Source organism: Pseudoflavonifractor sp. BSD2780061688st1 E11 (assembly GCF_005844125.1).
GTDB classification, from domain to species: Bacteria; Bacillota; Clostridia; order Lachnospirales; family Lachnospiraceae; genus Sellimonas; species Sellimonas catena.
Genome location: NZ_SPHM01000008.1, coordinates 1 through 106,621, shown reverse-complemented (window position 1 = coordinate 106,621; position 106,621 = coordinate 1). Strand labels below are relative to the sequence as shown.

The 106,621-nt window shown below is 47.0% G+C and carries 99 protein-coding genes, 5 tRNA genes and 1 other annotated feature; of the genes, 6 read left to right on the top strand and 98 right to left on the bottom strand.

Annotation, left to right across the window (positions count from 1 at the left end):
- Positions 1-143: 143 nt before the first annotated feature.
- The 8 genes from cmk to FGQ85_RS05530 all read right to left on the bottom strand — a co-directional run bounded on the left by cmk (position 144) and on the right by FGQ85_RS05530 (position 8,431).
- A complete protein-coding gene (gene cmk / locus FGQ85_RS05565) occupies positions 144-809 on the bottom strand; it encodes a (d)CMP kinase (protein ID WP_087167282.1) in 666 nt (221 codons plus the stop codon).
- 46 nt (positions 810-855) lie between these two features.
- Positions 856-2,091, bottom strand: a complete 1,236-nt coding sequence (locus tag FGQ85_RS05560) for an NAD(P)/FAD-dependent oxidoreductase (RefSeq protein ID WP_087254865.1) — start codon at positions 2,089-2,091, stop codon at positions 856-858.
- Positions 2,076-3,029: a MurR/RpiR family transcriptional regulator gene (locus FGQ85_RS05555; RefSeq protein ID WP_087254868.1), complete on the bottom strand. Its 954-nt coding sequence runs from the start codon at positions 3,027-3,029 to the stop codon at positions 2,076-2,078. The genes FGQ85_RS05560 and FGQ85_RS05555 overlap by 16 nt, the downstream gene beginning before the upstream one ends.
- Positions 3,030-3,226: 197 nt before the next feature.
- Positions 3,227-4,639 (bottom strand): oxaloacetate decarboxylase subunit alpha, encoded by a 1,413-nt coding sequence (locus FGQ85_RS05550; RefSeq protein ID WP_087167285.1) that lies wholly within the window; start codon positions 4,637-4,639, stop codon positions 3,227-3,229.
- Between the two features lie 19 nt (positions 4,640-4,658).
- Positions 4,659-5,810 carry a sodium ion-translocating decarboxylase subunit beta gene (locus tag FGQ85_RS05545; protein WP_087254871.1) on the bottom strand — a complete coding sequence of 384 codons (1,152 nt, stop codon included), beginning with the start codon at positions 5,808-5,810 and terminating at the stop codon, positions 4,659-4,661.
- Between the two features lie 27 nt (positions 5,811-5,837).
- On the bottom strand, positions 5,838-6,206 hold the full coding sequence (locus FGQ85_RS05540) for a biotin/lipoyl-containing protein (protein ID WP_087167287.1): 369 nt from the start codon (positions 6,204-6,206) through the stop codon (positions 5,838-5,840).
- Positions 6,207-6,218: 12 nt separating this feature from the next.
- Positions 6,219-6,980, bottom strand: coding sequence for an OadG family transporter subunit (locus tag FGQ85_RS05535; protein WP_087254875.1), 762 nt, complete (start codon positions 6,978-6,980; stop codon positions 6,219-6,221).
- Between the two features lie 14 nt (positions 6,981-6,994).
- Complete coding sequence (locus FGQ85_RS05530) at positions 6,995-8,431, bottom strand: carboxyl transferase domain-containing protein (RefSeq protein WP_138372876.1); 1,437 nt, start codon at positions 8,429-8,431, stop codon at positions 6,995-6,997.
- A gap of 1,066 nt (positions 8,432-9,497) precedes the next feature.
- Here FGQ85_RS05530 and FGQ85_RS05525 point away from each other — a divergent pair.
- Together FGQ85_RS05525 and FGQ85_RS05520 are read left to right on the top strand one after the other, a co-directional pair.
- On the top strand, positions 9,498-10,874 hold the full coding sequence (locus FGQ85_RS05525) for a peptide MFS transporter (RefSeq protein WP_087167290.1): 1,377 nt from the start codon (positions 9,498-9,500) through the stop codon (positions 10,872-10,874).
- 225 nt (positions 10,875-11,099) lie between these two features.
- The gene (locus FGQ85_RS05520; RefSeq protein ID WP_087254885.1) at positions 11,100-12,890 is read left to right on the top strand and encodes an aminopeptidase P family protein; all 1,791 of its coding nucleotides are present in this window, start codon (positions 11,100-11,102) and stop codon (positions 12,888-12,890) included.
- 71 nt (positions 12,891-12,961) lie between these two features.
- Here the strand turns inward: FGQ85_RS05520 and FGQ85_RS05515 are convergent, their stop codons facing one another.
- The 31 genes from FGQ85_RS05515 to FGQ85_RS05370 form a co-directional block, all read right to left on the bottom strand.
- Entirely contained in the window at positions 12,962-13,708 is a 747-nt protein-coding gene (locus tag FGQ85_RS05515) for a transposase (RefSeq protein WP_162610130.1), read from the bottom strand.
- 219 nt (positions 13,709-13,927) lie between these two features.
- Positions 13,928-15,151: a D-alanyl-D-alanine carboxypeptidase family protein gene (locus FGQ85_RS05510; protein WP_087253073.1), complete on the bottom strand. Its 1,224-nt coding sequence runs from the start codon at positions 15,149-15,151 to the stop codon at positions 13,928-13,930.
- A 239-nt stretch (positions 15,152-15,390) separates the two neighbouring features.
- Positions 15,391-16,422 (bottom strand): 3-deoxy-7-phosphoheptulonate synthase, encoded by a 1,032-nt coding sequence (locus FGQ85_RS05505; RefSeq protein WP_087167294.1) that lies wholly within the window; start codon positions 16,420-16,422, stop codon positions 15,391-15,393.
- A gap of 104 nt (positions 16,423-16,526) precedes the next feature.
- On the bottom strand, positions 16,527-17,096 hold the full coding sequence (gene scpB, locus FGQ85_RS05500; protein WP_118635678.1) for an SMC-Scp complex subunit ScpB: 570 nt from the start codon (positions 17,094-17,096) through the stop codon (positions 16,527-16,529).
- On the bottom strand, positions 17,065-17,853 hold the full coding sequence (locus tag FGQ85_RS05495; protein ID WP_138372875.1) for a segregation/condensation protein A: 789 nt from the start codon (positions 17,851-17,853) through the stop codon (positions 17,065-17,067). Before FGQ85_RS05495 ends, scpB begins: the two co-directional genes overlap by 32 nt.
- 104 nt (positions 17,854-17,957) lie before the next feature.
- On the bottom strand, positions 17,958-18,857 hold the full coding sequence (locus FGQ85_RS05490; RefSeq protein ID WP_138372874.1) for a metallophosphoesterase: 900 nt from the start codon (positions 18,855-18,857) through the stop codon (positions 17,958-17,960).
- Complete coding sequence (locus FGQ85_RS05485) at positions 18,854-19,672, bottom strand: HAD-IIA family hydrolase (RefSeq protein WP_138372873.1); 819 nt, start codon at positions 19,670-19,672, stop codon at positions 18,854-18,856. The genes FGQ85_RS05490 and FGQ85_RS05485 overlap by 4 nt, the downstream gene beginning before the upstream one ends.
- 46 nt (positions 19,673-19,718) lie before the next feature.
- Positions 19,719-20,903, bottom strand: a complete 1,185-nt coding sequence (locus FGQ85_RS05480) for a D-alanyl-D-alanine carboxypeptidase family protein (protein WP_347563050.1) — start codon at positions 20,901-20,903, stop codon at positions 19,719-19,721.
- Between the two features lie 66 nt (positions 20,904-20,969).
- Positions 20,970-21,872, bottom strand: coding sequence for a HAMP domain-containing sensor histidine kinase (locus FGQ85_RS05475; protein WP_138372872.1), 903 nt, complete (start codon positions 21,870-21,872; stop codon positions 20,970-20,972).
- Positions 21,873-22,721: an ABC transporter permease gene (locus FGQ85_RS05470; RefSeq protein WP_138372871.1), complete on the bottom strand. Its 849-nt coding sequence runs from the start codon at positions 22,719-22,721 to the stop codon at positions 21,873-21,875.
- Positions 22,705-23,631: an ABC transporter ATP-binding protein gene (locus tag FGQ85_RS05465; RefSeq protein WP_171027891.1), complete on the bottom strand. Its 927-nt coding sequence runs from the start codon at positions 23,629-23,631 to the stop codon at positions 22,705-22,707. The genes FGQ85_RS05470 and FGQ85_RS05465 overlap by 17 nt, the downstream gene beginning before the upstream one ends.
- 89 nt (positions 23,632-23,720) lie before the next feature.
- The gene (locus FGQ85_RS05460) at positions 23,721-24,254 is read right to left on the bottom strand and encodes a response regulator transcription factor (RefSeq protein WP_347563051.1); all 534 of its coding nucleotides are present in this window, start codon (positions 24,252-24,254) and stop codon (positions 23,721-23,723) included.
- Positions 24,255-24,266: 12 nt separating this feature from the next.
- A complete protein-coding gene (locus tag FGQ85_RS19110) occupies positions 24,267-24,395 on the bottom strand; it encodes a hypothetical protein (protein WP_347563049.1) in 129 nt (42 codons plus the stop codon).
- Between the two features lie 107 nt (positions 24,396-24,502).
- The gene (gene rpsU, locus FGQ85_RS05455; protein ID WP_005603101.1) at positions 24,503-24,679 is read right to left on the bottom strand and encodes a 30S ribosomal protein S21; all 177 of its coding nucleotides are present in this window, start codon (positions 24,677-24,679) and stop codon (positions 24,503-24,505) included.
- A 141-nt stretch (positions 24,680-24,820) separates the two neighbouring features.
- Complete coding sequence (alaS, locus tag FGQ85_RS05450) at positions 24,821-27,466, bottom strand: alanine--tRNA ligase (protein ID WP_138372870.1); 2,646 nt, start codon at positions 27,464-27,466, stop codon at positions 24,821-24,823.
- A gap of 87 nt (positions 27,467-27,553) precedes the next feature.
- Positions 27,554-30,016 (bottom strand): homocysteine S-methyltransferase family protein, encoded by a 2,463-nt coding sequence (locus tag FGQ85_RS05445; protein WP_138372869.1) that lies wholly within the window; start codon positions 30,014-30,016, stop codon positions 27,554-27,556.
- 16 nt (positions 30,017-30,032) lie between these two features.
- Entirely contained in the window at positions 30,033-30,680 is a 648-nt protein-coding gene (locus FGQ85_RS05440; protein WP_087167305.1) for a vitamin B12 dependent-methionine synthase activation domain-containing protein, read from the bottom strand.
- Positions 30,673-31,542 (bottom strand): methylenetetrahydrofolate reductase [NAD(P)H], encoded by an 870-nt coding sequence (gene metF, locus FGQ85_RS05435; RefSeq protein ID WP_138372868.1) that lies wholly within the window; start codon positions 31,540-31,542, stop codon positions 30,673-30,675. The genes FGQ85_RS05440 and metF overlap by 8 nt, the downstream gene beginning before the upstream one ends.
- A 32-nt stretch (positions 31,543-31,574) precedes the next feature.
- Positions 31,575-33,011: a glycogen synthase GlgA gene (gene glgA / locus FGQ85_RS05430; RefSeq protein ID WP_138372867.1), complete on the bottom strand. Its 1,437-nt coding sequence runs from the start codon at positions 33,009-33,011 to the stop codon at positions 31,575-31,577.
- A 71-nt stretch (positions 33,012-33,082) separates the two neighbouring features.
- Positions 33,083-33,871 carry a sporulation transcription factor Spo0A gene (spo0A, locus tag FGQ85_RS05425; protein WP_138372866.1) on the bottom strand — a complete coding sequence of 263 codons (789 nt, stop codon included), beginning with the start codon at positions 33,869-33,871 and terminating at the stop codon, positions 33,083-33,085.
- 130 nt (positions 33,872-34,001) lie between these two features.
- A complete protein-coding gene (locus FGQ85_RS05420; protein ID WP_087167308.1) occupies positions 34,002-35,063 on the bottom strand; it encodes a SpoIVB peptidase S55 domain-containing protein in 1,062 nt (353 codons plus the stop codon).
- Positions 35,064-35,166: 103 nt separating this feature from the next.
- A complete protein-coding gene (recN, locus tag FGQ85_RS05415) occupies positions 35,167-36,852 on the bottom strand; it encodes a DNA repair protein RecN (protein ID WP_138372865.1) in 1,686 nt (561 codons plus the stop codon).
- Between the two features lie 38 nt (positions 36,853-36,890).
- The gene (argR, locus tag FGQ85_RS05410; RefSeq protein ID WP_087167310.1) at positions 36,891-37,340 is read right to left on the bottom strand and encodes an arginine repressor; all 450 of its coding nucleotides are present in this window, start codon (positions 37,338-37,340) and stop codon (positions 36,891-36,893) included.
- 4 nt (positions 37,341-37,344) lie between these two features.
- Entirely contained in the window at positions 37,345-38,154 is an 810-nt protein-coding gene (locus FGQ85_RS05405) for an NAD(+)/NADH kinase (protein ID WP_087167311.1), read from the bottom strand.
- Positions 38,155-38,158: 4 nt separating this feature from the next.
- Complete coding sequence (locus tag FGQ85_RS05400) at positions 38,159-38,971, bottom strand: TlyA family RNA methyltransferase (protein ID WP_087167312.1); 813 nt, start codon at positions 38,969-38,971, stop codon at positions 38,159-38,161.
- A gap of 3 nt (positions 38,972-38,974) precedes the next feature.
- Positions 38,975-40,876, bottom strand: coding sequence for a 1-deoxy-D-xylulose-5-phosphate synthase (dxs, locus tag FGQ85_RS05395; protein ID WP_138372864.1), 1,902 nt, complete (start codon positions 40,874-40,876; stop codon positions 38,975-38,977).
- A gap of 12 nt (positions 40,877-40,888) precedes the next feature.
- The gene (locus FGQ85_RS05390) at positions 40,889-41,788 is read right to left on the bottom strand and encodes a polyprenyl synthetase family protein (RefSeq protein ID WP_138372863.1); all 900 of its coding nucleotides are present in this window, start codon (positions 41,786-41,788) and stop codon (positions 40,889-40,891) included.
- Positions 41,775-41,972: an exodeoxyribonuclease VII small subunit gene (gene xseB / locus FGQ85_RS05385; RefSeq protein WP_087167315.1), complete on the bottom strand. Its 198-nt coding sequence runs from the start codon at positions 41,970-41,972 to the stop codon at positions 41,775-41,777. Before xseB ends, FGQ85_RS05390 begins: the two co-directional genes overlap by 14 nt.
- Positions 41,950-43,176 (bottom strand): exodeoxyribonuclease VII large subunit, encoded by a 1,227-nt coding sequence (xseA, locus tag FGQ85_RS05380; RefSeq protein WP_138372862.1) that lies wholly within the window; start codon positions 43,174-43,176, stop codon positions 41,950-41,952. The genes xseB and xseA overlap by 23 nt, the downstream gene beginning before the upstream one ends.
- A gap of 3 nt (positions 43,177-43,179) precedes the next feature.
- Entirely contained in the window at positions 43,180-43,587 is a 408-nt protein-coding gene (gene nusB, locus FGQ85_RS05375; RefSeq protein ID WP_087167317.1) for a transcription antitermination factor NusB, read from the bottom strand.
- Between the two features lie 184 nt (positions 43,588-43,771).
- Positions 43,772-44,152, bottom strand: coding sequence for an Asp23/Gls24 family envelope stress response protein (locus tag FGQ85_RS05370; protein ID WP_087167318.1), 381 nt, complete (start codon positions 44,150-44,152; stop codon positions 43,772-43,774).
- A gap of 411 nt (positions 44,153-44,563) precedes the next feature.
- Between FGQ85_RS05370 and FGQ85_RS05365 the strand changes: the two genes are divergently transcribed.
- Positions 44,564-45,787 carry an Rpn family recombination-promoting nuclease/putative transposase gene (locus FGQ85_RS05365; RefSeq protein WP_171027890.1) on the top strand — a complete coding sequence of 408 codons (1,224 nt, stop codon included), beginning with the start codon at positions 44,564-44,566 and terminating at the stop codon, positions 45,785-45,787.
- A gap of 119 nt (positions 45,788-45,906) precedes the next feature.
- On the opposite strand, the gene FGQ85_RS05360 is transcribed toward FGQ85_RS05365, so the two are convergent.
- The 31 genes from FGQ85_RS05360 to gpr all read right to left on the bottom strand — a co-directional run bounded on the left by FGQ85_RS05360 (position 45,907) and on the right by gpr (position 78,188).
- Positions 45,907-47,499: a peptide chain release factor 3 gene (locus FGQ85_RS05360; RefSeq protein WP_138372860.1), complete on the bottom strand. Its 1,593-nt coding sequence runs from the start codon at positions 47,497-47,499 to the stop codon at positions 45,907-45,909.
- A 150-nt stretch (positions 47,500-47,649) separates the two neighbouring features.
- On the bottom strand, positions 47,650-48,372 hold the full coding sequence (locus FGQ85_RS05355; protein ID WP_207738697.1) for a SpoIIIAH-like family protein: 723 nt from the start codon (positions 48,370-48,372) through the stop codon (positions 47,650-47,652).
- A gap of 14 nt (positions 48,373-48,386) precedes the next feature.
- Positions 48,387-48,920 (bottom strand): stage III sporulation protein AG, encoded by a 534-nt coding sequence (locus tag FGQ85_RS05350; RefSeq protein ID WP_243097565.1) that lies wholly within the window; start codon positions 48,918-48,920, stop codon positions 48,387-48,389.
- Positions 48,856-49,194 carry a stage III sporulation protein AF gene (locus FGQ85_RS05345; RefSeq protein ID WP_162610131.1) on the bottom strand — a complete coding sequence of 113 codons (339 nt, stop codon included), beginning with the start codon at positions 49,192-49,194 and terminating at the stop codon, positions 48,856-48,858. Before FGQ85_RS05345 ends, FGQ85_RS05350 begins: the two co-directional genes overlap by 65 nt.
- Positions 49,195-49,202: 8 nt before the next feature.
- The gene (locus FGQ85_RS05340) at positions 49,203-50,363 is read right to left on the bottom strand and encodes a stage III sporulation protein AE (protein WP_138372858.1); all 1,161 of its coding nucleotides are present in this window, start codon (positions 50,361-50,363) and stop codon (positions 49,203-49,205) included.
- On the bottom strand, positions 50,360-50,746 hold the full coding sequence (locus FGQ85_RS05335; protein WP_087167324.1) for a SpoIIIAC/SpoIIIAD family protein: 387 nt from the start codon (positions 50,744-50,746) through the stop codon (positions 50,360-50,362). Before FGQ85_RS05335 ends, FGQ85_RS05340 begins: the two co-directional genes overlap by 4 nt.
- A gap of 35 nt (positions 50,747-50,781) precedes the next feature.
- Complete coding sequence (gene spoIIIAC / locus FGQ85_RS05330) at positions 50,782-50,976, bottom strand: stage III sporulation protein AC (RefSeq protein ID WP_024732252.1); 195 nt, start codon at positions 50,974-50,976, stop codon at positions 50,782-50,784.
- 49 nt (positions 50,977-51,025) lie between these two features.
- Positions 51,026-51,559, bottom strand: a complete 534-nt coding sequence (locus FGQ85_RS05325) for a stage III sporulation protein AB (RefSeq protein WP_138372857.1) — start codon at positions 51,557-51,559, stop codon at positions 51,026-51,028.
- Complete coding sequence (gene spoIIIAA, locus FGQ85_RS05320) at positions 51,550-52,458, bottom strand: stage III sporulation protein AA (protein ID WP_138372856.1); 909 nt, start codon at positions 52,456-52,458, stop codon at positions 51,550-51,552. Before spoIIIAA ends, FGQ85_RS05325 begins: the two co-directional genes overlap by 10 nt.
- A 459-nt stretch (positions 52,459-52,917) precedes the next feature.
- A complete protein-coding gene (locus tag FGQ85_RS05315) occupies positions 52,918-53,202 on the bottom strand; it encodes a site-specific integrase (RefSeq protein ID WP_087167327.1) in 285 nt (94 codons plus the stop codon).
- A 222-nt stretch (positions 53,203-53,424) separates the two neighbouring features.
- Positions 53,425-54,054, bottom strand: coding sequence for a DUF1847 domain-containing protein (locus FGQ85_RS05310; protein ID WP_138372855.1), 630 nt, complete (start codon positions 54,052-54,054; stop codon positions 53,425-53,427).
- A 118-nt stretch (positions 54,055-54,172) separates the two neighbouring features.
- Positions 54,173-56,269, bottom strand: a complete 2,097-nt coding sequence (locus tag FGQ85_RS05305; protein ID WP_138372854.1) for a polyribonucleotide nucleotidyltransferase — start codon at positions 56,267-56,269, stop codon at positions 54,173-54,175.
- A 210-nt stretch (positions 56,270-56,479) separates the two neighbouring features.
- Positions 56,480-56,746: a 30S ribosomal protein S15 gene (gene rpsO, locus FGQ85_RS05300; protein ID WP_024732247.1), complete on the bottom strand. Its 267-nt coding sequence runs from the start codon at positions 56,744-56,746 to the stop codon at positions 56,480-56,482.
- Positions 56,747-56,862: 116 nt separating this feature from the next.
- Entirely contained in the window at positions 56,863-57,846 is a 984-nt protein-coding gene (ribF, locus tag FGQ85_RS05295) for a riboflavin biosynthesis protein RibF (protein WP_087167329.1), read from the bottom strand.
- An 11-nt stretch (positions 57,847-57,857) separates the two neighbouring features.
- A complete protein-coding gene (truB, locus tag FGQ85_RS05290; RefSeq protein WP_087252903.1) occupies positions 57,858-58,766 on the bottom strand; it encodes a tRNA pseudouridine(55) synthase TruB in 909 nt (302 codons plus the stop codon).
- Complete coding sequence (locus FGQ85_RS05285; protein ID WP_138372853.1) at positions 58,763-59,722, bottom strand: bifunctional oligoribonuclease/PAP phosphatase NrnA; 960 nt, start codon at positions 59,720-59,722, stop codon at positions 58,763-58,765. The genes truB and FGQ85_RS05285 overlap by 4 nt, the downstream gene beginning before the upstream one ends.
- 1 nt (position 59,723) lies before the next feature.
- The gene (rbfA, locus tag FGQ85_RS05280; protein ID WP_087252909.1) at positions 59,724-60,095 is read right to left on the bottom strand and encodes a 30S ribosome-binding factor RbfA; all 372 of its coding nucleotides are present in this window, start codon (positions 60,093-60,095) and stop codon (positions 59,724-59,726) included.
- Between the two features lie 9 nt (positions 60,096-60,104).
- Entirely contained in the window at positions 60,105-62,747 is a 2,643-nt protein-coding gene (infB, locus tag FGQ85_RS05275; RefSeq protein ID WP_087252911.1) for a translation initiation factor IF-2, read from the bottom strand.
- A gap of 23 nt (positions 62,748-62,770) precedes the next feature.
- Positions 62,771-63,085, bottom strand: a complete 315-nt coding sequence (locus FGQ85_RS05270) for a ribosomal L7Ae/L30e/S12e/Gadd45 family protein (protein WP_171027889.1) — start codon at positions 63,083-63,085, stop codon at positions 62,771-62,773.
- Positions 63,072-63,344 (bottom strand): YlxR family protein, encoded by a 273-nt coding sequence (locus FGQ85_RS05265; RefSeq protein WP_242960086.1) that lies wholly within the window; start codon positions 63,342-63,344, stop codon positions 63,072-63,074. Before FGQ85_RS05265 ends, FGQ85_RS05270 begins: the two co-directional genes overlap by 14 nt.
- Entirely contained in the window at positions 63,337-64,536 is a 1,200-nt protein-coding gene (gene nusA / locus FGQ85_RS05260) for a transcription termination factor NusA (RefSeq protein WP_087252914.1), read from the bottom strand. Before nusA ends, FGQ85_RS05265 begins: the two co-directional genes overlap by 8 nt.
- A gap of 22 nt (positions 64,537-64,558) precedes the next feature.
- Complete coding sequence (rimP, locus tag FGQ85_RS05255; RefSeq protein ID WP_087167336.1) at positions 64,559-65,026, bottom strand: ribosome maturation factor RimP; 468 nt, start codon at positions 65,024-65,026, stop codon at positions 64,559-64,561.
- Between the two features lie 189 nt (positions 65,027-65,215).
- A complete protein-coding gene (gene phnX, locus FGQ85_RS05250; protein ID WP_138372851.1) occupies positions 65,216-65,983 on the bottom strand; it encodes a phosphonoacetaldehyde hydrolase in 768 nt (255 codons plus the stop codon).
- A gap of 1 nt (position 65,984) precedes the next feature.
- Positions 65,985-67,079, bottom strand: a complete 1,095-nt coding sequence (locus tag FGQ85_RS05245) for a 2-aminoethylphosphonate--pyruvate transaminase (protein WP_138372850.1) — start codon at positions 67,077-67,079, stop codon at positions 65,985-65,987.
- Between the two features lie 110 nt (positions 67,080-67,189).
- Positions 67,190-69,847: an extracellular solute-binding protein gene (locus tag FGQ85_RS05240; RefSeq protein ID WP_138372849.1), complete on the bottom strand. Its 2,658-nt coding sequence runs from the start codon at positions 69,845-69,847 to the stop codon at positions 67,190-67,192.
- Between the two features lie 3 nt (positions 69,848-69,850).
- The gene (locus tag FGQ85_RS05235; RefSeq protein WP_087167340.1) at positions 69,851-70,621 is read right to left on the bottom strand and encodes an ABC transporter ATP-binding protein; all 771 of its coding nucleotides are present in this window, start codon (positions 70,619-70,621) and stop codon (positions 69,851-69,853) included.
- A gap of 226 nt (positions 70,622-70,847) precedes the next feature.
- Positions 70,848-71,444, bottom strand: a complete 597-nt coding sequence (locus FGQ85_RS05230; RefSeq protein ID WP_087167515.1) for a YitT family protein — start codon at positions 71,442-71,444, stop codon at positions 70,848-70,850.
- Positions 71,445-71,583: 139 nt separating this feature from the next.
- Positions 71,584-73,833, bottom strand: a complete 2,250-nt coding sequence (locus FGQ85_RS05225; RefSeq protein WP_087167341.1) for a DNA topoisomerase (ATP-hydrolyzing) — start codon at positions 73,831-73,833, stop codon at positions 71,584-71,586.
- Between the two features lie 39 nt (positions 73,834-73,872).
- Positions 73,873-75,795 (bottom strand): DNA gyrase subunit B, encoded by a 1,923-nt coding sequence (locus FGQ85_RS05220; protein WP_138372848.1) that lies wholly within the window; start codon positions 75,793-75,795, stop codon positions 73,873-73,875.
- A gap of 128 nt (positions 75,796-75,923) precedes the next feature.
- Complete coding sequence (gene spoIIP / locus FGQ85_RS05215) at positions 75,924-77,108, bottom strand: stage II sporulation protein P (protein ID WP_243128489.1); 1,185 nt, start codon at positions 77,106-77,108, stop codon at positions 75,924-75,926.
- A gap of 48 nt (positions 77,109-77,156) precedes the next feature.
- Positions 77,157-78,188 (bottom strand): GPR endopeptidase, encoded by a 1,032-nt coding sequence (gene gpr / locus FGQ85_RS05210; protein WP_138372847.1) that lies wholly within the window; start codon positions 78,186-78,188, stop codon positions 77,157-77,159.
- Between the two features lie 175 nt (positions 78,189-78,363).
- On the opposite strand from gpr, the gene rpsT reads away from it, so the two are divergent.
- Positions 78,364-78,627 (top strand): 30S ribosomal protein S20, encoded by a 264-nt coding sequence (gene rpsT / locus FGQ85_RS05205; protein WP_087167343.1) that lies wholly within the window; start codon positions 78,364-78,366, stop codon positions 78,625-78,627.
- Between the two features lie 94 nt (positions 78,628-78,721).
- Here rpsT and FGQ85_RS05200 read toward each other — a convergent pair whose 3' ends face one another.
- The 10 genes from FGQ85_RS05200 to FGQ85_RS05155 all read right to left on the bottom strand — a co-directional run bounded on the left by FGQ85_RS05200 (position 78,722) and on the right by FGQ85_RS05155 (position 90,271).
- Positions 78,722-79,240 carry a hypothetical protein gene (locus tag FGQ85_RS05200; protein WP_138372846.1) on the bottom strand — a complete coding sequence of 173 codons (519 nt, stop codon included), beginning with the start codon at positions 79,238-79,240 and terminating at the stop codon, positions 78,722-78,724.
- Between the two features lie 134 nt (positions 79,241-79,374).
- Positions 79,375-80,391 (bottom strand): ketol-acid reductoisomerase, encoded by a 1,017-nt coding sequence (gene ilvC, locus FGQ85_RS05195; protein ID WP_087252935.1) that lies wholly within the window; start codon positions 80,389-80,391, stop codon positions 79,375-79,377.
- 62 nt (positions 80,392-80,453) lie between these two features.
- On the bottom strand, positions 80,454-80,993 hold the full coding sequence (ilvN, locus tag FGQ85_RS05190; RefSeq protein WP_087167346.1) for an acetolactate synthase small subunit: 540 nt from the start codon (positions 80,991-80,993) through the stop codon (positions 80,454-80,456).
- A 113-nt stretch (positions 80,994-81,106) separates the two neighbouring features.
- Positions 81,107-82,891, bottom strand: coding sequence for an ABC-F family ATP-binding cassette domain-containing protein (locus FGQ85_RS05185; RefSeq protein ID WP_087253083.1), 1,785 nt, complete (start codon positions 82,889-82,891; stop codon positions 81,107-81,109).
- Positions 82,892-83,028: 137 nt separating this feature from the next.
- A complete protein-coding gene (locus tag FGQ85_RS05180; protein ID WP_138372845.1) occupies positions 83,029-83,763 on the bottom strand; it encodes a Sir2 family NAD-dependent protein deacetylase in 735 nt (244 codons plus the stop codon).
- 119 nt (positions 83,764-83,882) lie between these two features.
- On the bottom strand, positions 83,883-85,628 hold the full coding sequence (locus tag FGQ85_RS05175) for a beta-galactosidase family protein (protein WP_138372844.1): 1,746 nt from the start codon (positions 85,626-85,628) through the stop codon (positions 83,883-83,885).
- A 103-nt stretch (positions 85,629-85,731) separates the two neighbouring features.
- Positions 85,732-85,956, bottom strand: coding sequence for a hypothetical protein (locus tag FGQ85_RS05170; protein ID WP_087167349.1), 225 nt, complete (start codon positions 85,954-85,956; stop codon positions 85,732-85,734).
- Between the two features lie 110 nt (positions 85,957-86,066).
- Complete coding sequence (locus FGQ85_RS05165; protein ID WP_118635720.1) at positions 86,067-87,464, bottom strand: PLP-dependent aminotransferase family protein; 1,398 nt, start codon at positions 87,462-87,464, stop codon at positions 86,067-86,069.
- A gap of 2 nt (positions 87,465-87,466) precedes the next feature.
- Positions 87,467-89,137: a glutamine--tRNA ligase/YqeY domain fusion protein gene (locus FGQ85_RS05160; RefSeq protein WP_087252944.1), complete on the bottom strand. Its 1,671-nt coding sequence runs from the start codon at positions 89,135-89,137 to the stop codon at positions 87,467-87,469.
- Positions 89,138-89,233: 96 nt separating this feature from the next.
- Positions 89,234-90,271, bottom strand: coding sequence for an alcohol dehydrogenase (locus FGQ85_RS05155; protein WP_138372877.1), 1,038 nt, complete (start codon positions 90,269-90,271; stop codon positions 89,234-89,236).
- A gap of 357 nt (positions 90,272-90,628) precedes the next feature.
- Between FGQ85_RS05155 and FGQ85_RS05150 the strand changes: the two genes are divergently transcribed.
- Positions 90,629-91,000 (top strand): hypothetical protein, encoded by a 372-nt coding sequence (locus FGQ85_RS05150; protein ID WP_138372843.1) that lies wholly within the window; start codon positions 90,629-90,631, stop codon positions 90,998-91,000.
- Positions 91,000-91,461: a hypothetical protein gene (locus tag FGQ85_RS05145; protein WP_138372842.1), complete on the top strand. Its 462-nt coding sequence runs from the start codon at positions 91,000-91,002 to the stop codon at positions 91,459-91,461. The genes FGQ85_RS05150 and FGQ85_RS05145 overlap by 1 nt, the downstream gene beginning before the upstream one ends.
- A gap of 55 nt (positions 91,462-91,516) precedes the next feature.
- On the opposite strand, the gene FGQ85_RS05140 is transcribed toward FGQ85_RS05145, so the two are convergent.
- The 18 genes from FGQ85_RS05140 to FGQ85_RS05055 all read right to left on the bottom strand — a co-directional run bounded on the left by FGQ85_RS05140 (position 91,517) and on the right by FGQ85_RS05055 (position 106,499).
- Positions 91,517-91,589 (bottom strand) — tRNA-Thr (locus tag FGQ85_RS05140).
- Positions 91,590-91,697: 108 nt separating this feature from the next.
- Positions 91,698-93,590 carry an ABC transporter ATP-binding protein gene (locus FGQ85_RS05135; protein ID WP_087252949.1) on the bottom strand — a complete coding sequence of 631 codons (1,893 nt, stop codon included), beginning with the start codon at positions 93,588-93,590 and terminating at the stop codon, positions 91,698-91,700.
- On the bottom strand, positions 93,583-95,316 hold the full coding sequence (locus tag FGQ85_RS05130; protein WP_087252951.1) for an ABC transporter ATP-binding protein: 1,734 nt from the start codon (positions 95,314-95,316) through the stop codon (positions 93,583-93,585). The genes FGQ85_RS05135 and FGQ85_RS05130 overlap by 8 nt, the downstream gene beginning before the upstream one ends.
- 19 nt (positions 95,317-95,335) lie before the next feature.
- A complete protein-coding gene (locus FGQ85_RS05125) occupies positions 95,336-95,800 on the bottom strand; it encodes a MarR family winged helix-turn-helix transcriptional regulator (protein ID WP_138372841.1) in 465 nt (154 codons plus the stop codon).
- Between the two features lie 165 nt (positions 95,801-95,965).
- Positions 95,966-96,571 (bottom strand): sigma-70 family RNA polymerase sigma factor, encoded by a 606-nt coding sequence (locus tag FGQ85_RS05120; RefSeq protein WP_138372840.1) that lies wholly within the window; start codon positions 96,569-96,571, stop codon positions 95,966-95,968.
- A 15-nt stretch (positions 96,572-96,586) separates the two neighbouring features.
- A complete protein-coding gene (gene rlmB / locus FGQ85_RS05115) occupies positions 96,587-97,339 on the bottom strand; it encodes a 23S rRNA (guanosine(2251)-2'-O)-methyltransferase RlmB (RefSeq protein ID WP_138372839.1) in 753 nt (250 codons plus the stop codon).
- Positions 97,320-97,790, bottom strand: coding sequence for a ribonuclease III domain-containing protein (locus FGQ85_RS05110; RefSeq protein WP_087167357.1), 471 nt, complete (start codon positions 97,788-97,790; stop codon positions 97,320-97,322). The genes rlmB and FGQ85_RS05110 overlap by 20 nt, the downstream gene beginning before the upstream one ends.
- Positions 97,775-99,181 (bottom strand): cysteine--tRNA ligase, encoded by a 1,407-nt coding sequence (gene cysS / locus FGQ85_RS05105; RefSeq protein ID WP_138372838.1) that lies wholly within the window; start codon positions 99,179-99,181, stop codon positions 97,775-97,777. The genes FGQ85_RS05110 and cysS overlap by 16 nt, the downstream gene beginning before the upstream one ends.
- 108 nt (positions 99,182-99,289) lie before the next feature.
- Positions 99,290-99,513: a binding site (T-box leader), on the bottom strand.
- 56 nt (positions 99,514-99,569) lie between these two features.
- The gene (locus FGQ85_RS05100) at positions 99,570-100,739 is read right to left on the bottom strand and encodes a GNAT family N-acetyltransferase (RefSeq protein WP_138372837.1); all 1,170 of its coding nucleotides are present in this window, start codon (positions 100,737-100,739) and stop codon (positions 99,570-99,572) included.
- Positions 100,736-101,299 carry a 2-C-methyl-D-erythritol 2,4-cyclodiphosphate synthase gene (gene ispF / locus FGQ85_RS05095; RefSeq protein WP_087167360.1) on the bottom strand — a complete coding sequence of 188 codons (564 nt, stop codon included), beginning with the start codon at positions 101,297-101,299 and terminating at the stop codon, positions 100,736-100,738. The genes FGQ85_RS05100 and ispF overlap by 4 nt, the downstream gene beginning before the upstream one ends.
- A 103-nt stretch (positions 101,300-101,402) precedes the next feature.
- Positions 101,403-103,034, bottom strand: coding sequence for a hypothetical protein (locus FGQ85_RS05090; protein WP_138372836.1), 1,632 nt, complete (start codon positions 103,032-103,034; stop codon positions 101,403-101,405).
- On the bottom strand, positions 103,027-103,737 hold the full coding sequence (locus FGQ85_RS05085) for an ABC transporter ATP-binding protein (RefSeq protein WP_087167362.1): 711 nt from the start codon (positions 103,735-103,737) through the stop codon (positions 103,027-103,029). Before FGQ85_RS05085 ends, FGQ85_RS05090 begins: the two co-directional genes overlap by 8 nt.
- A gap of 320 nt (positions 103,738-104,057) precedes the next feature.
- Positions 104,058-104,131 (bottom strand) — tRNA-Met (locus FGQ85_RS05080).
- Between the two features lie 26 nt (positions 104,132-104,157).
- A tRNA-Val gene (locus FGQ85_RS05075) sits at positions 104,158-104,230 on the bottom strand.
- Between the two features lie 7 nt (positions 104,231-104,237).
- Positions 104,238-104,311, bottom strand: a tRNA-Met gene (locus tag FGQ85_RS05070).
- 24 nt (positions 104,312-104,335) lie between these two features.
- Positions 104,336-104,408 (bottom strand) — tRNA-Val (locus FGQ85_RS05065).
- A 188-nt stretch (positions 104,409-104,596) separates the two neighbouring features.
- Positions 104,597-105,931 (bottom strand): NADP-specific glutamate dehydrogenase, encoded by a 1,335-nt coding sequence (gene gdhA, locus FGQ85_RS05060; RefSeq protein WP_138372835.1) that lies wholly within the window; start codon positions 105,929-105,931, stop codon positions 104,597-104,599.
- A 103-nt stretch (positions 105,932-106,034) separates the two neighbouring features.
- On the bottom strand, positions 106,035-106,499 hold the full coding sequence (locus tag FGQ85_RS05055) for a MarR family winged helix-turn-helix transcriptional regulator (protein WP_087167364.1): 465 nt from the start codon (positions 106,497-106,499) through the stop codon (positions 106,035-106,037).
- Positions 106,500-106,621 lie beyond the last annotated feature (122 nt).

Below are 106,621 nucleotides of genomic sequence, written 5' to 3'. Positions count from 1 at the left end.
ATTCTCTTCTTTTGTAAGAGTAATTGCTACTTTCATATTTCCTAATTTCAAAGTGGAATTAAACTTTTCACTTCAGCTTTTTTTACGTCGTTATTACAATTTATTACAGTAATTCCTCCTCTCCGGTCAGTTCTCATTCCTTTTTATCTTGATTCGCGGCAGAAAGATTCTATTTTTTCTACAACTTCTTCAATCGTCATCTCTGAGCTGTCAATCAGCTCTGCGTCTTCTGCGCGGCACAGCGGGGAAATCTCTCTGGTCATATCTCTTCTGTCACGTTCTTCTATATCTGCTGCGATCTGAGCATAATCGCAGGATTCCCCTTTTCCCAACAATTCATTGTACCTTCGTCCGGCTCTCGTGTCAACACTTGCCGTCAGGAATATCTTGACATCTGCATCCGGCAAAACACTTGTTCCGATATCTCTGCCGTCCATTACAACATCTTCTCTCCTTGCCAGATCCCGCTGCAGTTCCAGCAGTCTGGCGCGTACCGCCGGAACGGCCGAGCTTTTTGATGCCATATTTCCGACTGCTTCCTCCCGGAGATGGTCTGTAATATTTTTATCATTTACATAAATCTGCTGCTTTCCATTTTCATAGGCAATGTCAATTTTCACCTCTTCACATGCTTTTGTGACCGCCTCTTCATCGTCCGGCCGGATTCCTTTTGTCAGAAAATACCAGGCTAGCCCCCGGTACATTGCCCCGGTGTCTACATAAATAAAGCCTTTTCTTTCTGCCAGAAGTTTTGCTATGGTGCTTTTCCCGGCGCCGGCCGGTCCGTCAATCGCTATCTGATAACCCATTATTTTCATCCTCCGATACTGTATTTATTCTCAGTCTGACTGTGCCTTATTCCTCAGAAGCACAGGAACCCGCCGCATTTCCGGTAGACCATGCAATCTGAAGATTGAATCCGCCTGTCACAGCATCCAGATCCAGAACCTCTCCCGCAAAATGGACATGTTTTACCAGTCTGGATTCCATCGTCGCCGGGTTGATCTCCCTGACATTGACGCCTCCCTGTGTAATAATGGCTTCATTGAAATCCCGAAGCCCGGTAATGGTCAGCTCCAGACCTTTTAGCAATGCCGCGAAAGCAAGCCTCTCTTCTCTGGTGATTTCGTGGATCTTCTTTTCCGGATGAATCCGGCTCTGCTCAACAGCCACCGGAATCATCTTGGCCGGGAGAAGCCTGGCAAGTGCGTTTTTAAACTGCTTGTTCTTATTCTCCTCGAAATCCCGCAGAAGTCTCGCATCCAGCTGTTCAAAGGAAAGCGCCGGCTTCAAATCAATCCGGAGTCTCAGCGGTCTTTCCTCCAGAATTTTTCCGACAAAAGAGCTGGCGCTTAATATCATCGGCCCGCTCACTCCATAGTGCGTAAAAAGCATTTCACCAAAATCTTCGTAAAGGACTTTCGCCCCGTCCAAGATGGTAATTGCCGTATTCTTAAGAGAAAGGCCCTGAAGATCTTTCACAAAAGATTCCTTCGTCTCCATCGGCACCAGCGCCGGACGGATGCTGGTTACGGTATGTCCAAGGGTTTTTGCAAACCGGTAACCGTCTCCTGTTGACCCTGTCGTCTGGTAGGAGTTTCCTCCTGTGGCGATAATACATGTATCTGCCTGTACTTCCGTCCCGTCCGCAAGGTACAGGCAGGCAAACGCCCCGTCTTTTGTTCCGATCTGCTGTACTTTCGTGTTTAAGTGTACCTGAACTCCCTGGCGTTTCAATTCATCTCCCAGTACACGGATGACATCAGAAGAATGATCGGACTCCGGAAACACCCTGTTTCCCCGCTCTGTTTTCATCTTCAGTCCGATTTCGCTGAAAAACTCCATGGTCTCTTCGTTTGTAAATCCGTAAAAACTGCTGTAAAGGAACTTTTTATTTGTAACCACAGAATCCAGAAGCTCTTCCATATCACAGGAATTCGTCAGATTGCACCTTCCCTTTCCGGTAATATAGATCTTTTTACCCAGTTTTTCATTTTTCTCAAATAATTCTACCTGGTTTCCATTTCTTGCTGCGAAGATGGCGGCCATCATTCCTGCCGCGCCTCCTCCGATTACTACTGTTTTTCCCATTCCGTTCTCCTCTGATCATTCACTTTCTTCTGGTCCGGAAAATGAAGTGGTATTTTATCACTGACCGGATGCAGTTCATCGCTTGAGTAAACCTGATACTCATCCCAAATCTGTTCCAGTGTCCCCAGCGTGTCCACAACCTCGTCCTGCTTTTTCATGCAGAGTGCAACCACCAGCGCATTAATCACACTCAGCGGCGCCACAAGCGAATCCACAATCGAAGCCATATCGCTGCGCGCGATCAGACTGCAGGACGAATAAAGATTCATCGGTGAGTGAACGCTGTCCGTCAGTGTGATGATCTTTGCCCCCCGGTTGTTTGCAAATTCCAGAGCCTTTAACGTTCTCATGGAGTATCTCGGGAAGCTGATACCGATGATCACATCCTCCTCCGTAATCCGGATAATCTGCTCAAAAATCTCACTGGAACTGTTCGTGTCCACACTGACCACATTGTCCCGGATCAGATTCAGATAAAAGCCAAGAAAATTTGCAAGTGTGGCACAGCTTCGTATGCCCACAATGTAGATTTTCCTGGCATTTAAAATCGTATCGACCGCCGTCTCAAAGGCATTCTGATCAATATGCTCCATCGTCAGCTTAATCTTCTCTATATCCGACTGGAGCACACTCATCAGAATCTCAGACTGGCTGATCCGCCCGTAAGTAACCTCCATCCTCTGAATAAAATTCAGGCGGTTGCTCACAAGCTCCTCAAGCGCTTTCTGAAACTGCGGATAGCCCTTGTACCCAAGACCGGACGCAAAACGTACAACTGTAGACTCACTGACACCGACCACATCACCCAGTCTGGCCGCAGTCATGAAAACAGCCTTCTCATAAGAAGACCGTATATAGTCCGCCAGTTTCTTCTGGCTCTTGCTCATCCCGTCATACCGCTCCTCAATTCTTTCAAGCAACTCATTTTTGCCGGTCATGACTAACTCCTCCAAAAGTCCATAATAGCTAATTAAGTATACTCCTTTTTCACCTTAATTACAAGCATTTCACAAGAGTCGACAAGAAAGAGGACAAAGATTTAAGCATTTATTAAATTTTGGGGACGTGTTCCGATGAATCGGAACACGTCCCCAATAGAAAAATCTGTATTGCTTTTTATTTAGAAGTTGTACGTTTAAACAGGATAACTTCCGTTTTTTGTGTCTGCAATTGTCTCGTCTACTTTTGTCTGCTGTGCCTGACGGTATTTGAAAAAGTCGATTGCAACCTGCGGGAAGAGGGCATAGGTCAGTACATCTTCGTCCTGCTGTTTCCACTGTTTCATCTCGTTTTCGAGTGTTTCCAGTTCGTCCGGGATAAGATCTGCCGGGCGGCAGGTGATGCAGTCATCAATTTCGTCGCCGAGGCATTTTTTCTTGACGTCTTCGTTGAACGGGCAGACGGTTGCGCCGTATTTGCCTTTCAGGATATCTTTTGTTTCTTTGGTTGCCATTTTGTAGCGTTCTCCCATCAAAACGTTGAAGACAGCCTGTGTTCCTACGATCTGGGAGGACGGTGTGACAAGCGGCGGTTCTCCGAGGTCCTTTCTGACTCTTGGTACTTCTTCAAGCACTTCATAATATTTGTCCTCCGCTCCCTGTTCTTTCAACTGGGAGGTCAGGTTGGAGAGCATGCCTCCCGGTACCTGATAGAGGAGTGTTTTGATATTAACTCCCAGATTCTTCGGATTTAAGAGTCCGCTTTCCAGTGCTTCATCACGGATCGGGCGGAAGTAATCTGCGATCTCGGACAACAGCTGCTGGTCAAATCCGGTGTCGTACGGTGTGCCTTTGAATGTTTCTACCATGACTTCGGTTGCCGGCTGGGATGTTCCGAGTGCAAATGGTGACATTGCCGTATCGATCACATCTACACCTGCTTCCACTGCTTTTAAGTAGGTCATGGAAGCGACTCCGGATGTATAGTGGGTGTGGAGCTGGATCGGAAGGTTTGTTGCTTCTTTTAAAGCGGTTACAAGTTCGGTTGCTTTATAAGGAAGCAGGAGGCCTGCCATATCTTTGATGCAGATGGAATCCGCACCCATCTCCTCGATTTCTTTTGCTTTCTGTACCCAGTATTCCAGAGTGTAGGCGTCTCCGATTGTGTAGGAGAGGGCCACCTGTGCATGGGCTTTTTCTTTGTTTGCCGCCCTGACTGCGGTCTGAAGATTCCGAAGGTCGTTCAGACAGTCGAAAATGCGGATGATATCAATTCCGTTTGCAACGGATTTTTGCACAAAGTACTCTACTACATCATCGCCGTAAGGACGATATCCGAGGATGTTCTGTCCGCGGAACAGCATCTGCAGCTTTGTGTTTTTAAAACCGTCACGGAATTTACGGAGTCTGTCCCATGGATCTTCTTTCAGGAAACGTAAAGAAGCGTCAAATGTTGCTCCTCCCCAGCATTCCACGGAATGATATCCGACTTTGTCAAGTTTTTCTACGATCGGCATCATCTGCTCGGTCGTCATTCTTGTTGCGATCAGGGACTGATGTGCATCACGCAGAATCGTCTCTGTTATTTTAATTGGTTTTTTCTCTGCCATTTCAATCTCCTCCTCGAACTTATTTCACTCCGAATATCGCCATAAATGTTCCTGCCACGACTGCCGTTCCGATAACGCCGGCTACGTTTGGCCCCATTGCATGCATCAGAAGGAAGTTTGTCGGATCTGCCTCAGCACCGACTTTCTGTGATACTCTGGCTGCCATCGGCACTGCAGATACTCCTGCGGACCCGATCAGCGGATTGACCTTGCCTCCGGTTACATAGCACATGACTTTACCAAGAAGAACACCCGCCGCGGTACCGAACGCGAATGCGATCAGTCCCAGGATGACGATCTTGATCGTATCCAGATTCAAAAACGCTTCCGCGCTTGTCGTTGCTCCTACGGAAGTACCAAGCAGGATGACAACGATATACATCAACGCGTTGGACGCGGTTTCTGTCAGCTGGCGTACCACTCCGGATTCACGGAAGAGGTTTCCAAGCATCAGCATTCCGACAAGCGGTGCTGTCGTCGGAAGAATCAGGCAGACAACAATGGTAACGATGATCGGGAAGAGGATCGCTTCCAGCTTGGATACCGGCCGGAGCTGTTCCATCTTGATCTTACGTTCTTTTTCCGTTGTCAGAAGCTTCATGATCGGCGGCTGGATAATCGGTACCAGTGCCATGTAGGAATAAGCCGCTACCGCAATCGGTCCAAGAAGTGCGGTCTGCTGAAGCTTTCCGCAGAGGAAAATCGATGTCGGTCCGTCCGCTCCGCCGATGATGGCGATTGCTGCCGCTGCTTTGTCAGAAAATCCCATTGCCATTGCCCCGAGGTATGCTGCAAAAATACCAAACTGTGCAGCTGCTCCCAGAAGGAAGCTTTTCGGGTTCGCAATCAGCGGGCGGAAGTCTGTCATTGCTCCGACACCCATGAAAATCAGCGACGGCAGAATAGACCACTCGTCCAGTTTATAGAAATAATACAAAAGTCCACCGGTTCCATTATCCGAATCTTCAAAAGACAGCATAATGTCCGGATAGATATTTACAAGGAGCATCCCAAAAGCAATCGGGACGAGAAGAAGCGGTTCAAACCCTCTGTTGATCGCAAGATACAGAAACAAGCATGCAACTGCAATCATGATCAGGTTGCCAACCGTCAGGTTCAGAAATGCCGTCTGCTCTACAAGACGCCCTAACGTCTCAACTATATAGCTCATGTTCTAACCTCCAATTGTCAGTTGTCATTAATTTAATGTTGCAAGCAAGGTTCCCGCTTCACATGCATCTCCTACTGCAAGTTCGATACTTGCCACTGTTCCGTCTTCCGGAGCAACAACAGGGATCTCCATCTTCATCGCCTCAATGATGACAACCGGCTCTCCTCTTTTGACTTTCTGACCTACAGAAGCTTCGATTTTGAATACTTTTCCGGCCGCCCCTGCTTCCACACGGATGCTGCCTGCACCCTGCGTTTTTTTCGGAGCCGGTGCCTTTGGTGCTTTCGGTGCTGCCTTTGGTGCCGCTGCCGGCGCAGATGCCGCTCCTGCTTCATTCTTCTCTTCTACTGTAACGTCATATACGTTTCCATTTACTGTAATTGTATAACTTTTCATGATTGCTTCCTCCTATTTCCACTGACTGTTCTTTCTTCTTTTTTTAATGGAACGTACTACAAATCCGTCTGTAGAAGTCCCCTCACTTGCCGCGATTGCCGCACTGATGACTGCAACCAGCTCCAGATCATCCGTCAGATCCTCTTCCTGGACAGTCTCTTCTTCAACAGCAGCAGGTGCTGCTTCTGTCTGTTTCGGCTCTGTCTTTTTCTGCTGTGTTTTCCCGATCAGGCCGAACAGGGAAATGATAAAGGAAATGAAAATCAGTACGACAAACACGGTTCCCATTCCAAGGACTGTATTCAGACCGGCCTTCTGAAGAATTTCTCCGGTTGAATATTTGGCTGCCGCCGTAAAACTCTCCATCTCCGATTTTTCGTTAAACTCAATCGTAATCTCAGCATCTCTGTCTTCGTACTCGGCATCTGTTGTCAGCATGATGCTGTCCGAGCTCTGCTCCACAGTGAAATCTCCGTGGCTGATATAATCACCACACTCTTCAATTCCAGCTTCCCACGCATCAATCATCGTGGTAAAATTGGACGCCTGCACATTAAATCCTGACTGAAGCAGTGTCAGATTCAACTGCAGTTCACTTACATCCTTAAATGCATCCAGTTCTTCCGTAGACATCTGGCTGAAACTTGAGATCAGCGCATCCGCCTGCTCGATCATTGTATCTTCATCATAATTTGCATCAGAACTGCTGCTGCATCCGGAAAGAGTAAATACGAGGGCAAGGATGACTGCAAATAAACTAATTCTTTTCTTCAACTCGTCTCACCTCTCTATACCGTTCCGTGCTTTTTGGACGGACGGTCCTCTCTTTTTGTGAACAGCATCTCCAGAGCTCCGATCACATACTTTCTTGTATCTTCCGGACGGATCACTGTATCCACATATCCTCTTGCCGCCGCAGATGCCGCGCTTTCCTGCAGACTGCGGTACTGATCTTCTTTTTCCTTTCTCTCATCCGCAGACACGTCAGGATACATGATCTTTGCCGCAAGACCTGCTTCCATTGCTCCGATTTCGGCATCCGGCCATGCATAAACCATGTCAGCTCCAAGTGCCTTGCTGTTCATTACAAGGTAACCGCTTCCAATCGCTTTACCTGTCATAACATTCACCTTCGGCACCGTTGCATTCGCAAATGCGTAGACCAGTTTTGCCGCTTCTCTTGCAAGTGTTTTCTCACTGCATTTTGATGCCTTGAATCCATTGACATCTGTCAGTGTCAGAACCGGAATCTCAAATGCATCGCAGAATGTCACAAAATCAGCTGCTTTCCGGCATCCTTTTGCAGAAAGAGAGCCGTCAAACTCCTGCTGTACTTTGCCTTCTTCATCGTATACTTTGGAACGGTTCGCAACAGCTCCGACCGTCAGTCCGTTCATCCGGACAAAACCGGTCACCATTTCTTTTGCGTACCCTGCCTTTACTTCTATAAATTTCTGATCATCAGCGATCATCGATAACACGAGGGCAGCGTCATCGGCTCCATTTTCAATTCCCGCGCATAACCGGTTCAGGTCGTCGGTGCATTCTTCATAAGAATCGTTGTCCTCATTGTTTGCAGGAAGCATACAGATCAACTCCCGGATACCGGACAGGATTTCACTTTCTGTTCCAAGGAAATCTACATTACCGGCCTCCTCTGTCTGAAACGCCGCACCGGACGTGTCGCATTTTTCAATGTGATTGCCCGGGATCGCATTCGGGGAATTAACAAAAAGCTTTCCTTTTTCTTCCATGAATGTGAAATCGGAAAGTCCGGAAAGGATTGCAGCTCCACCGCCGCAGGTACCAAATACAGCAGTAATCTGCGGGATCACTCCTGAAGCGAGTGCCTGTTTCGCATAAATACTGCCAAACGCCTGCAATGCGTCTGTTCCTTCCTGAAGCCTGAGTCCTGCACAGTCAATCAGGCCGATCACCGGTGCCCCCATTTTCATCGCCATGTCATAAAGGCCTGTAATCTTCTTTGCGTGCATCTCTCCGACTGCTCCGCCGAGTACCGATGCATCCTGGCTGTACACATAGACCAGACTGCCGTCAATGACTCCATATCCGGTGATCACGCCATCTCCCGGAACCTTGCTTTCCTGCATGTTGAAATCCGTGTTCCTGGCTGTGACAGCGCCACCGATCTCAACAAAGCTGCCGGCATCCAGTAATTCTGAAATTCTGAAAACTGCCGGCGTTTTTGCTGCTTCATTACTCATAAACCTAGCCCTCCATTTGTGATATATTCCTAAAAGTTAAACCAAATTTTAGCCAATTATATTATACTTTTTCTAATATCCTTTTTCAAGAGTTTATGTGAAATTTTTGACATATTTTTTCACTCGTATATTGCGTTATCATATTAACGTATTAATGTTTTTTCAGCATATTTCAAGCTTTTTCTACACTTGGCCCAATATAATTTTTAGTTTCTTTCTTTATCTGTCTTTTTTTTATGAAAATTTAATAATTTTGGACTGTGTTACAAAAAATTCATTGTGTCGACACGGAAACTGTGCTAAAATAGCCATTACAGGGATGTCATAATGTTATAAAGGAATACCAAGGGAAATGACATCTTTTGTCTTTTTTATGGCATAAGCAGTAATACAGATTCAGGAAAACCCGGAAGCGTCATGTTTTCTTCCAAGTCAGAAAAGATGCGGTTTTCCGGTGCCGGCCGGGGCAGTTTCCCGCTTCTGTCTTACTTTCCCGAAAGGGAGCATCTTTCAGTGTGCGGCTAGTGCAGTACCGTTCTCTGTCAGATAGCGGATATTGTTCCAGATGCCTGAAATGACCGGATTTTATTTTTGCGGAATATCCAGTCTTTGACATATTTTTGTCTGTCTCCGCAGATAAAATCAGGAAAGCTCACCATCCGGAACAAGAAAAGGGAGAATTCCTCTTCCGTTTTTGCCAGATTGTCTTCTTTTCATGAAGGCAGAGACTACAAGGCAGACCATTCCCTGACTTCTGCTTCCGGCAGTTGTTCATTCTGTCTTAGATGTTGTTCTTTTGCGAACTATATTCCTTTACATAGTCTTTTCCAGCCGGTATATTATGGAAATGGATTTCATAATCTGTAAAAGACACCTGGCCGAAAGGCCGCTTTTGTCTGACTGAGTCCGGCATGATCTGCTGCATCAGAAAGTGTCTGTTTCAATTAGACAGCTCATCACACTTTGGTATGTTGAGTAAGTTTTCTTTCTTAATTAATATAGGGAAGAAAATGACTTGGATGATTTACGTATGAGAAATCAAAAATTAAATTGGAGGGTTTTGACTATGGGAAACACAGCTACTAAATCCAAGAAAGGTTATCCTTTTGGTTTCTACGCTTGTGCTCTGGGATTCACATTTGAAAGATGTGCATTCTACACAGTTAAATGGCTTCTTGCTATTTGGCTGGCTACGGAAACAACAAGTTCAATGGGTGGTATGGGACTTTCTTCTGTAGAAGCAGGTCAGGTTTCCGCTTATTTCGTAGCATTTACTTACATTACTCCTATGATCGGCGGTTACCTCGCTGACTACTGGGTAAGCCCGAGACTTTGCGTAGTTCTTGGTATGATTCTTATGGGTGTCGGCTACCTTATCGGATGGCAGGCAAGCAACATGACACTTGTATGGGTAATGATTATCTTTGTATCTGTTGGTACAGGTTTATTCAAAGGTAACTTATCCGGTGTCAACAGTTTGATGTTTGATGATCAGGATGAACTGAACTCAGCATTCTCTGTACAGTACTCTTTCGTTAATATCGGTTCTTTCATCGGAACGACATTCGTAGTACTGCTTGCAGATTCTCAGGGATATCAGTTCCTGCTGCTTATCGCTGGTGCTCTTCTGCTCATCGATGCAGTTTGGTTCCTTGCTAATGGCAAATCTCTTGGTGACAAGGGTAAACAGCCATTCAAGAAAGACCAGAGATCTTTCGTTGACAAAGAGAAGAAATCCGCAGAAGAAAACAAACCGCTTACATCCGGCGACAAAAAACGTATTGTTGCTATCGTAATCGTTACACTTTTCTCTGCTATTTTCTGGATTGCATGGTATATGTCCTACAACGTAGTATACTACTACTTCGGATTCGGCGACAGCTCCGAATTCCTGAACTGGGCTGACTGGAGCCTGTTCGGATGGCAGATTCCGCAGACATCCTACTTTGACTCTCTGAACGCTCTGACATGTATCGTTCTGGGACCTGTATTCGCTGTTGTATGGGCTAAAATGGCAGCAAGACCGCAGGGCGATATGTCCATGTTCAAGAAGACAGCTATCGGTATCTTCTTAGTAGGTCTTTCCTACGTAGCTATGGTTGTAGCTAACGTAATTCGTGGCGACGGACAGTGCTCATGGTTCTGGGTAATCTTGATCGCATTATTAATGTCCGTTGGTGAAATGATTTTCTCACCACTTGGAAACTCCTTTATTTCCATGTTCGCACCGGCAAAACTGATGGGATTCCTGTTAGGATTCTGGCCAATCGCTGTATTTATCGCTACACTGATTTACCCGAACCTGTACGGTGCTCTCGATGCTGGTTCAAGAGCTGGTAACTTCAACCTGTACTACAGCATCATTGCTGCAGTTGTTATCATCTGTGGTGTTCTGCTGTACGCATTCAGCGGCAAGCTGGATAAACTGGCTGATGAAAAATAATTGAAAACCAAAGGATTTCCACATATTGATTGTGTGTGATTCCTTAGAAAACAATCTGTTTTCCACAGACCGGCATGACTTTTGTCATGCCGGTTTTGTTATATCATTTTCTATGTTTTTTGTACATTTTTTACAATTTCTTCCATATAAGATTTGAACTTAAGCACCAATAGTGATAAAATATTTATAGCTAAAATTATTTCAGATAAAAAGGAGGTTTTTCTCATGACTGTTGTAGCAGACAGAATCGCCAGACTTCGTGCACTGATGGCAGAAAAAGGAATTGACGCATATGTTGTTCCGACTGCTGATTTTCACCAAAGCGAATATGTAGGCGAGCACTTCAAAGCAAGAAAATTTATTACAGGATTCAGTGGTTCCTACGGTACTGCTGTCATCGGAAAGGACGATGCCGGACTCTGGACAGACGGAAGATATTTCTTCCAGGCTGAAAACGAAATGAAAGGAAGCGGTATCCGCCTGATGAAGATGTTTGTAGGCGATACACCTTCTGTTACAGAATGGCTTGCTTCCTATGTTCCGGAGGGAGGCACTGTCGCATTTGACGGACGTGTACTTTCCATGGGAGAAGGTCAGGAGTATGAAGAAGCACTTGCTTCCAAAGGAATTCGTATCGATTATATGGAAGATCTGATCGACTCGATCTGGGAAGATCGCCCGCCTCTTTCAGACAAACCGGCATTTTTCCTTGAAGAAAAATATTCCGGAGAAAGTACCTCTTCCAAACTGGAGCGCGTGAGAAAAGCAATGTCCGAACAGGGTGCTACCGCACATGTGATTGCATCGCTCGATGATATCTGCTGGCTGTTAAATGTCCGTGGGGACGATATCGATTTCTTCCCGCTTCTGCTCTCCTACGCCATTGTAAAAATGGACAGTGTAGAACTCTATGTGGACGACAGTAAATTAAACGAACAGATCCATGCAGAATTTGCAAAGAACAATGTAAATATTCATCCATACAATGACATTTACGAAGATATCAAAACACTTTCTGCAGATGAAGTCGCTATGATCGATCCGATGAAAATGAATTATGCACTTTACAAAAACATTCCTTGCAAAATTGTAGAATGCGCAAACCCGACTATCCTCATGAAAGCCATGAAAAACCCGGTTGAACTTGAAAATATCAAAGAAGCTCATATCAAGGACGGTGTGGCAATCACAAAATTCATGCACTGGATCAAAACACGCTACGATAAAGAGGTTATCACAGAATTAAGTTCCGCTGCAAAACTTACATCCCTGCGCGCTGAACAGGAAGGCTACATCCGTGACAGTTTCGAACCTCTTTGCGCATTCGGCGACCACGCAGCCATGATGCATTATTCACCATCTGAAGAAAGTGATGTACAACTCAAGGAAGGCGGATTCTTCCTCAATGATACAGGCGGCGGTTACTATGAAGGATCCACAGACATCACCCGTACTTTTGTACTCGGTTCTGTCAGCGATGAAATGAAAAAATACTATACCGCTGTTGTACGTGCCATGATGAATCTTGCGAGAGCAAAATTCCTCTACGGATGTTACGGATACAATCTTGACGTCCTTGCAAGAGGACCAATCTGGGAACTGGATCTTGATTTTCAGTGTGGCACCGGCCATGGCGTAGGATACCTTGCAAATATTCACGAACCACCGACAGGCTTCCGCTGGTATGTCGTACCGAGCAAGAACGAACACCACCAGCTCGAAGAAGGCATGGTTATCACTGACGAACCGGGAATCTACGAAGACGGCAAATTCGGAATCCGTACCGAAAACGAATTCATCGTCAGAAAAGGAACCAAAAACAAATACGGACAGTTCATGTACTTTGAAACCATTACTTTCGCACCAATCGACCTCGATGGAATCGATCCGGAATACCTGTCCAAAACAGAAAGAGAATGGCTCAATAACTACCACAAACAAGTATATGAAAAAATTTCTCCACACTTAACAGACGAAGAAAAAGAATGGCTCAAAACATATACAAGAGAGATCTAATTTGAAATCGGGGGACGTGTTCCGACGCATCGGAGCACGTCCCCAATGTGTTAAAAAACCACCTCTCGATGCTATTGTCTGAATTTATCGAGTCTTCTAAGCAATTCTTTTCTCGACATAACTCTGGGATCCAGCATCGTTTCTGCAAAATCTTTTCGATTCTCAGGTAATTTTTGCAAATCCCAGAACTGTAAATCTGGATGTTCTTCCAAATAGATTTCTATCCATTTCCGAAATATCCTTTCTTTCTGTTCTTTGGTATCTTCCGGCAAATCTTCTATATAAACTTCTTCAAGTTGAGGAATCACTCTTTCTGCTGAATAAGTCATCTGTCCACTTTTAATAAACTGACGTGCGTTTTCGCGAATAAGCCCCTTTTTTTCATAAATGTATTCTTGGGCGCTGCTGTATTGATATCGGTTCATTTTTCCTGTAATCTTTGCTTTGACTGGATTTAAGTGGATATAATAGAAACACTGCCAGAGATATTCTTCACTTTCAATTGGGAAACTTTTAAATCTGTTTTGAAATACATGTCCATTTCTTTCCATCTTTCGGTTGTAATACAATGCATAAGCCGTCTGCACAGCTTTCATGTACTCAGAAATCTCTTTCAGTGGTCCGTGCAGGAGAAGGTGTAAATGATTCGACATAATACAGTACGCATAGATTTCCACCGTCTCTACTTCCTTCTCTTTTAAATACTTTGTCAACTTTTCTTTATGTCGATTTGTTTCAAAAATGCGTTCTCGATTGATTCCCCGGATGATTACATGATAAAAATCCGAAGAAGATTTTCTTCTACCATTTCTTGGCAATTCATCACTCCGTTCTGTAAATTTCAAATTAAAAATTGAAAATAAATAAGATACAATTTAGAAAAAAGAAACTAAAAGATATGATTTCAGATTTTTTTCATCGGGGACAGGTTCCGATACGCCGGAACACGTCCCCAAAAATATTATACTCTTTTTTATAGAAGTGTGCCACTGTTTCTTATTCTTTTTATGTATATTTCGACGACTGCTTATGTGTATTTACAGTGCATAGGTTTTCCAGATCTGTCGGTAGGTCCAGAGCAGGTCTTTTCTGGAAATTTGGTCTCCGCTGATGATATTTTTTTGTTCAAGAACTTCTCCGTTTAGTAGAAGGGTTACTTCTCCGAGTTTTTGTTTTTTTTCTACCGGGGCCTGGATCGTATCTTGCTCCTGGATCTGGATTTCGATCGTTTCTGTCTTTTTCATCAGAATCCGTTTTTGCCTGTCTGTTGCAGAAATATTCAGGAATGCATTCACAGTTCCATCATTGTATAAATTTCCATCCTGTGGTGTTGAATCCTTCACTTCTTTTTCTTTTCCTGCCTCCAGAAGTCGTATTTCGCCATTTTGCAGTGCTTCCTCCCAATATTGGCGGTATTCGTACTGGTCGAGCCCGTACTGCACCAGTTTCTTCATATCATCCCATTTATAATTTTTGTTATTCGGCCATCCGCAGGCAAGAAGTGTTACGATCAGTGTTTTGTCTCCCTGTCTTACCGCTCCCGCATAACAGTATCCTGCTTCTCCGGTAAATCCGGTTTTCCCGGTTAGTGCGCCTTCCATCATATCCAGAAATGCATTATGATTGCTGCATGTGAATTGTTTCTTCCCTGTGGTATCCTGAAATGTTTTTGTCTTTGTCTGTGTGATCCGCAAAAACGCTTCCTTTTGTGGCGATTCCATAATGCAATACCTCATAATTCTCGCCAAATCTTTCGCCGTTGTATGATGAATTCCGTCTTCGTCTTTTCCATCCAGCCCGTTTGGTGTCACAAAATTCGTGTGGTTGCACCCCAGTTTTTTTGCTTTCTGATCCATCAGACTTGTAAACTCATCCACAGTTCCTGAAATATGCTCCGCCACTGCCCACGCACTGTCATTGTGAGACTCCAGCATAATTGAGTACAGGAGATCTTCCATATAAAATTGATCGCCTTCCTTCATCCCAAGATGCACTTCCGGCTGTCTTGCTGCTTCTTTCGAAACTGTTACAATATCGTTAAGATTTGCTGTTTCCAATGCAAGAATACAGGTCATAATCTTCGTTGTACTTGCCATTGGACGCTCTTCCCCACCGTCTTTTTCAAACAGTATCCGTCCACTTTCACCATCCATGAGAACAGCTGACTGTGCATATAATTGCAAATTATCCACCTGAGCTTCTTCTTCCGCCTGTACCTGCAACACCGGAAAACCAACACTAATACAAAGTACACCTATCATAAAAATTACTCCGGCCTTCCACTTCAACCGTCTACAACTCCTCATTTTCAACAGACCACTCCCAGATCAAACTTTCTAAGACAACTCTATGAAAATTCAGACACCTTTATTCCAAAAATGTTCTTTTACCGTAATATTCATGTAAGGTTTGCTACTCATTTTGTTCATAATTTTTTCAACGGGGACGTGTTCCGGTGCATCGGAACACGTCCCCGTTGAAACGTTGAAAAATAAAAATTTTAACATTCTTCTGCGATTTTTTTGACGAGTTTTTCGGTATCGTCCCATCCGATGCATGGATCGGTAATGGACTGTCCGTAGGTGCGGTTGTCGGTGATTTCCTGGCGGCCTTCGATGAGATAGCTTTCGATCATGACTCCTTTGATGAGTTTTTTGAGATCGGTGTTATAATTTCTGCTATGCAGGACTTCGCTGACAATACGGATCTGTTCTTTGTATTGTTTGTTTGAGTTAGAGTGGTTTGCGTCTACGATGACTGCCGGGTTTTTGAGTCTGGATGTTTTGTACATTGCGCTGAGCCGGTAAAGGTCTTCATAGTGGTAGTTTGGTATGCAGGTTCCGTATTTGTCTACGCCGCCGCGGAGAATGGCGTGTGCGAGTGGATTGCCGCTGGTGGTGACATCGAGTGTCCGGTAGATAAACTGGTGGGCGCCTTGTGCTGCTTTGATAGAGTTGAGCATAACAGAAAGATCGCCGCTGGTCGGATTTTTCATTCCTACCGGGATATCCATGCCGCTTGCCGTCAATCGGTGCTGCTGATTTTCAACAGATCTTGCTCCTACAGCCTCATAGGAGAGAATGTCATCGAGGTAGCTTCTGTTTTCCGGATAAAGCATTTCGTCGGCTCCGGTGAGTCCGCTGACTTCGATGGAATGCAGATGAAGTTTCCGGATAGCGATCAAGCCTTCCAGAAGGTTTGGCTCTTTGTCCGGTTCCGGCTGATGCAGCATGCCTTTGTATCCTTCTCCTGTTGTTCTTGGTTTGTTCGTATAGATCCTCGGAATCAGAATCAGTTTGTCTTTGACTTCTTCGTTGAGTCGGGCGAGCCGTTCTACATATTCGCAGACTGCATCTTCGTTATCTGCGGAGCATGGTCCGATGATAACGAGAAATTTATCGGAATACCCGGTGAATACATTCTGAATCTCTCCATCCCGTTCTTCTTTGATTTTTTTCATGTCCGCAGACATAGGATATTTTTGTTTCAGCTCTTCCGGCTCCGGAAGTCTGGCCTGTATCTTCATTGCCATAATCTTGTCCTCTTTCTTTTTTTCTATCTTTTGCTGTCTTCTCTAAATTTGCCTGATCTCTGTTTGCTCTGTACAGTTTCAATCAAATTGCCCGTTTGCAATTATCATACATGCAGCTTGATCTCCGCTTCATCCTCTGCCTCTTCTTTAAACTGTTCCATCTGATCCGGATCGATGCCCGGCAGATCCTCCAGTTTCTGTACGCTGAATCTTCTTAAAAATTCTTCTGTCGTTCCGAAAAGAAGCGGCCTTCCCGGCGCGTCCAGTCTTCCAACTTCACAGACGAGGTTATATTCTACCAATTTGTTGACTGCGTGATCGGACTTGACGCCGCGGATCTTTTCAATTTCAATTTTGGTAACCGGCTGTTTATACGCAATGATGGAAAGTGTCTCCAGAAGAACATCGCTGAGCACCTGCTTTTTCGGCTGTTTTGCAATGCGGATCAAATACTCATAAGCCTCGGGTTTTGTGCACATCTGGCAGGAATCTTCCAGTTCAATAATGCTGATTCCTCTGTCTTCTTCTTCGTATCGTTTCTGCATGGATGAAACCGCCTCTTTAATCCGCTCTTCCGGCTCTTCTACCGCTTTTGCAATGCGTGAGAATTCCACTGCTCCTCCCATGGTAAAGAGGATGGCCTCAATGATCCCTTCCAGTTTCCGTATCTCCATTGTCCTCTTCCTCCTCATCTGTGGACAGAATCAAAATGTCCCCGAATGTTTCTTCCTGACTTGCAGTGATCTTCCCGGCTTTCATCATCTCCAGTACTGCAAGAAAGGTCACGATAACCTGTACTTTCGATGACTGTTTCATCAGCAGATCACGGAACTTAAATGACCGGTGTGTCCTTGTATATTCTGAAATGTATTCCATCTTCTCCGGGAGTGTTACTTCTTCTTTTTCAATCTTGCCAAACCGGCTTCTGACCGGGTCAATCTTATCGTTCTGACGGCGCATGACTTCCTGAAAAATCTCGTTTAACCGGGTCAGGGTCAGATCCCCGATCAGCTCGTCCAGATTTACCGGTGGTGTGTACTCGGCCACCTCTTTCGGAAGATCCGCTTCCCGGTACATCCGCCTTTCGCCTAATACTTCCCGGTCCCGCAGTTCATATGACATATACTTGTACATCTTATACTGCAAAAGCTGTTCTACCAGCTCCTGTCTTGGATCTTCTTCCTCTCCTTCTTCGTTGACTTCTTTTGGAAGAAGCATTCTGCATTTGATATCCAGAAGAGTCGCCGCCATCACGAGAAACTCGCTCATGACATTCAGATCCTCCCGTTCCATCTGCCGGATATATTCCATGTACTGGTTGGTAATCTCTACAATCGGGATATCATAAATATCTATTTTATTTTTATCAATCAGGTGCAGGAGCAGGTCCAGCGGCCCCTCAAACACCGGAAGCTTTACCGGTATGCCCATTTGGTTCCTTCTTTCTCTACGCTTCGTCTAACCGTTTTATTATACATGATCCTGCTTCTTTTCTCAAGAGATTCCGCTCCCTTCCCGCAGTTTCCCACACGCTGCTATTTTTCCTGCCGTCCGCAGATTACAACCACTTCCGCCCGGTCAAACAAGCGGATCGGGATGCTGTGTCCTCCCAGTCCTTTGCTGACAATGATATCACTCTCGCCGCGCCTGGAATGTTCTCCCGAATATTTTGGAAATAATGTCAGCTGCGGTGAAATGATTCCGCCGATCCCGGGAAGGCGTACGACTCCGCCGTGAAGGTGTCCGCACAGGACAAGGTTCATTCCCCAGTCCGCGTAGGTTTCCGCATAAAGTGCCTGATGAGCCAGCAGAATCTTATACGGACCTCCGTCTTTGACCGGACGCATGTCAAACTGTTCCGGCATCAACTGTTCCGGACTCTCATCACAAAAGGAATCATAGTGTTTCCATGGAACCTGCTTGGCAAAAAAGGAAACCGGAATTTCGAGTCCTCCGATCTGTACATTCTGTCCTCCAAGCTTCAGGGTGCAGGCTTCATTTTCGAGCATATGAATTCCGGCGTCGACCAGCCTTTTTTTATAATTCTGATAGGCCTTTCCATATTCTTCCTCGCACTCTTTCATCTTCTGCTCATGATTTCCATTGGCACAGTAAACCGGAGCGATGGACGGAAGCTGTTCCATAAAGCATGCCGCCTTCTCCGATTTTTCACCGGTACTTCGGATCAGCATGTCCCCTCCAACAAGGATCAGATCCGGCTTCTCGTCACGTACTGCGCGGAGCAGTTTTTCATTGCCTTCTCCGTATTCCTGATTGTGAAGGTCACTTAAAAAAACAATCTTCCAGTCATCTCCTGTGCCATTGGTCCCGTAATCCACATCATAGCGTGTTACTACAAAGGTATGGTTTTCATAAAAAATTCTCAAAAGCACCAGAAGCGCAAGAAAGAAAAGACACACGATAACGGTTATCATTCTGCCTTTTCCCCCGTTTCTGCCGCTGCTTTAACTGCCTCGTACAGGTCACGGATCGTGTCAAAACAATAGTCCGGCTTCCAGATGCTTGTCCGCACTTCCTCCTCATCGGCTTCTCCGGTGTAGACAACCGCCGTCTCCATTCCGGCATTGATGCCGCAGGCGATATCGGTGTAAAGCCGGTCCCCTACAACAAGGAACTCTTCCGAAGATCCCCGGCACTGCTTTGCACACAGATCCGCAATTACCCGGTTTGGTTTACCGATAAAGTGCGGCTCACGACCGACGGTATCACGGATCATCCCGCAGATAGCACCACAGTCCGGAATGAATCCGAAAGGTGCAGGACACCTCAGATCCGGATTGGTTCCGAGGAAATCCACTTCCTCCCGGAACAGCAGTTTACACGCTTTTTCCAGTTTTTCATACCGAAGTGTATCGTCAAACCCGGCAAGAACACAGGTCACATCCTGCTCTGCCTCTTCCGTCACCTGCACTCCGAATCCTTTCAGTTCTTCCACGAAAGAAGGTGTCCCAAGTACAAACACCTTCTTCCCCGCATAGTGTTCTTTCATATAAAGGCATGCCGCGTAGGAAGCAGTCATAAACTGCTCCTCCGAAGCTTCGATGCCCCATCTTGCAAATTTGTCAACATAGTCTTTCCTGCTCTTTGTAGAATTGTTTGTGATATAGAAACTCCGGCCGCCTTTTCTTTCAATCCATTCCAGCAACTCTTTGGTTCCGTCATATAATGTCTCTCCGACAGCCAGCGTTCCGTCAATATCAAATAAAAAATACTTTTTTTCTTTTAACATGCTTTTGGCTCCTTTTCCTAGACATTATATAATTTTTCTCTTCCTTTTACAACGAAAAGCTGTCCAAAACATCTTCGATTGCGTGTTTTAGCGACATGGCCGGCACATCGTCCGCCGCAGCCAGCTCCACTTCTCCGATCTTCTCCCCGTTCAGCAGATACTGTACCGTTCCAGCCTTCTGTCCTTTCTTCACCGGAGCTTTTAAAGAGGCCTTTGGCACCACTTTCTTTTCTACTCCGCTTAAATCTGCTCCGCTGACGTCGAGATAAGAGAAACCGCTCTTCTGCACGACCTTTACCTGATCCTCTTCTCCACGTTCCACTTTTACCGTTTTTTGCACGGACTCCCAGTCCGGATCCTCGTACTTCCGGCAGATGGAGAATCCATAATTCAGCAGTGTCTGAGCATCTGCAAACCGTGTCTTTACGTCCGGCGCCGCCATAATAACGGCAATCAGATCAATTCCATCTTTCTGTGCGGTGGCACTCAAACAGAATTTTGCCTCTCCTGTGGATCCTGTCTTCAGCCCGGTGGCATAGGAGTACTGTCGGATCAGCTTATTCGTATTGGAAAGGCCAAACTCTTCCTCGCCCTTTTTCGTTTTATGTACGATGGTATCCATCCAGATTTTCGTATACTCGTACACATCCGGATATTTTGTAATCAGTTCCCGTGACATCAGTGCAATATCTCTGGCTGTCGTCACATGACCGTCCGTATCCAGGCCGTTACAGTTTTTAAACACTGTATTCTCCATCCCGAGACCTTTGGCCCGTTCATTCATCTGCTGCACAAACGCCTCCTCTGTGCCGGAAATGTATTCTGCCATGGCGACACAGGCATCATTGGCACTGGATACAACGATACATTTCAGCAAGGTATCCACCGTCTGTTCTTCTCCTGCTTCCAGAAACACCTGGCTGCCTCCCATGGAAGCGGCATACTCCGAGGTGGGCACCACATCTTCTTTGTGAATTTTCCCTGCCGAAAGGGCGTCGTAAATCAAAAGAATCGTCATGACTTTGGTCACACTGGCCGGCGGTCTTCTGGTATCCGCGTCTTTTTCATACAATACTTTTCCCGTTGACGCCTCCATCAAAAAAACAGAAGGAGCCGTGACGGTCACACTTCCCGCACTTTCTCCTCCTGTCTCTTCTTCTGCCATGACGGCCATACTCCCTGAAATGCAGAACAGGACCGACGCCATCAGCATTGCTATCCACTTTTTCACTTCTTACCTCTTCATCTGGCATTTATTACATTGTAGGATTCTGCCTGCCAAAATATGTCTGTCCCATCAAGAAAGGAGCGGAAATCGAAGCTGAATCGTAAACCAGTTCCCCTTCAGCCAGGCCCGGATCTCTCCGTGCATCCGTACAGTAAATTCCTTTGCAATGGAAAGTCCAAGGCCGGAGGAAGCGGTCCTGCTTCTTGCCTCGTCCGCCTTATAAAACCGTTCAAATACTTTCCCTACATCAATTTCGTCCGGCCTGGCCGTATAGTTGGCACACTCCACCACAGCCCAGCCCTCTTTCCTGAACATGGAGAATTTCATCTTCCCCTCTCCATGATCGAGACCATTTTTGATAATATTCTGGAGCGTCCGGCGAAGCCCCGCTTCGTTTCCTTCGATCTGCAGCTGCTCCTCGGTAAGATCAATCTCCGGTTCCATGCCTCTTTCCACCCAGACATCATAATAAGAAAACGCCGTCTCGGTCAAAATCCGGTTCAGATAAAGGGGCTCCAGTTTCAGCTCATAGGTCTCATTTTTCAGTTTTGTATAGGTGAACAACTCTTCCAGCATTTCTTTCAGGCTTACAATCCGCTCCTGAATCACTTTTAGATACCGTTCCCGTTCTTTCTGCTCTTTGCTGTCTCTTAACAGCTGGAAATATCCATCAAGCGAAGTCAAAGGGGTCCGGATATCGTGGGAAAGATTCGTATAAGCATCGGAAATATCCTGCTCTTTTTTCAGATATCTCCGCCGCTGCTCTCTCTGCAGTTCCAGCATTTCATTCAGTTCATCTGTCAGTTCCCGGATGCCGAAAGCATCCATCTGCCTTGTAATCAGAAGATTGCTGTCATATTCTTTCAGAAACGCCAGCTGGCGGCAGATATCCCGTATCTGCCGCTTGTATACTGCCAGTATGATAAGAAGTACAGCCACCAGGGCCGCAAGAATTCCAATGATCCATTCCATTTATCTGATGTCCCTTCTTTGAAATACGATGGCACTGACTACAGTGAATACTGTACCGTAGACAATCGCCACCAGGGCTGCCTTAATCAGGAGATCCGGATCTCCGTGAAGCTGCAGTATACTGATCGATCCCGTTACCGTGTAAGAAAGAACGTCCACTGTCCTGTCAAATACTGTCTGGATACCTCTTCCGACCATTCCCCAGAGCAGGACCGTCATATTCATGCAGAGCATGATCGCCAGCGTCATGCTGATAATATTATTGAGAATAAGGATCGAAATTCCCATCACAATCAGAGCCAGTGCATAGTGCAGCAGCAGCTGGGTTCCGATATATCCGAGGAACTCCGATACCGGACCGATCTCCAGATATCCGTAAAATACTGCGTTGCAGAGAGCCTGAACTGCCAAAGTAAGCACAAATGTCAGTACCGTATAGAGAAATAAAATCACTGCCTTGGAAATCACCAGATCCGACCGCCTCCTGCACTGTCCTCCGATGTTTTTAATGTATCCGCTCCGAATATCTGCCGTTGCAAAGAGAACGGCAAAAATGACGATAAAAATCGCTTCCACTTTCCCCTGCGTGTTGGCATAAAACATGTCATAGAGCGTTGCTTTCTGCCCCGGTTCTGTCGGCACTGTCACATACATGCCAAGATTTTCCGCCGTATCTTCTACTCCTTCCTGCATCGTCTCCCAGTTATTGGCACTTGCCTGTGGATCCTTATATTCTTCCCGCATGGATGCAGTAGTGAGAACCAGCATCACAGTAAGCAAGATCCAGAGAATGTACTGGCTTTTTGATTTCAGCATCCGGTAAAAGTCCATTTTAATGATATTCAGCATGACCGGCACCTCCTGTCAGATTCAGATAATAATTCTCCAGCTTCTCGCTGCACACCTTCAATTCCCGGATATCCGCCCCGGCACGAATCAGCTCCCTGTTTAACCATGCGCTCCGGTCCATCTTCTCAAAGACCCACACATGGCCGGAATCCACGATCTGATACTGCTGAATTCCAAGCCGGTCCAGTATCGGCACAATCTGTTCCGGCACTCCCGTAGCAATCTCAATCCGCTCGCCGCAGCGCTCCATCAGTTCTTCCCTTGTAATCTCCTCGATCAGTTCCCCGTGATGGATAATGCCATAATCCGTCGCAATCTTGGAGAGTTCCTCCAGAATATGGCTGGAAATCACAATCGTCATATTTTTCTCTTTATTCAGTTTCAGGATGGTATCTCTGATCTCCACAATTCCCTGCGGGTCCAGTCCGTTAATCGGTTCGTCGAGCAGCAGCAGGTCCGGCTCGCCTACCAGAGCAAGGCCGATTCCAAGTCTCTGTTTCATCCCGAGGGAAAAGTGCTTCGTTTTTTTCTTTCCCGTGTCTGAAAGACCTACAATTTTCAGAATCTCCTCAATGTATCCTTTTTTATGAATTCCGAAAAAACGGCATTTCAGGTCCAGATTATCATAGGCGCTTAAATTTCCGTAAATCCCCGGTGCCTCGATCAGGCACCCGATCCGGAACCGTACATTTGCAAGTTCTTTTCCCCTCAGCCCGAATATCTCGATCTCACCGCTGCTTGGCGATGCAAGTCCGGCAAGCATTTTTAAAAACGTTGTCTTCCCGGCGCCGTTTCGTCCGATCAGTCCGTATACCGCCCCTTTCCGGACATGCATGCTGATCCGGCTGACCGCCCTGTGATGCCCGTATTGTTTTGTAAGTCCCTGGGTTCTGACTATCGTCTGATTCACTTTTATTCATCTCCTTTTTTTATTTGCTTTCATCTTACACTCTCTTTCCAAATCCTTCGCAAATAAAAAGTAAAGACTTCGTAAAGATCTCATCTGGAAAGTGTATAGCCGATTCCCCATACTGTATCGATAAACGACCGGTCCGATACTGTTTTTAGTTTCTTCCTGATATTGCTGATATGCACATCAATGGCCTTCGTTTCACCCATAAACGGCTCCTCCCACGCCGCCTCAAAAATCTCTTCCTTGCTGAATACTTTTTTGGGCCAGCTAAGAAACAGTTCCAGAATCAAAAACTCCTGCCTGGTCACTCCTTCCAGACGCACCCCGTCTACGTAGATCTGGTGCTCCTCACGGTCAAGGAGAAGTCCATTGTGCTCCAGCACTTTCGTTTCTTTTGCGCCGGAACTTTTTCTGAGCTGTACCTGGACTCTTGCTAGCACTTCCCGGATCTCAAAAGGTTTGACCACATAATCATCCGCACCGCCAAGGAGAACATCCACCTTCTCGTCCATCTCGTCTTTTGCAGAAAGAACAATAACCGGAATGGCCCCTTTTGCACGGATCTCTTTCAGAAGCGCCTCCCCGGACATGCCCGGCAGCATCAGATCCAGAAGGACCAGATCCGGCCGTTCCTACGAAAGCACAAATCTCCCTTCTGTCCCGGAAAATGCCTGTACGCAGCGGTATCCTTCCTTTTCCAGCGCTTCTTTCAGCATCTCATTGATATTGACATCATCTTCCACAATCAAAATCATATTCATCCTGTCTTCCTTCCTTTTGGCTCATCTTTTCCTATCGTAGCACGTCCGAAGTTTTCTGTAAACATAGAAAAAACAGGATGCCTTCCGGCATCCTGTCTCTGCACATCTTAGTTATATTTACGTTTTCTAGCAGCCTCAGATTTCTTTTTACGTCTTACGCTTGGTTTTTCGTAATGTTCTCTCTTACGAATCTCCTGCTGGATACCAGCTTTTGCGCAGTTACGTTTGAATCTGCGTAAAGCGCTGTCTAAACTTTCGTTTTCTTTAACGATTACATTTGACATAGTCTCACACCTAACCTCCCCTCCAGTCCTGTATTGTGCATCATACGACTGTTCGGGTATTTTATTGCACTACAAGTATTATACCATATTTTCTTTATCCGTCAAGGAGTTTTTCGCATCTTTGTGCGCGCTTTTGCGGGATTATGCCAGCTGTTCCTTTGCGGTTTCTCTTGCTTTTTCCAGTGCAGCATCCACGCCATCCGGATTCTTGCCGCCGGCCTGTGCCATGTTCGGGCGTCCGCCGCCGCCTCCGCCGACCAGTCCTGCGATGGCTTTGATCAGGTTTCCTGCATGGGCGCCTTTCTTCACCGCGCCGTCTGTCGCCGTCGCCATCAGGCTGACTTTTCCGTCTGTCACAGATGCGATCACGATGACTCCTTCACCGACTTTTTCCTTTAACTGATCGCCGAGATCACGCAGTCCGTTCATGTCTACGCCTTCGACTTTTGTTGCGATCACGGAAATTCCATCGATCACTTCTGCCTGATCTGTGACATCTCCCATGGCATCCTTTGCCAGTTTGCTCTTCAGGCTTTCCACTTCGCTTCTAAGCTCTTTGTTCTCTGCCTGCAGATGGCTGAGCTTCTCTTCCAGATGATCCGGTGTCGTCTTCAAAGCCCTGGAAGCCTCATGAAGAATCATTTCCAGATTTGCATAGTATTCCATCAGTCCTTTGGAAGTCAGTGCCTCGATACGGCGCACACCTGCTGCCACACCTGCTTCGGAAACAATCTTGAAGGATCCGATGGATGCAGTATTGTCCACGTGTGTTCCACCGCAAAATTCCTTGGAGAATTCTCCCATGCTGACAACGCGGACGATCTCTCCGTACTTTTCACCAAACAAAGCCTGCGCCCCTGTCTTTTTTGCCTCTTCGATCGGAAGGTTTTCTACCTTCACCGGAAGTGCATCGGCAATGGCCTTGTTTACGATATCTTCTACGTTTTTGATTTCTTCCGGCGTCAGTGCGGAGAAATGTGTAAAGTCAAAACGAAGTCTTGCCGCATCCACGTAGGAACCAGCCTGCTCTACGTGCGTTCCAAGTACGGTACGCAGTGCCTTCTGAAGCAGATGAGTCGCGCTGTGGTTTCTAGCAGAAAGTCTTCTGTTCTCCTCATCTACTTTCAACACAACCGTCTCACCGGTACGGATCATACCTTTTGCTGTATATCCGATATGAGCGATCTTGCCGCCCAGGAGTTTCTTTACGTCTTTTACTACGAATTCAAAGTTTCCATCTTCGGAAGTAATCACACCTTTGTCTGCATTCTGTCCACCGCTTGTCGCATAGAACGGGGTCTCTTCTACAAAAATTGTACCTTCCACGCCTTCGGTCAGCGCATCGGTCAGTTCGGTCTCTGTCGTCAGCACTGTTACCTTGGATCTGTGTGTCAGTGTCTCGTATCCAACAAAGGTAGATGTGATCGACGGATCGATGGACTCATAAACTGTCACATCTGCTCCCATGTAGTTTGTTACGCCTCTGGCTGCACGTGCGGTCTCCCGCTGTACCTGCATGGCTTTCTGGAATCCTTCCTCGTCTACAGAAATTCCCTTTTCTTCCAGGATCTCTTTTGTCAGATCCAGCGGGAATCCATATGTGTCGTAAAGCTTGAACGCATTGTCTCCAGAAAGAATCTTCTCTCCTTTTTCGTTCATCTCTGCTTCCATCTCTGCAAGGATACCAAGTCCCTGGTCAATGGTTTTATTAAACTGGTCTTCCTCTTTGCTGATAACATTAAGGATGAAATCTTTCTTTTCTTCCAGTTCCGGATATCCGTCTTTAGATCCGGCGATTACCGTCTCGCAAAGACCGGACAAGAATTTTCCTTCGATATTCAGAATTCTTCCGTGACGGCATGCGCGGCGCAGGAGACGTCGAAGCACGTAGCCTCTTCCCTCGTTGGACGGCATGATTCCGTCGGAAATCATAAATGTCACGGAACGGATATGGTCTGTGATGACACGGATGGAAATATCCGTCTTCTCATCCTCTTTGTAAGTCACGCCCGCAATCCGGCATACATGGTCACGGAGCGCTTTCATTGTATCAATATCAAAAATGGAATCCACGTCCTGTACAACACTTGCCAGACGCTCCAGTCCCATTCCGGTATCGATATTCTTCTGTTCCAGTTCGCTGTAATTGCCGTGTCCGTCGTTATCAAACTGGGTGAATACGTTGTTCCAGATTTCCATGTAACGGTCGCACTCACAGCCTACTGTACAGTCCGGTTTGCCGCAGCCGTATTTTTCGCCGCGGTCATAGTAGATCTCGGAACATGGTCCGCAAGGTCCGGAACCGTGCTCCCAGAAATTGTCTTCTTTTCCAAACTTGTAAATCCGGTCTGCCGGGATGCCCATCTCCTTGTTCCAGATATCAAAGGCTTCCTGATCATCCACGTAAACGGACGGATACAGGCGGTTTGGATCAAGTCCTACCACTTCGGTCAGGAATTCCCAGGACCAGTGGATCGCCTCTCTTTTAAAATAATCTCCGAAGGAAAAGTTCCCGAGCATCTCGAAAAAGGTACCGTGTCTTGCGGTCTTTCCTACGTTTTCGATATCACCGGTACGGATACATTTCTGGCATGTAGCCATCCGTCTTCTCGGCGGAATCTCCTGTCCGGTAAAGTATGGTTTTAATGGTGCCATCCCGGAATTGATGAGCAACAAACTCTTATCGTTGTGCGGCACCAGGGAAAAACTTTTGTGAACGAGATGTTCTTTGCTCTCGAAAAAGTCCAGGAACATCTTTCTTAACTCATTGACTCCATAAGTCTGCATGACGCTGTCTGCCTCCTCATTGTATATTTCAAGCGTTCTCTCTTCTTTTGCTTATCTTATTAATCATACTGGATTGCACGGAAGGTGTCAAGATTCCTTCTCCCCGGAATGCAGGACTTTCTGCGCAAAATGGACGGACTGCATGGCGTCTTTCCCGTAAAAATCCGCTCCGATCATGTCTGCATACTCCTGATTGAGCACCGCTCCGCCCACCATAACCTGGCAGTCCGGCTTTTCTTTTCGGAGCAGCCGGATGGTTTCCTCCATATTGACCACAGTCGTTGTCATCAGAGCGCTTAATCCCACCAGGCGGATGTCCTCTTTGACCGCTGTTTCCACGATCCGCTCCGGATCCACGTCTTTTCCCAGGTCAATCACATCAAATCCGTAATTTTCCAGCAGCACTTTGACGATATTTTTCCCAATATCGTGGATGTCGCCCTTGACCGTGGCAAGAATGATTTTTCCGTTTTTCTCCTGCACAATGCCGCTTTGTTCCATCGTATCCTTGAGTACCGCAAAGGCCTCTTTCGCCGCATCCGCACTCATCAAAAGCTGCGGAAGGAACAGCGTTCCCTGCTCAAACCGTTTTCCCACCGTGTCAAGGGCCGGAATCAGATGCTGATTGATAATGGAAAGAGGCTCCTCCGTCTCTGCAAGGGCTTTTGCCAGACGGCCTGCTTCCTCTTTCAGCCCCCGCTCAATGGTGTAACGCAGATCCATCTCCCCGGTTTTCCGGTCGTTTCCAGTTCCGGAAGCACCGCCGGCACTGTCTGTCTTCCCGGATGCCGGACTGCCTGTCCGGGCCGGTCCGGCCGGTTTATAATCTGCATACGCCGCAATATACGCTTCACAGTTTTTATCAAAGTTCATCAACGCTAGATAGGAACGGTAGGCCTTCATCATCTCTTCGGATCCCGGATTGATGATGCCCGCGGTCAGGCCTTTCTGCATGGCAAGGGCATAAAAGACGGAGTTTACTGCCGGGCGGTACGGAAGCCCGAAGGAAATATTGGACACGCCAAGCACCGTGCGGACATGGTATTTCTTCCGTACCATCTCCAGTGCCTGAAGCACCGTGATGGCTCCTTCCGGCTCGGAACTGATAGTCATGGTCAGCACATCAATGACAATGTCTTTCGGTCTGATTCCGTACTTTGCAGCCTCCCGGATAATCTTTCCGGCCACTTCCACACGTCCTTCGGCGGTCTTTGGAATTCCGTTTTCATCCAGTGCAAGGCCGATCACCACACCGCCGTATTTTTTCACAAGCGGGAAGACCATGTCCATGGATTCCTGTTTTCCGCTGACGGAATTGACCATCGGCTTTCCATTATAAATCCGCATGGCGCGCTCCATGGCTCTTTGATCCACCGTATCAATCTGCAGCGGCAGGCTCGTAATGCCCTGAAGCTCCTTTACAACTTCCTCCATCATGGCCGGCTCATCAATATCCGGCAGGCCCACATTGACGTCCAGAATATGGGCTCCCTGCTCCTGCTGGCGGATGCCTTCCTTTAAAATATAATCAATATCATGCTCTTTTAACGCCTGTTTGAAGCGTTTCTTTCCGGTCGGATTGATCCGCTCTCCAATAATCACCGGGCAGTCGCCAAGTACCACAGCCTGTCCGTAGGAGGAAACAATCGTCTCCGTTTTTTCCGTTGGAACCTGGATCTGCATACCCCTGCATGCCTTTGTCATGGCCCGGATATGAGCCGGGGTCGTACCACAGCATCCACCAATGATGCAGGCTCCGGTCTCCACAAGCTGCTTCATCCATCCCGCAAAAATCTCCGGCGTCACATCGTAGCATGTCTTTCCGTCTCTCTGCTTTGGAAGACCCGCATTCGGCTTTACAATCACCGGAACACTGGCATGTCGGCAGATCTCCTTTAAAATCGGAAGCATCTGCTCCGGTCCCAGTCCGCAGTTGATTCCAAGAGCATCCACGCCGAGTCCTTCCAGCATGGCCACTGTCCCCGTCACATCGCCCCCGGTCAGCAGTTTTCCTCTTTCATCAAAAATCAATGTCGCAAAAACCGGAATACCGGTCTGCTCTTTTGCCGCAAGAACTGCAGCTTTGACTTCGTACGTATCGCTCATGGTTTCTATGTGAATCAGATCCGCCCCTGCCTCGGCTCCGTAACGGGCCGCCTGAGCAAAGGCTTCGTAAGCCTCGTCAAAGGACAAATCTCCCATTGGCTCTAGCAGCTTTCCCGTCGGCCCGATATCCAGCGCCACGTAATGTCTGCCGTCATCCTTTCCGGCCAAAGCTCTGGCGGTCTTGACATTGTCTACCGCAGCAAAGATAATCTCCCGCAGAGAACAGTCCTCGTCATGAAATTTCAGTGCATTGGCCCCAAAAGTATTGGACAGCACGATGTCGCTCCCGGCCTCATAATACTGTCTGTGGATCTCGATAATCTCTTCCTTTCTCTTCAGATTCCATGTCTCCGGAAGCTCTCCGGGCTTTAAACCTCTCTCCTGCAAAAGTGTCCCCATTCCACCGTCTAAAAACAGGAGCTCTTTTCCAAGCCGCTCTCTCATATCTGGTCACTCCTTCTTACTTGCTGTCTCTTCTGTATGCGCAGTCTGTCTTTTCACAGACCTCGCACCCCTGCCTGTGACAGGGCGTCTGCTCCGTACTGATTCCGATCAGTGCTGTCACCGATTTGGTGGGCGTCAGCATGAAACTTTTTGTCATCGTAAGACCGATGGTCTTGTCCGCCTGCAGAATCTTCAAAAGCATCTCCTGATGGCAGATATCAAAATCTCCATATCCAGGGCTGAATCTTGGACGGAGGTATTTTCCTTCTTCTGCCATTTCCTGTGCGATCCGATCCTGACAGCTGTCACAGTACTCCTCCAGAAGCGCTGCTGCACAGGCCTGCAGGACAACCGCTTTTGCCATCTCCGTCACAGAAGCCCTGCGGATCATCTGGTCAGCTTCCGGCCCAAGAGTCGCCGCAAACACTGCTGCCTGTCTGCATCCTTTCATGTTTTTAGAAAGGCTTCTGCTTTTGATTTCCCAATCTCCGATTTTCAAGGTCTCCCCCTCCTGAGATAATTCAAAAATGCGATAGATGAATCGCTCTCTTACCCCGGAAGAAAGCTCCTCCATGGAGCTTTCCACCAAAGCAAGTGTCTGTTCATCTATCGCATGTCTTCCATATCCCAGATAACGGACAGCCTCCCTTATCTTTCTATTCATCTACAATCTCCGATAGATTCTCCATGATCGCCCTTGCAACCTCCGGCTTGTTCATGGAATAAATGTGGATATTATTGATGCCGTTTGCAATCAGGTCGATCACCTGATCCGTCGCATATGCCACGCCTGCCTGGCGCATTGCCTTCGGATTGTCACCGAACCGGTCTACCACTGCTTTGAACCGTTCCGGCAGATAAGTTCCGGACAGTGAACAGATCCTCTTGATCTGGCTTTTGTTTGTGACCGGCATGATGCCCGGAAGCACCGGAACCGTGATTCCTGCCTCCCGTATCTTATACAGGAAGTTGTATAAGATATGATTGTCAAAAAACATCTGGGTCGTCAGGAAATCCAGCCCGCAGTCCACCTTTTCTTTCAGGTGGCGGATATCCTCCTTCTGAGTCGCGCTCTCCACATGACCTTCCGGATAGCAGGCTCCGCCAAGGCAGAAATCCCCGCTCTCTTTCAGAAGCTCGATCAGCCCGATGGCATGCTGGAACTTGTCCTCCGCCGGGTACTCCATTCCCTCCGGAATGTCGCCCCGAAGAGCCAGCACATTTTCAATGCCTTCTTCTTTTAATTTTTTGATCACTTCCCGCACTTCTGCTTTCGTAGAAGAGACGCAGGTCAGGTGCGCAAGGCTTGGCACCTTCAGATCGTTCTGAATGTGGGATGCGATACCCACCGTATTCTTGCTTGTGCCGCCGCCGGCGCCGTAGGTGACGCTGATGAAGGACGGCTTGACTGTCGCAATCTCGTCCACCGCCTTCAGGACGCTCTCATATTTGTCATCCGTCTTCGGTGGAAACACCTCAAAGGAAATATGTACTTTTCCTGATTGTAATTTTTCTCTTATTTTCATGTTGTACTCCTAAGCTGTCTATGTTTTATTCTTTACAGGCTCTCATAAAGCTCTTCGTACTGCCTTGCGGAATTCTTCCAGGAGAAGTCTTTCTTCATGCCCTGCTCTACGATCTTGTTCCAGTCACGGCGTTTGTCATAATAAATCTTCTCCGCGTACCGGATGGTTGCAAGCATCTCATGGGCATTGTAGTTTGCAAAGCTGAAACCGGTTCCTGTCTTTTCAAATTCATTGTACGGCTCTACCGTATCTTTCAATCCTCCGGTCTCTCTGACAATCGGTACGGTACCGTAGCGCAGACTCATCAGCTGGCTCAGTCCGCACGGCTCGAAGAGAGACGGCATCAAAAAGGCATCACAGGATGCATAAATCTTATGGGAAATCGGCTCAGAATAATAAATATTTGCCGATACTTTACCCTGATATTTCCATGCAAAGTGGCGGAACATATTTTCGTAACGCTCTTCTCCTGTTCCAAGAGCCACGATCTGAACCGCATCCTGACAGAGCTCATCCATCACATACGCAATCAGATCAAATCCCTTCTGGTCAGTCAGACGGGATACGATACCGATCATCATGGTTTTCTTATCCTGATTCAGTCCAAGTGCCTCCTGAAGCGCAAGTTTATTCTTTACCTTTTCCTTGCGGAAATTCGTCACATCGTAGTGGTACTCGATCATCGGGTCCGTCGCCGGATTCCACTCATTATAATCAAGACCATTTACGATACCGGACAGACAGTTGGATCTTGCATTCATCAGACCGTCCAGGCGCTCTCCGTAGAACGGCTGCTTGATCTCTTCTGCATAGGAATTGCTGACGGTCGTCACCTTGTCCGCATAAACGATACCGCCCTTTAACAGGTTGGCATCTTTGTATGCTTCCAGCTTGTCCGGCGCGAAATAATATGCCGGAAGTCCTGTGATGTCCTTCACTGTCTTCGTATCCCAGATTCCCTGGAACTTGAGGTTGTGAATCGTCATCACCGTCTTGATGCCGCGGAAGAATTCGTTGCCGTATCGGAAATTGTCCAGATAAACCGGCACAAGTCCTGTCTGCCAGTCGTGGCAGTGAATGATATCCGGGCGGAAATCAATCAGCGGAAGGGCGCTTAATGCTGCCTTTGAGAAGAACGCGAACTTCTCAATATCCCATTTCGTATCGCCGTACGGAGTAAATCCGTTGAAATAGTATTCATTATCGATGAAATAGAAAGTAATGCCCTCATGAACAAGCTCCAGAATTCCGACATACTGCTCTCTCCAGTTTAAGTCCATATAAAAATGTATTTTATATGTCAGTTTTTCTTTCCACTCTTCTTTCATACACATGTATTTCGGAAGCATTACTCTGACATCGTACTCTTCTTTGTCAAAATATTTTGGTAAGGAACCTACAACGTCTGCGAGTCCTCCTGTTTTGATAAATGGAACCGACTCAGATGCTACAAATAATATTTTCTTCATAAGTCTTCCTCCTGAATAAAAACATAAACTATGGACTTATTATACCGCATTTTCCGGCATTTGCAAAGAATTTATCGATGTTTGTATTCTAATCGGATCGTATCCGCTACCAGGGCGATAAACTCCGAATTGGTCGGTTTCCCTTTCCCGTTGCTTACTGTATAGCCAAACAGATCATCCAGAACATCAAGCTTTCCCCTGCTCCATGCCACTTCAATGGCGTGGCGGATGGCCCGCTCCACTCTGCTTGCCGTTGTCTGGTGCTTTTTAGCTACCGTCGGATAGAGGATTTTCGTAATGGCATTCAGAACATCCATATCTTCCACCGCCATGATAATCGCATCTCTCAGATAGTGATATCCTTTGATATGTGCCGGAATCCCGATCTCATGGATCATATCAGTCACCCTCGTCTCCAGAGGCTTTGCGTCTTCTTCTCTCTTTCGTACCTCCATCGCCTGCATAGAGGCTTCCATATGTCTTTTGCATCTTGTGCTTTTGATTTTCTCAATCAGTACTTCGTTCCGAAATGGCTTCATAATGTAGTAGGCCGCACCTTTGCGGAATGCATCTTCTGTAATCTTCTCCTGTCCAACCGCTGTAACAATGATAAAATCCGGCCGTTTCTGGATTGTCCTGTCTTTATTGACCATGTCCATCACACTTAATCCGTCGACTTTCGGCATGATCAGATCCAGCAATACGACATCAGGTTCTTTTGTTTTTATAATCTGATAGACGTCTTCCCCATTGTTCGCCTTGCCGACGAGGGAAAGATCTTTGTCCGATGTGATAATATTTCCCAAAAGTTCCAGCATTCGTTCATTGTCGTCTGCGATCGCTACATTTACTTGATCCATTTTCCTTTCAACCTCCGCTTTCTCCCATTCTTTCCTAAAAAACGCTACGATCACTATTATAAATTTCACATTTTGCCAAATCAAGAAATTGCTGTCGTAACAATTCGACATCTCCCTGCATTCTTTTTCCTTATCTGACATGGTTCAACATATTCCCGATGTAGATCCCGTACCCCCTGGCCGCGTTCTGGACAAAAACATGGGTTACTGCTCCCACCAGTTTCCCATCCTGAAGAATCGGGCTTCCGCTCATTCCCTGCACAATTCCGCCGGTCAGGCCGAGGAGCTTTTCGTCCGTCACCTCGATTACGAATGCCTTATTTGCTTCCCTGGCATTCCAGTCGATTTTTGTAATACGAATCCGGTAGTCTTCCACCTCTCCGCTGACTGCACACCGGATCACGGCATCTCCGGTGTGAACCTCTTTTTTTGCAGCCGCCGGAACCGGCTCCTGATCCGAAAACAGTGCGTCAATCCGGTCAATGGTTCCGTAAATTCCTTCCTCGGTATTTTGGTCGATGGATCCAAGGATATTGTAATTATTGTAGACAATCACGCCTTCCATTCCTCCCGGATCCCCCGCCTTTCCTTTCTGGATATCCTGAATGCTGGTCGTGTAAAGGCGTCCGTCCCCAATTTCCAGAAGTTCGTTCGTATCCGTATCACGGATTCCATGGCCAAGCGCGCCAAAATGACTCTGACTGTCCAGAAAGGTAATCGTTCCCAGCCCCTGTTCATTGTCCTTTACCCAGATACCAAGTTTCTTTCCCTCTTCACTGTCAACCAGTTCGGTCTTCACATCCAGGTATTCTTCCTCCCTGCGCAGATGAAGGACAACTTCACTTGCTTCTTCCCGGGCCACCGCCGCCTGAAGCTCTTTTTTCGTACCAATCTCTTTTTCATCGACTCCTACAATGTAATCTCCCGGTTTTACCAGATGTCTGGCAGGCTCCTTTGCGATCCCGTCCGCATCCTCCACAGCCTCTGTCCCAAGAACCATCACACCGTCTGTCTCCAGATAAAGCCCCACCGGCATACCTCCGGGAATGACAAGATTTTCGTCAATTTCCGATGTACTGACCTCCTGTTCAAACTGTCCCTGCTTCCACTCCAGAAAACAATAGCTCCCACCCAGGAGCATAAACGCCACAAGCACGATCAGCACGCCCCTTCGATACCATTTCACCCACATAACGCCGCCTCCTAAAAAACTGAATATTCTGAAAATGATCATTGGGGACGGGTTCCTTTGCATCGGAACACGTCCCCAATTAGTATTTTCAAAACCATGTATTCTATTCTGTTTTTTTCATGTTTCCGGCAAGCTTTTTCATTTCCCGGGCTGTGGCAAGAACTGCATGCGTGATTTCGGCTCCTCCCAGAATCCTTGCGAGTTCCTGGATTTCTTCGTCTTCATTCAGAAGCCGGATTCCGGTTGTTGTTTTCTGATCATCGGTCTGTTTTTCGATCAGGTAATGTGCGTCTGCCATGGCTGCGATCTGGGCCAGGTGGGTGATGCAGAGAACCTGATGGCGTTTTCCGAGGAGTGCCATTTTCTCGGATACTTTCTGTGCGGTTCTGCCGCTGATTCCGGTATCGATTTCGTCAAAGATCAGTGTCTCAACTTCATCTTTGTCAGCCAGTACAGATTTGACGGCCAGCATGATTCTGGAGAGTTCTCCTCCGGATGCTACCATGCCGAGGGGCTTTTTCTTTTCTCCCGGATTGAGGGAAATCATGAATTCCGCCTCGTCTTTTCCGTATTCGGTGAAATCGGAAAGAGGCCGGATCTCTGTCTCAAATTCAACGTTCAGGAAATTCAGGTCGAGAATTCCCTGACGGATTTCTTCGGAAAGTCCTTTTGCATAGGATTTCCGGATCCGGGTCAGCTGATCCGTCCAGATCTGAAGCTCTTCTAGTGCTTCTTCTTTCTGTTTTCTAAGCTGTTCCAGATATGCGTCATAGTCTGCCAGTACAGCGAGTTTTTTTTCGGTCTCTTCCGCGTATGCCAGAATGTCCTCAATGGTCTTTCCGTATTTTGTTTTGAGATGATTGATCGTATTGAGCCGGTTTTCGGTCTCATAAAACTCTTCTTCGGAGAAGCGGAATTCTTCCTGACAGTCGGAGAGTTCCCGGTTGAAATCATTCAACAGGCTGTCGATCTCCAGCAGTTCTCCGTAAAGCTCTTTAATATGTTCATCATACGCCGATGCTTCCGACATGGCGTGGATGGCTCTGCTTAACAGACTGGATGCCGATACATCGGAGAGTTCCCCTGTGCACTGGTAGGCTTCCTGAATGCTGTCTGTGATTTTCTTTGCATTGAGCATCTTTTTATAGCGCTGTTCCAGTTCCTCATCCTCTCCGGTTACAAGGGATGCTTCCCGGATTTCCGATGCCTCAAAGGAAAGGAAATCGGCCTCTTTCCTGCGCTCGGTCTCTGCTTTGTCCGCCTCTTCCAACGTCTTTACCGCCTCCCGGTATACACGGTATGCGTCCCGGACTTTTTTCTTTACCGGATCTGCCTCTTCCTTTGCGTAGGCATCCAGAATTTCCAGATGCTTTTTCTTGTACAGCAGGGACTGGTGCTCATGCTGTCCGTGAATATCAATCAGGATCTCCGCTGCTGCTTTCAGCCGCCCGATGGGAACCATCTCTCCGTTGATCCTGCTGATACTCCTTCCGTCCATGAGTTTTCTGCTCAGAACCACAATCCCGTCCTCCGGTTCAATTTCGAGTGCTACAAGCTTTTCTTTCTGTCTCGGATCCCGGATATAAAAGACCATTTCCACCAGTCCGTAATCCGCCCCTTCGCGGAGCATGGAGGCGCTGTATTTTCCTCCGAGAGCCAGATGTACTGAACCAAGAAGAAGGGACTTTCCCGCTCCGGTCTCCCCGGTCAGGATATTCAGCCCGTCCTTCCATTCGACTTCTGCCTCTTCGATCAGCGCCAGATTTTTTACGTGCAGACTTTGTAACATGTCTCCTCCATTTTCTATGCACATCCGTCCGGCTGCAGTTACATGACCATTCCTCTGAGCCGGTCCATCACTTCCACTGTTTCTTCCCTGCTTCGGATGGCACACATGATCGTGTCATCCCCTGCAATACATCCGGCAATCTCATGCCACTGCATGGCGTCAATGGCTGCCGCAACAGCCATGGCCATTCCCGGCACGGTTTTGATAACCAGAATATTTTCTGCCATATCCATTGACGCAAAGCCATCCCGTAAAATACGGATGTACTTCTCGCTCATTTCTTTTCCATCATGCCTGAGAAGGGCATATTTCTGTCTCCCGTTCTCTGACGGCACCTTCGTCAGTTTCAGATCCCTGATATCTCTGGAGACGGTTGCCTGTGTCACCTTGAATCCCGCCTCATTTAAGCGCTCTGCCAGCTCTTCCTGTGTCTCGATATCATATTTCCGGATCAATTCCACAATCTTTGCATGTCTGTTTACTTTCATTCGGCTAATTTCCTTTCATTTTTTCCCGCAGTGTCTCCAGGAAACTGATCCTGCTTAACCGGATCAGTTTCGTCACTTCTTTGGCTTTTCGGATACGCACCCGTTCTCCTGTTTTCAGCCTCATAATGTCGGTTCCATCAAAGGTCACGACCGCTTCTTCCTCTTCTTTGTTTCTTCTGGATCCGATCTCCACTTCAATCAGATCAGCATCCGATACGACAATGCTGCTGTTATTCAGGGAGTGTGAACAGATCGGCGTAATCAAAATCAGCGATGCCGTCGGCTCCACAATCGGACCGCCTGCCGACAGATTGTAGGCAGTAGATCCGGTCGGCGTAGAGATAATCAGGCCATCCGCCTGATAGGAAGTCAGATACTCTCCGTTCACATATAGATTCAGCCTGACAATATGAAGCGATTCACTTCTTGTTACAACTATATCGTTGAGTGCCGTATCTGTCCTCAGATCTTTAAGCGTTCCCGAAAGCATCATCCTGTTTTCCACAGAATATTCTCCCGCCAGCAGCCGGTCCAGTGCCGGAATCAGATTCTGCACCTCCGCTTCTGTCAGATATCCAAGTGTTCCCATATTCACTCCGAGAATCGGAACATCCCGTCCCAGGAGCTCTCTGGCCGCAAGAATCAATGTCCCGTCACCTCCGATGACAAGGGCGCAGTCGATTGTTTCCTGTTCCGCCTCTTCCCGGTTCAGAATGCAGCGCACACCATGACTTTCCAGATAAGACACCGCCTGCTTTGTCACTCTATGATGTTCGTCTTTTCCACTGTTTGTGATAATGTAAATCTGTTTCATCTTTCTATTTTGCCAGTGTCTCAAAGGCCTCTGTCACGACACGTTTGATCGCCTCATCTGACGGCACATCCCGATCCTCCTCCCCATTTGTTTTCTTTAAGTGGACCAGATATTCGATATTTCCCTCCGGTCCTTTGATTGGGGAGAAGGTCAGATCCTTCACCGTAAATCCGATGGAAGCTGCATAGTCCGTCACCATCCGGATCACTTCTTCATGTGTGCTTCTTTCCCGCACGACCCCTTTCTTGCCGACTTTTTCCCTGCCGGCCTCAAACTGCGGCTTGATCAGCGCCACAATCTCTCCGTCCTTCGTCAGATACTGATAAATCGGAAGAAGAACCTTGGTCAGGGAAATAAAGGATACATCGATGGAAGAAAAGTCAATCGGCTCTCCCAGATCCTCCGGCGTCACATAGCGGATATTGGTCTTTTCCATGCATACCACCCGCTCGTCCTGCCTCAGTTTCCAGGCAAGCTGTCCTCTCCCCACATCAATGGCAAATACTTTTTTTGCCCCGTTCTGAAGCATACAGTCTGTAAACCCTCCGGTGGAGGATCCCACGTCCGTGCATACTTTATCCTGCAGCTCCACGTCAAATTCTTTCATGGCTTTTTCCAGTTTCAGTCCGCCTCTGCTGACATAGGGGAGCGCATGGCCCCGCACCTCAATGGCGACATCCTCCGGAAACGTTGTCCCGGCCTTGTCCTCCCTTTGTCCGTCCACAAAAACATTGCCGGACATGATAACTGCTTTTGCCTTTTCTCTGGATTCAGCCAGATTTCGTTTTACAAGTAATACGTCCAGACGTTCTTTCATTTTTTACTGGTCTCCTTTTTTCATTGCTATCTCATGCTGCATACCCGCATAGACGGTCAGAACCTTTTTCAGAATCGATTCTTTGTCCAGCATGACCTCTTTTCTCAGCATATCCACACTGCCGTGTTCAATATAATCATCCGGAAGAGTGATGTTTAAGATCCGGACATCCAGAGCCATTCGATTGGCAAACTCCAGCACCCGTTCTCCAAAACCGCCGCTTTCTACATTTTCTTCAATTGTTACCAGAAGTCTGTGATCTTCCGCCAGCTTTGCAATCCGCTCTTCATCCAGAGGCTTTACAAATCTGGCATTGATCAGGCTTGCATTGAGACCCGCCTCTTTTAGCTTTTCCCGGACTTTTGCAGCCGTTTCAAACATATGACCGACACTGATCAGGGCAATGTCCTCCTCCTCAAAGACTGCTTCTGATTTTCCATATTCTATCGCCGGCCGGAACTCCCGGTATCCGTCATATGCCGTTCCTCTTGGATAGCGGATGGCAACCGGTCCTTTGGTAAATCCGATAGCAAACCTGATCATATCCGCAAACTCCCATTTATTCTTCGGGGACATCACTGTCATGTTCGGAATCATGGACAGATAGGACAAATCAAAAATCCCCTGATGAGTCTCGCCGTCACTTCCGACCAGTCCGCCTCTGTCCACGGCAAACACAACCGGAAGATTCTGAAGGGCCACATCGTGAATGATCTGGTCAAAGCCCCTTTGCAGGAAAGAAGAGTACACCGCAAACACCGGTTTGAGTCCACCTGCGGCAAGCCCTGCTGCAAAGGTCACTGCATGTCCTTCTGCGATTCCCACGTCAAAAAATCGTTCCTTGTATTTCCGGTGGAACGGGGCAAGGCCGGTTCCGTCTTCCATTGCAGCCGTGAGGGCCACAAGAGATGGCTCCTTTGCGCCCATCTCATACATAACTTTTGCAAACACATCAGTATAGGTGTCTTTCTCTTTCTTTTTTAAAGGTTTTCCTGTGCGGATATCAAAGGGCTCCGTACCGTGGAACCGGGACGGCTCCTCCTCAGCAGGAAGATATCCTTTTCCCTTTTTCGTCAGAACATGTAACAGCACCGATCCCTGGACCTTCTTCGCCTCATGAAAGGCACGGACAAGTTCTTTGATATTGTGCCCGTCCACCGGTCCCAGATAGGTGATCCCCATATCTTCAAAAAACATTCCCGGGACAAACAGCTGCTTGATACTGCTCTTTGTCTTTCTCAGATGATTCATGATCTGATCGCCGCCTGACGGAATTTTGCGAATCGCCTTTTCGAGACTTTTCTTCAGGTTCGTATAGGCATCCGCCGTCCGGATTTCATCCAGATACCAGGACATCCCGCCCACGTTCTGAGAGATCGACATCTGATTATCGTTGAGCACAATGATAAAATTTGTCTTCAGATTCGAAGCATTGTTCAGTGCCTCGAATGCCATTCCGCCTGTCAGGGCACCGTCCCCGATGACGGAGATCACATAATAGTCCTCTCCACGGATATCCCGTGCCTCCACATAGCCGAGTCCTGCGGAAATCGATGTGGAACTGTGTCCTGTATTAAATGCGTCACACTTACTTTCATTCCGTTTCGGGAATCCGCTCATTCCGCCGTATTTTCTCAGCTCGTCAAAACCTTCCCGGCGTCCTGTCAGAATCTTGTGCGTGTAGGACTGGTGTCCCACATCCCAGATCATCTTATCCTCCGGGAGATGGAAACACAGATGCATCGCGATTGTCAGTTCCACCACACCAAGGTTGGACGCAAGATGTCCGCCGGTACGGCTGATTTTCTCCACAAGAAATTCCCGGATCTCCTGCGCGAGAACCGGCAGTTCGTCTTTTGCTATGTTCTGAATATCATTTTCTTTTTGTATCCTCTCAAGTACCATAGAAATCCCTCACTATTTCTTTCTATGTATCAATTCCTTTATCAGCCATGTCAGATATGGATTCTCCACAGATAGTCCTGAAAGAAGCGTCAGCGCCTCTTGGGAAATCCGCTCCACATCTTCTTTTGCTTTCTCAAGTCCGCGCAGCGTCACATAGGTTGTCTTTTCGTTCTTTTCGTCACTGTGGACCGGTTTCCCAAGCTCATCCGTCGTGCTTGTCACATCCAGGATATCATCCTGAATCTGAAACGCAATCCCCACATTGGACGCAATGCGTTCCATCGTCCGGATTTCCGCTTCGGACGCTCCGGCAAGAATCGCTCCGATCATCATGGAGCTCTCGATCAGGGCGCCTGTTTTCAGCTCATAGATAAAGTCCAGTTTATCTTTCCCGATCCGGCTTCCCGTGGAAGCAACATCCACAACCTGGCCTCCGATCATGCCGTAGATTCCCGCTTTCCCTGCAAGTACCTGCAGTGCCTTCCCGATCATCCGGGACGCCTCCGGCTTCATATCAAAAGCTTTTGAAGCCGTCTCAAAGGCATAATTTAACAGGGCATCTCCGGCCAGAATTCCCATATCCTCTCCATAGACGATGTGAGTAGTCTTCCGCCCTCTTCGATATTCGTCATTGTCCATCGCCGGGAGATCATCGTGCACCAAAGAGTAGGTGTGAATCATCTCCTGTGCCGCAAGAAACGGCCGGATGACGTCGGAAGTACCTCCGAACATCCGGTAGGTCTCCATCATCAGCATAGGACGAAGCCGCTTTCCACCTGCCATCAGACTGTATTCCATAGCCTCCATGATTACCTTCTGAAACCCTTCCTGTTTCGGAAGATAGGAGACGATGATCTCTTCCAGCTCTTTTACTTTATTTTCTCTTTCTTTTTCCCAACTATTCAAACTCATGCTTTTCTCCATTCTCGTCCAGCATCTGCACCTGTTTCTCCACGGTGCCGATCTGCTCATCGCACTGTTTTAAAAGCTCCATCGCTTCCGCATAATACCGGAAGGAATCTTCCAGAGAGATTTCCTCCGACTGCATCTTCTCCTGGATCTCATCCAGTTTTTCAAAGATTTCGTTGATCTCCATCGTCGTTCTTCTTTATCCTTTCCACGATCGTATGAATCGTTCCGTCTGTCACATACAAAGTCAGCCGGTCTCCCTGCCGGACCTGACCGGTCGTCCTTACCGCATGGCGTGTTTCATCCTGCACAAACGCATAGCCCTGATTGAGCCGGCTCACTGGAGACAGACCGGAAAAAGTCTCAATCTGCACTGCAAGACGCTGGCGCTGCCTCTGGATTTTTATATCCATTCCTTCCCTGATCCTCATTTCGAGATCCGCAAGACGCTTCCTTTTTTCCGCAATCCGGGTGCCCGGATGCAGTCTCCGGAACACTTCGTATTCCTGGGAAAGACGCATCTTCCGGATGGCTGTCTGTCTGTTGATTTCCCGCTTCAGGCTCTGGCGTCTCGTTTCCATTTCGTCTTTCACCGCCCGGAAGTCATATACTGCCAGTTCGGCGGCCGCCGACGGCGTAGGCGCGCGTAAATCCGCCACATAGTCCGCAATCGTCGTATCTGTCTCATGTCCGACCGCGGAAATCACCGGAATCGGGCAGTCAAAAATGGCTCTTGCCACTTCTTCCTCGTTAAATGCCCACAGATCCTCCATGGATCCGCCGCCTCTTCCGACGATAATAACATCCACATCCTCTTTCTGAATCCGTTCAAGCGCCTTTACAATACTTGGCGCTGCCTCCACTCCCTGAACAAGTGCCGGGGAGAGAATCAGTTCTATGTATGGATTCCTCCGTTTTGCGATGTGAATGATATCCCGGACGGCTGCTCCGGACAGCGCGGTCACAATGCCGATCTTTTTCGCAAAAGCCGGAATCGGCTGCTTATATTCCGGCGCAAACATGCCCATCTCTTCCAGCTCTTCTTTGAGCTCCTGAAATCTCTGCGCCAAAATCCCTGCACCGTCAAGGACAATCTCCCTGGCATACAACTGATAGGTCCCGTCCCGCTCATACACAGAAATGGAGCCAAACACAGCAACCTGCTGCCCGTCCTGCATCCGAAACGGCAGTCCTTTCCGGTTTCCCGCAAACAGAATGCAGGAAATCGCTCCTGACTCATCTTTCAGAGAAAAATAAATGTGTCCTTTCGGATGGTATTTACAATTTGACACTTCGCCCCGGACATAGATGCGGCTCAGCATAAAGTCCTGGGTAAACATATTTTTGATGTATTGATTAACCTGACTGACGGTATATATATTTTTCATCATCTGTTAATCTGCCAGCTTTGCGAGAACTCCGTTGATAAAAGCCGGACCCTCGTCACTGCTGTACCGCTTCGCAAGTTCTACCGCTTCATTGATCGCCACCTTGACCGGGATGTCATCGTCCCATTTGATCTCGTAGACTGCAAGCCGCAAAATTGTCAGGTCCACTTTATTCATTCTTCCGGTCTTCCATCCGGTCGTATGTTCATTGATCAGCACGTCAATCTCCGGGATCAGCGCTTCAATTTTCCTGCTTTTTTCCTCAATATACGCCTCATCCTCTTCTCTTACTTCCCGTTCCGTCTTCAGAAGGTCCATATAGAGGTCCGCCTGCTCCGGAAGCTCTTCCGGTGTGTGGAATTCCTTTCCAAATAAAATTCTGAAAATGTGTTCTCTGATTTCTGATCTTCCCATATTACTTCCTTTCTCTGCTCTTCCCGCATGGCTTTCCTGCCTTTTACCGGCAGAACTTTTCTGTGGAATAAAAAAGGGGCATCATCCCGACACCCCTCATTATACCGTACTTTCCGCTATGCGGCAATCTATTGTGCATAAAAATGCATTTTCTCGTATATTTATTCTTTACAATGTGCGGGTTTTATGCTTCTGTGTCATCATCAACGCCTACAACACGGATATTGACATCAGCGACAGTCAGTCCTGTCATATTTTCAATTGCTGTCTTGACTTTTTCCTGTACCTTGGAAGATACTTCCATAATATTCTTTCCAAACCGTAAATTCAGTGATAAGGATACTGTCACTACGCCGTCCAGAACATCTACCTTGACTCCCTTTGAGAGATTCTTCTTTCCCAGTTTACTGATGAGATCTCTCGTGGATGTGCCAGCCATGGAAGATACGCCGTCCACTTCCATTGCCGCAAGGCCTGCAATAATCGCTACCACCTCATCAGCAATCTGTACCTGTCCGATCTCCTCTTCCTGGATCGTATAGGTATTTCTTTCTTCTTTCCCCATATCTGAAACCTCCTCATCTCGGTCTTAATGCACATTTCCTGTGTATAGAATACACAATTACTGTGTTCATTATACCAAATTCCCCGGATGCTTACAAGGCGATTTGCCATTTCATAAAAATTTTATCTTTCTCCATCTTGTCCGCTCCGGTTTTTCGTGCTATCCTTTGGCCATCGGAAAAAGCATTCTGCTTTTTCATCGTTCACGGCATTCGCCGATTTACCCAACTGTTTGACAAAAGAAACATGGCTGGCAGCTTCCTGTCTGGAAAATGTGTTTAGAAAATATATCTGGAAAATCCGTTTCCTTCGGGGTATCTCTTTTCTGATACCGGAAAGTATGGTAGACTACAAGAAACGGAAACAGTTTTCTTATGTCAGAGGCATTGCCATCGCAGAAAGGAGACTGTTTATGCAGCAAAACAACATGACAAATCAAACCACCGCGGCCACTTCGGAAGAAGATTTTATTATGAAGCCTTACATCGACTGGTGCTTCAAAGAGCTGATGCGGAATCCGAATACAAGAAGAGGGTTCATCGCCGAATTGCTGAAGCTTTCCCCTGATCAGATCGGGAATACGACCATCCTGGAAAATGAACTTTCCAAACGGTCGGAGGAGGAAAAGAAGGGAGTACTGGATGTTCACGTTCTTCTGGAAAACGGCACTCAGCTGGACATCGAGATGCAGGTCGTCTACATGCACTACTGGGACGACCGAAGTCTGTTTTATCTGTGCAAGATGTTTTCCAGTCAACTCCACAAAGGCGAGGACTATGATCAGCTTCAAAAATGCGTGCATGTCGGCGTTTTGAATTTTACCTACTATAAAAATGATGATATCTGTTATCGCAAGGCCCGGATTTACGATGAAGAAACCGGAAGCCTGTACAGTGACAAGCTGGAAATTCAGGTTCTGGAACTCCCCAAGATTCCCAAGGAGTATCATCATCCGGACGGTATCATTGCATGGATGAAATTCTTCCGCGGCGGTAAAAAGGAGGACTTAAAGGAGATGTCAAAAGGAAATTCTTATCTTGAAGAAGCCTATGAAGATCTGATGGAAATGAGCCAGGATGAAGAAAAACGCCGTGCATATGAGGCAAGAGAACGTGCAATTCGAGATCAGCTGTCCCTGCAGCGACAGGCCGAACGTACTTTTCAGCAGTTGACAGACGCACAGGAAAAACTGGAAGAGGCAGCGCGGAAAATAGTCGAGGCGGAACGAAAAGTGGTTGAAGCAGAACAAAAGGCTGCCGTGGCTGAACAAAAGGCTGCTGTGGCAGAACAGAAAGCAGTCGAAGCAGAACAAAAGGCTGCCGTGGCTGAACAAAAAACTGCCGTGGCTGAACAAAAAACTGCCGTGGCTGAACGAAAAACGGTTGAGGCGGAACAAAAAACGATTGAGGCGGAACAAAAAACGATTGAGGCGGAACAACGGTCTGAAAAGACTCAGGGAAAGCTTTCCGAAGCTCAAAGGCTGTTGGAAACAGTTCGTGCGCAGAAAGATGCTGCGCATGAGCAGGGACGGAAGGATGCCGTGATGGAATTATATCAGGAAGGGGTCCTGAATCTAGAACAGGCAGCGTCTGCATGCGGGATGTCCCCAGACGATTTTCAAAAGCAGTTCGTTTAAACAGAAGGATCGAAAGTCAGAGATTGAAAGAGGGGCCGTTGCAGCTTAAAAAAGCTGCAACGGCCCCTGAACAATTTCATCATCAATGCTATGGTATTGACAAACCTGTATCCCTTCGTTTAAGACCGGCCAAACTCGGAAAGCTTCAGTCCTTCATTTCTCTCCAGTGTCATCCGGATGCTCCATTCGTGTACAAACAAGAGCAGTGGTCTTTCTTTCAGATCTTTGATCTTCTTCATATCGGATGTACCGGTCAGACGATCCATATCGATTTCCTCATTTTCGATCCAGCGGATATGCTCATACGGCAGCGTTTCCAGAATGATATCCACACCGTACTCATTTTTCAGACGGTATTTCAACACATCGAACTGCAGAACGCCGACTACACCGACGATAATCTCCTCCATTCCGGTGTTAAACTCCTGGAAAATCTGGATCGCACCCTCCTGGGCAATCTGATTGATCCCTTTGATGAACTGCTTTCTCTTCATCGTATCTACCTGGCGCACCCGTGCAAAGTGCTCCGGCGCAAAGGTCGGAATCCCCTCATAGGCAAATTTTTCCGGGGATGTGGTGATCGTATCTCCGATTGAGAAAATGCCCGGATCAAAAATTCCGATGATATCTCCGCCGTATGCTTTCTCGATCATTTTTCTCTCACTTGCCATCATCTGCTGCGGCTGGGAGAGACGGACTTTCTTTCCTCCCTGAATATGGAAGGCGTCCATCCCTGCGTCAAACTCTCCGGAACAGATGCGCATAAATGCGATCCGGTCCCGGTGTGCCTTATTCATATTTGCCTGAATTTTAAATACAAAAGCAGAAAAATCTTTCTCCGTCATCGGATCGATGTCGCCTTTGTCCGAATGTCTCGGAAGCGGAGGCGTCGTCATTTTGAGGAAATGCTGCAGGAAGGTCTCTACTCCGAAGTTGGTAAGCGCAGATCCGAAGAAGACCGGAGAAAGCTCTCCTTTATCCACCAGATCCTGGTCAAACTCTGCACTTGCTCCGTCCAGAAGCTCGATCTCTCCTAACAGCTGCTCTTTCTGGTCCGGATCCATGTAACTGTCCACATCCGGGTCATCCAGACGGATCTTCTTTACTTCCCCTGTAGTCGTTCCCTTTTTCGTATCGAAGAACAGCTCGATCTCCTCTTCATTTCTGTCATATACCCCGCGGAATGCCTTTCCCGATCCGATCGGCCAGTTGACCGGACAGGTTGCGATGCCAAGCTCCTTTTCGATATCATCCAGAAGCTCGAAGGTATCCATCGCTTCCCGGTCCATCTTGTTAATAAAGGTAAAGATCGGGATATGACGCATGACGCAGACTTTGAACAGCTTTCTTGTCTGCGCCTCCACACCTTTGGATGCGTCGATCACCATCACGGCGGAATCCGCCGCCATCAGTGTCCGGTATGTGTCCTCCGAGAAATCCTGATGTCCCGGAGTATCAAGGATATTGATGCAGTATCCCCCATAATTAAACTGCAGTACCGAAGAGGTGACCGAGATTCCTCTCTCCTTTTCGATCTCCATCCAGTCTGACACCGCATGCTTTGCAGTCGCTTTTCCTTTTACGGAACCTGCCTGATTGATGGCTCCGCCATATAATAAAAATTTTTCAGTCAATGTCGTCTTCCCGGCATCCGGGTGGGAAATAATCGCGAACGTTCTCCGCTTTTTTATTTCATCTGTAATCTTTGACATGATACTCTCCTGTATTTTCTTTTATTCTACCCGGAATCTTCCATATGATTCCACACAGGTAAATATTGTAGCACATCCATCCTGAATTTCGCAACAGGTTTTCCCGTCCAGACCGCATTTTTCGGACCTTTTGCGCGTGATGTCCGCTTTTTATTCTGCTGTTTCCGTATTCTCTGTGCCTTCCGTGTTGGTTTCCGAATCCGAAGACGTGCCCTCTGCAGCAGCGGTATTCTGGTCTGCCTTTTTATTCATCGGAGTGATGACGATATTTTCCGGCGCCACTCCGGTTTTTCTTGTGACAATATCCTCGATCTGGGCACGGTTTGCCTCCGTCATTTCCACATTTCCGACGACCACATCCGCTTCCCCTTCACTGACTGTCACAACCGTCTCGGTAAATCCTTTTGAGGCAAGCAGCGTTTCTGCCGCAGACTCCTGCTCAGCCACCCTGGTCAGCTCGATCATCTGATTTACCGCCTCTTCTTTCTGTTCCTCTGTCACAGAAGCGCTGTCGATAATCCCCTGCAACGTCTCCTTGTTTTTCGCCCGTACCTGTTCTCTGGATACCTTGGCCTGGGCCACCGTATTTTTCACCTCTCCGCTTGTCAGCACAGCCTCTCCCGGGGTGCCTTCCACATCCCCGTCCGTTTCCTCGGACGCGTCCTGATCCTGGCTTTCAATATCCCCGGACCCGGTCTCGATATCTTCCTCGGAAATATCAAGCAGTTCACTGTTTGCCTGCTGGGAAACTCCGCTGTCATCTGTACTTTCAAAAAGTTTTCCTGAATAATTCAGATACCCTGCCGCCGCGATCATCAATGCCAGTGCCGCCACAATCACCTGATTTTTCTTAATCAATCGTTTCACCGTCATTCCTCCTGCTTTTCCTATTTCATCTTTACTACCTTAATCTTATGTGACTCTACGGGAAATAATGCCTCAACCGCCTCTGTAATCTGTTGTACCACAACCGGTTCGTCTCCTCCCTCACAGAGCACTACCACCCCTTCCACTGCCGGAGTCAGTTCTTTTGCCACATAAGGCGTCTGTCCCCTGTCTGTCGTTTCTTCATAAACCGTTGTCTCGCTGCTTGTACTTTGGGTTTCATCTTTGGATGTCTCCTTGTCTTTTTCCACTATCTTTTCTGAAGAGGAAGAAAGAGTAATCATCACCTTCACCTTCCCTGCCCCTTCCATCTGCGCCAGAATCTTTTCCAGCTTAGCCTCAGCCATGGAAGCGTAATCCTCTTCTTTCACGGTGTCGGTTTCAGCCTCTTTTGTCTTCCTGTTTTCAGGTTCAGAAACAGGAAGTGCTATCACCAGAAGCAAAAGCCCGGCAAGCAGCAGAAGCAGCCACTTATTTTTCATCGGCATTTTCCCGCCCTTCAGAAGATTCTGAAGCCATGTCCTGCTGCCATTCAAAATATCCCTCCTCCGCAGACTCGAATTGTTCCCTCGCCCGTTCCATTTCCTTTACGTTCTGGCGGTATTCCATACTGTGATACAGGTTTTCAAATTCTCCCTCCAGCTGGAATACCCCAAGCACCGGCCTTGCCAGAAGCAGAATCAATACCAGTCCCGTAAAAAAGCGGATATACTTTTTGTAATCGGAATCCGGAATGATCTGCATCAGCATTGTCATCAAGATCAGATAAAAAACAAGATTCTTTATCCAGTCATATATATATGTAAACATGTCTCCTCCTATGACCGAACGGCCGCCACAATCACGATGGTAATCAAAAACAGTACGGCACTGGTATAGACGGTTTTTAACAGAAGCACCGCTCCGTCTCCTGCACCTGCAATGCATCCGACCACCCGTTTATCCGAAACCGGCTCCAGGAGCGCCGCGGTCAATTTATATAGAAGCGCCATCACTGCAATCTGAATAACCGGAATGAGACAGATCACCACACAGATAACCGCGCCGGCCACTCCGATTCCATTCCGGATCAGCGTCAGCGCCGAAACGATAATCTCCGTCATTCCTCCAATGGTATTTCCAATTCCAGGAATGGATTCCAGCCCTTTTTGCAGTCCGCTTCGCCTGACCTGGTCAAGTACCGGACTGATGAGCCCCTGGATCAGATTCATCCCCACAATTCCTACCAGCATCGTCTTTAAGATCCAGCTGATCACCGTTTCCACCAGTTCCGCAAACCGTCCCAGAAATGGTTCCGGGGAGAGTTCATCCATCAGACGGATCATCAGATATACATGGATCAGCGGGAGAATCAGATAGCAGACCACATTCTGGACGAGAAAAATAAGGAACAGCATCAAATTATAAAACACAACAGAAGTCGCGCTCCCCGTGACCACAGCCGCGGCCATCAGGTAGACCGGACAGAGCACCTGCATAAAATCCGTCAAAAGCTGCAGCCCGGATGTAACCGCATCCATCATCATCTCAAAGGTCTGCAAAAGCAACGTAATCAAAAGCAGATACAAAATAAAAAATCCCGCATCCGCAGCCTGTCCTGCCGCAAACACATGGCTGAAGTTGGCAAAGACTGCCGCAATCAGCGCGATCACCAGGATGTGGAGCATCGCCTGTCTGTTTTCGGAAAGGACCGAAAACAAGGTGCCAAGAAGTCCTTTTCCCGCAAGCTGCAAGGCACCGGACACATCCCCTTCCATAAACGTCTCCAGAACATCGGCAAACCGGATTCTCTCATCCGGAAAGATTTCCCGCATCATCTTATCCACATCTGTGAAATCCAGATCCTCCATCATCTCCCGGGCCGCCTCCGGTGTTTCCTCCTCCCCGTTTGCTGCTTCTGCCGTCACACTCAGGCCGCCCCAAAACAGGAGAATTCCAAGAAGGACTGCCAGAACGATTCTGCTTTCCTTTCTTCTCATGATAAAAACGCCTCAATCGTCCGAAGCAGCGTCAGGAGTACCGGCATTCCAAGCGCCAGCACTGTGATCTTCCCGAAGAGCTGAATCTGGGCGGCGATGGTCTGGCAGCCGGAATCTTTGCAGATATTGGAGGCAAATTCCGCCACATAAGTAATACCAAGCATCTTCAGGAGAACTCCAAGATAAGAGCCTTCAATCTGGAGGAACGAGCCGATCTCCTTTACCGTATCCAGCACTGTGCCGAGCTTTCCAATAATCCCCGCACCAAGCAGAATTCCCGCCGCAATACTGACATAAATTCCGTATTCTGTTTTTCCTCCCTTAAACTGCAACGCAATCAGTGCCGCACATACACCGATGGCCGCTGCTTTTTGTATGGACATCTACTCCCTCCTTCGCCTCGTCATTTTATTTACAGCTACAGGGCAAACAGACGCCTCATGGTTTCAAACAGATCGTAGATATACGGCACAATCCAGATCAGGACTAGAATCAGCCCGGCAAGACTGGTCAAAAACGCCTGCTCCTCCCGCCCGCTGTGCTTTAACACCTGGCTTAAAACCGAGACCAGAATTCCCACTGCGGCAATTTTAAAGATCAGACTGACACTCATACGCACTTCCTTCCCTTCTTTTTTCTCCCAGCATTTCATCCATCGTTTTTTACAAAAACAGAATCGTAAGAAAAACCCCGCCAAGCACTCCAAGACAGTTCCCGATCCTCCGCCTGGGACCAATCTCCGCTTCCGCCTCCCGGATCCATTTTTCCCATCGTTCTCCCGAGAGTTTCAGCATCCCCGTCTGCATCTTAAGATCCAGATATCCGGTCTGGCTCCCAAGGGAAAGAAATATTTCCCACTCCTCTGCGGACAGATGCTTTTCCTTTCGATATGCCTCCAAAGTCCGGGAGGCGTATTCACGGAACCACTCCGGAAACTTAAGGCTTCCCTGCTCCTCAACCACCCGGTGCGCCTGCACAAACAACGATGCATACGGCTCCTTGATTCTGGAAGAGATCTCCAGCATCACCTCCGGGAACGGCTCCCTGGTATATTCAATCTCGCCCCGGATCATCTGATACAATTCTCTCAAGAAACGCAGTTCTTCCAGATGCTGGTTCAGCGACCGCCCGTAACCGAAGCCAAGGGCCGAACAGGCAGAAACTACAAGAACCGCTCCCGCGATTTTCAACAGCACGGCTGTCCCCTCCTGTCATAAATCCCCTCGATCATGCCCGGCCTGTCCCCCTGCTTCAGTACAATGTACCGCTCAAACCGCTCCTCCTGAATCATTCTCCCAAGAACCGGCTTTTTCCTCAGCTCCTGTACCGAATTTCCATGGGCCGTCACAAGTATCCTGCACCCACAGTGCATGGCATACTCAATCGCTTCCACATCCTCCTTCGTCCCGATCTCATCTGCCGCCACCACTTTCGGCGTCATCGAACGAATCAGCATCAGCATCCCCTCCGCCTTCGGGCATGCATCCAGCACATCACTGCGAAGGCCGATATCATTCTGCGCCGCCCCAAGATAACATCCGGCAATCTCCGAACGCTCGTCCACAATTCCCACTGTACAGCCCTTCACATAGGAATTGCCGTCAGATACCTGACGGATGATATCCCGAAGTAGCGTCGTCTTTCCGCAGCCCGGAGGCGAAATAATCATCGTATGGTACAACTCCTTCTGATTCGTAATATACGGAAACACCCGGTCCGCACACCCTTTCACCTCATGGGCCGCACGAATATGTACCGAAGACACATACCGAAGATTCTTCACACGGTCCCTCTCCGTAATCGCCTTTCCCGCCATCCCCACGCGATGACCACCCTCAATCGTCAAAAAACCCTTCCGCATCTCCTCCTCAAACGCATACGGCGAATATCTGCTCATAAAATTCACAATCTCCTTCAACTCCTCTCTTCCCGGAAAATAATCCAGACGTACCTCCCGGCCGCCCTCATAAACACAGACCGGCCTCCCGACCCGGATACAAATTTCCGTAACCTGATCAAAATCCAGATTTCTCTTTCCTATTACACTCTTCAACCTTTCCGGAAGAATCCGAAAAATCTCCTCCCGCTTACTCATGATTGTCCACCACCTTTTACATCACAATATATGCAGGGGGACGTGTTCTGATGCATCGGAACACGTCCCCATTGAAAAAATTATGAAGTTGTCTTTAAGTTGTTTTTACCGATCTTTTTCGACTTTTTATCTTTTTGTTATGTGGCGCATCAGATATTTCCCTGTCGCAGTCTCGGATTTTCTGTAGTTTCTGGATTTCATACTTTTGTAACTTTTAGATCGGGCAGGCGGGTTTTGTGTATACATCTATTATTGTCTAATTTTTTTCACAGGTACACGACGTAGTTAGTTTGGTGGATCTTATTGTTTGGATAGTTGTTTCTTTACTTTTGCTGTTTTTCCAGTATTTTCAAGGGGTTGTGGGATATTTTGTAGGTTGAAAGAGATGAGATGTAGACGTTTAACGGGGACGTGTTCCGATGCGTCGGAACACGTCCCCGTTAAAAAATTTCCATATTATCATTTTACCTTCAACTGGGCGTATCCGCAGAATTCCAGGAACTGATTCAATGCAGCCAGCATGGAATTTACGCTGCTTACAGCGTAACGCTCTATCAGCCATTCTTTATATGCAAGAAGTCTTGCCTTGTCCACTTCCCGGCTGTTTCCAAGAAACTTCAAAAAGCAACGCAGGTCTGTACTGTATTTGCTAATAGTCGTCTCCGCGTTTTCCCTTTCATACAGATAGGTTTTAAAATCCTTAACATCTGTTTCCTTCACCGTAAAATATACTTTCTCTGTCATGATGATTCCTCCTCACGCTTACTTTTCCCTGTTTTTATCCTTCTATAATATAAAGATGGAATAAAACAGCAAAAAGGGTCAGAAAAACGGGAAATTTTTACAATTTTTTCTTTTTTACATCCGGGCAATAAAAAAAGAAGCACATCCGGCAGCATGCTTCTACCCTGATATGCTTCTTTTACTCGGTTTCGATTTATACAGATACAATGCGGTTCTGTATTTTTATAAAAGTTTCTTATAGTAAGACTCTGCCGTATAAAGTGCGGCAACCGGATTGTGTCCCAGTACCCGGTCTTTGGTCACGGCTGTGGTAACCGGTGCATCCGAATGTTTGTAGAACAGGCTGTCGTGTCCTACGCAGAGGCCGACTACAACATTGAGGTCGGTCTTTTCTTTGTTCAGATATTTTGCCTGTAAAATCGGATTGCACATGTGGCAGCCGATTTCCTGACATTCTTCCGGAATGCCGATTCTGCTTTTGTCCACTGCCCCGGTTTTGCAGGCTACTCCAATGACTTCCAGACCGTGGGCTCTCAGGATCTTCGCCAGTGTCCTGCTCTCCCGGATCAGTCCGACACAGGTAGCGATTCCGATCTTTTTCGCTCCGATCTTTCCGGCGAACTGAATGATCTCCTCCACTCTTGTCAGTTTCAGATATCCTTCATACTCTACCTCCGCTGCTGCGATAGCAAGCTTGTGATTCTCCGGATCTTCATAGCAGGCAAGTGCCTCCTCCAACAGTTCTTCATCCAGTGACGCCGTCAGGCAGAAGTCCGGATAGTTCCCGTCCTTTTGCTCACAGGCTGTCACTGCACAGTCTACACAGGATCTTCTGATCTTCTTTTCTTCCATTTCTTCATTCCTCCCAGTCCTTTTTCCGTCTTCTCTTTCCCCATCATATCACACTTTTTCCCGGAAAAAAAGCATCCACACCGTCTATGGCATGGATGCTTGGGATTTTTCGATTGAATTATCTGTTTTCCGGAGCGACGTCTTTGATGCTGAAGCTGATTCTTCCCATCTTGTCTTTTCCAAGGCAGACTGCCTTGACTTTGTCTCCCAGTGTCAGAACATCTTCTACGTGGTCGATGCGCTGTTTGCAGATCTTGGAAATGTGAACCATTCCCTCTTTGCCCGGAGCAAACTCGAGGAATGCGCCGAAGTCTTTGATGCTGACTACGGTTCCTTCGAGAACCTGTCCGGCTTCGAAGTCTGTTACGATGATTGTGATCAGGCGTTTTGCCTCTTCCATCATCTCTTTGTCTGTACCGCAGATGGATACGTTTCCTTCGTCGGAAATGTCGATCTTCACGCCTGTTCTTTCGATGATGGCGTTGATCGTCTTTCCTCTCTGTCCTACCACATCACCGATCTTCTGCGGGTCAATGCTCATCTGAATGATCTTCGGAGCATATTTACCGACTTCTGCTCTCGGCTCTGCGATTGCTTTGTCCATCACTTCATCAATGATGTAAAGTCTTGCCTGTCTTGTGCGGGCAATCGTTTCCTCGATGATCGGTCTTGTCAGTCCGTGGATCTTGATATCCATCTGGATTGCTGTGATACCTTTATGTGTACCTGCCACTTTGAAATCCATGTCTCCGAAGAAGTCTTCCAGTCCCTGGATATCTGTCAGGACGATATAATCGTCGTCTGTCTCTCCTGTTACAAGTCCGCAGGAGATACCTGCTACTGCGCTCTTGATCGGCACACCGGCTGCCATCAGGGACATACTGGATGCACAGACACTTGCCTGAGATGTGGATCCGTTAGACTCGAATGTCTCGGATACCGTACGAATTGCGTACGGGAATTCTTCCTCAGACGGAAGTACCGGTACGAGTGCACGCTCAGCGAGCGCTCCGTGTCCGATCTCACGGCGTCCCGGTCCTCTGGACGGCTTTGTCTCACCTACAGAGTAGGACGGGAAGTTGTAGTGGTGCATATAGCGTTTTGAAGTCTCTGCTTCATCAAGTCCGTCAAGTTTCTGTGCCTCGGAAAGCGGAGCAAGTGTTGTAATGTTGCAGATCTGTGTCTGTCCTCTTGTAAACATTGCGGAGCCGTGTACTCTCGGGATCAGGTCTACTTCCGCTGCCAGTGGACGGATCTGATCGATCGCTCTTCCGTCCGGACGTTTGTGATCTTTGAGGATCATCTTGCGGACAGTCTTCTTCTGATACTGGTACAGCGCTTCTCCGATGCGTGGCAGCCACTCTTCGTTTTCTGCAAATGCTTCTTCGAGACGATCCTGAATTACGCGGATGTTTGCTTCTCTTGTCTGCTTGTCGTCGGTAAATACTGCTTCTTCCATCTCTTCAGCCGGAACGAGCTTCTGGATCTCTTCCATCAGGTCTGCCGGTACTGCGAAGCTTTCATATTCATGTTTCGGTTTCCCGCACTCTGCCACGATCTGGTCGATGAATGCGATTACCGTCTGGTTTACTTCGTGTGCCGCGAAAATCGCCTTGATCATCACATCTTCCGGTACTTCGTTGGCTCCGGCTTCGATCATGATGACTTTTTCTTTTGTAGATGCAACAGTCAGCTGCATATCGGATACTGCTTTTTCTTCTGCAGTCGGGTTGAATACGAACTCACCGTTTACAAGTCCTACCTGTGTAGAAGCTGTCGGTCCGTCAAACGGAATATCGGAGATCGCAACTGCGATTGCGGATCCGATCATTGCTGTCAGTTCCGGGCTGCAGTCCTGATCTACAGAAAGGACAAGGTTTTCCAGGGTAACATCGTTTCTGTAATCCTTCGGGAAGAGCGGACGCATCGGGCGGTCGATGACACGGTCTGTCAGAATCGCATTTTCAGATGCCTTTCCTTCTCTTTTGTTGAATCCTCCCGGAATCTTTCCAACTGCATACATCTTTTCATTGTACTCTACGTTCAGCGGGAAGAAATCGATTCCTTCTCTTGGCTTCTCAGAAGCTGTTGCTGTGGAAAGTACTGTTGTTTCTCCATAGTGCATCAGTGCTGCACCGTTTGCCTGCTTTGCCACTCTGCCTACATCAACACGCAGAGGACGTCCGGCAAGTTCCATCTCAAATGTCTTGTACATAAGATCCTCCTCATTTTTCTTTTCTTTTTCGTCGTGCGGAGAATCCCGAAACTACTGAAAAACAAGTCATATACTGGCTTGCTTTTCAGTGGTCCCGGTGTCTCTCCCCGCATACATTTCGCATGATTTTGACAAATATTGAAAACCGGAAAAGATCCCGGCAGTATAAAAGAGGACGGATAAGTGTTCCGTCCTCTCTGAATAGCCTGACTATTTTCTGAGTCCTAATCTTTCAATCAAAGAACGGTATCTTTCGATATCTTTTTTCTTTAAATATGCAAGAAGACCACGTCTCTGACCTACCATCTTCAAAAGACCTCTTCTGGAATGATGATCCTTTGGATTTGCTTTGAAATGCTCTGTTAATTCATTGATTCTTGCTGTCAGGATTGCTACCTGAACTTCCGGAGATCCTGTGTCTCCTTCGCTTCTTCCATACTCAGCAATAATAGCTGCTTTCTTTTCTCTGTCGATCATGTTTTTATCCTCCTTATTTTTGAAACGCCGGATATCAGGCGGCGGTCGGAGTCTTCCGTCCACTGGATATCGGCTCACTCATACTTTTTGAGTATATCATGGCACCCTGCCGGATGTCAATTCTTTTCTTCACTTTTGTTTTTGATTTCCAGAAGCATGCGTCTGCTTTCCATTGTGAGAAGGAAGTGTCTCTTTCCTTCCCGTATATCTGTCTGAATCTGCCTTTTAAGTTCATCTATATCGTCAAACTTTTCTTCCGGTCTCAGATAATGATAAAGCTGCAGTACGACCTGTTTTCCGTCTGCTTCTTCCTTCTCCTCATAGCAGAAGAGATGAACCGAAAGAATGGTATCTTCCCCGCTTGATACAGTAGGCTTCTTTCCGATGTTGCACACACCCTGATACCATTGTCCGTCCACCTCCAGCTTACAGACGTAGGCTCCGGCAGGAGGCAGGATTTTTTCCTGACACGGGAAGATATCCATCGTCGGATATCCGATCCGGCGTCCCATGCCCTCTCCTTTCCTCACTGTACCCGCGATTGTATAAGGATAACTGAGCAGCCGGTTCACAAGATCAATATCTCCTGTTTTCATGACTTCCTTTACATAAGTACTGCTTACGATGCGTTCTCCGTAATACTCATTTGGTATCACTTCGAGACGGTATCCGTACGTTTCCTGGTACTTTGCGAGCATCCCGACGTCTCCACGCCTCTCGTGCCCGAACCGGAAGTTTTCGCCAACCACAATGTATTTTGCATGAAACAGATCCGAGAGAATTTTCTCGATAAATACTTCCGCCTCCATCTCTTTTACGGACAGAAACGGACATTCAATCAGATAATCCACTCTTCCGTCCAGACGGATGGCACGCTCTTCATTCATCATCAGTTTTTTCTGGTCAAGGTGACACATTTTTTTGAATTCGGTCATCTCGAAAAAACAAACAACACTTTTTAAATCCGGCTCCTGCTCCACATGTTCCATAATCCGCTCCACCAGTTTACGGTGTCCTCTGTGCAGACCATCAAATTTTCCCAGCGTTACGGCAGTTCCGGCTTCTTCCTGGTAATGTTCAAATCCTGTAATATATTGCATGTTCTTTCCTCTTATTCCGGACTGTAAAACATTTTTTCCACCTGATATTTCTTTTCTCTCCCGGCATAGCGATAGAGTGCGAGGAATCTTCCGTCCGGACCGTAGACCCGGATGGTCTCCCCGTCCTTTTCCGGGATGTGGTCCTCGATCTGATCCGGCGACAGGGCATTCCCGTTGTAAACGGTCTTTTCCTTTCCCTGCTTCACCGATACTTTCGGCGCATCCGGAAACATGGCATCGATCGGAACAAGAATCTCCCCGATCCTGCCGCCATCCAGATACTCCTGAATTTCAGAAAGAGTCCGGCTTTGATCCAATGTAAAGTTTCCGGATTTTGTTCTGAGCAGGTCGCCCATACATGCCCCGCATCCAAGTTTTCTGCCGATATCATGACAGAGGGTGCGGATGTAGGTTCCTTTGGAGCAGACTACTTCAAACCTGACTTCCGGAAGCCGCATCTCAAGAATCCGGATGGAACGGATTTCCACCCGGCGGGCTTTCCGTTCGATTTCCTTACCTTCTCTTGCAAGTTCATAGAGCTTTTTCCCGCCAACCTTTACCGCAGAGTACATCGGCGGGATCTGGTCATAGATCCCCACGAAAGAAAGGATGGCTTCCTGCACTTCCTCTTCGGTCAGATGGCCGGTCGCGGAAGTATCGAGAACTGTACCGGAAAGATCCTGGGTATCGGTCTCTTTTCCAAGCACCATCACGGCTTCATATGCCTTTTCTTTGTCCGTCATCATTTCGCAGAGCCTGGTTGCTTTTCCAAGGCAGACCGGAAGGACGCCTTCCGCATCCGGATCCAGCGTCCCGGTATGTCCGATCTTTTTCTGTCTTGTCATTCCCCGAAGCTTTGCCACCACATCATGGGAAGTAAAGCCCTTTTCTTTTCTTACGTTCAGAATTCCGTGGATCATGCTTCTTCCTCCAGCTGAAGGGCAACCTGTCCGACGATGTTGTTGACTGCATCATGGACGGTTCCGCGGAACGTAAGTCCTGCGGCCCGCACATGTCCGCCGCCGCCAAAGTACTGGGCAACCTTGCTGACATCCACTTTCTCTTTGGAACGGAGGCTGACTTTAAATTCTCCGCTTTCCAGTTCGTAGAGGAAAATCGCAGCCTCCACGCCGGTTGTCACTCTCAGCTGGCTGACAATGCCTTCCAGATCTTTTGCCTTCACTCCAAAGAAGTTCATGCTTTTCTTTGTAATGTAGGAAAAGATTACTTTTCCGTCCATCAGACAGATACTCTCCAGAAGCGCCTTTCCAAGCACCTGATTCTGAGCGTAGGTCTTTTCATAAAATGTTTTCTCTATGATTTTCGGTCCGTCGATTCCTTTTCTTAAAAGCTCCGCAGCTGCCTCCATGGTCGAAGGCTTTGTGCAGGAATACTGAAACACTCCGGTGTCGTGTACAATTCCCAGATACAGTGCTTCCGCAATCTCCTTTGTGATCCTCTCTTTTTCCAGCAGATCATAGATCAGCTCAGAGGTGGAGCTTGCGTCCGGAACGATCTGGTTTACATCCGCAAATGCCAGGTTGCTCACGTGGTGGTCGATGCAGACCGTCTTTTTGGCCTGTTCAAACAGTGTACCTGCAAATCCGAGTCTTTTCGTATCCCCGCAGTCCAGTGCGAAGAACACATCATATCCGGTATCTTCCGGCAGCTCGTGACGGATCTCGTCTGCCCCTGTCAGCATATGGAACGAATTCGGGATCTCTTCCAAATACACATCCGTGCTGACTTCCGGATAATACATACGTAAATACTGGTAAAGCGCCAGGCAGGAACCGGTGCAGTCCCCGTCAGGCCGTACATGCCCTGCAATGCCGGCCCGCTTTACTCCTTGCAGTATCTCATCCAGTTTCAGCATATTACTCTTCCTCTTTCTTACTGCCTTTCGTGATATCGTCGATCTTCTTTGACATTGCCACCCCGTATTCGATCGACTGATCCAGAATAAAGCGGATCTCCGGGGTGTTACGAAGGTTCAGAGAATGTGCAAGCTCTCTTCTGATATACCCTTCTGCGCTCTGAAGCCCTTTGATTGTATCTGCCTGTGCCTTTTCATCACCAAGAACACTGATATAGGCTTTACAGGTCTTCAGATCCGGTGCGACTTCCACCGCAACGACAGAGGTGAACTCTGCCACACGGGGATCTTTAATTCCCCCGCGCAGAATATTGGACAGTTCATGCATCACTTCTGTATTGACCCTCGTGTTTTTGATACTGTTTTTTCTCATATTTTCATCCTATCTTGGTTTTTCTACCATCTTGAATGCTTCTACCTGATCGCCTTCTTTGATGTCATTGTATTTTTCAAATACGAAACCACATTCGTATCCTGCTTTTACTTCTTTGACATCATCTTTGAAACGCTTCAGTGAAGCAAGTTTTCCTTCAAATACTACAATTCCGTCGCGGATAATTCTTGCGGAGCAGTCACGTTCAAAGATACCGTCCAGAACGTAAGCACCGGCAATGGTTCCGACTCCGGAAGCCTTGAATGTCTGGCGTACTTCCGCGTGTCCAAGCACCTGTTCTTCGAAGATCGGATCGAGCATACCCTTCATGGCAGCTTCCACGTCTTCGATGGCATTGTAGATGACACGGTACAGACGAACGTCAACATTTTCTCTTTCTGCTGTCTCTTTTGCTGCCGCATCCGGACGAACATTAAATCCGATGATGATCGCGTTGGACGCAGATGCAAGCATAACGTCGGATTCGTTGATGGCTCCGACTCCGCCGTGGATCACTTTTACAACAACTTCATCGTTGGACAGCTTCAGAAGGCTCTGCTTCATCGCCTCTACAGATCCCTGTACGTCCGCTTTGACTACGATATCCAGTTCTTTTAAGTTTCCTTCTTTAATCTGGTTGAACAGATCATCCAGAGACATCTTGGATTTTGTCTCCTCCAGCATCTTCATACGATTCTGGGAAATAAAGGTTTCCGCAAAGTTTCTTGCCTCTTTTTCGTTCTTGCTTACAACGAAGACTTCACCCGCATTCGGGACGTCATTGAATCCAAGGATCTCAACCGGCATGGATGGGCCGGCCTCTTTGACACGTCTTCCCTTGTCATCCATCATGGCTCTGACTTTACCAAACGCAGATCCGGCTGCAATGGCGTCACCCACACGGAGTGTTCCTTTCTGTACAAGGACAGTAGCCACCGGTCCTTTTCCTTTATCAAGCTGCGCTTCGATCACAAGACCTCTTGCGCGTCTGTTCGGGTTTGCTTTTAACTCAAGCATTTCCGCTGTCAGAAGGATCATTTCAAGAAGCTCCGGAATACCTTCTTTTGTATGCGCGGATACCGGAACGAAAATCGTGCTTCCACCCCAGTCTTCCGGGATGAGCTCATACTCTGTCAGCTCCTGTTTTACACGTTCGATATTCGCGCTTGGCTTGTCGATCTTGTTGATCGCGACAACAATCTCAACGCCCGCCGCCTTGGCATGGTTGATCGCCTCTACCGTCTGCGGCATGACACCATCGTCTGCTGCAACGACAAGTACTGCAATATCTGTGGAACATGCACCTCTAAGACGCATTGCCGTAAATGCCTCATGACCCGGTGTGTCAAGGAATGTGATGCTCTCTCCGTTGATGTTGACAACAGATGCTCCGATATGCTGTGTGATTCCGCCGGCCTCTCTGTCTGTTACATTCGTGTGACGGATTGCATCGAGGAGGGAAGTCTTACCATGGTCAACGTGTCCCATAACGCAGACAACCGGTGGACGTTTTTTCATCTTCTTTTCGTCCTCTTCTTCCTCTTTTAAGAGCTCTTCGATTACATCGATTTCTTCTTCCTGCTCGCAAAGCACGTCAAACTCCATTGCGATCTCCTCTGCAGTATCAAAGTCGATCTCCTGGTTGACTGTCACGATTTTGCCCTGAAGGAACAGTTTCTTGACAATAGCGGACGGCTGGATCTTCATCGCGTCTGCCAGCTCCTTGATGGTGAGCATCTTCGGAATTGTGATCTGCTTGATCTGCTCTTCCTTCTTCTCCTGCTTCGGCTGCGGTTTCTCCATTACAGGCTGCTGGTTCTTCCTGCCTTTGCCCTGCTTCTGGCCAAACCTGCCTTCCCGTTCATCATCGCGGTCATAGTCTTTCTTCTTATAATTATCCTTCTGATTTCTTCTCTGCGGCTTCTGCTCGGCTACCATCGGTGCCGGGATAGACGGTCCGTTGTTTCTTCCGTCTCTTGATCCTCTGCCCTGACGGTCTCTGTCACGATCTCTTCCGTCGCGGGAATCTCTGCCCTGGCGGTCTCTGTCGCGATCTCTTCCGTCGCGGAAATCTCTTCCTCCCTGACGGTCTTTATCGCGGAAATCCCTGCCCTGGCGGTCTCTGTCTTTATTATCTCTTGATCCTCTGCCCTGACGGTCTCTGTCACGGTCTCTTCCGTCACGGAAGTCTTTTCCTCCCTGGCGGTCTTTATTGCCGTCTCTTCCCTGACCCTGACGGTCTCTGTCGCGAAAATCTCTTCCCTGACGGTCTTTGTTTCCGTCTCTTGCCGGACGGTTATTGTCGCGCCCTCTCTCCTGGGCAGATACGTATCCTTCTCTCTTTTCCTTATCCATTCCTGTTCTTCCTGACGCCTGCTGTCCGCCCGGTCTCTGGGCACCTCTTGCGTTCTGGCGTCTTTGTCCTCCCTGTGTGTTCTGAGGCCGGAAAACCTGAACAATAGTTTTCTTTTTCGGAGCTTCTGCATTGTGTCCGGCGCTTCCGAATTTCTTCTTCACATCCTCCACCTGCTGCTCTGTCAGAAAACTCATGTGGCTTTTCAGGTCCGCTCCGTTCCCTTTCAGATAATCCATAATTTCCTTGCTCGTTTTATCTATCTCTTTTGCTAATTCATGTACTCGCACTTTTGACATCCAACTACCTCCTATATGCAATTTTATTCTTCTTCCACTGTCAGCTGTTTCTTAATCTCGTCCGCAAATCCCGCATCTGTCACCGCAACACTTGTGCGGAATTCTTTTCCCATTGCATGACCCAGGGGGTCCTGATCTGCATAAAACAGAATCGGAACGTCGTAAAAGCTGCACATGTTACGGAATTTCTTTTTTGTATTCTCAGAGGCATCCGCGGCGATAATCACAAGATAAGCCGTCCCTGACTTGACCGCCTGCTCTGTCTGAAAGTTTCCGCTTTTTGTCTTTCCCGCCCTGGTAGCCAGACTTAAAAGTGACAGACCTTTATTCAGTTTCAATCTGCTCCATCTCCTTTTCCAGCTGTTCATACACTTCGTTTGGAATCGCCTGCTTAAAAGAGCGTTCCAGCCCTTTGTTCTTTACTGCTTTTAGAAAACAATCTCTGGAAAAGCAGAGGTAGGCTCCTCTTCCGTTTTTTCTTCCTGTTGCGTCCAGAAGGAATTCCCCTTCCTTCGTGTGGATGACGCGGAGCATCTCCTTTTTGTTTTTCATCTCCCCGCACCCGACACATTTGCGCATTGGGATCTTTTTATTCATCACTTTCATCCCCGTAACTTTCTTCTTCATCAATGCCGTCTTCGTATGCGTCATCCTCATAGACGTCGTCCTCATAAACGTCATCTTCATAAATGTCCGACTCGAATACACCTTCTTCCATCGGCATATCCATGTAGTTTGCCGGAAGTTCTCCGGATTCGATTGCCTGAGTCTCACTCTTGATGTCGATCTTGTATCCGGTCAGTCTTGCGGCCAGTCTTGCATTCTGTCCTTCTTTACCGATGGCAAGAGAAAGCTGGTAATCCGGCACGATGACGCTTGCCGTCTTCTCTTCCGGATCTGCCGCAACCGAAATAACCTTCGCCGGACTCAGCGCATTTTCGATGAGAATGGCCGGATTGTCGCTCCAGTTGATGATGTCGATCTTCTCGCCGCGCAATTCGTTCACGATGGCGTTGACTCTCTGTCCGTTCATTCCGACACATGCTCCTACCGGATCCACATCCGGATCATTGGACCATACGGCAATCTTTGTACGGGATCCTGCTTCTCTTGCAATGCTCTTGATCTCAACAATACCGTCTTTCACCTCAGTCACCTCGGACTCAAAGAGACGTTTTACAAGCTCCGGATGGGTACGGGATACGAGAATTTTCGGTCCTTTTGTCGTATTCTTTACTTCTACCACGTAAAGTTTGATACGCTCTGTCGGTTTGAATACTTCCCCTTTGACCTGCTCGTTTTCTGTCAGCATGGCGTCTGCCTTTCCAAGATCAATGCTGATGTTGCGTCCCACATAACGCTGCACGATTCCTGTCACAATGTCTTTTTCCTTCTCAAAGTACTGATCATAAACGACCTTGCGTTCTTCTTCCCGGATCTTCTGGAGGATCAGGTTCTTCGCGTTCTGTGTCGCAATCCGTCCAAAGGATTTGGAATCGATCGGTACCTGTACAATATCGCCAAGTTCATATTTTGAGTCCATCATCTTCGCATTTACAAGACTGATCTCCTCCTCCGGATCTTCCACTTCCTCCACTACGGTCTTCTCAGCGTAAACCGCGAAATCGCAGGTCTCACGGTTCATCACGACCTTAATATTATCCGCTTTTTTGAAATGGTTTTTGCAGGCGTTCATCAGGGAATTTTCAATTGCGTCCAGCATGGTCTCCTTGCTGATGTCCTTCTCCTGTTCCAGTATGGTAAGCGCTTCCATTAATTCTGTACTCATTGCTTTCTTTTCCTCCTAAACACTAAAAATCAAATGCCAGCCTGATCAATGCAATCTCTTTCCTGTCAAACTTCTGTTTTGTTCCATCTTCATAAGAAATCGTCACAGAATCACTGTCATATTCCTCTAACACTCCGGTAAACTCTTTCTGCTTGTCAATCATCCGGTATGTCCGGATCTCCACTTCTTCCCCGATGCTTCTTGCAAAGTCCCTGTCTTTCTTTAACGGTCTTCCAAGCCCCGGCGAACTCACTTCCAGGATATAGCTGTCGTCGATAAAATCCTTTTTATCCAGAAGATCAGAGAGCTCTCTGCTTACGACCTCGCAGTCGTTGATGGCAATTCCGCCCGGCTTGTCGATATAGGCCCTTAAATACCAGGTGCCAGCCTCTTTCACATATTCTACGTCAACCAGTTCAAACTCATACTTCGTAAGGATCGGAATCAGCAATTCCTCTGTTCTTTGTTCGTAGCTTTCTCTTTTTGACATCCTAACATCCTTTCTCTTTCAGATTTTCATGCCTGTCATAAAAAACCGCCCTGTATGCGGACAACCCGCAGAATTAAAGAAGAGTGAACATGACGTCCACTCTTCTGCCGATTTCTTATGTAACTATATGCACTATAGCACGTTTTTTTGACAAAATCAAGGTTTTTTGCCGATTTTAGCGGTTTTCTCCTATTTTACGATATCGAGAATGCCTCTGATGTCGAGAATCACATAGTCTGCTCCCGCATCCTTGTAAATTTTCTCCGCTCTTTCGTACTGTGCTTTCTTTTCTTCTTCGGAAAGGGCGTCAAATTCCTCTTTGGAGAGTCCGAGAACAGAACTTCCTTCCAGGATTCCGACTGCTTCCATTCCTGCGTTCTTTCCTTCTTTGATATCGGATACCGTATCTCCGACTTTGATAACCTTTCTCACATCGGAAAGTCCAAGTTCTTCCATGTTCTTGAAGATCATGTACGGGTACGGACGTCCGTGGTTTTCCACCGCGTTCGGGCTGAACCAGCAGTCCGGCTCGTATCCAAGTTCTTTTGCCTTCGGAGCAACGATGGCCATCATGTCATCGGTATATCCGGTTGTGGATCCTATCTTCAGTCCCATCTCGCGGAGTTCTTTCACCGTTTCGATCACGTACGGTTTCGGATCTGCGAAGTTCGGAAGGTTTTCCAGAAGTTTCTTCTCGCTGAGCTCGTAAACCGCATGGACATCTTCCTCGGTCCAGTCTCTTCCATATTTTTCTTTCCACAGTCCGCTGATGCGTTCTCCCTGAAGCATGGTCCGGATATGGTCGATTTTAAGCATTCCCATCGGTCCTCTGACCTCCTCCATGGTCGGGTCAATTCCGTATTCATGGAAGGAATCGAGGAATGCCTGTACCGGTGCAAAGCATCCGTAATCCACTGTCGTTCCTGCCCAGTCAAAAATCACTGCTTCGTATTTCATCTTAGTTTCTCTCCTTTAAAAATTCTGAAATGATTGCTGTCACCTTTACCATATCTTCCGGATAGATCTCTCCGATGTTTCCGATACGGAATGTATCTGCATCCGTTACTTTTCCCGGATAAATCGCGTATCCTCTTTCTTTGATGTACTGGTACATATCCTGGAAGGAGAAGTTGTGGTGTTCCGGATAGTAGAAGGTTGTAATGATCGGTCCCTGAACATCTGCTCCTACATATGGCCTGATGCCAAGCTCTGCCAGATTTTCAATGAGAATCTGATTGTTCTTCTCGTAGCGTTCCTGTCTCTTTTCAATGCCGCCTTCTTCCTCCAGTTCGCGAAGCGCCTGTCTGAATGCAAGTACCACATGGGTCGGTGATGTAAATCTCCACTTTCCATCCTTCTCCATGGTTTCCCACTGATCGTAAAGATCAAGAGAAAGGCTTCTTGCTTTTCCTTTGCTCTCCATCAGTTTGTCTCTTCTGCAGATAATAAAGGAGAAGCCCGGAACTCCCTGAATACATTTGTTGGCGCTGCTGATGATGAAGTCAATGCCAAGCTCACCCACCTGAATATCCACGCCGCCAAAACTGGACATGGCATCCACGATAAATGTCTTTCCTCTTTCTTTTACTGCTTTTGCAACAGATTCGATATCATTTAAGATTCCGGATGTCGTCTCGCTGTGCACCATGGCAACGTGCGTAATCTTTGCATCCTCATCCAGATATTCCGCGATCTTTCCGGCATCCGGTACTTTATCAAAATCTTCTTCATAAAGAACGTAGTCAATTTTTGCATGTTCCGCAATTGATGCCATACGATTTCCGTAAGCACCGTTTGCCGCGATCAAAAGCTTTTCATCTTCTCCAATGACGCTGGTCAGTACAGACTCCACGCCGAATGTTCCGCTTCCCTGCATCAGGACAACGGTGTAGTCCTCCTCGGAAACATGAGCCAGTTTTAACAGTTCTTTTCTGATCTCCTGTGTAATCTGTTTGTAGTCGTCATCCCATGTGCAATGGTCTAACAGCATCTCCTTTTTTACAGTATCCGTTGTGGTGAGCGGTCCTGGTGTGAGTAATTTGTAGTTCTTCATGATTTTCGTTTTCCTTTCCTTTTTCCTGTATTTTCGCATCCGCTCAGACGCATTGACAGACCGCCGGCCTTATTTTCCGGCAGTCTGCATTTGTCTTAATTGATCATGTCTTATTTTGCTGCTTCTGAGATTTCCTGATGTTTTTCCAGTAAGTCTACTGTCAGTTTTTCCGGGAATACCTTTGGATAAGCAGATTTGTTGTCGGAATCTGTCTCTCCTTCATATACAGCAAGCGGGTATGTTTTCTGAAGTTCTTCTCTTCCTTTTTCAATGATGCACTGCGCCATCTCCATTGCCTTGTCTGCTTTGTCTCCGTTGTCTTTGTCGAGAACAGCTACAGACTCTGTCAGAGAGAAGTTTCCTTCCGTCGGGTCGACATAGTCAATCGGAAGTCCTTCTTCTTTATCTGCTACCGCCTGATGTCTCAGACCAAATCCGACTGCCACTTCTCCGGCACGTACTTTTTTAAGCGGTGCGGAACCGGAATCTTCGATGTTGTCGCCTGCATTTGCGTAAATATCCGACAGAATATTCTGTGCTTCCTCCTCACCGTATTCGCTTACAAGTGCCTGAATCAGAAGCCATGCCGTAGAAGAGCTCTTAATATCTGTCACGGAAATCATGTCCTTGTACTGCGGATCTGCCAGATCCTTGATGCAGGTCGGTGTGTCCAGATTGTTTTCCTTTAAGAGTTCTGTATTGACAATGATCGCGCCTTCCTGTTTTGTAATCGGTGCGTAGAAATCAGAACTGTCATTTTCACTGAGTGTTGTATAGTCAAATGTCAGATCTTTAAACATGCTGTTCTGCTCCTGAGCACTGTCCAGGTAGAAAGAACTCATTGTCACCATGTCTGCTTCCAGATTCTTTCCTTCCGCGATCAGCTTTCCTCCCAGTTCGGATGTTCCGAATGTCTGGAATACATATTCGCCTTCATATCCATTATCATCCAGTGTTTTTTTCATGGCATCTACCGCCTCTTCATCAGCGTTGGAATAGATAATGATCTGATCCTCTGAAGATCCTGAAGCCGCATCTGATCCGGAACATCCGCCAAGCATTACGGAGCCGGCCATCAGACATGCCATAAACATTGCTGTCACACTTTTCATCTTCATAATTTTTTTCTCCTTTTTCACTTTAAATTCAGATTTTTTTCTATCTGAAAGGAGGACTAATACTCCCTTTATGCAAAGATTGGTCAAAAGGATCAGGATGGACAGTACGAAAATTTCATTGAATTTCATGAAATACTGTAATTCCTTGATCTTCGTTGTAATTACCATGGTTCTCGCTCCCGCGATGAAGATTACCGCGCTGACGGTTACCATTGCATTCACGAAATAGTATCCGAACACTTCCAGAAGTGTGGATGACATATTCGGTGTGATAATTCTTACGAGGGTTTTCCCCCAGGAGTCGCCAAGCAGTTTCGCTGTCGCCTCCCAGGAGGTGTTCAGCTTCAGAAGCGCGTTCTTGATCATCAGGTACGGTGTAGAAAAATAATGGATCATGTTACAGATGATGATCAGTAAAAAAGTGTTCTGAAGCGATGTTCCTGAGAACACAAGCATATATGCAATACCGATAACCATTCCGGGAATGGTGTTGGTGATCAGGGCTGTGCTTTCTACCACCTGCTTTGCGGATCCTCTCAGGCTGCTCCGCGCGGAAGCAAGCGCACATCCGTAAGCAAGCAGGGTTCCGAAAATCGCCGTCATAAATGCTACAAACAATGAGTTTTTATATACTGCCGTCAATGTATTGTCGTTGAATACATCGCGGAAGTGATCCAGTGTAAACACTGCCTGATAAGGCCATTCCTGAATAAACGGCATGATGAAGATCACAGCAAAGACTGCAAATACACAGATCAGGATCACAGCCGATCCGACCGAGCAGAGGATGTCTCTTGTCTTGTTTTTCTTTAATTCAATTGCGGAGATCTTCGTATACCGGATGTTGTATCGTTCCAGGAATTTCAGAAGCAGGATGCTGACAATCGAAGGAATCAGCATGATCACGGCTACTACCGCTCCGTTGTTGAAATTCGGGATACTTCCAAGCATCTCATTGTAAAGTACGGTTGCAACAACTTCGTACTCTCCTCCCACGGATTCCGGAATACCGTAATCGGTAAAGCAGAGGAAAAAGCACTGTACAAAGGATGTTGCAAAGGTTCCAAGCAACGGACGGATGATCGTCTGCTGGAATGTTTTCAGCGGGGAGTCTCCCATGATTCTGGAGACAACCGTAAATTTCTTGTCGATATATTCCATCGTATTGGACAGAAGCATAAAGGATACCGGAAGGGTGTAGATCACATATCCGATCACAAGTCCGTTAAATCCGTAGATATCAAACAGCTGCCTTCCAAAGAGCCTTGTCAGAAGTCCCTGTTTTCCGAAGGAATAGATAATGGCAAATCCGTATGTAATAGTCGGCAGAAGCATTGGAAGCTGTGCTGCCAGACGGATAAATTTCTTATATTTTCCAGGTGCATTTGTATAATGTACGGTGTACGCAAGTAAAAACGCAAGGAGTGTTGCCACCACCGCGCTGACGATGGAAACTTCCAGGCTGTGCCGTACAGCCAGGCCGAATCCTCTCTGTGTCAGCATTTCACTGTAGTGTGCCAGGGAAAGTCCTGACTCACCTGCAAGAGACTGTTGAAACAGTACGATAACCGGGACAAACAGAAAGATCAAAAACAGAAGAAGCGCAATCCCGTAAATTCCTTTGATTTCTTTTTCTTTTATCTTCTTCATCTTTTACACCACCTGAAATCTCTTTGCTTCTGATTCACTGAACAGCATCATGATGTTGTTTCTCTTGATTTCGAGCTGTCTTAAAATGAAGTTCTTTACGAAATCTTCTTCCGGTGTATTGATAATATCTTCCGGTCTTCCGTACTGGGCGATCGTTCCCTGATTCATGATGACAACCTTGTCGGAAAGGGTGAGTGCTTCCTCCGGATCATGTGTGACTATAATGGTTGTCAGATGATATTCTCTTGCAATCTCCTTGATCTTGTCTTTGATGGATTCTTTGATCACGCCATCCAAAGCACTCAACGGCTCGTCAAGAAGCAGGATCTTCGGCTTCATTACCATGGTTCTCGCAAGAGCCACTCTCTGTTTTTGTCCGCCGGAAAGCTGTTCGATCTTCTTATCCAGATGGTCCTTCAGTCCCAGAAGATTGATCAGTCCATTGACTTCCTCCACCGTTACAATGTTTTTGTTATTGCGAAGGCCGTATGTAACATTCTGTTTCACATTCAGATTCGGGAAGAGCGCATAATCCTGGAATACAATATTGAATCCTCTCTCTTCCATTGGTACATTTAAAATATCTTCACCCTGAAAAATCAGTTCACCGGCATCTGCCTGTGTCAGTCCGAGGATGATATTTAAAAGTGTTGTTTTCCCGCATCCGGACGGTCCGAGAATCGATACAATCTCGCCATCCTCGATCTGCAGATTGATGTTTTTTAAAACATTCACTCCGTCAAATGATTTTTTGATATGCTTTAATTCCAGCATGTACAAATGACCCTTTCTTTTATCCAGATTTTCTACATTTCATCGTTTTTTTCATCCTATAGCACTATAACTCTTTACGTTTTTTTGTTCCATCCAGCTTACGCAAAGCTTTTGTAAAAATCGTGTTACTGTCTTTTCAGGAAATGTAAAATTCATTTAACAAAAAAAACATTGGGGACGGGTTCCTTTTCACCGGAACACGTCCCCAATGTTTATTGGAGTGGTTTTATTCGCCCGCCGTCTCAGGTTCGGGCTGTCTTCTAAAATTCTGTACAAAGTCAATTAAAAGTGATGAAAGCATCACTGTCACCACGGAAAACGCAATCCGGATGACCGGAATATAAGAAAGGGAAAGTCCCAGTACTACCAGATCCGTAAAAAGATAGGCTCTGGAAAGCCTCCACCCGGTTCCTCTGGAAATGGAAAGGGCAAGTGCATCGTCTCCGCCGCTTGATCCGCCCTGACGTACAATCAGGCCGACACCGATTCCTACAAAAACACCTCCCAGAAGTGCCGCCGCAAGCGGATAATCCGACAGATCCGGCAGCATGTAGGGAAACTGTTCCCACAGATCATAAAACAGAGACACAAATAAGGTGGAAATCACGGAAATCCTGATAAACTTTCCTCCAAGAAACCGGAATGCCAGAAGGTAGCAGCTCAGATCAAGGATCGGGGTTACAAGTCCTTTTGGAATATGAAACCATTTGTTTGCAAACAGTGTCATGCCAATGACACCTCCTTCAGTAATCCCGGTCTGTGAATGAATATTGTGGATACCGAAGGTACAGATTGCCGCTCCCACGGCAATCCATAACAACATCGGCACCGTAATTCCCTCAACCAGTCTTTGTACTGTTCATCTCATCTTATTCTTCAACATCATAAAACCTCCTTTGTGTTTATCTTAAACTCTGGTACTATCCCAGAGTCAAGACATTTTCACAAAAAGGAGGTCTTTTTTATGCTCTCTGCTTTACGCCCGACGTGTCACGCTTTCCTGTTTTCAGACGGTTCAGCGAAATTTCTTTTTCCTTATATACTGCTTTGGTCTCAGTTCCTTCTGCAAAAACGTAGGCGCTTTCCACAGCGTCCTTCTTCTGAAGCCTGATTCCCCGGATTCCGAGGGCTCCCTTTTTCTTCTCGGATACATCTTCCGCCGGGAATTTGAGGAAGTAGCCGTTTTCTGTCTGAAGCACGGCAAAATCCTGCCCGTTCATCGGAAGCACAGCTCGTACTTCATCACCTTCCTGAAGCTTGGTCGCCGCGGTTGTCCGCTTGGAAACAAGGAATTCCGATCCTGCCACCCGTTTGACAAGTCCGTCCTTTGTAGCAAACAGAAGGAATTCTCCTTCCAGATCCGCTTCATTCATCAAGGCAACGATATGTTCCCCTGTGCTGTCATAATTACTGATATTGTCCACCGGCAGTCCCTTGTCCCGGAATTTGCCATGCGGGATATCCAGTACCTTGATCTGGTGCATCCGTCCTTCAGCAGTAAACAGACAGAGCTTTCCGGTATTCATGCAGCGGATGATATAGCGGCTTTCTGCGTCCGCCGCCTCCTGGTTCCGCTCGTAAACAGACGGATCCACCGTCCTTGCATATCCGAAACGGTCCACCAGACAGATCACTTCCTGCTCCTCGATCTTTTTCTCCTCGTAAACTGCTTCCTCTGCATTTTCAAGGAGGGTGCGGCGCTTCACCGCATATTCTTTCTTCAGCTTATTCAGATCGTCAATGATGACAGCCGACATTTCATCGTAGTCATTTAAGATCTTCTCATAACGCTCGATCTTACGGATTGTTTCTTCATGCTCTTTCTGAAGCGCTTCGATCTCCAGACCGATCAGCCGGTAGAGACGCATCTCCAGAATGGCCGTTGCCTGCCGCTCTGTAAAGGAAAGAAGCTTTGCCATCTTCTCTGAAGTTTTGCTTTTAAATGTAATCTCATCGGTGATTCCGTACATCAGACAGGCCCTGGCGTCCTTGACCGAACGGCTTCCCCGCAGGATCTCGATAATCAGGTCAATCACATCACAGGCCTTGATGAGACCTTCCTGTACCTCACGTTTTTCCTGCTCTTTTGCAAGCAGTGTCCGGTATTTCCTTGTAGTAATCTCGAACTGAAAATCCACATGATATTCAATGATCTTTTTCAGCCCCATCGTCTCCGGCTTTCCGTCCGCCACCGCCAGCATGTTGACGCCGAACGTATCCTCCAGTTTCGTCTTCTTGTAAAGCATGTTCGTCAGATTTTCCACATCGGCATCCTTTTTCAGGTCGATGACGATACGGATTCCCTCTTTGGAGGACTGGTTGGAAATATCCACAATGTCCGATGTCTTCTTCGTCTCCACAAGGGCGCAGACATCATTTAAAAATTTACCGATACCGCTTCCGATCATCGTGTATGGAATCTCCGTGATGACAAGACGCTTTTTCCCGCCTTTTAAGTCTTCAATCTCCACTTTTCCACGCAGCTTGATCTTCCCGCTTCCGGTCTCATAGATCTGCAGCAGGTCGTCCTGATTGACCACGATGCCGCCCGTCGGGAAATCCGGGCCTTTCAGATATTTCATCAGCTGCCTGGTGCTGATAGCATTGTTCTTCATGTATGCTTTCACCGCGTCGATGACTTCCCCCAGATTGTGGGTCGGGATGCTTGTCGCCATACCGACTGCGATTCCTTCCGCTCCATTGACAAGAAGATTCGGGAAACGGACCGGAAGAACTTCCGGCTCTTTTTCCGTCTCGTCAAAGTTCGGAACGAAGTTGACAATGTCCTTGTCCAGATCCGCAAGAAACGCTTCCTGGGTCACCTTCGCAAGTCTTGCCTCGGTGTAACGCATGGCCGCAGCCCCGTCCCCTTCGATGGAACCGAAGTTTCCGTGGCCGTCCACCATCACCATGCCCTTTTTGAAATCCTGTGCCATCACGACAAGAGCCTCATAAATGGAACTGTCGCCGTGAGGATGGTATTTACCCATCGTGTCCCCGACAATACGCGCGCACTTTCTGTACGGTCTGTCATACCGGATTCCCAGTTCGTACATATCATAAAGGGTACGTCTCTGGACCGGCTTCAGGCCGTCCCTGACGTCCGGCAGGGCACGGGAAACGATGACGCTCATCGCATAATCAATATATGATTTTTTCATGACATCCGAATATTCGGTCCGGATGATCTGTTCACTTTCATTCTGACTCATGTATCTTCCTCATTTCTAATGGTAACTGTCCGTTTCCTGCTAAATATCCAGCTCTGCCTCTCTGGCATTCTCGTAGATAAACGTCCGTCTCGGCGGTACTTCGGTACCCATCAGCATCTCTGTCACGCTGGAAGCCATCCGGGCGTCTTCGATCTCCACCTGTTTTAAAATCCGGGTCTTCGGATCCAGTGTCGTCTCCCAGAGCTGCTGGGCATCCATCTCTCCCAGACCTTTGTATCTCTGGAGCGTGAACGGCCCTTTGTGCTTCTTCCGGTACTCTTCCAGAGCCCGGTCATCGTAGAGGTATTCCTCCTTGCCGCTTTTTGGCATGGCCTTATAAAGAGGCGGCATGGCAATATAGACATGTCCCTCAAAAATAAGCTCCGGCATAAAGCGGTAAAACAAGGTCAGGAGCAGCGTGGAAATATGCGCTCCGTCCACGTCCGCATCGGCCATGATGATAATCTTATCGTACCGCAGTTTGCTGATATCAAAATCATTTCCGTATCCTTCGGAAAATCCGCAGCCAAAGGCATTGATCATTGTCTTGATCTCCGCGTTTGCCAGCACTTTATCGATACTTGCCTTCTCTACATTTAAAATCTTTCCGCGGATCGGAAGGATCGCCTGGTACATCCGGTCTCTCGCCGTCTTGGCAGAACCGCCTGCGGAGTCTCCCTCCACGATAAAGATCTCACATTTTTTCGGATCCCTGCATTCGCAGTTTGCGAGTTTTCCGTTGCTGTCAAAAGAATACTTCTGCTTTGTCAGCAGGTTTGTCTTTGCCTTTTCCTCCGTTTTCCGGATCTTTGCCGCCTTCTCCGCACAGGACAGCACTTTCTTTAAGACATCCAGATTCCGGTCAAAGTAACGCACGATTTCATCGTTTGTCACCTTGCTTGTGGCCTTGGCTGCATCCTGGTTGTCCAGTTTCGTCTTTGTCTGCCCCTCAAATCTAGGATCCGGGTGCTTGACAGAGACAATCGCCGTCATCCCGTTCCGGATGTCCGCACCGGTAAAGTTGGCATCCTTGTCCTTCAGAATTCCAAGCTCCCTTGCGTACTGGTTCATCACTGTCGTAAAGGTGGACTTAAAGCCTGTCAGATGAGTTCCTCCTTCTGCATTATAGATATTGTTGCAGAATCCAAGAATGTTCTCATGAAACTCATTGACATACTGAAAAACCGCCTCCACCTCGATGCCCTCGGCCTCCCCTTTGAAGTAGACCGGGTCGTGAACCGGCTCGCTCTTGGAATTCAGATCCTTGATAAACCCGATCAGTCCGTCCGGCTCATGGTAGGTAATCTGCTCTTCCGGCTCTTTTCTCTTATCTGTAAAATGAATCGTCAGTTCCGGATTCAGATATGCAGTCTCGTGAAGCCTGCTCTTGATCTCCTCCTCCCGGAATCTTGTCTTTTCAAAAATCTCGCCGTCCGGGAGAAAATTAATGGTCGTCCCTGTCTTTTTCGTCTTTCCGATCACCGGAAGGAGCCCGTTTTCCAGTTCCACCACCGGAATTCCCCGCTCATATCGGTCATGGTGAATGGCCCCGTCACGGCTGATCTTCACATCCATATATTCGGAAAGGGCATTGACTACGGAAGAGCCCACACCGTGGAGTCCGCCGCTTGTCTTGTAGACAGAATCGTCAAACTTTCCCCCTGCGTGCAGTGTTGTATAGACAATACGCGCCGCCGATACGCCTTTTTGATGCATTCCAACCGGCACGCCGCGCCCGTCATCGGAGACTGTCGCGGAGCCGTCTTTTTCCAGCGTCACTTCTATATTCATGCAAAATCCGGCCAGATGTTCATCCACGGAATTGTCCACGATCTCGTATACCAGATGATTCAGCCCCTTTGTACCTACACTTCCGATATACATGCCGGGACGCTTCCGGACTGCCTCCAGACCTTCCAGTACCGCGATACTGTCCGCATCGTATGTCGTATGTTTCGCCATCGTATTCTTCCTTTCTTCCTTCTGATTATTCGTATCTTTCAAAAAATCCATTACTTTCAACAGTTTACCACAATCGAACATACGATTCAAGAAATTAAATTTTACCCATTCAGTACAGAAATTAAATTTTACCCGTTCAGCACACGGTTTAAGGACTCTGCCAGCGGCTCCATGGCATTTTTCATCTCCTGCACCGTGTTCGTCTGGGCTCCCGCTTCCACGAGAAGCATCTTCGGGACAAGCTGCATGTTATAGCGGTATCCTTTCAGATAAATATTTCTCGTAAATCCCGGATAATGCTCATCGGCGTCCAGTTTCATCTGAAGGGAGAACGCCAGGTTATCCTGAATATACGGATTGTTGAAATACTGGATATCTCCGTTTGCCCTCGTCCGGCACAGGCCGTTGAAGAACATGATCTTTGCCGTCTGCTTTCCATTCACTTCCGTCACCAGGTGGGTTGTTTCGGCAACTCCGTCTCTATGTAGGTCAATGACCACCTCGATGGATGGATTTTCCGCCAGAATCTTTTCCGCCGCGGCGCCGGAAAGCTCATAGGCTTCGCTTCGGTCCAGTTTCCCGTTGATGATATCGTAGACACCCCGGTCGTGGATTGTCTGTATATGGTAAGTATTGTTCAGAAGATCTGTCAGGTAATCTCCGATTCCCACGATGGAAGTCGAATCATCCCCCGGAACCGAATCTACAAAAGTTTCCTGCGAGTGCGTGTGATAGATCAGAATTTTCGGCCCGTTGTCCTGATTTTCAAACTTCATGTTTTTCGCAAGCAGCATTTCCGCATTCAACTCTTCCGGGCTGGTCATCGTCGTACTGTCAATCGTATAAAAATGACTGGTCAGATACTCATAGTCCTTCAGCTTTTCCCGGTCAATGGTTCCCTGAATTTTCGTTTCATGGGGTTTTTCCGTCGTAGTATCCTGATTCTGTTCGATCAGCTTTCCATTTTCATCTACCACGTTCTCATCTTCCGCCTCCTTTTTCAAAAGCATCTCATACGTTTCCGAGTCCTCGATTTCCGTCTCGCTGACTTCATTTGCTTTCACATAATTTCCAAGGGGCGTCATTTTCATCGCCTGCCTGGCCACCCATTCACCGACTGTCCCTTCCGGCTGGTCATTCATCCGGACAAGGGCGGGGAAATACATTGCCTCCGCCCCTTTTTGAATGGTTCTCCCGATTTCTGCCCGGATAAACTCTGCCGAACTTTCATAACCTCCCAGAATAATATATCCGCCAAGCACACTCACCACACCTCCGATCAGGAGATGCCTAAGGTGTATGTTTCCACTCAAATGCCTCACTCTACTTTCTTACCATATCAGGATTTTCATGTCTTAACACTATATGCCTTTTTCTTCGTGATTATGTGCCTGTCCTGTCATTTCGCCACGCTCCTTATTCCTGGAGAATAACAGATTCAGGCCCTCCGATATAGTAAAACTGATCCTCTTTACCGTATCATCAATATCCTTTGGTGTGACAAACATACCGTTGAGATGAGGAGAGATCAGCTGTCTGACAAGCTCATATTTTTCGGCTACATGATACCCCTGCAGTACCACTCCCACTCCCTTGAGCACCTCGGAATGTTCCATCTCTTTCATCAGGTTTTCCATCGCATCATTTACAATAGTGGCCGCGTCAACCACTGTCGGCACGCCGATGGCGATCACCGGAGTTCCGATACTTTCTTCTGTAATGGCATTACGGTGGTTGCCGACACCGGATCCCGGATTAATCCCTGTATCCGCAATCTGGATCGTCCGGTTTAACCGTTTGGAATTTCTGGCCGCCAGCGCATCCACCACAAGGATTACATCCGGCTTCGTCTCTGTCACAACACCACGGACGATCTCTGCGGTTTCCATGCCGGTCTGTGCCATTACCCCCGGGACAAGAGCGCTTACCAGGGTCACTTCATCCTCGCCCATCGCGTACTTTCCATATTCGCGTACAATATGCCTTGTAATATTCAGATTATCCGCCACATACGGTCCCAGAGCGTCCGGCGTCACCTCCCGGTTCCCCAGTCCCACCATCAGGATCGAAATGTCCTCATCCTTGCTTCTTTTTTTCCATTTTCCCTTCAGAAGTTTCTCCACACACTCTGCGATCTTTACAGAAACTTCCCTGTGATACCCCTCATCCGGTACGGCAAGATTCGGTGCCTCCATTGTAATATATGTTCCAACAGGCTTTCCCATCGTTTTTGCTCCGTTCTCTGTCTTGATCTTTACCGTCGTAGTCCTGATTTCCCGTTCCTCGTCATACTCCTCTTCCAGAACGACGCCCTGAACTTCCACATTTTCTTCTTCAAATCGCTCTTTCTCCTCCAAAGCCAGATCGGTCCGGATACTGTACTTCTCAACCATGATAAAACCTCGCTTTTTTTCATTTAAACACTAGTTTCTCAAAAAAAAGCCGAAATATGTATTGACAGAAATTATTTATTGACATAAAATAAATGAGTATGCTTCGTCAGATCGTTCCGTGTCCGGCTCTGACGATGAACAAGAAATGAATTTACCAGAGTTGGAGGTGTAGGTCATGGCTAACATTAAATCTGCAAAGAAAAGAATTTTAGTTGCTGAGACAAGAACTGCAAGAAATAAGGCGATCAAATCTAAAGTGAAAACTTGCGTGAAGAAAGTTGAGACAGCTGTTGCTAACAAAGACGCTGCTGCTGCAAAAGAAGCACTCAGCGTAGCAATCTCTGAGATCAACAAGGCTGGAAGCAAAGGTGTTTACCACAAAAACACTTGTGCAAGAAAAGTTTCCCGCCTTACAAAAGCTGTAAACTCTATCGCTTAATTTATAGAAACAAAAAGCAAAAGACATCCTGAAACCGTCAGAGGATGTCTTTTTTATTTGTTGTTTCTCTTTGCTCAAAGGTATCTCTGTTTTTTTATTCTGCCGGAACATCTCTGATCACATTGCAGTCTCGGATCAGGATGCCAAGCGTCACTGCCAGCAGCACGCCTCCTGCCAGTAACACAAGACTTAACATCCAGGCATACGAAGCCTGATCTCCCGCAAAGTTTCTGAATCCACAGACTGCTGTATAAATCAGGAACAACAGCTGCCATACAGCAAAGCGTTTTGATTTCTGCTCCTGCTCCGGATCATCCCTGGCAGCGGCGCAGACTGCCAATGTTGCCATAACGAGATAAAACAGCTGCGCCAGGAGCCCCGCCCATCTCCAGGGCCCTATTTCATAGGTGCCTGTAAACCGGACCATTGCCGTTCCAAATCCTGCAATCCAGGCATACCGGAACCTCTGATCTCCCGTCTGCTGGTAGAGCTCTTCCAATCCCCGTATAAGGCACACAAGTCCCACCAGAGTTCCAATTTCGATTTCATAAATCCGGATACTGACCAGAAGCAGAAGAGTCCCTGCCATGATCTCATACTTCCACTTTTTCATCTATTTCACTCCCTCTTTTCTTTCATTGTATCATATAGTCTTTATCATGTGAAACAGCAAAAAGAAAGCCGATACCGGGAAACATATGTCCCAATACCGACTCTCTCCATATAGCATTATTCGTGCATCAAAAATTAGTTGTTGATCAGTTTGTCGTCTTCAGCCCAGCTGTAGAGTTTTCTTAATTCTGCTCCAACTACTTCTGACTCATGCTGAGCGCCTTTTGCTCTCATAGCGTGGAAGTGCGGTGCACCGATCTTGTTTTCTAACAGCCAGTCTTTTGCGAATGTTCCGTCCTGGATGTCTGAGAGGATCTTCTTCATTGCTTTCTTTGTATCTTCTGTGATGATCTTTGGTCCTGTGATGTAATCACCGTATTCTGCTGTATTGGAGATAGAGTATCTCATTCCTGCGAAACCGCTCTGATAGATCAGGTCAACGATCAGTTTCATCTCATGGATACATTCAAAGTATGCATTTTCTGCCGGATATCCTGCTTCAACAAGAGTTTCAAATCCAGCCTGCATCAGTGCAGATACACCGCCGCAGAGAACTGCCTGCTCACCGAAAAGGTCTGTCTCTGTCTCAATCTGGAATGTACTTGTCAGAAGACCTGCTCTTGCACATCCGATTGCTGCACCATAGGCAAGTGCCAGATCCAGTGCTCTTCCGGATGCATCCTGCTCTACACATACGAGAGCCGGAACGCCCTGTCCGTCTACATATGTACTTCTTACTGTATGTCCAGGCGCTTTCGGAGCAATCATAGTTACGTCCACGCCTGCCGGTGGTTTGATCTGTCCAAAGTGGATTGCGAATCCATGAGCGAACATCAGCATCTTACCTTCTGTCAGGTTCGGTTCGATGTCTTTTTTGTACATATCAGCCTGTAACTCGTCGTTGATCAGGATCATGATAATATCAGCCCATTTTGCAGCCTCCTGGTTTGTCATGACTTTGAGTCCCTGTGCCTCTGCTTTTGCTTTGGACCTGCTTCCTTCGTAAAGTCCGACTACAACATCACATCCGGATTCTTTTAAGTTCAGGGCATGTGCATGTCCCTGGCTTCCATATCCGATGATGGCAATCTTTTTTCCCTCCAGCAATGCTAAATTACAGTCTTCCTGATAATAGATTTTTGGTTTGTTCATTGTTACTCTACCTCCTGATTTTCTGATATAATCGTCAAAGGGATCATCCCTTCAGCTGCTGATTAGTCCAGACCGTTTTCCTCGGCCCGTTTTCTCAGAATCTCCTCTGCATCCGCAATATCTTTATTTCCTCTGGAAAGTCCGGTGATTCCGGTCCGCGCAAGTTCTAGAATCTCGTAGCCGTCAAGCAGATTCAAAAACGCGTCCAGTTTAGACTGTGCTCCGGTAAGCTCTATAATCAGAGATTCTTTCTCCACATCGATGATCTTCGCACGGAACACATCCGCGATCGCGATAATACCCGGCCGAAGCGTCGCATCTGCCTTGATCTTTACAAGAATAAGCTCTCTGTAAACCGCTTCCTCATCATTGAGAAGCTTAATCTCCAGTACATCTTCCAGCTTCCGAACCTGCTTTTCGATCTGAGAGAGAATCCTCTCATCCCCGCTTGCCACAACCGTGATCCTTGTAAAACGCGGATCCGCTGTCACACCTGCCGTAATGCTGTCAATACTGAACCCTCTTCTGCTGAAAAGTCCTGCAATACGGCTCAGCACTCCCGGTGTATTATCCACCAATAAAGAATAAACCTGCTTTCTCATACAACCTACCTCTACTTTCTTTTCTAAAAACAGAGTGCGTTCTGTTTTTTTATTGTAACAATGAATCATCCTTTTGTCAAGTAAAGCATTAAATCTTTTTTCTTTTCTGTTTCTTACTGTGCGTTCTGTTCTGCAATCCGCTCGGCCAGATCATTGAGATAGACCCACCGTTCCATTTTTTCTTCCAGTTCTTTTTCTGTTTTATCTTTTTCCCGGGTCAATTCTGTCAGTTTCATAGAATTGGTGGCATTCGCCATCATATCCTGATCCAGTTTTTCAAGCTTTGCTTCCAGAGATGATATTTCATCATCAATCCCCTCATACTCTTTCTGCTCTTTGTAAGTAAATTTCAGTTTTGCCTGACGGGGCTTCTTCCAGTCTCCCGCTTCGTTTTTCCTTGATTTCTCCGCCTCTTCCGTCTCTTTTCTCTGTTCACCTCTGGCATTCAGATAATCGGTGTATCCTCCTTCGTACTGTGTTACATCCCCGTTTCCGTCCAGTTCGAAAATCCGGTCCACAACATTATCGAGGAAATAGCGGTCATGGGATACGGCCACGACAATCCCCTCAAAAGAATTCAGATAATCTTCCAGAATAGTCACCGTTGCAATATCCAGATCATTGGACGGTTCATCAAGCAGAAGGACATTCGCTCCCTGCATCAGAACACTCAGAAGATAAAGGCGGCGTTTTTCTCCTCCGGACAGTTTTTCCACCGGCGTGTACTGCATCTCCGGCGTGAAAAGGAATCGCTCCAGCATTGCCGATGCGCTGATCTTTCCTTCTTCCGTCTGGACATATTCTCCGAAGTCCTTGATATAATCGATCACCCGGACACTGTTATCCATATCCGGCACTTCCTGGGCGAAATAACCGATCCGGATCGTCTCCCCGATTTCAATCTCTCCCTCATCCGGAGCAATCTGCCCCGCCATCATTTTCAACAGTGTGGACTTTCCGCAGCCGTTCGGTCCGATAATGCCAAGCCTCTGGTCTCTCAGAACAATGTAGTCCAGATCCCGGATCAGGTTCCTCTCCCCATATCCTTTTGAAATATGGTGAAGTTCGATGGTTTTCTTTCCCATCCTGGTACTGATCTTTGCAACATCCACACTCTTTTCCGCCTCCGGCACTTTCCCGTTTTTCAGTGCCTCCAGCCGTTCCAGTCTCGCTCTCTGCTTTGTACTTCTTGCACGGCATCCCCGCTTTGCCCATTCCAGCTCCATACGGAGCACACTTTTACGCTTTCTCTCAGATGCAAGTTCCATCTCTTCTCTTTGGGCTTTCAGTTCCAGAAATCCGGAATAACCGGCCTCATATCCATAGATTTTTCCATTATCCACTTCCAGAATCCGGTTCGTCACACGGTCCAGAAAATAACGGTCATGGGTTACCATCAGTACAACACCCCGGTAATTTCTCAGGTAGTCTTCCAGCCAGATAATCATTCCCTCATCCAGATGGTTGGTCGGCTCGTCCAGAAGCAGAATATCCACATCTTCGGCCAGCACTTTCGCCAGCGCCACCTTTCGCCTCTGTCCGCCGGAAAGGTCTGCCATCTTTGCCGTATAGTCCAGAATTCCAAGCTTCGTCAGATTGCTCTGCACCTTCCAGTCCGTATCCGGATTTCCGTCCAGTGCATATCCGGCAATATCCGAATCCGCGCAAAACACCGGATTCTGCAGAAGATAGGCAGCCTTTTTCCCATTCTGCCGGATAATCTGTCCTTCATCCGGCTCCTCCTCTCCGGCAATCATCTTCAGAAGGGTGGATTTTCCGGTACCGTTAATTCCGACAATCCCTATTTTGTCTCCTTCCTGTACCCCAAAAGAGGCATCTTCAAAAAGAAACTTATCGCCAAATCGTTTTGTAATGTGTTCTATATTTATGATATTCATCTCTTTGCTGCTCCTGTCTTCTTCGATTTCATTCTTTCTGTATCCGATCATACTACCAGATATGATAAGGGATTTTTCCATTTGCGTCAATGCACGGAAAAAGACTGCTGTTGAAATCGCACAGCAGTCTTTATCCTTTAATAGCCAAGTTTGGGAAGAATATTTTTCGGTTCGTCATAAATCAGCAGATCTGCTTTTTCATCCAGCAGCGTCTCTTCATTGTGAATCAAAACGATCTTGCTTCCCTCAAAGCATTTAATATAGTTATGGAATACTTCCGAACTAAGCGACGTGCCCAGCAGAAGCAGTACATCACTCTTTTCAATCTCTTCCAGTGTTCTGGAAAGCTTTTCGCTGTCAAGCATCTTTCCAAAAAACGACACATCCGGACGGATCACGCCTCCGCACACTTCACAGTACGGAACTTTCTTTGCCTGTCTGATATAATCAACAGAATATGTTTTTCCGCATCTCTGGCAATGATTGTGATAAATACTTCCATGAAGATTGATCACGTTTTTACATCCGCTCCGTTCACTTAACTCATAGATATTGCTTGAAATAATACATTTCAGCTTTCCTGCCCGCTCCATTGCCGCAAGAGCATAGGTAGATGCCGACGGCTCCAGATCTGCAAGAATCTCGTGTTTATAAAAATCGTAAAACATTTCTGTCCGTGTATTAAAAAAGGCGTCCGTGTAAAGGTATTCCGGAGATCGTCCGTACCTTTCCTCAATCCGGTAAGCACGTTCCTGCTCCTTGAGCGGATAAATTCCGCACTCTTCCATCATCCCGGAACCGCATAATGCGACAATATACTGTCCTCTGTCGATAATCTCCCTCAATGTGTCCAGCTTGTTTAACTCCTGCATGGCAATCCTCTCCTTTTGGACTCTGCCCTTTTTCAAGGGCCGAAACCCTTTTTATTTATTATACTATGCAGGTTTTCCGTGTACAAGGGACATCTTTTGTGTTGTGTTATATTTTTTATTTATCCCAGATCCGGTGTATCCATGAGACAGATTGTCTCAACCGCTTTTCCGTCCGTCTCAAACAGAATAATTTCATTGGTTCCTTCTCTCAACAGCGGTCCCGGAATATAAAGACGTCTCTGCGGGCCGGCCTCCCAGAATCTTCCGATATTTTTCCCATTTACAAATACACATCCCTTTCCGAAACCTGTCACATCCAGGAACGTATCAGCAGTTTCCCCGGCCTCAAATGTAAATTTGTAGAATGCAGGCATCCCTTCTTCATAATCTCTTGCGAAATCCACCTTTGAGATGTCCTCAAGTGGAAGCGGATACATATCCCATCCCATATGGAACGTTCCATTGACCAGAACCCCATGGGTAATTCCTTTTTTCTGTAATTCAATTTCCGGTCCGTAATTGACTCTTCCCATATTTTCCATCAGAATATCAAGATTTCCCTGTTCATTTTCCAGTTCAAATCCGGTCGTTCTGTCCATCTCATAATCATTACGGATATCTACCTGTTTTCCATCCGCAAAGAGAATTGCACGGTCTGCTCCGCCACGGATTTCGCAGGAACGAATCTCTTTTCCTCTGGTAATTGTACTTCTGTAGAGAACATAGCCATAATTTTGTCCAAGTTCCTCCATGGACAACGGCATGGCCTCTCTGACCGGGGTGCTTAATGTATCCAGCGTATCAAAAAGTCCTGCTTTTTCCTGTACCTGCAATGTTCCATATGATTTTCTTGTAATTGGAGTTGTAAACTCCACTTCCGGAATCTCACGGAATTTGGAAATCACTTTCTGGAATTCCAGATACTTCTCTGTAATCTGGCCATCCTCGCTTAATGGAGCATCGTAATCGTAGGATGTCACATCCGGAAGAAGCTTTCCATCATAATTAGAACCATTCATAAAACCAAAGTTTGTTCCACCATGGAACATGTAGAAGTTCACATGTCCCCGATTCAGCATATCCTCCAGAGACTTTCTATGATCTTCAAGACCTACAACTCTATGTTCTCCCTGTCCCCAGTGATCGAACCAACCATCCCAGAATTCCATACACATCAGCGGCTGATTACCGATTACACTTTCTAACTCGTCAAATCTTTCCGATCCTCTGGAACCGAAATTTGCAGTCTGCCAGACATCTTCAACGCCTCCGTCAGCCAGCATATGATCATCTGTACCGTCCGAAGTCACAAATGGTACTTCAATGCCTCGTTCTACCATCATTGTTTTCAATGCATTCAGATATTCTTTATCATTTCCATAAGAACCATATTCATTCTCGATCTGAAGCATCAGTACCGGACCGCCCTTTGTGAACTGATACGGCACAAGCAGCGGAATCAGTTTGTCATAATAACGCTCTACGCAGTCCAGATACACTTTGTTATTGCAGCGAAGCCGGATTCCCGGTTTCGTCAAAAGCCATGCCGGAAATCCGCCGAACTCCCACTCTGCGCAGATATACGGAGACGGTCTTAAAATTACATATAAACCAAGTTCCTGAGCCAGCTCTATAAATCTGCAAAGATCATATTCTCCTTCAAAATGGAACTCTCCTTCATTCGGCTCATGAACATTCCATGCTACGTAGGTTTCCACCGTATTACAGCCCATGGCCTTTAATTTTTCCAAACGGTCTCTCCAGTATTCCGGAACTACCCGGAAATAATGGATACTTCCTGAAATGATCTGCAGTTTTTCTCCGTTTACATAAATCTCATCTTTTATTTCTATTCTGTTCTCCATTTTTAATCTCCTGCTTAAATTTGTTTCCGGGTTTCTCTTTATGAAAAGAAAGAAGCATCCCCGTTTGATGCTTCTTTCTTTTTCCCTTTTATCCTCTCTGTCACTATGCCATATATTCTTCCAGAAGTGTCATGTCGACCGAATCACTGTCATGAATGATCAGCTTGACAGATTTGGATAAATCCATACTAAGGATCCCCAAAAAGGATTTCGCATCAATCGTGGCTCTCCCCTGAACCAGATCGAAATCCCCCTCCAGTTTTCTCAGAACTCCATTCAGTCCTTTTGCTTTCTCCACTGAACCAATATTCACATATACCTCTCTCATTGTTTTCTCCTGCCTTATGTGCATATTTTTCTTATCAGACAGCTCCTTATTATACTCGTTTTTCCACGATTTTGAAAGCCTTTTTTTGAAAAATTCACATTTGATTTTTCTCAGGAAAGCCAGGCTTTTTTCAGGATTTCCACTGCTTCTTTAATCTGGTCTTCTTCCATATTGGCATAACCGAGAAGCACAGAAGCCTGGTTTTTTCTGGTCCCCTGTGTATCGTAGGAGGAAAGACCGTAGACCGCCACTTTTTCCTCCCTTGCAAGCCGGATCAGTTCCTCTTCCGACCGTCCGTCCTCAAATGTCAAAAGCAGGTGGACACCGGCATGTTCTCCGGAAATCCTGCATTTTCCTGCAAATGGTTTCAGACAGTTCAGGAAGGTATCGTGCCTTCCTTTATAAAGTGCCCGCATCCGGTTGAGGTGACGCTCGTAATGACCGTCTTCGATAAACTTCTGCAGAATCATCTGATCCACTCTGGATACGGTCGGATTGATAAACCGGCAAGCCGCCTGATAAACTTTCATCAGGCTTTCCGGAAGTACCATGTAACTCATACGGATAGCCGGAGCGATGGATTTGGAAAAAGTGCCGAGATAGATCACCTTCTCCGACGCATCGTAACCTTTCAGCGCCGGGATCGGTTTTCCTTTATAACGGAATTCACTGTCGTAATCATCCTCGATCAGATAACGCCCTTCTTTTTCATCTGCCCATGCCAGGAGCTCCATTCTCCGCCTGATCGGCATAACAATTCCAAGGGGATACTGGTGGGACGGCATGACATAGGCAATATCCGCATCCGTCTCCTGAAGGATACTGGCTTCCATTCCGTATTTGTCCATATCCACGGTACATACCGGATATCCGAGCCGCTCAAACATCCGGTATGCCTGTCGGTAAGTCGGATTTTCGAACGCCACTTTATGATTATGTCCAAGAATCGTATGGAGCAGAAGAAGCATATAGTCGTTCCCTGCCCCGATGATGATCTGTTCCGGCGTACAGTTGACCCCCCGCGCCTGGTAAAGATAGGAGGCGACGACTCTTCTCAGTCCATATTCCCCCTGCGGATCTCCCATCCGGAACAGCTCGGACTTATCCTCCCCCAGCACATCTTTCGAGAGCTTTCTCCACACCTGATACGGGAAACGCTTCAGATCTACCCCGTGCGGAGAAAAGTCATACAGGATATCTTTTTTCTTCTCCTGCTGTCCTCCGGCAACTGTCTTTTTCGGTTTTAGCCGGTACAGTTCCTTAACATCCAGCACAAATGTCCCTTTGTACGGTACCGATTCGATATAACCTTCCGATACAAGCTGTTCATAGGCAAGTTCCACCGTACTTCTGCTGACTTCCAGATAGCCGGCCAGAGAACGGGTAGAAGGGAGTTTTTCCCCTGCGGAAATCCTCCCTTTCTGTATGTCATTTTTGATATACTGATAAATCTGTTCATAAAGAGGAACCGCACTGTGCGGTTCCAGATTCATTGTCAATTCATTCATTTTTATTTTTTCGGAAGTTTAAAGGAGCTCTTGAGTGATACGATTCTGTTAAATACCAGTGCATCCGGTCTGGAATCTTTGGAATCCACACAGAAGTATCCCTGGCGTACGAACTGGAAGCTGTCGTATGCCTTTGCATCCTGGAAATTCGGCTCTACATAGCACTCTCTTACTTCCAGAGAATTCGGATTCAGGTTCAAAGACCCGTCCTCCTTATTGTATACGCCTTTCTCCTCATCAATCAGGTTTTCATAAAGACGTACGGTTGCTTTCACTGCTGTCGGCGCTGCCACCCAGTGAATCGTTCCTTTGACTTTCCGGCCGGTAAATCCGGTGCCGCATTTTGTCTCCGGATCATAGGTGCAGTGTACGACTGTCACATTACCGTTTTCATCCTTTTCGCATCCGGTACATTTTACAAAATACGCATTCATCAGGCGCACTTCGTTGCCCGGGAACAGACGGAAGTATTTCTTCGGAGGCTCTTCCATGAAATCTTCTCTCTCGATATAAAGCTCTCTGCCAAACGGTACCATACGTTTTCCAAGTGCTTCATTTTCCAGATTGTTATCTGCCTCGAGATATTCCACTTCTCCTTCCGGATAGTTGTCAATCACAAGTTTGATCGGATCCAGTACTGCCATCATTCTTGGGCGTTTCAGCTTCAGATCCTCACGGATGCAGTACTCAAGCATCGCGTAGTCTACAGAACTCTGTGCTTTGGAAACCCCGCACAGCTCTACAAACATCCGGATGGATTCCGGCGTAAATCCTCTTCTTCTGAGGGCAGCGATTGACACCAGTCTCGGGTCATCCCAGCCATCGACGATCTTTTCTTCTACCAGCTTTTTAATGTAACGCTTTCCGGTCACGACATTGGTCAGATAAAGCTTTGCAAACTCAATCTGTCTCGGGCCGTGATCAAACTCGCACTCTCTGACTACCCAGTCATAAAGCGGGCGGTGATCCTCAAACTCCAGTGTACAGATGGAATGTGTGATCTTCTCAACCGCATCCTCAATCGGGTGCGCGAAATCGTACATCGGATAGATGCACCATTTATCTCCTGTATTGTGGTGAGTCATATGCGCCACACGGTACAGGATCGGATCTCTCATATTGATATTCGGGGATGCCATGTCTATCCTGGCACGGAGTACCTTTTCTCCATCCTTGTAAACGCCGTTCTTCATATTTTCAAATAATTCCAGGTTTTCTTCCACGGAACGGTTCCGGTACGGACTCTCCTTACCAGGCTCCGTCAAAGTTCCTCTGTATTCTCTGATCTCATCCGGAGTCAGATCACAGACATATGCTTTTCCCTTTTTAATCAGCTTTACCGCACACTCATACATCACATCAAAATAATCGGATGCAAAGTAGAGATGATCGCCCCAGTCCGCGCCGAGCCACTGGATATCTTCCTTAATAGAATCTACGAACTCCATACGCTCTTTTGTCGGGTTCGTATCATCAAAACGCATGTGGAATTCCCCATTGTATTTCTGTGCGAGACCATAATTCAGAAGGATTGACTTTGCATGTCCGATATGCAGATATCCATTCGGCTCCGGTGGAAACCGTGTGCAGACATGATCATACACTCCTTCCCTCAAATCTTTTTCTATTTCCTGCTCAATAAAATTCCTGGATTCAGTTGCTGTTGTCTCCATAAAGCCCTCCTCATAGGTTTGGTTTTATTCATAACTTTTATGTTACCATAAAACACCTGCAACCACAAGCCAAAACCGCAAACGAGCGGCATCAAACTATTCCGGATAGACTGCGTATTTCATCACACCGTCTTCATGGTTTTCGAAGATCCGGTATGCCTTTTCGATCTCGGAAAGTGTGCATGTGTGGGTAATCAAAGGTCTGGCATCCAGTCTGCCCTCCCGGATCAGTTCCAGAATCTCTTTGCATTTGCATGCGTCTACCCCTCCGGATTTCCAGATCAGATTTTTCCCGTACATATCCGGGAGCGGAAGTGTCTGTGGTTCTTCGTACATGGCTTCCAGCCCGATCACTGCATTGGGACGTGCCAGTCTCCATGCCATCTCAAAGGTGTTGGTGCCTCCTGCCGCCTCTACGACAGCATCAGCCCCGCGTCCGTCTGTCAGTGCCCGGATCTCCCATTCCAGAAGATCCATATCGTCCGGTGTAAATGTCAGATCCGCCATCTTGTATTTTTCCGCGAAGGCAAGGCGTTCTTTCATACAGTCAATGGCAATAATCTGTTTGGGCTCATACAGTCTTGCGCAGAGCATCGTGCAAAGTCCCGCAGGTCCTGCCCCGATAACCACGACCGTATCTTCTTTCCGGATCTCCACCATCTGTGCCGCCCAGTATCCGGTGGAAAGAAGATCCCCGGTGAACAGCGCCTCCTCGTCAGACACTTCATCCGGTATCCTGATAAGTCCCTGATCTGCAAATGGAATCCTTGCGTACTCCGCCTGTCCTCCGTCGATCCGGCATCCAAGCGACCATCCACCCTCTGGATCAGTACAGTTATTCACATATCCTCTTTTGCAGAAAAAGCATTCTCCGCAGAATGTCTCTACATTGACCGCCACCCGGTCTCCAACGGAAACGCTTCTGACTGCAGGTCCGGTCTCCTCCACAATGCCGACAAATTCATGTCCCAGAGTCACACCCGGCACCGCTTTTGGAACCGCACCATGCAGGATGTGAATATCACTGGAACAGATCGTTGAAAGGGTCACCCGGATGACAGCATCCGTTGGCTTCTGGATGACCGGGCGCGGCTTCTGAAGAAGCGCGGCTCTTCCCTCTCCCTGATAAACCATTGCTTTCAACGTAAACGCCTCCTTTTCCCTGATACTATATTATTCACTGATTCTAATTATATCATTTCTCCGGAAGAGTCTCAAATCTCCCTTGCTTTTTTTCGGTTCCTTCTTTATACTGAGAATATCTATTCAGGACTTCTTTTTTCTGTTGTCCTACCGGGAAACTATAATTTCCCGCAGAAAATCCCGGCCCTTCGGCCAAATTTATCACGTTTCACATAACCAACAGGAATATTAGGGAAAACGAAGAGAATCGCTTGATTTTCATTGTATTTTTTTGCATTCATTGATAAAATCAGTTTAAGAAGCAGTCTGTCCGTTTTTTCTGTATTCCACTCAAGAAAGGAGACATTTATGACAGAAATTACGCAAAAGAACAATGGCAGTTCGACAGACATGCAAAAAGAGCAAAACATCAATTTCTCAGATACACAAATTACCAATAAAAAGGTGAAAGATAGTGGTGCAAAACTGATTTTCGGCAATCCCATTTTATGTGCACAATTTTTGCGGGGATATACGAATATTGAACTTCTAAAAGACGTTCAGCCGGAAGATATTACAGATATTTCCGAGCGTTTTATTTCTATGTGGCATGAAGAGCGAGATTCTGATTCAATTAAAGAAATCCATTTGAAAGATTGTCCGGAATCCGAGTCTATTTTTTTAATTACACTGATTGAGCATCAGTCCAAAGTAGATCACGAGATGAACTGTCCTTGGTAATGCTGATTGATAAATTAAGAAGTGCAGCTGATTTCCGGCAATTACAGGAAGTGCCAGATGGTTATTTGGAAGAGATTAGCCGTAATTCTCCTGACTCGCTTTTACAGTTGATTGCTAAAATTATCTCTGTCCTTCTACACCGTCTTAATGTTCCGAAAGAAGAAATTGTTGCTTTTGCAGATCAGATCGAACGGAGGGATTTTGCAATGCTGTTTGAAAATTTTGAAGCTTATGACGTTCAGGAAACACGGCGTATCAGCAAAAATGAGGGAATATGTTTAGGAAAAGCTCAAATTGTTCTTTCATTTCTGGCAGATCTTGGGGATGTCACTGAGCCTCTGAAAGAGCGGATTCTTTCTGAAAAAGACCCTGAGCTTTTAACCGTCTGGAGCAAAGTTGCTGCCAAAGCGGCTTCTATCGATGAGTTTATTTCTCAATGTATTCCAAATATAAATGAATAGTTTACGTGTGCGGACATGAAAATGAAAAAACTCCTGATTTCTCAGGAGTTTTTTAAGCTGCCTAGCGGACTTGAACCGCCGACCTCCGCCTTACCAAGGCGACGCTCTACCGACTGAGCCAAGGCAGCATATTTAACACGCTCATTTACTATATCGTAAATTATCAGAAATGTCAAGAGGAAATTTTAAACCTTCCGGTACAGCTTCTTTTCGTGCTGTACCGGAAGGTTTTCTGTTTATGACAATTCCAGTTTTCCTGTATAAAGCTGGTAGTATGTCCCTTTCTGTTTGATCAGATCTTCGTGATTGCCCCGTTCGATAATGCGTCCGTGTTCCAGAACCATGATAGCATCGCTGTTCCGGATCGTGGAAAGCCGATGGGCAATGACAAATACCGTACGTCCTTTCATCAGGTTATCCATACCTTTCTGTACGATGCTTTCCGTACGGGTATCAATGCTGGATGTTGCTTCGTCCAGAATCAGTACCGGCGGATTGGATACAGCTGCCCTCGCGATTGCAAGAAGCTGTCTCTGCCCCTGGGAAAGTTCTTCTCCGTCACCGCTTAACATGGTCTGATAACCATTCGGAAGCATATTGATAAACTGATCCGCATGGGCAAGTTTTGCTGCCTCGTATACATCCTCGTCCGTTGCATCCAGTCTTCCGTACCGGATATTTTCCATGATTGTTCCGGTAAACAGATGGGTATCCTGCAATACAATTCCAAGAGAACGTCTCAGATCGTACTTTTTGATCTTGTTGATATTGATGCCATCGTAACGGATCTTACCATCCTGCACATCGTAGAACCGGTTGATCAGGTTTGTGATGGTCGTCTTTCCGGCTCCGGTGGAACCTACAAACGCAATCTTCTGTCCCGGTTTTGCGTAGAGTGTCAGATCGTGGAGCACCATCTTTTCATCCGTATACCCGAATGTCATATCGTAGAACCGTACATCCCCCTTCAGTTCCGTGTAGGTCACGGTACCATCCGCCTGATGCGGATGCTTCCATGCCCACATACCAGTTCTCTCTTTGCACTCGATCATATTGCCGTCTGCATCCTTGCGGACATTGACCAGTGTCACATATCCTTCGTCCACTTCCGGCTCTTCATCCATCATCGCGAAGATCCGCTCCGCGCCGGCAAGCGCCATGACAATGGAGTTAAACTGCTGTGCCACCTGCATGAACGGCTGGGTAAAGCTCTTTGTAAACTGAAGGTAGGAAGCCATAACACCAAGGGTGATGCCACCCACTCCCATGACGGACAGGAATCCTCCAAGTACCGCCGTAAGTACAAACTGCAGGTTTCCAATGTTTCCGATAATCGGTCCCATCATGTTTGCAAAGGTATTTGCGTTTGCAGCACTGTCATAAAGTTTCTCATTCAACTCATCAAACTCTTCTTCCGATACGCGCTCATGGTTGAAAATCTTGATGACACGCTGTCCGTTCATCCTCTCTTCCACAAACCCGGTAATATTTGCGATGGCAATCTGCTGTTTCAGGAAATATTTTCCACTGTTTCCTCCGATCGTCTTTGCGACAAAGATGAGCAGGAAGATCATAATAACAGCCAGAACCGTCAGAATCGGGCTCAGCGCCACCATGGAAATAAACGTAACCACGATGGTAATGGAAGACATCAGCACCTGCGGGATGGACTGGTTAATCATCTGACGCAGGGTATCCGTATCATTGGTGTAAAGACTCATGATGGAGCCGTTGGTATTCTGGTCAAAATAGCGGATCGGAAGTTTCTGCATATGTTCAAACATATCATCTCTGACCTGTTTTAACACACCCTGCCCGATCGTTACCATCAGTCTTGTGTAAACAAATGTAGAAATCACTCCGGCCAGGAAGATGGTTCCAAGTACTCCAAGCGCCATGTAAAGCTCTGAGAAATCCGGCGACTCCTGCCCGATCAGCGGGATAATAAAGTCATCCAGCAGAAATTTCAGTGACAGAGATACCGAAATAGACGCAATGGAACTGATAATGATACAGATAAATACTGCAAAAAACTGTACTTTAAAGCGGCTGGTCACATAGCCGAGCAGTCGTTTTGCCGTCTTTAAGGTCCCTTTGGAAACACGTACCTTTTCGTCATTCTTATTCATCTTCCTCACCTCCCTTTACCTGCGATTCGTAAACTTCCCGATAAATCGCGTTTGTCTTTAAAAGCTCTTCAGATGTGCCGATTCCGTTGATCTTACCATCATCCATGACGATAATCAGGTCTGCATCCTCAACAGAAGAGACTCTCTGCGCGATAATGATCTTTGTTGTGTCCGGAATTTCTTCCCGGAATGCCTTTCGAATCATGGCATCCGTCTTCGTATCCACCGCACTTGTGGAATCGTCCAGGATCAGAATCTTTGGTTTTTTCAGAAGGGCTCTCGCGATACAAAGTCTCTGCTTCTGTCCGCCGGAAACATTGTTTCCTCCCTGAACAATCATTGTATTGTAGCCAGCCGGGAATTCCTGCACAAAGGTGTCTGCCTGGGCAAGCTTACATACTCTCTGCACTTCTTCATCAGATGCGTTTTCATCACCCCAGCGGATATTGTCGTAAATTGTTCCGGTAAAAAGCACATTTTTCTGAAGCACCATGGATACCTGGTCACGCAGTGCTTCCAGGTTGTATTCTCTGACATCAATACCTCCGACTTTAACACATCCCTTTGTCACATCGTAAAGTCTTGGTATCAGCTGCACAAACGTAGATTTGGAACTTCCGGTACCGCCGATAATTCCAATTGTCTGTCCGGATTTGATGTGAATATCGACATCTTTCAGGGAAAGATTTCCACCTTCCCCGGCATAGCTGAAATCCACATGTTCAAAATCGATGGATCCGTCCGGAACGACCTTGACAGCATCCTCTTTATCCTGCATCTCCGGCACTTCATCCAGTACCTCCGCAATACGGTCACTGGAAGCCTCCGCAATCATAATCATAACGAAAACAAAAGATACCATCATCAGGGAAGAAAGAATCTGAAGTGCATAGACAATAACGCTTGTCAGCTCTCCTGTTTCCATCGTTTCAAATACAATATCCTTTCCTCCAATCAGCACCATGCAAAGTACAACCGCATATACAAAAAACTGCATGGTCGGAGAGTTCCAGGCCACGATTTTCTCTGCCTTTGTAAACAGATCGTAGACAGTCTGAGATACTTTATGGAATTTCTTGATTTCGTAGTCTTCTCTTACGTATGCCTTTACCACTCTGGCCGCATTGACATTTTCCTGTACCTCGTTGTTCAGAACATCGTATTCATCAAATACTTTGATAAAATGAGGATGGGCCTTCTTGGCAATGAAAATCAGTGTCCCTCCCAGCAGCGGGATTACAATAAGGAACAGGAGCGCGATTTTTACATTGATCGTCAATGTCATGATCCATGACAGAACGATCATAATCGGTGCTCTTGCAAGCAGACGGATGCTCATCATATACGCCATCTGCACATTGGTAACATCTGTCGTCATACGTGTTACAAGGCTGGATGTGGAAAAGTGGTCAATGTTTTTAAAGGAAAACTCCTGAACCTTGTAAAAAATATCATGCCGCAGGTTTTTCGCATATCCCGCTCCGGCTCTTGCCGCATAGGTACCGGCCTTTACTCCGAACCAGAGAGCAAGCATGGCCATAACGACCAGAAGGACGCCCATCTTAATAATGTAGGGAAGATTGCCGTCCTGAATTCCGATATCGATAATGTTTGCCATCAGAAGCGGGATCAATACTTCCATCAACACTTCCAGAATGACAAAAAACGGTGCGAGAACGGATTCTTTTTTATATTCCCTGATTGATTTAAAAAGCTTTCTGTTCATCTCTACCTCCTGAAGTTATTCATTTGATCTGTTCTTCTTCCGAAAGATTGCAGATCATTTTCCGCAGAACACGAAGACACACTTCCAGGTCCTCTTTCGGAATCCCTCCGGTCAGCTTCTTTTCCATCTCCTGAATATTTACCAGAATATCCATCCTGAGTTTCTCTGCCTTTTCCGTAGGGATAATCTGTTTGAGCCTTGCATCCCTCGCAACACTTTTGCGGTAAATAAATCCGTTTTTTTCCATCAGCTGCAAAATCCCGCTTGCGGTAGATCTTCTGATACGGAACTCCTCTTCGATATCCCGCTGGTACAGATCCCGCTCCATCGTCTCAAACAGAATAAAGGTCAGGACATGCTTCTGCATCGGCGTCAGCCCCATCTCCACTTCCGGCATCGTTCCCCGCCTTTTCAGCTGATGGGACATCATATGGATGATTCTCCCAACGTGATGCTCCCGTGCCTTACGTAACTCTTGGTCCATCGTTTCCACTCCTATGATTTGTTCGTTTCCTAACAGTAGGATTATAAGGTTTTTTTCTTGACCTGTCAACATTTTTCCAATTGTTATTTATATAACAGAAAAACCGCCAAAACACTCGCATTTTTCAATGAATATTTTGGCGGTTTTTACTGTTTTACAATATAATCAGAGCAGGTCCTCTGCTTTTGTTTTAATTCTCTGCAGGGCATTGTCCACCGTCTTCGGCTTCTTTCCCAGAAGCCCTGCAATCGTTTTATAATCGGTTCCAAGCAGATGCAGGTACAACACCCTCTTTTCCAGATCACTCAGACGTCCCTCCAGATCTTTCATGAAAGAATCCTCGGATTCCTTGTGAATCACCAGATCCTCCGGATTATTGTTGGATGAAGTATTCTGGAGACCGATCAGCTCGGATTCCTTTTCCTCGGAAATCTCCTGTTTATCATAGAGAGAAACATAGGAATTCAGCGGCAGATGTTTCTTCCTCCTCGATGCCCGGATCGCTGAATACAGCTGTCTTGTCACACAGATCGTCGCGAAGGTTTCAAAGGAAGCCTCCTGCTTCGGATCGTAATCCTGCACCGCTTTAAACAAACCGATCATTCCCTCCTGAATCAGGTCATCACTGTCCCCGCCCAAAAGGAACATCGCCCGCGCTTTTTTCTTAACCACGGGCTTATACTTTTCCAGAAGGAAATCCATAATCTCGGCTTCTCCGCTTCGAAGGCTCTGAATCAGCTCTTCATCTGTTCTGGTTTCATAATCAGCCATCTTTCTGCCGCTCCTTTACCTTGTCCTCTGGCGAACAATCTCGTAAGCCAGTACGCCGGCCGCCACAGATGCGTTGAGAGAATCAATCTCTCCTTCCATAGGAATTGACGCAGTGAAATCACATGCTTCCTTTACGAGTCTGGAAACTCCCTCTCCTTCGTTCCCGATCACAAGCCCGATCGGCCCTTTGAGATCGACATCGTACATCACATCGCCTCCCATGTCGGCACAGACAAACCAGAGTCCCCGTTCCTTTAATTCTTCCATTGTTTTCACCAGATTGGTCACCTTTGCAACCGGAGTATAGTTTAACGCCCCTGCCGATGTTTTTGCGACTGTCGCGGTCAATCCTGCCGCCCGGCGTTTCGGAATGATCACCCCGTGGGCACCCGCCAGATTGGCCGTCCGGATAATGGCTCCCAGATTGTGCGGATCCTCGATATTATCCAGAAGGATCAGGAACGGATCCTCCCCCTTCTTCTTCGCAAGGTTGAATATATCCTCAATATCCGAGTATTCATACGCGGCTGTTACTGCAATAACGCCCTGATGCTTTTTTGTTTCCGAGAGCTGGTCAAGCCGCTCTTTTGTAACAAAGTTTAAAATCGTATCGTGCTTTTTTGCTTCCCGTACGATGGTCCGCACCGGTCCGTCCTGACATCCGTCCAGAACGTACAGCTTATCCACCGGTTTCCCGGAGCGGAATGCTTCCAGCACCGCATTTCTTCCTTCAATCATCGATTCATTTCTATTCTTCTGGTCTTTCATCCTTCTCCTCTGCTTCCTCCAGCCCGACAAGGCCGGTTTTGATCAGATCAACGATCCGTCTGTAGTTTTTTTTCAGATAAAGATATCCGATCAGCGCTTCAAATCCTGTTGCCCGTCTATAGTCCGTGATGGACTGATTCTTCGCCGGGGAAACGGATTTTGCGTTTCTCCCTCTCCGGTAAACCGCATGTTCCTCTTCCGTCAGATGTTCCTGCATCACCCTCATCATGGCAGACTGTGCAGATGCCTGCACAAGCCTGCTCGTCTCTTTCTGCATAACATTCACCGGGCGGTTTCCCTTTCTGATAATCAGCGATTTGATCACCAGGTCATAGACACAGTCCCCGATAAAGGCAAGGGACAAAGGGGAATAACTTCTGATATCATGTTCCTCTGTCTGAAAGACTTCACACAGATACGAATCCAGTTCCATCGTTATACTCTCTTCCATTGTACTCCTTCTCTTGTGTCCTTTAAGACAATTCCTTTTTCCAGAAGCTCATCCCTGATCTCATCAGCACGTTTGAAATTCTTTTCCTTCCTTGCCTTTGTTCTCTCCTCGATCAGAGCCTCGATGTCCGCATCCAGCATTTCCTCTTCTTTGTCCACAATCAGTCCGAGGATATCGCAAAGACGCACAATCAGATCAAAAAGTGCCTTTGCGTACTCTTTGGAGCTTTCTCCGTCTGCTGTTGTGTTGGCAAATTTTACAAGTTCAAAGATAGCAGTGATGGCATCGGCTGTATTGAAGTCATCTTCCATAGCGTCTTCAAATTCTTTGATGAACTCTGCAGTCTTTGCCGCGTTTTCTTTCTCTACATCTGTCATCTGCTCTGTCTGTGCTGTTTCCATCAGGTGTTTCAGCTGGTCTGCAGCATTGGTAATACGCTCCAGACTGTTCTTTGCTGCTTCCATCAGCTCCGCGCTGAAATTCAGCGGGCTTCTGTAATGCGCGCTCAGCATAAAGAACCGGAATACCTGCAGGTCATATTTCTCCCCGATCTCCCGTACAGTGCGGAAGTTTCCGAGAGATTTTGACATCTTCTTATTATCAATATTTAAAAATCCATTGTGCATCCAGTAACGCGCAAATTCCTTGCCGTTGCATGCCTCGGACTGTGCTATCTCATTTTCATGATGCGGGAAAATAAGATCTTCGCCGCCAGCATGAATGTCAATCTGCTCGCCCAGATATTTTCTGGACATTTCCGAGCATTCGATGTGCCATCCCGGACGTCCTTTGCTCCACGGTGCATCCCAGAACGGCTCGCCGTCTTTTTTCGGCTTCCAGAGTACGAAATCCAGAGGATCTTCCTTTTCGTCCTGGCCGGATACGAGAAGCTCTCTTCCGCCGGACTGCAGGTCATCCAGATTTTTATGGGACAGCTTTCCATAGTCTTTGAAACTTCTTGTACGGAAGTAAACGGTTCCGTTCTTCTCATAGGCATTCCCCTTTTCAATCAGTTCCCGGATCATCTCGATCATTCCGCCGATCTCCTGGGTCGCCAGCGGATTTGCGGTAGCCGGCTTGATGTTGAGGTCTTCCATATCCTTTTTGCACTCCGCAATATAGCGTGCCGCGATCTCATCTGCCGTCACGCCCTCTTCCAGTGCTTTTTTAATGATCTTATCATCTACGTCTGTAAAGTTGGAAACAAAATTCACTTCATATCCTTTGTATTCAAAATAGCGGCGTACCGTATCAAAGACAATCATCGGTCTTGCATTTCCAATATGAATAAAATTATAAACGGTCGGGCCGCATACATACATCTTTACCTTTCCCTCTTCCAGAGGCACGAATTCTTCCTTTTTTCGTGTCATCGTATTGTACAGTTTCATCTGTCATTCTCCTCCTTTTCTTTTTTTTGCAGAGTCTTACGGAGCATTTCTATCGCACAGGAAAATTTTTCCGGCACATAAAAAGAAAAACTTCGTCCCTGATAACATCCAAGAGACGAAGTTGATCCGCGGTTCCACTCTATTAAAAAGGGCAGATGCCCTTTCCACTCATCTGTGCAGGTAACGACTGCCTACGTGATCTGCTACTTTTCCTTCGCAGACCCGGCTCCCGGACGCACTTCACATATCCGTTCTTTCGGAGGGCTCTCAGCCGGCGGCCTTCCTTCTCTGTAAAGTATGCATATGCTACTCTTTCCGTTCTCTGCCTTTTTCTATCCTTCTGTTGTTATAGTGTATGGGATAACTCTCATTTTGTCAACTCCCATTTCTATACAATCTCATTCAAAAATACCGGTGGTGCGGGTTGGGTGCCCTTCAGAAGCACTCGCATCTGCGGGCCCATGTTTTCATAGACTTCCCGCTCCTCTTTGCGCTCTGACCGGTAGCCAAACAATACCGTCACAAGTTCCCCCGGAGAAACCGTTTCCGCCTCTTTGGAGGCTTTGGTTTTCCGGACAGATAAAGTCTGTCCCTCCTGTCCCCGGATCTCCCAGTATCCGGTATTTTCCGGAATCAGTCCATCTTCTATATGAAGCCGGATCTCAAAATTGCTCCGGGCAAGGAACCGTTCCAGAAAGTGCTGAAGATGGACGATCCGGACCATGATCACCGGAACTTCCTTTTCTTCGGCTCCTTCCAGTTCTTCTTTAAGCCATGCCGCATCCTCCGGGCGGGCCCCTGAAATCTGGACGGTTTTTACCGGTTCCTCATTCAGAAACGCGAGGATCTGCTCCCAGTCTTCTTTTTTCTGGAACAGCGGCTCCCGAAGCTCTGCCTTTCCTTCATAACATCCATAAACGACAAATCCGGTCGGTTTTCCGTCCTTTTCCGTAAGCAGGATTCCTCCGCCTTCGCTCTGCTGTTCTTTTAAGATCGTCCTATAGTAACGTTCTGTCCGGACAGCGCGGATGAAAGGCATCTGTCCCAGTAGCTCTTCTGCAAGGCAGGCAAGTGCCCGGCAGTCCGATTCCCCGGCGTATCGCACCTGGCATCCTGCCAAAGTCCCGTCTTGTCCTTTTTCTCCGGATGGTTTCCCCTCTATCCGGAGCTGACGATAGACAAACCGGAATCCGTGCGGATAATAAATTTCCTCCGCGGCCGGCATCAGATAGGTAAACGGCTCTCCTGCCTGATACATGTCTTTGGCAGACTTTTCCAAAAGCCGCGTCATATAACCCCGTCCCCGATATTCCATCTTTGTCGCCACCGCTATAATATAGTGAAGCAGGCATGTTTCCCCCAAAAACTGCACCGGATATGGATTAAGCTGCAGCATGGAGACCGGCCCGTCCTCTTCTTCTATGATATAGATGGAATTCTCCGCCGTTTTCACCTGATAATAATAATCAAGAAACGCCTCGTCGTCCTCCGTAAAAATCTCTTCCCAGAGCGATCGGGTCATTCTGTGCTCCTCTTGTTTCAGCTTTCTTATTTTCATTCCATCACCCGGTCATCCGACACACCGTGACATCCAGGGCATCCCCGGCATCCGCCTTCCTGCCACGTCACGTCATAGCTGAAATTCGTTGCCTTTTCAATGCAGCAGACTGCCTGGGCGGAAATTCCCTCTCCGCTTCCGGTAAATCCAAGACCTTCTTCCGTGGTTGCCTTGATGTTGACCTGATCCACATCAATGGCAAGCGTCCTTGCAATATTTTCCCGCATGGCATCAATATGCGGACGCATCTTTGGCCGCTGCGCAATGATTGTCGCATCGATATTTTCAATCACATATAAGTGTTCATCAAGAAGCTCTCCAACCTGTTCCAGAAGTTTCAGGCTGGATGCTCCTTTGTATGTTTCGTCTGTATCCGGAAAGTGAAGACCGATATCTCCAAGGGCCGCGGCGCCGAGAAGCGCATCCATGACCGCATGCAAAAGCACGTCCGCGTCCGAATGACCCAAAAGCCCCTTTTCATATGGAATCTTCACCCCTCCGATAATCAAGTCTCTTCCTTCTGTCAATTTATGGACATCATATCCCATTCCTACTCTCAATAAGACTCCTCCTTTACTTTTCACGTTCATCTGTCATGTATTGTACTCTTTTCCATCTTATTTTAACATATTCTTCCCAAAAACTACTGATTTTTCAGGAACATTATTTAACGCGGAACATTTTCGGGGCATAGCGGTACACCAGAATGAGCGCCGCCACAATATAGGCAAGTGTCACAACCAGCACACCTGCGGTAAACGGAAGATTTCCTGTGAGAGTACCGTTTGCCTGAAGCTCATAACACAGAAAACAAATCAGATAGACCGCCATATTAATTGCCTGAAAAAACGGATTTTTTACATTCATCTCTTCAGAATACGGCTGGAATACGTAGTACAAAAACAGGTGATGCACGGTAAAGAACACAGAAAGCATCAGTACTGCCGCACAAAACAAAAACATGTTCTGTCCAAAATTCCAGATACCGCAGATTCCACGAAATCCTGCCACCGCTGCACAGATTGCAGCTCCGATCACCAGATTATACCCCGCGATTTTTACCAGACGGATCCGGAAATTGGATAGAAGCGTCTTTGGATTCCGGTAGAAACCGAATTTCAGCATACTTTTATCGCAATTATAAAACATTGCCTTGCAGGCCTTGTCAGCCACCGTCATCATATACATAACAAAAACGAAAATCGGAAGGAAATCCGGAAGGTTTTCTGCTCCCAGATACGCTACTTCCGGCATTCCCACTCTGAACATCACACCTGCGATAAAAAAGCCCACGACTGCCGCCAGACGATAGTACACCGGTCTTAGAATCTGCCTCCTGTGCCTCAGGAAAAACAAAGCATTAAAGTATTCATAGCCGTGAAGCTTTTCCACTTCCGCCATCTTTCTGTTGTCTGCATGCAGATCCTGCTCCCGAATTCCCACAGACTTCTCATTTGCCGCCTGGGTGGATTGATTGACAATGGAAGAAAACAGCCATTGCTCTTCTACCGTCCTGTGGAGTTTCCGGCGGTAACAACGGTATCCTGACAGAATATACCACGCCGAAATCACACCCACAATACAAATCAGAACAAGTAAAACAGGATGAAACAGTCTCTCTGCAGTCAAAAATGGTCCCCACGGCACGAACACAGTATATGCACCGGCAACGGACAGAAAAATAATTGTCCATACCCATCCGGTTTTTCTGGAGAACACAATCCCTTTCCGGTCATACAGCCATACCTGAAACGCCTCGCCCGCAGCACGCATCATCACAATGACAATCCAGAGACATATACCGTCTGCAATACTTCCTCCCGTAAACCAGGAAGCTGTCATGATGCAAATCAGAAAATACAATGCGAACGGGATATAACAGTAAAGAAGATATACCTTTGTATACTTTTCCACATCCATTTTCATGTACCGTATCGCGGTAAATTTCTCTTTCGTTACTTTAAAGACCACACTATCCTGAAGCGGTCCCATGATACAGGACAAAAAGAACAGGATCTGAACCAGACTGTCAAATCTCACTCCACTTTCCGCCGTACCAGCAAAAAGTGCCGGAAGGACAGCAAAAAGAAATATGTAAAGCGCCTTCCCCGCCAGACTGAAAACCTGACCAAGAATTGTAAACAACACCGCAAGCACCATCTTCAATTCCCGATTCCCATACACACTGTCCGGAACATGCTTCCCGATCACCCACAGTCTCTTCAGATAATACAGGAACGTATTCGTCACAATTGTTGCTTTTAACATAATAATCTGCTGTAATGTTCTAACCATGGCTTTCCTCATCCTTCAATAATTCAATGATCTGTTCTTCAAAATCCTTCTGCTTCAACATCTCATGGTCGATCTGCCTGAGTCTCCCGTCACTTAAAATGACGATCTCATCACAAAGATCCGTCGCAAGCTGCAGAATATGCGTAGAGAAAATGATCACATGATCCTTCTGCATACTGCGCAGAAGACGCTTCATCTCCAGCGCAACAACTACATCCAGTGAAGTCAGCGGCTCATCCAGAAGAATCACCGGCGGCCTTGAGATCATAAAACAAATCATCTGAAGCTTATTCTTCATTCCATGAGAATATCCCTTGATCAGCTTCTTCCTGTCCTCCTGGTCAATCTGCACCAGATCAAAATACGCTTCCGCACTCGTCCCCGGCTCAATCCTGTCCCTGTTAATATCCATAAAAAACCGTACAAACTCTTCACCCGTCAAAAAATCCGGAAGCACCGGCACCGAAAACACATATCCAATCTCATCCGGCATTATCTCCCGCTCGTTCTCTCCGTCCCAGAGCATAGCAGCCCCTGAATCCGGCTGAATCTCATCGCTCAGGCAATTAAACAACGTCGTCTTACCAGCTCCATTACGCCCAAGAAGCCCATAAATCTTTCCCTTTTCAAACACAAAGGAACAATCATGCAAAACCACCTTGCTGCCAAAAGATTTCTTCACATTATTTAAACGTAATTCCATATCCTTCCCCTTTTCGTTCGATTTTTTCAATATTATATCTAAAAAGTCTGCCAGATACAACGTAAAAAACCATATTCCAGAAATATTAAGAATTATTTAGAATTATTGCCAAATTATCGGGGACGTGTTCCGGTGTATCGGAACCTGTCCCCGATGGAAAAAATCTGACAATTTGAGTTTTGCCTTATTTTATGCGGGTTTCGGGGGTTTTTTTGTCATTTACGTCGTGTACCTGTGTATCGGAACACGTCCCCGCCGAAAGTAAAACACAACAAAAAAAAGAGACTTTCGTCTCTTTTTTTGTACTTATGAATTTGTAGTAGCGGGAACTGGATTCGAACCAGCGACACTACGGGTATGAACCGTATGCTCTAGCCAACTGAGCTATCCCGCCATATGTTTTGTAATTGTCATAAGAAATGGGACCTATAGGGCTCGAACCTATGACCCTCTGCTTGTAAGGCAGATGCTCTCCCAGCTGAGCTAAGATCCCATATGAATAGCGGGAACTGGATTCGAACCAGCGACACTACGGGTATGAACCGTATGCTCTAGCCAACTGAGCTATCCCGCCATATGTTCGTAATTTCTTACGAAATGGGACCTATAGGGCTCGAACCTATGACCCTCTGCTTGTAAGGCAGATGCTCTCCCAGCTGAGCTAAGATCCCATATATCGCGGGTCGCTTTCGCAACCCGCTTGATTATTATACTATTAACATCTGATAAATGTCAACACTTTTTTTATCTTTTTTGACATAGATTTTTTCACTTTTTTTGATGGTCTTTGCGGCTTTTTCCGTTTCAGACTGTTATAGCAGGATCTCAATGAATCTGCGTCTTTATCTTGCGGAAATTTTTAAACAATTCCCTGAGCTTCCATTGCGGCTGCTACTTTTTCAAATCCGGCAATGTTTGCTCCTACAACATAGTTGCCTTCGCATCCGTATCTCTTTGCTGCGTCTGCTGCGTTGTGGCAGATGTTTACCATGATGTTTTTCAGTTTCGCATCAACTTCTTCAAAAGACCAGCTCAAACGCTCGCTGTTCTGTGACATTTCCAGTGCGGATGTTGCAACACCGCCGGCATTGGATGCTTTTCCAGGTGCAAAGAGTATGCCATTTGCCTGTAAGTATTCTGTTGCTTCCATTGTAGTCGGCATGTTTGCTCCTTCTGCAACTGCGATACATCCGTTTGCCACAAGCTGTTTTGCATCTTCAAGGTGCAGTTCGTTCTGTGTTGCGCAAGGAAGTGCGATGTCACATTTTACGGACCATACACCTGCACCTTCATGGTATTCGGAGTTCGGACGGTATGTCTTGTACTCGGTCAGTCTTGCACGTTTTACTTCTTTGATCTCTTTCACTGCATCCAGATCAATGCCTTCCGGATCGTAGATCCATCCGGTAGAATCGCTCATGGTCACGACTTTTGCACCCATCTGTACTGCTTTTTCTGCTGCATAGATCGCAACATTTCCTGCTCCGGAGATGGCAATGACTTTATCTTTCATGTCTTTGCCTGCAAGTTTTAACATTTCTTCCGTGAAGTAAAGCAGTCCGTATCCTGTTGCTTCTGTACGAACAAGGGATCCTCCATAAGTCAGACCCTTTCCTGTGAGCACGCCTTCAAATACGCCGCGGATTCTCTTGTACTGTCCGAACATGTAGCCGATCTCTCTTGCCCCTGTTCCGATGTCTCCGGCCGGCACGTCTGTGTCTGCTCCAATGTATTTGCACAGCTCTGTCATGAAGCTCTGACAGAATGCCATGATCTCTCTGTCGGATTTTCCTTTTGGATCAAAGTCAGATCCGCCTTTTCCTCCGCCGATTGGAAGACCTGTCAGGGAGTTTTTGAAAATCTGCTCAAATCCAAGGAATTTAATAATGCTTAAATTTACAGACGGATGGAGTCTGAGTCCTCCTTTGTATGGTCCGATTGCGCTGTTGAACTGTACCCGGTATGCCTTATTGACATGTACCTGTCCGTTGTCGTCTACCCACGGCACACGGAAGAGCAGCTGTCTTTCTGGCTCTGTCAGTCTTTCCAGAAGCGCTTCTTTTCTGTATTTATCTTCATTTGCCTCAATCACGACACGGAGAGATTCCAGAACTTCTTTGACAGCCTGGTGAAATTCCGGTTCGTTTGGGTTTTTCTTTACTACAAGGTCAATCACTTCATCTACGTATGACATAACATCTTCCTCCTACTTCTTTTCCTAAAAAAGTCTGCATAAACATACATCGCTTTTCTTCTTTAACACTGTAAAGCATTTTCATGTCATTGTCAAGAATTTTTTACCTTGTCTTTTTGGTTCGCTTTTCCTGATTTTCCATTCCCGCGGCCTTCTCATGGGCAGCTTTTGCCAGTATTCGCAGCTGTTCGGAAAACGGCTCCGGATCGATTTCGCTCTCGGCCAGCAGTTCTCCCCACCATTCCGTCAACTTGTCTTTCAGCTTCAGATACAGTTTTTCTCCGCTTTCTGAAAGCGAAATTTCGTATGTTTTTGCATTTCCCGGACGTTTTTCCCTGATTATATATCCACTTTTCTCGAGGCGGCGCATCTCTCTCGTCGCCATTGCCTGATCCATGGCCATGGAATCGCACATCTCTCTCTGGCTGCACTTTGGATTGGCCCCAATATACATGACAAAATAATAGCTGGAATAGCCGATCCCGTACTGCTCCACCAGATGGTGCAGATACTTCTGTGACTGACGGTTTAGAATAGAAATATATTTTCCGATCTTACTGGACGGCATATCTGTCCCTCCCTTAATAAAACCATTAAGCAATTTTACGCTTACATTATAATCATCGTGTTTTCTTCTGTCAAATACTCAAGGGAAACGGAAAGAGGACAAATCCTGCTCTGATCTGTCCT

Coding starts and splice junctions, on each gene's coding strand:
- cmk (WP_087167282.1), bottom strand. CDS start 809: ATGGGTTATCAGATAGCGATTGACGGACCGGCCGGCGCCGGGAAAAGC.
- FGQ85_RS05560 (WP_087254865.1), bottom strand. CDS start 2,091: ATGGGAAAAACAGTAGTAATCGGAGGAGGCGCGGCAGGAATGATGGCC.
- FGQ85_RS05555 (WP_087254868.1), bottom strand. CDS start 3,029: ATGACCGGCAAAAATGAGTTGCTTGAAAGAATTGAGGAGCGGTATGAC.
- FGQ85_RS05550 (WP_087167285.1), bottom strand. CDS start 4,639: ATGGCAGAGAAAAAACCAATTAAAATAACAGAGACGATTCTGCGTGAT.
- FGQ85_RS05545 (WP_087254871.1), bottom strand. CDS start 5,810: ATGAGCTATATAGTTGAGACGTTAGGGCGTCTTGTAGAGCAGACGGCA.
- FGQ85_RS05540 (WP_087167287.1), bottom strand. CDS start 6,206: ATGAAAAGTTATACAATTACAGTAAATGGAAACGTATATGACGTTACA.
- FGQ85_RS05530 (WP_138372876.1), bottom strand. CDS start 8,431: ATGAGTAATGAAGCAGCAAAAACGCCGGCAGTTTTCAGAATTTCAGAA.
- FGQ85_RS05525 (WP_087167290.1), top strand. CDS start 9,498: ATGGGAAACACAGCTACTAAATCCAAGAAAGGTTATCCTTTTGGTTTC.
- FGQ85_RS05520 (WP_087254885.1), top strand. CDS start 11,100: ATGACTGTTGTAGCAGACAGAATCGCCAGACTTCGTGCACTGATGGCA.
- FGQ85_RS05510 (WP_087253073.1), bottom strand. CDS start 15,151: ATGATAGGTGTACTTTGTATTAGTGTTGGTTTTCCGGTGTTGCAGGTA.
- FGQ85_RS05505 (WP_087167294.1), bottom strand. CDS start 16,422: ATGGCAATGAAGATACAGGCCAGACTTCCGGAGCCGGAAGAGCTGAAA.
- scpB (WP_118635678.1), bottom strand. CDS start 17,096: ATGGAGATACGGAAACTGGAAGGGATCATTGAGGCCATCCTCTTTACC.
- FGQ85_RS05495 (WP_138372875.1), bottom strand. CDS start 17,853: ATGGGCATACCGGTAAAGCTTCCGGTGTTTGAGGGGCCGCTGGACCTG.
- FGQ85_RS05490 (WP_138372874.1), bottom strand. CDS start 18,857: ATGATAACCGTTATCGTGTGTCTTTTCTTTCTTGCGCTTCTGGTGCTT.
- FGQ85_RS05485 (WP_138372873.1), bottom strand. CDS start 19,672: ATGTTAAAAGAAAAAAAGTATTTTTTATTTGATATTGACGGAACGCTG.
- FGQ85_RS05475 (WP_138372872.1), bottom strand. CDS start 21,872: ATGGAATGGATCATTGGAATTCTTGCGGCCCTGGTGGCTGTACTTCTT.
- FGQ85_RS05470 (WP_138372871.1), bottom strand. CDS start 22,721: ATGCTGAATATCATTAAAATGGACTTTTACCGGATGCTGAAATCAAAA.
- FGQ85_RS19110 (WP_347563049.1), bottom strand. CDS start 24,395: ATGAATATGATTTTGATTGTGGAAGATGATGTCAATATCAATGAGATG.
- rpsU (WP_005603101.1), bottom strand. CDS start 24,679: ATGTCAAATGTAATCGTTAAAGAAAACGAAAGTTTAGACAGCGCTTTA.
- alaS (WP_138372870.1), bottom strand. CDS start 27,466: ATGCAGACTTATGGAGTCAATGAGTTAAGAAAGATGTTCCTGGACTTT.
- FGQ85_RS05445 (WP_138372869.1), bottom strand. CDS start 30,016: ATGAGAGAGCGGCTTGGAAAAGAGCTCCTGTTTTTAGACGGTGGAATG.
- FGQ85_RS05440 (WP_087167305.1), bottom strand. CDS start 30,680: ATGAATAGAAAGATAAGGGAGGCTGTCCGTTATCTGGGATATGGAAGA.
- metF (WP_138372868.1), bottom strand. CDS start 31,542: ATGAAAATAAGAGAAAAATTACAATCAGGAAAAGTACATATTTCCTTT.
- glgA (WP_138372867.1), bottom strand. CDS start 33,011: ATGAAGAAAATATTATTTGTAGCATCTGAGTCGGTTCCATTTATCAAA.
- spo0A (WP_138372866.1), bottom strand. CDS start 33,871: ATGGATCAAGTAAATGTAGCGATCGCAGACGACAATGAACGAATGCTG.
- FGQ85_RS05420 (WP_087167308.1), bottom strand. CDS start 35,063: ATGTGGGTGAAATGGTATCGAAGGGGCGTGCTGATCGTGCTTGTGGCG.
- recN (WP_138372865.1), bottom strand. CDS start 36,852: ATGTTACAAAGTCTGCACGTAAAAAATCTGGCGCTGATCGAAGAGGCA.
- argR (WP_087167310.1), bottom strand. CDS start 37,340: ATGAAAGTAAACAGACATGCAAAGATTGTGGAATTGATCCGGAAATAT.
- FGQ85_RS05405 (WP_087167311.1), bottom strand. CDS start 38,154: ATGAAACAGATTTACATTATCACAAACAGTGGAAAAGACGAACATCAT.
- FGQ85_RS05400 (WP_087167312.1), bottom strand. CDS start 38,971: ATGAAAGAACGTCTGGACGTATTACTTGTAAAACGAAATCTGGCTGAA.
- dxs (WP_138372864.1), bottom strand. CDS start 40,876: ATGGTACTTGAGAGGATACAAAAAGAAAATGATATTCAGAACATAGCA.
- FGQ85_RS05390 (WP_138372863.1), bottom strand. CDS start 41,788: ATGAGTTTGAATAGTTGGGAAAAAGAAAGAGAAAATAAAGTAAAAGAG.
- xseB (WP_087167315.1), bottom strand. CDS start 41,972: ATGGAGATCAACGAAATCTTTGAAAAACTGGATGAGATCCAGGAGAAG.
- xseA (WP_138372862.1), bottom strand. CDS start 43,176: ATGATGAAAAATATATATACCGTCAGTCAGGTTAATCAATACATCAAA.
- nusB (WP_087167317.1), bottom strand. CDS start 43,587: ATGGGAAGATCAGAAATCAGAGAACACATTTTCAGAATTTTATTTGGA.
- FGQ85_RS05370 (WP_087167318.1), bottom strand. CDS start 44,152: ATGGGGAAAGAAGAAAGAAATACCTATACGATCCAGGAAGAGGAGATC.
- FGQ85_RS05365 (WP_171027890.1), top strand. CDS start 44,564: ATGCAGCAAAACAACATGACAAATCAAACCACCGCGGCCACTTCGGAA.
- FGQ85_RS05360 (WP_138372860.1), bottom strand. CDS start 47,499: ATGTCAAAGATTACAGATGAAATAAAAAAGCGGAGAACGTTCGCGATT.
- FGQ85_RS05355 (WP_207738697.1), bottom strand. CDS start 48,372: ATGACGGTGAAACGATTGATTAAGAAAAATCAGGTGATTGTGGCGGCA.
- FGQ85_RS05345 (WP_162610131.1), bottom strand. CDS start 49,194: ATGTTTACATATATATATGACTGGATAAAGAATCTTGTTTTTTATCTG.
- FGQ85_RS05340 (WP_138372858.1), bottom strand. CDS start 50,363: ATGAGAAGAAAGGAAAGCAGAATCGTTCTGGCAGTCCTTCTTGGAATT.
- FGQ85_RS05335 (WP_087167324.1), bottom strand. CDS start 50,746: ATGTCCATACAAAAAGCAGCGGCCATCGGTGTATGTGCGGCACTGATT.
- spoIIIAC (WP_024732252.1), bottom strand. CDS start 50,976: ATGAGTGTCAGTCTGATCTTTAAAATTGCCGCAGTGGGAATTCTGGTC.
- spoIIIAA (WP_138372856.1), bottom strand. CDS start 52,458: ATGAGTAAGCGGGAGGAGATTTTTCGGATTCTTCCGGAAAGGTTGAAG.
- FGQ85_RS05315 (WP_087167327.1), bottom strand. CDS start 53,202: ATGACAGAGAAAGTATATTTTACGGTGAAGGAAACAGATGTTAAGGAT.
- FGQ85_RS05310 (WP_138372855.1), bottom strand. CDS start 54,054: ATGGAAGAAAAGAAGATCAGAAGATCCTGTGTAGACTGTGCAGTGACA.
- FGQ85_RS05305 (WP_138372854.1), bottom strand. CDS start 56,269: ATGTACAAGACATTTGAGATGGAACTTGCCGGACGTCCTCTGCGTGTT.
- rpsO (WP_024732247.1), bottom strand. CDS start 56,746: ATGATCGACAGAGAAAAGAAAGCAGCTATTATTGCTGAGTATGGAAGA.
- ribF (WP_087167329.1), bottom strand. CDS start 57,846: ATGCAATATATTACAGGATTTGAACATTACCAGGAAGAAGCCGGAACT.
- truB (WP_087252903.1), bottom strand. CDS start 58,766: ATGATCCACGGAATTCTGAACGTAAGAAAAGAAAAGGGCTTTACTTCC.
- FGQ85_RS05285 (WP_138372853.1), bottom strand. CDS start 59,722: ATGCTGAAACTGGATGAGATACTGCAAGGAGTAAAGCGGGCCGGCATT.
- rbfA (WP_087252909.1), bottom strand. CDS start 60,095: ATGAGAAAAAACAGTATCAAAAACACGAGGGTCAATACAGAAGTGATG.
- infB (WP_087252911.1), bottom strand. CDS start 62,747: ATGTCAAAAGTGCGAGTACATGAATTAGCAAAAGAGATAGATAAAACG.
- FGQ85_RS05265 (WP_242960086.1), bottom strand. CDS start 63,344: ATGAATAAAAAGATCCCAATGCGCAAATGTGTCGGGTGCGGGGAGATG.
- nusA (WP_087252914.1), bottom strand. CDS start 64,536: ATGAGTACAGAATTAATGGAAGCGCTTACCATACTGGAACAGGAGAAG.
- rimP (WP_087167336.1), bottom strand. CDS start 65,026: ATGTCAAAAAGAGAAAGCTACGAACAAAGAACAGAGGAATTGCTGATT.
- phnX (WP_138372851.1), bottom strand. CDS start 65,983: ATGAAATACGAAGCAGTGATTTTTGACTGGGCAGGAACGACAGTGGAT.
- FGQ85_RS05245 (WP_138372850.1), bottom strand. CDS start 67,079: ATGAAGAACTACAAATTACTCACACCAGGACCGCTCACCACAACGGAT.
- FGQ85_RS05240 (WP_138372849.1), bottom strand. CDS start 69,847: ATGAAGAAGATAAAAGAAAAAGAAATCAAAGGAATTTACGGGATTGCG.
- FGQ85_RS05235 (WP_087167340.1), bottom strand. CDS start 70,621: ATGCTGGAATTAAAGCATATCAAAAAATCATTTGACGGAGTGAATGTT.
- FGQ85_RS05230 (WP_087167515.1), bottom strand. CDS start 71,444: ATGTTGTTATGGATTGCCGTGGGAGCGGCAATCTGTACCTTCGGTATC.
- FGQ85_RS05225 (WP_087167341.1), bottom strand. CDS start 73,833: ATGAGTCAGAATGAAAGTGAACAGATCATCCGGACCGAATATTCGGAT.
- FGQ85_RS05220 (WP_138372848.1), bottom strand. CDS start 75,795: ATGGCGAAACATACGACATACGATGCGGACAGTATCGCGGTACTGGAA.
- gpr (WP_138372847.1), bottom strand. CDS start 78,188: ATGGTTGAGAAGTACAGTATCCGGACCGATCTGGCTTTGGAGGAGAAA.
- rpsT (WP_087167343.1), top strand. CDS start 78,364: ATGGCTAACATTAAATCTGCAAAGAAAAGAATTTTAGTTGCTGAGACA.
- FGQ85_RS05200 (WP_138372846.1), bottom strand. CDS start 79,240: ATGAAAAAGTGGAAGTATGAGATCATGGCAGGGACTCTTCTGCTTCTG.
- ilvC (WP_087252935.1), bottom strand. CDS start 80,391: ATGAACAAACCAAAAATCTATTATCAGGAAGACTGTAATTTAGCATTG.
- ilvN (WP_087167346.1), bottom strand. CDS start 80,993: ATGAGAAAGCAGGTTTATTCTTTATTGGTGGATAATACACCGGGAGTG.
- FGQ85_RS05185 (WP_087253083.1), bottom strand. CDS start 82,891: ATGAATATCATAAATATAGAACACATTACAAAACGATTTGGCGATAAG.
- FGQ85_RS05180 (WP_138372845.1), bottom strand. CDS start 83,763: ATGCAGGAGTTAAACAAGCTGGACACATTGAGGGAGATTATCGACAGA.
- FGQ85_RS05175 (WP_138372844.1), bottom strand. CDS start 85,628: ATGGAGAACAGAATAGAAATAAAAGATGAGATTTATGTAAACGGAGAA.
- FGQ85_RS05170 (WP_087167349.1), bottom strand. CDS start 85,956: ATGAGAGAGGTATATGTGAATATTGGTTCAGTGGAGAAAGCAAAAGGA.
- FGQ85_RS05165 (WP_118635720.1), bottom strand. CDS start 87,464: ATGAATGAATTGACAATGAATCTGGAACCGCACAGTGCGGTTCCTCTT.
- FGQ85_RS05160 (WP_087252944.1), bottom strand. CDS start 89,137: ATGGAGACAACAGCAACTGAATCCAGGAATTTTATTGAGCAGGAAATA.
- FGQ85_RS05155 (WP_138372877.1), bottom strand. CDS start 90,271: ATGGTTTATCAGGGAGAGGGAAGAGCCGCGCTTCTTCAGAAGCCGCGC.
- FGQ85_RS05150 (WP_138372843.1), top strand. CDS start 90,629: ATGACAGAAATTACGCAAAAGAACAATGGCAGTTCGACAGACATGCAA.
- FGQ85_RS05145 (WP_138372842.1), top strand. CDS start 91,000: ATGCTGATTGATAAATTAAGAAGTGCAGCTGATTTCCGGCAATTACAG.
- FGQ85_RS05135 (WP_087252949.1), bottom strand. CDS start 93,590: ATGAATAAGAATGACGAAAAGGTACGTGTTTCCAAAGGGACCTTAAAG.
- FGQ85_RS05130 (WP_087252951.1), bottom strand. CDS start 95,316: ATGAACAGAAAGCTTTTTAAATCAATCAGGGAATATAAAAAAGAATCC.
- FGQ85_RS05125 (WP_138372841.1), bottom strand. CDS start 95,800: ATGGACCAAGAGTTACGTAAGGCACGGGAGCATCACGTTGGGAGAATC.
- FGQ85_RS05120 (WP_138372840.1), bottom strand. CDS start 96,571: ATGGCTGATTATGAAACCAGAACAGATGAAGAGCTGATTCAGAGCCTT.
- rlmB (WP_138372839.1), bottom strand. CDS start 97,339: ATGAAAGACCAGAAGAATAGAAATGAATCGATGATTGAAGGAAGAAAT.
- FGQ85_RS05110 (WP_087167357.1), bottom strand. CDS start 97,790: ATGGAAGAGAGTATAACGATGGAACTGGATTCGTATCTGTGTGAAGTC.
- cysS (WP_138372838.1), bottom strand. CDS start 99,181: ATGAAACTGTACAATACGATGACACGAAAAAAGGAAGAATTCGTGCCT.
- FGQ85_RS05100 (WP_138372837.1), bottom strand. CDS start 100,739: ATGAAAATAAGAAAGCTGAAACAAGAGGAGCACAGAATGACCCGATCG.
- FGQ85_RS05090 (WP_138372836.1), bottom strand. CDS start 103,034: ATGGTTAGAACATTACAGCAGATTATTATGTTAAAAGCAACAATTGTG.
- FGQ85_RS05085 (WP_087167362.1), bottom strand. CDS start 103,737: ATGGAATTACGTTTAAATAATGTGAAGAAATCTTTTGGCAGCAAGGTG.
- gdhA (WP_138372835.1), bottom strand. CDS start 105,931: ATGTCATACGTAGATGAAGTGATTGACCTTGTAGTAAAGAAAAACCCA.
- FGQ85_RS05055 (WP_087167364.1), bottom strand. CDS start 106,499: ATGCCGTCCAGTAAGATCGGAAAATATATTTCTATTCTAAACCGTCAG.